This is a genomic window from Bifidobacterium sp. JNUCC 75 (genome assembly GCF_054819865.1).
Genome location: NZ_JBTHIF010000001.1, coordinates 1,727,689 through 1,843,031 on the forward strand (window position 1 = coordinate 1,727,689; position 115,343 = coordinate 1,843,031).

61 protein-coding genes, 1 tRNA gene and 8 pseudogenes (2 of these 70 only partly in view) are annotated in these 115,343 nt (G+C 60.1%); 32 read left to right on the forward strand and 38 right to left on the reverse strand.

What is annotated here, in order from left to right; translation table 11 throughout:
• Positions 1-865: the 3' portion of a zinc-binding dehydrogenase gene (locus ACVWNW_RS06955; protein ID WP_052323105.1), read on the forward strand. 254 nt of this gene lie to the left of the window's left edge; the window shows 865 of its 1,119 coding nt (coding positions 255-1,119); its start codon lies off the left edge, out of view; its stop codon occupies positions 863-865.
• 135 nt (positions 866-1,000) lie between these two features.
• Here the strand turns inward: ACVWNW_RS06955 and ACVWNW_RS06960 are convergent, their stop codons facing one another.
• Together ACVWNW_RS06960 and ACVWNW_RS06965 are read right to left on the reverse strand one after the other, a co-directional pair.
• Positions 1,001-2,131, reverse strand: coding sequence for a glycerate kinase (locus ACVWNW_RS06960; protein WP_454481905.1), 1,131 nt, complete (start codon positions 2,129-2,131; stop codon positions 1,001-1,003).
• A gap of 27 nt (positions 2,132-2,158) precedes the next feature.
• Complete coding sequence (locus tag ACVWNW_RS06965; RefSeq protein WP_454481907.1) at positions 2,159-3,457, reverse strand: GntP family permease; 1,299 nt, start codon at positions 3,455-3,457, stop codon at positions 2,159-2,161.
• A 200-nt stretch (positions 3,458-3,657) separates the two neighbouring features.
• Here ACVWNW_RS06965 and ACVWNW_RS06970 point away from each other — a divergent pair, with 200 nt between their 5' ends.
• Complete coding sequence (locus ACVWNW_RS06970) at positions 3,658-4,842, forward strand: CdaR family transcriptional regulator (protein ID WP_186363851.1); 1,185 nt, start codon at positions 3,658-3,660, stop codon at positions 4,840-4,842.
• Between the two features lie 35 nt (positions 4,843-4,877).
• Here ACVWNW_RS06970 and ACVWNW_RS06975 read toward each other — a convergent pair whose 3' ends face one another.
• Positions 4,878-5,597 carry a DUF4391 domain-containing protein gene (locus ACVWNW_RS06975; protein ID WP_186363852.1) on the reverse strand — a complete coding sequence of 240 codons (720 nt, stop codon included), beginning with the start codon at positions 5,595-5,597 and terminating at the stop codon, positions 4,878-4,880.
• Positions 5,598-5,771: 174 nt separating this feature from the next.
• Between ACVWNW_RS06975 and ACVWNW_RS06980 the strand changes: the two genes are divergently transcribed.
• The 4 genes from ACVWNW_RS06980 to ACVWNW_RS06995 all read left to right on the forward strand — a co-directional run bounded on the left by ACVWNW_RS06980 (position 5,772) and on the right by ACVWNW_RS06995 (position 10,043).
• Positions 5,772-6,806, forward strand: a complete 1,035-nt coding sequence (locus ACVWNW_RS06980; protein ID WP_461196349.1) for an alpha/beta hydrolase — start codon at positions 5,772-5,774, stop codon at positions 6,804-6,806.
• 113 nt (positions 6,807-6,919) lie between these two features.
• Positions 6,920-7,123, forward strand: a complete 204-nt coding sequence (locus tag ACVWNW_RS06985; protein ID WP_015021464.1) for a hypothetical protein — start codon at positions 6,920-6,922, stop codon at positions 7,121-7,123.
• 523 nt (positions 7,124-7,646) lie between these two features.
• A complete protein-coding gene (locus ACVWNW_RS06990; RefSeq protein WP_198229531.1) occupies positions 7,647-8,603 on the forward strand; it encodes a nucleoside hydrolase in 957 nt (318 codons plus the stop codon).
• Between the two features lie 51 nt (positions 8,604-8,654).
• Positions 8,655-10,043, forward strand: coding sequence for an MFS transporter (locus tag ACVWNW_RS06995; RefSeq protein ID WP_454481913.1), 1,389 nt, complete (start codon positions 8,655-8,657; stop codon positions 10,041-10,043).
• 186 nt (positions 10,044-10,229) lie between these two features.
• On the opposite strand, the gene ACVWNW_RS07000 is transcribed toward ACVWNW_RS06995, so the two are convergent.
• The 4 genes and pseudogenes from ACVWNW_RS07000 to ACVWNW_RS07015 all read right to left on the reverse strand — a co-directional run.
• Positions 10,230-13,781 carry an RCC1 domain-containing protein gene (locus tag ACVWNW_RS07000; protein WP_461196350.1) on the reverse strand — a complete coding sequence of 1,184 codons (3,552 nt, stop codon included), beginning with the start codon at positions 13,779-13,781 and terminating at the stop codon, positions 10,230-10,232.
• A gap of 532 nt (positions 13,782-14,313) precedes the next feature.
• Positions 14,314-17,881 (reverse strand): annotated as a pseudogene (locus ACVWNW_RS07005) (RCC1 domain-containing protein).
• Between the two features lie 714 nt (positions 17,882-18,595).
• Positions 18,596-22,161 (reverse strand): annotated as a pseudogene (locus ACVWNW_RS07010) (RCC1 domain-containing protein).
• Between the two features lie 699 nt (positions 22,162-22,860).
• Positions 22,861-24,299: pseudogene (locus tag ACVWNW_RS07015) on the reverse strand (RCC1 domain-containing protein); the annotation flags it as partial.
• 530 nt (positions 24,300-24,829) lie between these two features.
• Here ACVWNW_RS07015 and ACVWNW_RS07020 point away from each other — a divergent pair.
• Entirely contained in the window at positions 24,830-25,840 is a 1,011-nt protein-coding gene (locus tag ACVWNW_RS07020; protein ID WP_461196363.1) for a LacI family DNA-binding transcriptional regulator, read from the forward strand.
• A 5-nt stretch (positions 25,841-25,845) separates the two neighbouring features.
• On the opposite strand, the gene ACVWNW_RS07025 is transcribed toward ACVWNW_RS07020, so the two are convergent.
• From ACVWNW_RS07025 to ACVWNW_RS07120, 20 genes and pseudogenes are all read right to left on the reverse strand, one after another.
• Positions 25,846-28,269 carry a beta-L-arabinofuranosidase domain-containing protein gene (locus ACVWNW_RS07025; protein ID WP_454481925.1) on the reverse strand — a complete coding sequence of 808 codons (2,424 nt, stop codon included), beginning with the start codon at positions 28,267-28,269 and terminating at the stop codon, positions 25,846-25,848.
• Between the two features lie 286 nt (positions 28,270-28,555).
• Positions 28,556-32,170: an RCC1 domain-containing protein gene (locus ACVWNW_RS07030; protein ID WP_454481927.1), complete on the reverse strand. Its 3,615-nt coding sequence runs from the start codon at positions 32,168-32,170 to the stop codon at positions 28,556-28,558.
• 311 nt (positions 32,171-32,481) lie between these two features.
• Complete coding sequence (locus ACVWNW_RS07035; protein ID WP_461196364.1) at positions 32,482-35,883, reverse strand: RCC1 domain-containing protein; 3,402 nt, start codon at positions 35,881-35,883, stop codon at positions 32,482-32,484.
• A 193-nt stretch (positions 35,884-36,076) separates the two neighbouring features.
• The gene (locus tag ACVWNW_RS07040) at positions 36,077-36,283 is read right to left on the reverse strand and encodes a hypothetical protein (protein ID WP_454481929.1); all 207 of its coding nucleotides are present in this window, start codon (positions 36,281-36,283) and stop codon (positions 36,077-36,079) included.
• A gap of 335 nt (positions 36,284-36,618) precedes the next feature.
• Positions 36,619-40,500 (reverse strand): RCC1 domain-containing protein, encoded by a 3,882-nt coding sequence (locus ACVWNW_RS07045; protein ID WP_454481931.1) that lies wholly within the window; start codon positions 40,498-40,500, stop codon positions 36,619-36,621.
• Between the two features lie 332 nt (positions 40,501-40,832).
• On the reverse strand, positions 40,833-44,513 hold the full coding sequence (locus ACVWNW_RS07050) for an RCC1 domain-containing protein (RefSeq protein WP_454483426.1): 3,681 nt from the start codon (positions 44,511-44,513) through the stop codon (positions 40,833-40,835).
• Positions 44,440-44,646: a hypothetical protein gene (locus ACVWNW_RS07055; protein WP_454481933.1), complete on the reverse strand. Its 207-nt coding sequence runs from the start codon at positions 44,644-44,646 to the stop codon at positions 44,440-44,442. Before ACVWNW_RS07055 ends, ACVWNW_RS07050 begins: the two co-directional genes overlap by 74 nt.
• 335 nt (positions 44,647-44,981) lie before the next feature.
• Positions 44,982-48,695, reverse strand: a complete 3,714-nt coding sequence (locus ACVWNW_RS07060; RefSeq protein WP_454481935.1) for an RCC1 domain-containing protein — start codon at positions 48,693-48,695, stop codon at positions 44,982-44,984.
• A gap of 319 nt (positions 48,696-49,014) precedes the next feature.
• Positions 49,015-52,287, reverse strand: coding sequence for an RCC1 domain-containing protein (locus ACVWNW_RS07065; RefSeq protein WP_454481937.1), 3,273 nt, complete (start codon positions 52,285-52,287; stop codon positions 49,015-49,017).
• A gap of 66 nt (positions 52,288-52,353) precedes the next feature.
• Positions 52,354-52,692: pseudogene (locus tag ACVWNW_RS07070) on the reverse strand (InlB B-repeat-containing protein); the annotation flags it as partial.
• A 16-nt stretch (positions 52,693-52,708) separates the two neighbouring features.
• Positions 52,709-52,912 (reverse strand): hypothetical protein, encoded by a 204-nt coding sequence (locus ACVWNW_RS07075; protein ID WP_147438285.1) that lies wholly within the window; start codon positions 52,910-52,912, stop codon positions 52,709-52,711.
• 240 nt (positions 52,913-53,152) lie between these two features.
• Entirely contained in the window at positions 53,153-53,818 is a 666-nt protein-coding gene (locus ACVWNW_RS07080) for a TetR/AcrR family transcriptional regulator (RefSeq protein ID WP_052733273.1), read from the reverse strand.
• Positions 53,819-53,825: 7 nt separating this feature from the next.
• Positions 53,826-54,593 (reverse strand): ABC transporter permease, encoded by a 768-nt coding sequence (locus ACVWNW_RS07085; protein ID WP_454481940.1) that lies wholly within the window; start codon positions 54,591-54,593, stop codon positions 53,826-53,828.
• A gap of 5 nt (positions 54,594-54,598) precedes the next feature.
• On the reverse strand, positions 54,599-55,570 hold the full coding sequence (locus ACVWNW_RS07090; RefSeq protein ID WP_454481942.1) for an ABC transporter ATP-binding protein: 972 nt from the start codon (positions 55,568-55,570) through the stop codon (positions 54,599-54,601).
• Positions 55,571-56,755: 1,185 nt separating this feature from the next.
• Entirely contained in the window at positions 56,756-60,580 is a 3,825-nt protein-coding gene (locus tag ACVWNW_RS07095) for an RCC1 domain-containing protein (RefSeq protein ID WP_454481944.1), read from the reverse strand.
• A 305-nt stretch (positions 60,581-60,885) separates the two neighbouring features.
• Positions 60,886-64,005, reverse strand: coding sequence for an RCC1 domain-containing protein (locus ACVWNW_RS07100; RefSeq protein ID WP_454481946.1), 3,120 nt, complete (start codon positions 64,003-64,005; stop codon positions 60,886-60,888).
• Between the two features lie 186 nt (positions 64,006-64,191).
• Positions 64,192-64,536: pseudogene (locus ACVWNW_RS07105) on the reverse strand (InlB B-repeat-containing protein); the annotation flags it as partial.
• A gap of 541 nt (positions 64,537-65,077) precedes the next feature.
• A complete protein-coding gene (locus ACVWNW_RS07110; protein WP_454481948.1) occupies positions 65,078-65,641 on the reverse strand; it encodes a hypothetical protein in 564 nt (187 codons plus the stop codon).
• Positions 65,642-65,912: 271 nt separating this feature from the next.
• Entirely contained in the window at positions 65,913-66,977 is a 1,065-nt protein-coding gene (locus tag ACVWNW_RS07115; protein WP_454481950.1) for a hypothetical protein, read from the reverse strand.
• 135 nt (positions 66,978-67,112) lie between these two features.
• On the reverse strand, positions 67,113-67,964 hold the full coding sequence (locus ACVWNW_RS07120) for an AraC family transcriptional regulator (RefSeq protein ID WP_186363862.1): 852 nt from the start codon (positions 67,962-67,964) through the stop codon (positions 67,113-67,115).
• 266 nt (positions 67,965-68,230) lie between these two features.
• On the opposite strand from ACVWNW_RS07120, the gene ACVWNW_RS07125 reads away from it, so the two are divergent.
• From ACVWNW_RS07125 to ACVWNW_RS07140, 4 genes are all read left to right on the forward strand, one after another.
• Positions 68,231-69,730, forward strand: coding sequence for an oligopeptide:H+ symporter (locus ACVWNW_RS07125; protein ID WP_110424991.1), 1,500 nt, complete (start codon positions 68,231-68,233; stop codon positions 69,728-69,730).
• Positions 69,727-71,898, forward strand: a complete 2,172-nt coding sequence (locus ACVWNW_RS07130; RefSeq protein WP_198229512.1) for a glycoside hydrolase family 127 protein — start codon at positions 69,727-69,729, stop codon at positions 71,896-71,898. Before ACVWNW_RS07125 ends, ACVWNW_RS07130 begins: the two co-directional genes overlap by 4 nt.
• Before the next feature lie 400 nt (positions 71,899-72,298).
• Complete coding sequence (locus tag ACVWNW_RS07135; protein WP_454481953.1) at positions 72,299-72,469, forward strand: hypothetical protein; 171 nt, start codon at positions 72,299-72,301, stop codon at positions 72,467-72,469.
• Between the two features lie 221 nt (positions 72,470-72,690).
• Entirely contained in the window at positions 72,691-73,545 is an 855-nt protein-coding gene (locus tag ACVWNW_RS07140) for an AraC family transcriptional regulator (protein WP_454481955.1), read from the forward strand.
• A 288-nt stretch (positions 73,546-73,833) separates the two neighbouring features.
• Here the strand turns inward: ACVWNW_RS07140 and ACVWNW_RS07145 are convergent, their stop codons facing one another.
• Positions 73,834-74,715 carry a class I SAM-dependent methyltransferase gene (locus tag ACVWNW_RS07145; RefSeq protein ID WP_454481957.1) on the reverse strand — a complete coding sequence of 294 codons (882 nt, stop codon included), beginning with the start codon at positions 74,713-74,715 and terminating at the stop codon, positions 73,834-73,836.
• 716 nt (positions 74,716-75,431) lie between these two features.
• Here ACVWNW_RS07145 and ACVWNW_RS07150 point away from each other — a divergent pair.
• A complete protein-coding gene (locus ACVWNW_RS07150) occupies positions 75,432-76,151 on the forward strand; it encodes a Fic family protein (RefSeq protein ID WP_454481959.1) in 720 nt (239 codons plus the stop codon).
• A gap of 298 nt (positions 76,152-76,449) precedes the next feature.
• Here the strand turns inward: ACVWNW_RS07150 and ACVWNW_RS07155 are convergent.
• Positions 76,450-76,522: transfer RNA gene (locus ACVWNW_RS07155), tRNA-Arg, on the reverse strand.
• A 195-nt stretch (positions 76,523-76,717) separates the two neighbouring features.
• Here ACVWNW_RS07155 and ACVWNW_RS07160 point away from each other — a divergent pair.
• Positions 76,718-77,743 (forward strand): endonuclease/exonuclease/phosphatase family protein, encoded by a 1,026-nt coding sequence (locus ACVWNW_RS07160; RefSeq protein ID WP_454481961.1) that lies wholly within the window; start codon positions 76,718-76,720, stop codon positions 77,741-77,743.
• Between the two features lie 6 nt (positions 77,744-77,749).
• Here the strand turns inward: ACVWNW_RS07160 and ACVWNW_RS07165 are convergent, their stop codons facing one another.
• Together ACVWNW_RS07165 and xseA are read right to left on the reverse strand one after the other, a co-directional pair.
• Positions 77,750-78,073, reverse strand: coding sequence for an exodeoxyribonuclease VII small subunit (locus ACVWNW_RS07165; RefSeq protein ID WP_046322615.1), 324 nt, complete (start codon positions 78,071-78,073; stop codon positions 77,750-77,752).
• A gap of 96 nt (positions 78,074-78,169) precedes the next feature.
• The gene (gene xseA / locus ACVWNW_RS07170; RefSeq protein WP_461196351.1) at positions 78,170-79,456 is read right to left on the reverse strand and encodes an exodeoxyribonuclease VII large subunit; all 1,287 of its coding nucleotides are present in this window, start codon (positions 79,454-79,456) and stop codon (positions 78,170-78,172) included.
• Positions 79,457-80,008: 552 nt separating this feature from the next.
• Between xseA and ACVWNW_RS07175 the strand changes: the two are divergent.
• The 6 genes and pseudogenes from ACVWNW_RS07175 to ACVWNW_RS07200 form a co-directional block, all read left to right on the forward strand.
• Positions 80,009-83,600: pseudogene (locus tag ACVWNW_RS07175) on the forward strand (acyl-CoA dehydratase activase-related protein); the annotation flags it as partial.
• Positions 83,601-84,070: 470 nt separating this feature from the next.
• A pseudogene (locus ACVWNW_RS07180) lies at positions 84,071-85,477 on the forward strand (acyl-CoA dehydratase activase-related protein); the annotation flags it as partial.
• Between the two features lie 86 nt (positions 85,478-85,563).
• A complete protein-coding gene (locus ACVWNW_RS07185; protein WP_454481966.1) occupies positions 85,564-86,208 on the forward strand; it encodes a sugar O-acetyltransferase in 645 nt (214 codons plus the stop codon).
• Between the two features lie 328 nt (positions 86,209-86,536).
• Positions 86,537-87,892, forward strand: coding sequence for a glycoside hydrolase family 30 protein (locus ACVWNW_RS07190; RefSeq protein WP_390895354.1), 1,356 nt, complete (start codon positions 86,537-86,539; stop codon positions 87,890-87,892).
• Positions 87,893-88,144: 252 nt separating this feature from the next.
• Positions 88,145-88,252, forward strand: a pseudogene (locus tag ACVWNW_RS07195) (hypothetical protein); the annotation flags it as partial.
• A gap of 101 nt (positions 88,253-88,353) precedes the next feature.
• Positions 88,354-89,625, forward strand: a complete 1,272-nt coding sequence (locus ACVWNW_RS07200; protein WP_454481970.1) for a glutamate-cysteine ligase family protein — start codon at positions 88,354-88,356, stop codon at positions 89,623-89,625.
• A 71-nt stretch (positions 89,626-89,696) separates the two neighbouring features.
• On the opposite strand, the gene ACVWNW_RS07205 is transcribed toward ACVWNW_RS07200, so the two are convergent.
• Complete coding sequence (locus ACVWNW_RS07205) at positions 89,697-90,320, reverse strand: TetR/AcrR family transcriptional regulator (protein ID WP_454481972.1); 624 nt, start codon at positions 90,318-90,320, stop codon at positions 89,697-89,699.
• A gap of 323 nt (positions 90,321-90,643) precedes the next feature.
• Between ACVWNW_RS07205 and ACVWNW_RS07210 the strand changes: the two genes are divergently transcribed.
• From ACVWNW_RS07210 to ileS, 9 genes are all read left to right on the forward strand, one after another.
• The gene (locus ACVWNW_RS07210; protein ID WP_454481974.1) at positions 90,644-92,896 is read left to right on the forward strand and encodes an exo-alpha-(1->6)-L-arabinopyranosidase; all 2,253 of its coding nucleotides are present in this window, start codon (positions 90,644-90,646) and stop codon (positions 92,894-92,896) included.
• A 148-nt stretch (positions 92,897-93,044) separates the two neighbouring features.
• Positions 93,045-95,381 (forward strand): glycoside hydrolase family 3 N-terminal domain-containing protein, encoded by a 2,337-nt coding sequence (locus ACVWNW_RS07215; RefSeq protein WP_454483428.1) that lies wholly within the window; start codon positions 93,045-93,047, stop codon positions 95,379-95,381.
• A gap of 386 nt (positions 95,382-95,767) precedes the next feature.
• On the forward strand, positions 95,768-96,628 hold the full coding sequence (locus ACVWNW_RS07220; protein WP_110425597.1) for an ABC transporter permease: 861 nt from the start codon (positions 95,768-95,770) through the stop codon (positions 96,626-96,628).
• Between the two features lie 9 nt (positions 96,629-96,637).
• Positions 96,638-97,549 carry a carbohydrate ABC transporter permease gene (locus tag ACVWNW_RS07225; protein WP_454481976.1) on the forward strand — a complete coding sequence of 304 codons (912 nt, stop codon included), beginning with the start codon at positions 96,638-96,640 and terminating at the stop codon, positions 97,547-97,549.
• 37 nt (positions 97,550-97,586) lie between these two features.
• Positions 97,587-99,242: a type 2 periplasmic-binding domain-containing protein gene (locus ACVWNW_RS07230; protein WP_454481978.1), complete on the forward strand. Its 1,656-nt coding sequence runs from the start codon at positions 97,587-97,589 to the stop codon at positions 99,240-99,242.
• 43 nt (positions 99,243-99,285) lie between these two features.
• Positions 99,286-100,287, forward strand: coding sequence for a glycoside hydrolase (locus tag ACVWNW_RS07235; protein ID WP_461196352.1), 1,002 nt, complete (start codon positions 99,286-99,288; stop codon positions 100,285-100,287).
• Positions 100,284-101,045: a DUF624 domain-containing protein gene (locus tag ACVWNW_RS07240; RefSeq protein WP_454481982.1), complete on the forward strand. Its 762-nt coding sequence runs from the start codon at positions 100,284-100,286 to the stop codon at positions 101,043-101,045. The genes ACVWNW_RS07235 and ACVWNW_RS07240 overlap by 4 nt, the downstream gene beginning before the upstream one ends.
• Positions 100,981-101,880, forward strand: coding sequence for a TetR/AcrR family transcriptional regulator (locus tag ACVWNW_RS07245; RefSeq protein WP_461196353.1), 900 nt, complete (start codon positions 100,981-100,983; stop codon positions 101,878-101,880). Before ACVWNW_RS07240 ends, ACVWNW_RS07245 begins: the two co-directional genes overlap by 65 nt.
• A gap of 211 nt (positions 101,881-102,091) precedes the next feature.
• Positions 102,092-105,436 carry a mupirocin-resistant isoleucine--tRNA ligase gene (ileS, locus tag ACVWNW_RS07250; RefSeq protein WP_454481986.1) on the forward strand — a complete coding sequence of 1,115 codons (3,345 nt, stop codon included), beginning with the start codon at positions 102,092-102,094 and terminating at the stop codon, positions 105,434-105,436.
• Positions 105,437-105,558: 122 nt separating this feature from the next.
• Here ileS and ACVWNW_RS07255 read toward each other — a convergent pair whose 3' ends face one another.
• Positions 105,559-106,506, reverse strand: a complete 948-nt coding sequence (locus ACVWNW_RS07255; RefSeq protein ID WP_454481988.1) for an aldo/keto reductase — start codon at positions 106,504-106,506, stop codon at positions 105,559-105,561.
• A gap of 167 nt (positions 106,507-106,673) precedes the next feature.
• On the opposite strand from ACVWNW_RS07255, the gene ACVWNW_RS07260 reads away from it, so the two are divergent.
• Positions 106,674-107,642: an SPFH domain-containing protein gene (locus ACVWNW_RS07260; RefSeq protein ID WP_046322627.1), complete on the forward strand. Its 969-nt coding sequence runs from the start codon at positions 106,674-106,676 to the stop codon at positions 107,640-107,642.
• Positions 107,643-107,713: 71 nt separating this feature from the next.
• Here ACVWNW_RS07260 and ACVWNW_RS07265 read toward each other — a convergent pair whose 3' ends face one another.
• Positions 107,714-108,565 (reverse strand): patatin-like phospholipase family protein, encoded by an 852-nt coding sequence (locus ACVWNW_RS07265; RefSeq protein WP_454481990.1) that lies wholly within the window; start codon positions 108,563-108,565, stop codon positions 107,714-107,716.
• A 68-nt stretch (positions 108,566-108,633) separates the two neighbouring features.
• Entirely contained in the window at positions 108,634-109,419 is a 786-nt protein-coding gene (gene murI / locus ACVWNW_RS07270; RefSeq protein WP_454481992.1) for a glutamate racemase, read from the reverse strand.
• Positions 109,420-109,486: 67 nt separating this feature from the next.
• Between murI and dapF the strand changes: the two genes are divergently transcribed.
• Entirely contained in the window at positions 109,487-110,452 is a 966-nt protein-coding gene (gene dapF, locus ACVWNW_RS07275; protein WP_454481994.1) for a diaminopimelate epimerase, read from the forward strand.
• Here the strand turns inward: dapF and ACVWNW_RS07280 are convergent, their stop codons facing one another.
• Positions 110,453-111,085 (reverse strand): vitamin K epoxide reductase family protein, encoded by a 633-nt coding sequence (locus tag ACVWNW_RS07280; RefSeq protein ID WP_454481996.1) that lies wholly within the window; start codon positions 111,083-111,085, stop codon positions 110,453-110,455.
• A gap of 71 nt (positions 111,086-111,156) precedes the next feature.
• Here ACVWNW_RS07280 and ACVWNW_RS07285 point away from each other — a divergent pair, with 71 nt between their 5' ends.
• Positions 111,157-112,044: a PHP domain-containing protein gene (locus ACVWNW_RS07285; RefSeq protein WP_144176766.1), complete on the forward strand. Its 888-nt coding sequence runs from the start codon at positions 111,157-111,159 to the stop codon at positions 112,042-112,044.
• Positions 112,045-112,108: 64 nt separating this feature from the next.
• Here ACVWNW_RS07285 and ACVWNW_RS07290 read toward each other — a convergent pair whose 3' ends face one another.
• Entirely contained in the window at positions 112,109-112,348 is a 240-nt protein-coding gene (locus ACVWNW_RS07290) for a DUF3107 domain-containing protein (protein ID WP_046322632.1), read from the reverse strand.
• Between the two features lie 89 nt (positions 112,349-112,437).
• Positions 112,438-114,078: a phosphotransferase family protein gene (locus ACVWNW_RS07295; RefSeq protein ID WP_454481999.1), complete on the reverse strand. Its 1,641-nt coding sequence runs from the start codon at positions 114,076-114,078 to the stop codon at positions 112,438-112,440.
• Positions 114,079-114,182: 104 nt separating this feature from the next.
• Between ACVWNW_RS07295 and ACVWNW_RS07300 the strand changes: the two genes are divergently transcribed.
• Positions 114,183-115,343 carry the 5' portion of an ATP-dependent helicase gene (locus ACVWNW_RS07300; RefSeq protein WP_454482001.1) on the forward strand. It continues 330 nt past the right edge of the window, so only the first 1,161 of its 1,491 coding nucleotides appear in the window; the start codon lies at positions 114,183-114,185; its stop codon lies beyond the right edge, outside the window.

Genomic DNA, 115,343 nt, shown 5'->3' on the forward strand with positions numbered 1-115,343 from the left:
CCATGTGGTGGCCTCCCTGGAGCAGGTCTGTGGACACTGCGCCAATTGCCTCAAGGGTCAGCCCCAATCCTGCACCCAGCAGCAGGAGTGCGTGCGCGGCGCGGGGGAGAAGCCCCGTCTGTCCTTCCCCGATGGTCGGCCCATCACCCAGGCCTTCGGCACCGGCGGCTTTGCCGAGAAGGCCCTGATTCACGAGAACCAGCTGGCTGTGGTCAACAACCAGGTCAAGTGGGATGAGGCCGCCTGCATCGGTTGCGCCACCATCACCGGAGCCGGAGCGGCCATCAACACCGCCCATGTGCGTCCCGGCGACACCGTGGCCGTCATCGGCACCGGCGGCATCGGCCTGAACATCATTTCGGGAGCCCGGATTTGCGGTGCCAAGCGGATCATCGCCATCGACCTGCTGGACAACAAGCTGGAGTTTGCCCGCAAGTTCGGCGCCACCGACGTCATCAACTCCAAGAACGAGGATCCTGTGGCCAAGGTGCGCGAGCTGACCGACGGCGGCGTGGACCAGGCTTTCGAGGCCATCGGTCTGCCCGTCACCATGAAGCAGGCCTGGGACATGCTGGGCGTGGGCGGCACTGCTTACCCGATCGGCCTGACCAAGCCGGATGCCACGGTCTCCCTGGAGATCAACCCCGCCGACCTGCTGGTCCACCAGCGTGGCTTCAAGGGCGTGTGGATGGGCTCCACCAACATCAAGCACGACATCCCCATGTATGCTGACTTCGCTGTGGACGGGCGGCTGAACATGCATGACATTGTCAGCCAGCACATCAAGCTGAGCCAGATCGATGAGGCCTACAAGCAGCTGGTCAACGGCGAGGTCATCCGTTCGGTCATCACCGAATTCGACTGATTCCTTTCAGCTGTCCGGCATTACTGCTGATGATTGTGCCGAACAGGAGTTCTGACAGGGGTTCTGATTATCAGGGGTTCCGGGTGCATAAGACATCCGGAGCCCCTTTCGTGTTCTGCTAATCCGAGAGCCGGATCAGGCCAGGAGCCTGCCGATGTTCTCGGCCACTGCGGCAAGGTTCTCGGCGGCTTTGGCCATGGCCTCCTCAAGGCTGACGGGCCCGGGGCTGATACTGAAGATGGCATCGATGCCCACTTTGTAGAGCTCTTCGGTACCTGCACCCACGTTCCCTGCCAGGGCGATGACCTTGCAGCCAGGGGAGGACTCCTTGACGGCCTGGGCTGTGCCCATGGGGGTCTTGCCGAAACCGGTCTGGAAATCGATGCCGCCCTCGCCGGTGAAGCAGAGGTCGGCGCCGCGGGCCAGCTCCTTAAGGCGTGTGGTCTCTACGACAATATTGACGCCTGAGGCCATAACGGCCGGAGTGAAGGCCAGGAATCCTGCGCCCAGACCTCCGGCGGCCCCTGCCCCCGGTTTGGTCTCCACCTCCCGGTGCAGGTCCTTGCGGATGACGGCTGCATAGTGGCCCAGGGCCGCATCCAAGGTGGCCACCATGGATGGGTCCGCCCCCTTTTGCGGCCCGAAGACGGCAGAGGCTCCTTCGGGACCGGTCAGGGGGTTGGTCACGTCCGAGGCCAGACGAATGCGGGTGCTTGCAAGTCTGGGATCCAACCCGGAGACGTCGATTCGGTCCAGTCGAGCCAGTGCAGCTCCTCCCTGACTTAATTCTCGTCCGTCAGCATCCAGCAGCCGGGCACCCAGGGCCTGGGCCATGCCGGCACCGCCGTCGTTGGTGGCCGAACCGCCGAGGCCGACGATGATCTCCTGCGCGCCCTGGTCCAGGGCTTTGCTGATCAGCTCGCCCGTACCGTAGGTGGTGGTGACCAGCGGATCTCGGGTCTGTTCATCGACGAACTGGATGCCGCTGGCCGCAGCCATCTCGATGGCGGCCGTTCGCCCGTCGCCCAAAATGCCGTAGCTGGCGTCCACGGTCTGGCCCAGGGGTCCGGTGACTTGGGTCTGGATCATATGGCCTCCGGTGGCATCGACCAGGGACTGGACCGTGCCCTCACCGCCGTCGGCCATGGGCACCAGGACCATTTCGGCCTTGAGGGGGCTGCGTTGCAATCCGCGTTCAATGGCTTTTGCAGCCTCCTTGGCGGTCAGGCTGCCCTTGAAGGAGTCGGGTGCAATGATGATTTTCATGGTTGTTACCTTTCCTGACTCGTCGACTTAGAAGACCAGATAGACCAGCATGGCCACCAGGGTCATGGTCAGGCCTACCAGGAACTCAAAGGGGACGACCTTCATCCGCTCGCCCAGGGTCATGTTGATGGACTTGGCGGTGACGTGGAAGTAGTTGCCGTGGGGCAGCTGGTCGATGACCGTGGCGCCCGCCTGCATGGTGACGGCGGCAGCTACCCCCGAGGTGCCAAAGGCCAGGATGGACTTGCCGAATGAGCTGCTGCCCAGGATGACGCCCGTGGATGTGGAGGCCGTGGCGGCGGCCATGAGGATGCCGGCGATGGGGGCCAGCATGGACCCGGGCACGCCCATGGCATGGATGAGGTTGACGATCTGCTTGGGCAGGTCGGAGCTGGTGATCAGCCCGCCCAGGGCTCCGGCTCCGATCAGGATGAGGACCACATCAACCATGCGCTGCAGACCGGCACTGGTGTATGTGAGGATTTTGCCGCCTTGCCCCATGGCCAGCAGGCCCAGGATGGATGCCAGGGGCAGGATGTACATGGCATCCACCTGGAACCGCTCCAGCAGGCCGATGTGCAGAATGGAACCCACGGGGTTGAGCAGGAGCAGGACCACGGCGGTGATGGGAGCCACCAGTGAGCGTCCCAAGGAGGGCAGGTCCTTGTCCTTGGAGGCTTTAGCCGCATCCTCGCCAAGGTCGTCCATGGTGACGATCCGCCCGCGATGCTGCATGATGGTGGCCAGCAGGACGGCCATGGCCAGTCCGCATAGAGCCGGGATGAAGCTGCCGATCATGACAGCCGAGGGCTGTATGTGGAACCCTGAGGCCACCGCGATGGTGTTGGGATTGGGGGAGATGATGTTGCCGGCCTTGCCTCCGCCAGACAGGGCGATCAGCAAAGCCAGCTTGGAGATCTTGAGTCGGCTGCCGACCTCGATGGCGATGGGTGCCACAATCAGAACGGCCACGGGAATGAAGACCCCGACGGCGCAGATGATCATGGTGGCCAGGGCCAGGGAGAGGATGGCCAAGCGCTCGCCCAGGCCGTCCACTATGGCTCGGGCTATCCGGTTGGCCGCGCCGGACTCCATCATGACTCCCGCCAGCACTCCAGCAGCCAGGACCCGGATAACCGTGCCCATGACGCTCTGGGAGCCGGCCACCACGATGTTGACGGTCTGGCCCAGGGAGGCGCCACCGATCAGGCATCCTACGATGGCTCCCAGCATGAGTGCGTAGGTGGTGTTGAGCTTCTTGAGAATGAGGATAATGGCCAGGGCCAGGCCCAGCAGGGCGGCCCACCATGACAGGGTAATGTCCATGTCAGTTCCTTTGATCCGTAACTTGTGCCAGGGACCAGGGTTGGCATCGTCGTAGCTGCCAGACCAGTAACAGTCCCATGATTTTTCTCACTTCCATTGTGGCTCTGTTTTGCTCTTTTTGCCAGGGCTCCCATACTCGAAAAGGGATGGATGGCGTTGGCAAAAATGGTTCATGTACCATGTCCGTAGGGAGGCAAGCCATGACCATAGATCCTGCGACGGCGCAGACAATCGTCGACAATCTCAAGGATGTAATCGAGTACAACATCAACTTTTTCGACACCGAAGGAACTATGGTGGCCAGCACTGATGCTTCGCGCATAGGCAGCTTCCATGACGCGGCCCGTCAGGCGGCCGTTGACTGCCAGACCGTTGCCGTGGATCGTCGGCATCCTTATCAGGGAGCCCGTGACGGTGTCAACGTGCCGGTGGTGCTCAACGATGCGGTGGTGGCGGTCATCGGAATCACTGGACCAGTGAACAAGGTGGGCGCTCTGGGCGGGATCATCGAGCGCATGACCGAGCTCATGCTCTGCGCCAGCATGGAGCAGATCGCCCGATTCAACCGGCGGATCATGACCACCAACCTGGTCAACCTGCTGACCCTGGAGCACAAGGACGACGAATTGATGAACGCTCTGGCCCTGGCCCTCGACCTGAATCTGTCGGGTCCACGGCTGGCTCTGGTCGGCCGGGCGCCAGGCATCCGGCTGGAAAGGCTCAACCAGGATCGACTCTACGAGAGGCTCTGCCAGACATGTCTGTCTTTCGGGGTTCCCCTCTTCGCTGTGAGTCCAAGGGACTTTCGCATCTATGCGCCGCGGATGGGGGATGCCGAGCTTGATGAATTCGTGACTGCTCTGCGCAAGGCCCTTGGTCAGGCAGTAGGCTCCAAGGTGGTGCTGGGTGCGGGAATGATTCAGGCGAATCCGGGCCAGTACTGGCACAGCTACCGGCAGGCCTGCGTCGCTGCGCGCTGGGCCGGGTTCACTGCCGATGACCAGCGGTATCGGTACGAACAGATGGGCGCGGGGCTACTGATCACCTCACTGTCCACCGAGCAATGCCGGGCCTTTGTGGAGCAGGTCTTTGCGGGTCTGGCGCCGGATCGTGTCGATCGGTTTGAGAGTGTTTTCAGCGCCTATACCCGTCACAATGGCAGCATCACCCACGCCGCCCAAGAGCTTTTCATCCACAAGAACACCATGCAGAACCGGTTGGATGCCCTGGCCAGAGAGACAGGCTACAACCCCCGTCGCCTGAGCGATTATCCCATCCTGGCCACGGCCTTCGAACTTCGCAAATACCTGGCCTACAAGGATATTCCCGACGAAAGCGCCGAGTTGAGTGGCAATACTGAGACCCCTGGTCAGTTTGGTGGATGAACTAGGCCGAACTAGGCCCGACTAGACTCTGTGTTCTAATCCTCTGCCGTCTGATTATCTGCGGAAAGCTGCTTCAGTTCGGCGCGGACTTTCTGGAGTTTGGCGAAGGCTGTGTTGCGGTCCTGGGTGGTTTTGGCCCGGCCGTGGTCTCCGGTCAACTTGGCTTCCTGGGCCTTGAGCAGGTCGATGCGCTCGCGGATGGCGAGTCGGCTGTCCAGATCTTTGCCGTCAGTCTGGTCCAGGGTCACCTGGGCACAGAGGCTGTCCCAGAGCTGGTCCATATCGTCGCCGGCCAGGGCCAGGTTGGTCTGATCAGCAGGACGGGGTCTGCCCAGGTGGAGCGCATGCCTGGTCTCATGACCGGCTTTGGTGGGCAGGGCCCGGCGGACGGCCGGCGTGCAGACGAGCCCCTTTTCACCCTGGTGAATGGTGATGAAAACCATGCCTGAGGAGCGCATGGCGGCGATATGTTCCAGCACGTCCTCCGGTACATCGGGGGTCTTCAGCCCGATGGCCATGACCAGCACCTCATGGCAGTGTGCGCCGTCCGTCACAGGAATGGTTCCGGGCCGCAGCAGGGCCAGCATGACGATCTTGTCGACGCTGGTGGAGAAGTGCTGACGCAGCCGTGAGGAGACGGGCGGTCGCGTGGTGAAGGCCCTTATGGGCAGTTCACCTTTGGCTGCTGGAATGGCGGTGGTGGGCGGCAGGCCCAGGGAGAGCGCGGATACGCCTTCGTAGGTTGCGATTGTCATCCTTGGCCTTTCTGTCGCTGTTGCCGTCATTCTACCGGCAGGAGCGCGATCAGGGGCAAGAGTGTCCGTTTGCCGGCATGTATATTAGCTGTAAACCCGGAAGAGCGGATGCGGGAGCTGAACGAGCTGCAGACATGCGCAAGATCTGTGGGTTGGAATGATGAGGGCTGAATGATGAGCAAAGATGCAAAGATGACTGTAACCGATAAGGAACGCGAACTTTTAGAGGGCTGGACCGAGGTCGATGGCGATCTTGATGGCTGCAGTCCGGATGTGGCTCAGGTCGTTCTGGGCTCCCGGCTGGCCAGCGGGCGCGTGGATGCTCCCCGCTCCCGTCACTGGCAGGTACCCGAGGGGGTGGACTGCCTGAACGACATCGCCTATGTGGACGATGGTCTGCGCGCCCACAAGCTGGATCTGTACCTTCCTCATGATGCCCTGCTGCGCTACGGCAAGGTGACCCCGGTCTACATCGACATCCACGGCGGCGGGTTCATGTACGGCTACAAGGAACTCAACCGGAACTTCTGCACCCACCTGGCCCAGCGCGGCTTTGCGGTCTTCTCGGTCAACTACCGGCTGATTCCCAGTACGGACTTCATGGGCCAGCTGGGTGACGTGCTGACGGCCCTGACCTGGATAAAGAACCACCTGGACGAGTATCCGGTTTCGCCTGATCGGATCTTTCTGACGGGAGACTCGGCCGGAGGCACGCTGGCCCTCTATACGCTGGCAGTGGAGTCCGATGACCAATTCGCGCAGATGCTGGGGCTGAAACCTGCCGGTCTGCGGCCTCGGGGCGCTGCCTTCGTTTCAGGGCTTTTCGATCTGGCTCCTTACGTATCGGTGGATACGGAAGACCGCCAACCATCCAGTTCACCCACCGATGACCTGGCCATGGTTGCTCCATCCTTCTTCAGAAGCTTTGTGCATGCTGGGGGCGACCAGGCGGCCGACCTGACGACCATGGTCGACATGGTCCACCTGCCGCCGGTCTTCCTGAACACCAGTGCCGACGATTTTCTACAGGGCGACGCTCTGAAGCTGGCCGAGATTCTGTGCAGGAAGGGCCGCGACTTCGAGCTGCACGACCCGAGGCCCAACCGTCTGCAGACCCTGGGACACGTCTATCCGGTGGCCATGACCTGGCTAGAGGAGAGCCGACAGACCCTGGACCAGATTCGCGATTTCTCCTACGATCTGATTTGAGCCTTTCTGCGCGCCCGGTTCATCCGATCGCTGGCTATGATGGGTAGAGAAAGGTGGGCATCGATGGCGCAAGGCCCCCGGTGTCTGCACAGCCGCTTATAGAGGAGTGATTCATGGACGAGAAGACCTTGGTAGAGAAGCTGAGCAACCTGGAGACCATCGACCAGCTGGTTGACCTGTCCAAGGAAATCGGCCAGCCCCTGTCATACAACGACGCGGACCAGCTCTTCGGCAGGATTAACCAGTGCAAGAATGATGTCGCACAGCTGGGCGGCGACACCATCGCCAAGCTGGCCAAGCAGGTCTTCAACATCTGAGGCATCAAAATTTGAGGTATCAGATTCCATGAGGGCGGGCCGGTATCCAGCTCCGCCCTCTTCTTATGTCTGGTCTCATGCCCGGGCCCGGGCCTCTGCCTGGTTCGGTTGGCCGTGGCGGATCAGATGGGCCGGGCTGTCATGCAGGAAGCAGGCCAGCAGGGCCAGGGCGGTCATCAGTTGCAGATTGTGTCGTCGTCCTCGAATTGCGGCTTCGGGTTCCCCTTTCGCCAGATCATCCGGGCAGAATCAGGGTAATCATAGGCACCTGGGGGAGTGGCCCGTCGGTCCGGCTCGCCATGGTGAACCAGGGAATCGCCCGAAAAACCAGCTTCTGGATTCGCTATCCAGGCCCTGGTTGCCGGCTACATGAACATCTGAGGATATTGTCCACGACTTGCGCCTGTCATGGGCAGCGAAACTGCTCAATTTCGCATATGATAAACAAGCATCCACCACAAGGACATCGTGGATGTATAAGGCCATGGTTCCATACAGCCATGGCAATGAAAGGAAACATTGTATGCGTAAGCTGATTCTCGATCTGGACACTGGTGTCGACGACACTCTGGCCATCTCCTATGCCTTGGGCAGCCCTGAAGTTGAGCTGATCGGCATAACGGGCACCTATGGCAACGTGCTGCTGGAGCAGGGCATCCGCAACGATCTGGCCATCACCGATCTGCTGGGCCACCCCGAGGTCAAGGTCTATCCGGGTCTGTCCCACGCATCCAAGGCGGACTCTTTCAAGGTGCTGCCTGTCTCCGCCTTTATCCACGGAGAGAACGGCATCGGCGACGTAGCCATACCTGACTCCGACCGCAAGGCGGAGACGCAGTCGGCCGTGGACTTCATCATCGAAGCGGTCAATACCTACGGCAAGGATCTGGTCTACGTGCCCACCGGCCCCATGACCAACATCGCTGCTGCCCTGGCCAAGGAGCCTGATATTGCCCAGCGCATCGGCTCCATCGTGCTCATGGGCGGGGCTCTGACCGTGCCGGGCAATGTTGATGCCTGGCAAGAGGCCAATATCTCCCAGGATCCGGACGCGGCCGACGTGCTTTTCCGCTCCGGTGCGCCCGTGACCATGGTCGGCCTGGACGTGACGCTACAGACCCTGCTCACCTACAAGGAGACCGCCCGCTGGCGGCAGCTGGGTACTGCTGCAGGCACCTTCCTGGCGGATATGACCGACTTCTACATCAAGGCCTACGAGACCACCTCGCCCCACCTGGGTGGTTGCGGCCTGCACGATCCACTGGCCGTGGGCGTGGCCGTGGATCCGACCCTGGTGACCACCCTGCCCATGAACATGAAGGTGGAGACCGAAGGGGCCACTCGCGGGCGCACCATCGGTGACGAGCAGCGGCTCAACGACCCGAATAAGACCATGCGCGTGGCCGTCGGCGTGGACGTGCCCCGTTTCCTGGACGAGTTCATGACCCGCATCACGAAGCTGGCCTCCCAGGCTGACTGAGGTCCGCCGTCCCCGGCAAGTTCACGCAAGAGAAAGAGAATTGAAGGCATCATGTCCGAAAAGCAATCCACCGAGGATTCGACAGCCGTACGATCGCTGATCCTGCTGCTGATTACCTTCGTCCTGGGCACCCTGTGCCTGCAAGGCTTCAACCTGGTCTTCCAGCAGGTCGGCAAGGACGCCGGCGCTCCCGACCAGGCCTCGCTGATCACGGCCCTGCCCAGCATCGTCCTGGGCATCGTCTGCTTCATCTACGGGTCCCTGGGCGACTTCGTATCCCTGCGCAAGCTGGTCACCTTCGGCCTGTGCATACTGTTCGTCGGGTCCGTGTATGGGTACGTGGCCAACACGATCATGGCCCCCAACATCTGGAATGTGATTGCGGCCCGGCTGCTGCAGACTGCGGGTGAGCAGGTGGCTGGCTCGGCCTACCTGGTCGTGGCCACCAAGTATCTCAAGCCCTCCCTGAAGGTGATCTTCTTCGGCATCTTCACGGCAGGCTACCAGGTGTCTGCAGCCATCGGCATCTTCGCCGCCGGCCTGCTCAGCTCCATAGCCTGGCAGTACCTCTTCCTGATTCCCGCGGTCACCATCATCTTCCTGCCCATCCTGCTCAAGAGCCTGCCAACCGGCGGCGGCAACGGTGAGAAGGTGGACTGGCTGGGCTTCGTCATCTTCGGACTGGCCACGGCCCTGCTGACCCTCTTCTTCTCTTACACGGCATGGTGGCTGCTGGCGGCCTCCGCTGTCTGCTACCTGATCTTCGCCCTGTACATCAGCCGGGCCCGGAGCCCCTTCATCACCCCGGACTTCTTCCGCAACAAGCGCTGGCTGATGGGCATCGGGCTGATCCTGATCTTCTACTTCATGAACTACTGCATGTCGCCCATCTTCAACGCCATCGGGCGTGACGTTTACAAGGTGTCGACCACCACGGTCTCACTGCATGTGGTCTGGGCCTTCCTGGTGGCCGCTGTGCTGGGCACCACCTCGGGCGCCATCGTGGACAGGATCGGCCGCAAGCCCGCCATCATCATCGCCGCTTGCCTGATGATTCTGGGCTTCGCAGGGTCCGCACTGGTGGTCAACTCCGGTCTGCTCGCCCTAACACTGACTGCCTGCGTCTACTATGCCGGGGTCGGACTGATGTATTCGCCCATCGTCTCCACCGTGCTTGACACCCTGCCTCAGGACCAGTCGGGCCGCGGCGTGGGCATGAACGATCTGGTCATGAACGTGACCGGCTCCATCGGAATCGCCATCATCGGCGGTCTGATGGGCAAGCCCAGCCTGGAGGGCTTCAGCATCATGGGCGCCACTGGTCCGGCTGCCAATTACAGCAACCTGCTGCTGATCGGGGCTGCTGTGTCCATGCTGGGCCTGGTTGTGTATTTGATCTGCAAGAAGACCATCTACGCCACGACTGCAGACCAGCAGTAGAACAGTTGTAGGCGACCGTCCGAGCGTGTAAAGAGGAGTTGCTTCCTGTGCTGCGCTTGGGCGGTCGACTGATATGTGTGGTGGGAGCGCGGGAGGAGTGTCGGCTCACTTGGGGTTTGAGCCTTTATTGACGCTGGCCTCCCTGCTCCCTGTTCTGGCCGGGGGGTGATCCGTTCCCGGCCTGTCTTACTCGTGTGAAGCGTGTAGCAGCTGTAGTTGTTCTCTGCGGTGGCGGCGGGATGCCAGCACCCCGCCCATGCCGGTCATGCCGGTGGTCAGGGCGAGCAGGATGCCTTCCCCTCCAGCCCGGGGGAGCACGCCTGGAGGCGCTACAGGCATGTACGTGTATTGGAGGTTGTTGTAGGTCAGGGTGCTTCCTGCGCCGCCCAGCGTGTAGTCGACGCTGACCGTGACCGTGCCAGGTAGGTGCGCGGGCGTGGTCACGGTAACGCTGTTGCCATCGCCGCGCGTCAGGCCTTTTGCGGCATCGCGGTCGAATTTGACGCCGGTGATCACCGGCTGCAAATTGAACGCCACCGCCACAGGGACCTTAGAGTCGTCGGTAGTGCCGTCACCGAGGTGGCCGTATTCGTTCCATCCCCATGCTTTGGTATTCCCGTTTTTGTCGATCGCCAGCGAATTATAGTATCCGGCGCTCACTCGCGCAGCGTTCAGCCAGGGGCCGACTGCATTTGTAGACTGCTCGGAAGCGAACACCTTTACAGGGGTAAGCCGATCTCCCGAATCGTTGTTACCGAGCCCACCATACCAGTTGGCTCCCCACGCCAATGTGTTCCCATCCGTGTCGATAGCCAGTGAATGCCAGCCTCCGGCGCTAATCTGAATGGCTTTCAGCCCTGTGCTTGCATCGGAGGGGTTGCCAGAGTCACGTACGCGCACGGGGACAGTGGAAGATGTTCTGGTGTTGTTGCCGAGCTGGCCATTCGGGTTGTTTCCCCAGGCGTAGGCGTATCCGTCGCTGCCCACGGCCATTGAATGATAAAATCCGGCGCTGATCTGGATGGCTTTCAGCCCCGTATTAACGTTGGATCTTGTCGAGGGATTGCATACGCGTACGGGGACAGAGGAAAACCCACTGCTGGTGTTGTTGCCGAGCTGGCCATATGGGTTGTTTCCCCAGGCGTAGGCGTATCCGTCGCTGCCTAGGGCCAGCGAATAATTGTTCCCGGCGCTGACCTGCACGTAGGTGAAAGCCGACGGCGTGCCTGTAGGCTTCTTCACCATGACCGGCGTAGTCCGGGGGTTGCCGGTCGTCCCGTTGCCGAGCTGGCCATACGCGTTGCTTCCCCAGGCGTAGGCGTTCCCATCGCTACCTAGTGCCAGAGAATGATTGCTTCCAGCGCTGACCTGTATGGCTTTCAGTCCTTTGCCTGTGTCAGTGGGGCTGTTGGGGTCGCGTACGCGCACGGGAACAGAATTCGCATTGTCGCCGCTGGTGGTGTTGTTGCCGAGTTGGCCAACGCCATTGTTTCCCCAGGCGTAGGCGTATCCGTCGCTGCCGAGGGCCAGTGAATGAGAGCCGCCGGCGCTGACCTGCACGTAGGTGAAAGCTGACGGCGTGCCTGTAGGCTTCTTCACCATGACCGGCGTTGTCCGGGGGTAGACGGTCGTCCCGTCGCCAAGCTGGCCATACGTGTTGTTTCCCCAGGCGTAGGCGTTCCCGTCGCTGCCCACCGCCAAGGAAAAACCATAGTTATAGTCTGTTGACCCGGCAATCTGGTTGAATTTGGTGCCGTTGGTAGTCGCTGGCGGTGTGATGGTGGTCTGCTGCCCTCCTGCCCGGCTGCCTCTGTCGGGATTGATACTCCACGTCTTGCTGGCGCTTGTGCTTGTCCATTTGGCGGTGAGGGTGAGGTTCTGGGTGACGGGTGTGCTGAAGTCGTAGGCGACCTGTCCGGTGAACCATCCGTCGAACTGGTAGCCTTGGCGTGTCGGGTCGGGGGAGGGGCGCCTGGCCCTGCCGTACGGGGCGGAGACACTCTGGTCTGCGGGTTTGGGACTTCCCTCTCCTGCGTCGAAGTGGACCGTCAGTGCAGAGCTTCGTTCGGCGTCCCTGGTCAGGGGCTGGCCGACCGTGTAGTCGAAGTTCTTGGTGAAGGGCTGGCTGTCCTGCCTGCCGGCGAGTGTGATGGTGGCTGGTCCGGGCTTGTGGGCGGGCATGTCCGCCTGCCAGGCGTCGCCGGTTTTGCTGAGTGTGAGCGTCTGGCCGTCCAGGCTGGCTGTTTCCAGTGTGGGGGTCGAGATGGTGTCGAGTCTGCTTGGCTTGCGGGGCTTGCCTTGAGTGTCCAGGCTCCACTGGTATAGGCTTCCTTGCCTGCTGATGGCGGTGATCCTGCCGCCGGTTTCGACGGCCTGCATGTAGGGCTGGCTCCCGTTGTCCGCCCGTACGGGTTTGCTGCCGGGCTTCCAGGTCCAGACTTGGCCGTTTGTGCCGGTGATGATGGTCTGGTCCTTGTTGCCGGTGATCCTGCTGGCCTGCATGCCGTCCGGCATGTTGACCTGGGTCATGGCGGTTGTGCTGTCTGGCAGGTACCAGGCCTGCCCGTCCGCGTCCAGGAGGAGGAACCCTCCGCTGAGGGCTTGGGCTTGGATGATGCGCATGCCCTGTTCCTGTTCGATGCGTGAAGGTTCGGCTTTTCCAATCTTGCTCGTCTCCCAGGTCCAGGCCTGCCCGTCCGCGTCCACGATGAGGATCCGCTTGTCGGAGGCCACGGCGGTCACGGCCTGCGCCTGCCCGGGAAGGCCGGCCCTGACCTGCTGGGTGAATTTCGGGGTCTGGTCCTGGCTGCCGGCCTGGTAGGCGTGGACGTATCCCTGCCGATCCACGGCCAGGAGGCGGTCGTCATTCATGCTGATGCTGGTGAACCCGGTGTTCCGGTCGGTGTCGAGGATGGCGGGGGTGGCCTGTCGGCTGTTCCAGGTGTAGACCTGCTGGTCGGATCCCAAAGCGGCCTGCAGTCCGCTGCCGGCTGCGGCCTGCAGGTAATGGAACCCTTCGGCAGCATGGGCGGGGGAGGGCACCTGTTTGGGTGTGCCCTCCTGCGTCCATGTGTGGATGCTGCCGTCGCCGGTCAGGCCGAGGAACTGCTCGCCTGCGGCGTGGATATTGCTGAAACGTGGTTCTTGCTTGTCGGGCGGGCTGATGGTCAGGCGGGCGCCGGAGGCGGGCCCATGGTCCGGGCTCAGCGTCCAGTCCGTGATTTTCGACCACCGGGCTTTCAGGGTCATGTCCTGGAGGACGGGGGTCTGCAAGTCGTAGGGCTGGCCGTCAAGCGTCCACCCGTCGAACCGGAAGCCCTCACGCTGAGGATTGTGTTCCGGAGGGGAGGCGAGAATCCCGGTCTTCACGCTCGCCTGGGTTGGTTTGCTCCCGTCGGCCGGGTCGAAGCGCACCGTATGCGAGGCTTGATCATCCGTCTGATCGGATGGCTTGTCTGAAGCGGAGCCAGGGCTGTCAGGAGTGCCGGCCGGCGATGACGGGATGTCCGTACCTGGCGTCGCCGAGCTTATCGGCGAGGCGGTTTCCGGAGGCGAGGGTAGGGGGGTATTGGCTGCGCTGCTGGGGGGAATGGCGGGGGTTTGTTCAGCTACGTGGGGGCCTGATCCGGCGGGTGCAGGAGCGTCCGCTTGGGCGGATGCGACGCCCAGGCCTGCCAGCAGGCCCAACAGGACGGCCGTCATCGCCAACGCGCGACGCAGACGGGAAACCAGACGCATGAAACCAACCCCCCAACCAACATCAAGCGGTATAAACACCGCCTGTCTTGCCATATCTTAACGTCATTACTGTCGGAAAGCCGTATTTCCTGCCTCCGCCAGCCCTGCATCCCATCGCAGGAACCAGTAATGAAAAGCCAGCCGGTCCACGACACCCCTGTTTTCGCCCAACCACCCAGCACACAAACAACACACATAAGCCATAGTTAGCCGCCCGGCTGCAATGATTCTCTTGGCTGGGGAGGGCGGCTGCTTACAGCAATCATCTAGGATGTGAGTATGGGCAGTGGCTGGGCTGACTTGTGCTCATGTGCCTCGGCCTCCCTGCCCGCATTTCGCTATCTGCAGTGTAGAAGCGGGGAGCGCATAACCGCCTTCAATTTTTTGTCAGCAGTAATTCAGCAGTAATTGACAATAGTGTGGTGGGGGGCGCGGGAGGCGTGTCGGCTCACTTGGGGTTGAGCCTTGTATGACATTCCTCCGTGCGCCCCTTGTAAGTCGGGGCGGGGGGATTGATCCGTCCCGGCCTTTCTTACTCGTGCAAAGTGTGTAGCAGCTGTCTCTGTTCTCTCAGATGGCGGCGGGAGGCCAGCACCCCGCCCATGCTGGTCATGCCGGTGGCGAGGATGAGCAGGACGCCTTCACCGCCGGCTTTAGGCAACACACCCAAGGGTGTGTACGTGTATCTGAGGGAGTCGTAGGTCAGGGTGCTTCCTGTGCCGCCCAGCGTGTAGTCCACGCTGACCGTGACCTCGCCCGGTTCATGAGGGGGCGTGGTCACGGTGACGCTGCCATCGTCCTGGCTTTTAGAGATATTCTTGATGGCTATGCCGTCGAAGCTGACACCGGTGATTACTGGAGATAGGTCAAACGTCACCGGCACCGGAACACGATTCGCGTCGTTGCCGCTGGTGGTGCCGTTGCCAAGCTGACCGTACCGGTTGAATCCCCATGCACTTGTGTTACCGTCTTTGCCGATTGCCAGCGAATGATTCCCTCCGGCGCTGATTTGCGCTGTGCTCAGCCAGGGGCCGGCCTTGCTTGTAGATTGATCGGAAGCGAACACCTTCACGGGGGAATGTTGATCGCTCGTGGTGTTGTTGCCGAGCTTCCCATAGTTGTTTTGTCCCCACGCCCAGGCGTTTCCATCCGTGTCGACAGCCAGCGAATGAGCCCATCCGGCGCTCACTTGCACAGCTTTCAGCACTGTACTTGTATCCTTTGGGTTGCGAAGCACCGAACTGGGGACAGGATTCCTTAGGCTGCTTGTGCTGCCGTTGCCGAGTTGGCCATAGTCGTTGTGCCCCCATGCCCATGTGTTCCCATCTTGGTCGATTGCCAACGAAAGAGAGCCTCCGGCGCTAACTTGGACAGCTTTGAGCACCGTGCTCGCATGCTTAGGATCGAGCAGCACCGAGCTGGGAGTAGGATTCGCGTTAGTGCCGCTGGTTTTTCCGTTGCCGAGTTGGCCATAGTCGTTGCGTCCCCATGCCCATGTGTTCCCATCTTGGTCGATTGCCAGCGAATGGAAATCCCCGGCGCTGACTTGGACAGCTTTGAGTACCGTGCTCGCATGCTTGGGATCGAGCAGAACTGACTGAGGGGTGTTAGTGCCCCTGGTATTTCCTTTGCCGAGTTGGCCGTTGTCGTTGTTTCCCCATGCCCATGTGTTCCCATCTTGGTCGATTGCCAGCGAAAACAACCTTCCGGCGCTCACCTGTATGGCTTTCAGCCCCGTATCAACGTTGGATCCTGTGGAAGGATCGCATACGCGCACGGGGACGGACGAAAAGCTTGTTGTGTTGTTGCCGAGCTGGCCGTTGTTGTTGTTTCCCCAGGCGTAGGCGTATCCGTCGCTGCCCAGGGCCAGTGAATGATCGGTTCCGGCGCTGACCTGCACGTAGGTGAAGTCAGCCGACACGCCTGCAGGCTTCTTCACTATGACTGGTGTATTTCGGTTGCTGGTATTTCCGTTGCCGAGCTGGCCGTAGTTGTTGAATCCCCAGGCGTAGGCATTGCCGTCGCTGCCCACAGCCAAGGAGAAGTTGTTGGTGCCTGAGCTGCTGACTTGGCTGAATTTGATGCCGTTGGCAGCCGCTGGCGGAGTAATCGTGGTCTGTTGTCCCCCTGTCTGGCTGCCTTTGTCGGGGTTGATTTTCCATGTGTTGTTGGGGTCTTTTAGGGTCCATTTGGCGGTGAGGGTGAGGTTTTGGGTGACGGGTTTGCTGAAGTCGTAGGCGGTGTTGCCGGTGAACCATCCGTCGAACTGGTAGCCGTCGCGTGTTGGGTCGGGGGAGGGTCGTTTGGCCCTGCCGTACGGGTAGGGGACCTGCTGGTCTTCGGGTTTGGTGTTTGCTTCGCCTGTGTCGAAGGTGACTGTATGGGTGGTGTCTGTAGTGGCGTCTCTGGTCAGGGTCTGGTCGACGATGTAGTCCAGGCTCTTGGTGAAGTGCTGGTTGTCCTGCCTGCCGGTGATGGTGATGGCGGCTGGTCCGGGCTTGCGGGCGGGTATGTCCGTCTGCCAGGCGTCGCCGGTCTTGTTGAGTTTGAGGGGCTGACCGTCCAGGCTGGCTGTTTCCAATGTGGGCGCGGTGCTGGTGTCGAGCTTGGATGGCTTGCCGGGTTTGCCTTGAGCGTCCAGGCTCCACGTGAACATGGCGCCCTTCGTGTTGGTGGCGGTGATCCTGCCGTCGGCTTCGGCGGCCTGCGTGTACTGTTGGCTCCCGGCGTCCGCCCGCTTGGGTGCCTCGCCGGGCTTCCAGGCCCAGAGGCGGCCGTCCGTGCCGGTGATGACGGCCTGGCTGCCGTTGGTGGTGATTGAGCGGGCTTTCATACTTTCCGGCAGGCTGGCGGCTGTTATTTTGGTCGAGCCGTCGGCCAGGTACCAGGCGTGCCCGTCCGCGTCCTGGAGGATGAGCCCCTTGCTGAGGGCTTGGGCTTGGATGATGCGCATGCCCGGCTCCTGTTCGATGCGTGAAGGCTCGGCTTTTCCAATCTTGCTCGTCTCCCAGGTCCAGGCCTGCCCGTCCGCGTCTACGATGAGGATCCGTTTGTCGGAGGCGACGGCGGCGACGGCCTGCGCCTGCCCGGGCAAATCTACTGTGGCTTGTTCGACGGGCTTTATGATTGGGTTTTGCGTGTCGGCCTGGCCGGCCTGGAAGGCGTGGACCTGTCCCTGCCGGTCCACCGCCAGGAGGCGGTCATCGTGCATGCTGATGCTCGTGAATCCGGTGTTCCGGCCGGTATCGAGGATGGTGGGCGTGACCTGCCGGCTGTTCCAGGTGTAGATCCGCTGGTCGGATCCCAAGGCGGCCTGCAGTCCGCTGCCGGCTGCGGCCTGCAGATAGTGGAACCCTTCGGAAGCCCGGGCGGGGAAGGTCACCTGTCTGGGTGTGCCCTCCTGCGTCCATGAATAGATGCGGCCGTCGCCGGTCAGGCTGAGAAACTGCTTGTCAGAAGCCTGGATGCAGGTGTAATAGGGCTCCTGCGTGTCGGGCGGGCTAATGGCCAGGCGGGTGCCGGAGGCGGGCCCGTGGTCCGGGCTCAGCGTCCAGTCCGTGATCCTGGTCCACTGGGCTTTCAGGGTCGTGTCTTGGAGGACCGGGGTTTGGAAGTCATAGGGCTGGCCGTCAAGCGTCCACCCGTCGAACCGGAAACCATCACGCCGGGGATTGCGTTCCGAAGCAGAGACAAGAGTCCCGGTCTTCACGCTCTCCTGTGTCGGCTTGCTGCCGTCGGCCGGGTCGAAACGCACCACGTGTGCATCTTGATCATCCGTTTCTTCTGTTGATTTGGCCGGAGCTGATTCGCCGCTGCCTGTACTGCCCGTCGGCGATGAGGGAGCATTTGGGCTTGCTGTTGCGGTGCTTAACGGCGATGCTGTTGTCAGAGGCGATGGCGAGGGAAGTTGAGTATTTGATGCACTGCTGGGGAAAGAGGCGGGATTTTGCTCAGCTACGCGAGGGGTCTGACGACCCCCCCCCCCCGGTGAGGATAGGAGCGTCCGCTGCGTTGGCGGACGCGACGCCCAAGCCTGCCAGCAGGCTCAGTAGGACGATCATCATCGCCGAAACGGAACGCAGACGGGAAACCAGATGCATGACTTATAAACCCCTTACCGACACCAAGCAAAGCCAACTGCTCGCCTATAACGTCTTGTCTGCCAGAAAACTATTCTTTCTTCCAATGCCAGCTCAGCATCAGATTGCACGAGCCATAGCGGAAAGCCAGCCGTTTCCCGACACCCCTATCTTCACCATACCACCAAGTTAAAAAGCAACACACAAAGCAATTGGTGGTAAGCGATTTGGAACTATCTGGACTATGGACCGTGTAATCGTCGGTTTTATGGCAAAACAGCAATTCCGATTAATTGCATTACTGATGGAGCTGCACGCAAGCATCGCTCCTATTGGCTCTTATCTCCTTCACGAAGTTCAACATGTGCCTGGCGATAGAGGCTGAAGGGTGGATCTAGTCTGGAGTGCCCCAACATCTTGGGGGATTCGACTGCATTAACGTGCCTCAGATTGACGCCGCTATGTCTTTGCTTGATCGGCAAAACGACCATCTGCTTTAAGCTTGTCGGCCAATAATAGACCGGTTGTCAGGTTTGTTCCTGATGCAGGATAATCGGCTGACTGCGCGCGATAAAAGCTGCTGCTTCCACTATTGCAGCCGTGTGGTCGATTGATAGATGTGGTGGGGGCGCGAGAGGGGTGTCGGCTCCCTTGGGGATTGAGCCTTGAATGACACTCGCCTCCGTGCGCCCCCAGTGAGGCCGAGGCGGGGGGATTAATCCGTCCCGGTCTTTCTTACTCGTGCGAAGCGTGTGACAGCTGTCGCTGTTCCCTCCGGTAGCGACGAGCTGCTATGACACCCCCCATGCCGATCATGCCGGTGGTCAGGGCGAGCAGTATGCCTTCCCCGCCGGCCTGAGGGAGCACGCCCAAAGGCGTGTAGGTATATCTGAGGGTGGTGTCCGGCTTTTGGGCTGCGCCGCCCAGCGTGTAGTCGACGCTGACCGTGACCGTGCCCGGCTCATGAGCGGGTGTGACCACTGTGACGCTGCCGTCATCTTGGCTTTTGGGTAGGTCCTTTACGACGGTGCGGTCGAATGTGATGCCGGTGATCACCGGCTGCAGGTTGAACACTACTGGTACTGGGGCTAAACTCCGACTCCCTGCGTCGGGATTGCCGAGTTGGCCATAGTAGTTGTATCCCCATGTTCTGGCGCTCCCCTCCTCGTCGATTGCCAACGAATGCCAGCCTCCACTACTGATCTGTGTAGCGTTCAAGCATGGGCCTAGTGAGCTTGTGGATTGGGTGGAGGCGAATACCTTCACCGGAGAATGCTGATCATTCGTGGTGTTGTTGCCGAGCTGGCCATACTCATTACTCCCCCATGCCCAGGCCCTTCCCTCCTCGTCGATTGCCAGCGAATGCTTAAATCCGGCGCTTGCTTGTATTACTTTCACCTCCTTGTTTTCGGTGGTGGGGAATTGTACGGACGCGGGAAGAGAATTCGCGTTTTTGCCGCTGGTGCTCCCGTTGCCGAGTTGGCCATAATAGTTGTATCCCCATGCCCAAGCCTGGCCATCAGTGTCGATTGCGAGCGAGTGCCAGCCTCCTGCACTGACCTGTACAGCTGTAACGCTGCCTGACTCTTTCTTGGGGTATTGCACCAGCGTGGGAGCGGTATTTGTACTACTATCGCCGTTGCCGAGTTGGCCATACCTGTTGTATCCCCATGCCCAGGTGTTGCCTTCATTGTCGATTGCCAGCGAATGCTCATACCCGGCACTTGCTTGTATTACTTTCACCTCTTTGTCCTCAGTTATGGGGAATTTTGCGCGTACCGGAATAGAATTCGCGACATTAGACGCACTGCTAGTGCCGTTGCCGAGCTGGCCATAGTGATTACGTCCCCATGCCCAGGTGCTTCCATTTGCATCAATTGCCAGCGAATGTTCGCCTCCGGCACTCACTTGTATGGACTTCAGTCCCGTGGTCGCATTGGAGCTGGTAGCGGGGTCACGCACTCGCAAGGGAGCAGTGGAATAACCGCCGTTGGTATTGTTGCCAAGCTGGCCATATGTGTTGTCTCCCCAGGCGTACACGTATCCGTCGCTGCCCAGGGCAAGCGAATGCCCATCTCCGGCGCTAACCTGTACATAGGTGAAATCATTTGGTAGATTCGTATATATCATGGGATCGGGCTTCTTCACCACGACCGGCTTGTCTCGTTGAGTAGTGGTCCCATCGCCAAGCTGGCCATAGTCATTGTTCCCCCAAGCGTAGGCGTTTCCATCACTGCCCACAGCCAAGGAAAAAGCAAACCAAGTGCTTTTTGAGCTGCTGATCTGGTTGAATTTGATGCCGCTGATATTGGCGGGTGGGGTGATGGTGGTCTGTTGCCCGCCAAGCTGGCCACCCTTGTCAGGGTTGATTTTCCAAGTGTTGCCCGGGTTCTTGGGTGTCCATTTGGCGGTGAGCGTGAGGTTGTCTGTGACAGGCTTGCTGAAGTCGTAGGCGACGTTTTTGATGAACCACCCGTCAAACAGGTAGCCTTGACGGGCCGGATCGGGGGAGGGCCGCTGTACCCTGCCGTACGGATAGGAGACCTTCTGGTTGCTGGGTGTCGGGTCTCCCTCGCCTGTGTTGAAGTAAACCGTGTAGCTGGTTTCTGTTTCGGTGTCCCTGGTCAGCGGCTGGTCTACGGTGTATTGGAGACTTTTGGTGAAGGTCTGGTCATCCTGCCTGCCGACGAGTGTGATGGTGGTTGGTCCGGGCTTGTGGGCTGGGGCATCTGCCTGCCAGGTATGATTCTTTCCGGTGAGTTTCAGCGGCTGGCTGTCCATACTGGCTGATTCAAGGGTGGGCACCTGAGTGGTGTTGAGCCTGACCGGTTTGCTGAGTTGGCCTTGAGCGTCCAGACTCCACGTGAGTATGCTGCCATGCTTGTCGATGGCGGTGATCTTGCTGCCAACACTGGCGGCTTGTACGTACTTCTGATTCCCGTTGTATACGCGCATCGGCGTTTCGCTGGGCTTCCACGTCCAAACGCATCCCTCTGTGTCTGTGATCAAGGCCTGGTCCTCGTTGGCGATGATCCAGCTGGTCTGCGCGCCGTCCGGCAAGCCGACCAGGTTCATGTTGGTTGTGCCGTCGGCCAGGTACCAAGCCTGACCGTCCGCGGCCAGGAGGAACCCCTGGTTGAGAGCTGCTGCTTGGATGATGCGTCTGCCCTGGTCCTGCTTGACGCGTGCTGGTTCGGCTTTTCCAATCTTGCTCGTCTCACAGGCCCAGGCCTGCCCGTCCGCGTCCAAGATGAGGATCCGCTTGTTGGAGGCGGCGGCGAGGATGGCCTGCGCTTTTCCGGGCAGGCTGGTTGCGGCTTGTTCTGTCGGTTTTATGCTCTGGTTGTCTATTGGGTCGGTTTGGAAGAGGTGGACTTGTCCTTGCCGGTCCACCGCTAGCAGCTGATCATCGTGCATGCTGATGCTGGTGAACCCGGTGTTCTGGTCAGTGTTGAGGATGGTGGGCGTGGCTTGTGCGCTGGTCCAGGTGTAGATCTGCTGGTCGGATCCTAAGGCGGCATCCCAATGGCTGCCGGCTGCGGCCTGCAGGTAATGGAACCCGTCGGCAGTATGGGTGGGGAAGGGGACCTGCTTTGGTGTGCTTTCCTGCATCCATATGTAGATTCTGCCATCGCCGGTCAGTCCGACAGTCTGGTCGCCTGCGGCGTGGATATTGCTGAAACGTGGTTCTTGCTTGTCGGGCGGGCTGATGGTCAGACGGGCTCCGGAGGCGGGCCCGTGGTCCGGGCTCAGCGTCCAGTCCGTGATTTTCGACCACTGAGCTTTCAGGGTTATATTCCGGAGTACCGGGGTTTGGAAGTCATAGGGCTGGCCGTCAAGCGTCCACCCGTCGAACCGGAAGTCCTCACGTTGCGGATTCTTTTCCGGAGAGGTGGCTAAAGACCCGGTTTTCACGGCTGCTTTGGTTGGTGTGCTGCCGTCGGCCGGGTCGAAGTGCACCTCGTGTGCATCTTGATCATCCGTTTTTTCTGATGATTTAGCCGCAACGGAGTTTGTGCTGTCAAGTGTTCCCGTCGTTGATGACGGGGTGACTGGACTCGCTGTTGGGCTTAATGGTGTGGTGGCTTGTAATACCGATGGTGAGGGCAGTGGTGTGCTGGTTGTGCTGCTGGGGGTAATGCCTGGGGTTTGTTTAGCTACGCGAGGGGTCTGACGACCCCCCCCCCCCCGGTGAGTACAGGAGCGTCCGCCTGGGCGGATGCGACGCTCAGACCTGTCAGTAGGCTCAGCAGGACGGTCGTCATTGCCAAGATGCGGCGCAGACGGAAAACCATATGCATGAAACCAAAACCCCTTCACCAAACGTCAAGCGGTGTCAAAGCCGCCTGCACATAACGTCTTGTCTGTCGGAAAGTCCTTCTGTCTTTCAATGCCGACTCAGCATCAGATTGCACGAGCCGTAGCGGAAAGCCATCTGTTTTCCGACACCCCTTTTTTCACCATACCACCAAATTAAAAAGCAACACACGAAGTAATTTGTGGTAAGTGATTTGGAATTATCTGGTTTATAGACCGTGTCATCGTCGGTTTTTACGGCAGCACAGTAATTTCGATTAATCGCATCACTGGTGAAAGCGCTGCGTGAGCATTACCCTATTGAATCTCGCCACCGCCACGATATTCATCACTGATTGGCCATAGAACGCTGATAAACAACTGAATCGGCGGGGGTTTCAGCATCTCAAAGCAGCCGACTATAGCAGCTTGCTCTTGCTTGGTCTGCAAAAAGACGACCCAGACAAGCATGGTAACAAGTAGCAAACAACCATAGGTTTTGTTCCTGACACGAAACAATAACCTCCAACGTCAAGAGCAGTTGCTTCCTTTATCGCTGTCGTGTGGTTGATCAATAAGTGTGGTGGGGACGCGGGAGGGGCGTCGGCTCACTTGGGGATTTGAGCCTTTAGTGACGCTTGCTTCCCTACTCCCCTTATTCTGGCAGGAGGTGGGGGGGGGGTGATATATGCCCTCGGCCTTTCTTACTCGTGCAAAGCGTGCAATAGGCGGTGTTGTTCTCTCCGGTGGCGGCGGGATGCCAGCACTGCGCCCATGCCGGTCATGCCGGTGGCCAGGGCGAGCATGATGCCCTCACCGCCCGCCCGGGGGAGTACGCCTGCAGGCGTGTACGTGTATCTGAGGGAGGTATCGGTCAGAGTCTGTCCTGAGCCGCCCATCGTGTAGTCCACGCTGACCGTGACCGTGCCCGGCACGTGCGCAGGCGTGAGCACGGTGACGCTGTTGCTGTTGTTGATATTGGTCAGATTCGTGCCGGGGCTAGAGTCGAACCTGGCTGCGCTGATCACCCGAGACAGGTTGAACTCCACTAACACCGGGGCATAGGCATCTTTGTAGCTGTTGTTGCCGAGCTGACCATAGCCGTTGTATCCCCATGCATACGTGTATCCATCCTTGCCGATAGCCAGAGAATCCCAATTTCCCGCACTGACCAGAGTGCTGTTCAGACTTAGATCAGTGTTGTTTGGGGATGCAGGATTTCGCACTTTTGCTGGTTGTCTGTGAACAGTGGAACTGTCATAGTTGGTATAACCAAGTTGGCCGTAATCGTTTCGTCCCCACGACCATGCAACCCCATTAGTATCTATAGCTAGGGAAGTGTCATATCCTGCACTGACTTGGCTGGCTTTGAAGGCGATAGAGGGATTGTCGGGATTGTATACCTGCGTTGGAATAAAAATTTCGTCAGTCTTGGTATTTTGTCCGAGTTCGCCCCAATAATTCCATCCCCATGACCAGGTGTTCCCTTGGGCATCGATTGCAATAGTATGCTCAAAACCAGCGCTGATTTGAACGCTTTTCAAACTTTTGCTTGTATCATGGGGATTGTTCGGGTCGCGCACGCGCCCAGGAACAGGATTCGCACCGTCGAAGCCGTTGCTGGTGTTGTTGCCGAGCTGTCCATTGGTGTTGTCTCCCCAGGCGTATACGTATCCGTCGCTGCCCACAGCCAATGAAACACTATTGTGCATCTTGCCGGATCCAATTGAATTGCTGATTTGGTTGAATTTAACGCCGCTGCGGCTGTCTGGCGGGGTGATGGTGGTGGTTTCGTTGCCGAACTGGTTGCCCTTGTTGGGGTTGATGGTCCACGTGGTTCTGGGGTTTTTGCTGGTCCAGCGGGCGGTGAGCGTGATGTTTTCGGTGACAGGTGTGCTGAAGTCGTAGCGGTGTTGCCGGTGAACCATCCTTCGAACTGGTAGTCGCTTCGCGTCGGATCTGGGTAGGGCCGTTGCACTCGACCGTACGGGTAGAGGATCTGTTGGGGTTGGGGTGCCTGGCTTCCTCCGGTTGTATTGAAGCTTACCGTGTAGGTGGAGCCAGGCTGGGCGTCTCTGGACAGAGTCTGGTCGACCATGTATTCGAAGCTCCTGGTGAGGGACTGGTTGTGTTGTTTGCCGGTGATGAGGATGGCGGCTTGTCCGGACGTGTGTGCAGGTATATTCGTCTGCCAGGTGTCGCTGTTTGGTGAGTGTCAGTGGCTGGCCGTCCATGCTGGCTGTCACCACGGTGGGTGCCGTGCTGGCATTGATTCTGCCTGGCTTGCCCTGCCATCATCGCCGATGCACGACGCAGACGAGAAGCCAGACGCATGAAATCAAAGCCCCTCCGCTAACAGCAAGCGAAGCCATCATTGCTTGCTTACAAACGTCTTGTCTGGCGAAAAGCTGCCCGGTGTGTCAGCGTCAGCACTGCACCAGTCGAAAAGGCCATGACGAAAAGCGCTCAGATCCTCACCACTTCAGCATTGAACAAATCATCGAAAGAAAATATAGCTGTATTGTTAACCAACCGCGGTAGTAGCGAAAGCGACGCGTAAGCGGCGCACCGTCAACTAATATTCACCTTTAAGTCCTTGTCTGCGCGGCGATAGAATGAGCGGACAAATCAGGCGTGAGGGAAGCGACGACCATAGTGACGACTTTGGACGATGTGGCCGGTGAGGCCGGGGTGTCGCGGATGACTGCATCCAATGCCCTACGGGGCAAATCCTCAGTCAAGCCCGCCACGGCGCGTCGGGTGTTGGAGGCGGCGCAACGTCTGGGATACCGGCCCAATCTGGCGGCCCGGCGACTCAGCTCGGGCAGGTCCGGGATCATCGGCTTCTCCACTGTGGAGCTGGACCGTTCGCCCTTCTCGGCGGCCCTGGCGGCGGCGGTATCGGATCAGGCTTTCAGCATGGGGTATCAGACGCTAATCCAGCAGACGCGGCAGATGGCCAGCTACGAGTCATCCATGGTGGCAGACATCGCCACCCAATTTTGCGAGGGAACCATCCTGTCCGCGCCGGTCCTGTCAGCTGATTCTATCGCCGCGCTCAATCGGCGCTATCCCTTGGTGGTTTTCGACGGTCCGCGGCTGGACTCATCCGTAGACGCCGTGCGCAGTCCTAACCGTCAGGGTGCCCAGGCAGCAGTGGAGCATCTGATAGACCATGGTTGCCGGCGGATTCTGGTTCTTGGCACCGCCTATAAAACCCCAGACCAATTGGCTCAGTCCAGCCTAGGGAGGGAACAGCGACTCTTGGGTGCTATGCAGGCAGCACAAGGTCATGGAATCAGCCTAGAGCCTGAAGATGTTGTTGACTGCGACTGGGATCAGGGTAGCGCCGACCAGGCCATGGCCGCTCTGCTGACTCGCCGCAGGGATTTTGACGGGGTCTTTGCCCTGACGGATGTGGTGGCCATCGGGGCCCTGCACGCGCTGGGTGCACATGGGGTGCGAGTGCCCGAGCAGGTTGCTCTGATCGGTTTCGACGGGCTGGAAGTGTCCCGTTTTCTCACACCTGCCCTTTCGACCATTCGCGTAGACACTGACCGTGTGGCGGCCGAGTGCCTGCGACTGCTCATGACTCGGATGAAGGATCCGCCCGGCAGGCATCAGCCCGAGCAGGTGGACCTGCCCTTCACGCTGGTGGAGGCTGGCAGCACAGCCCGGTCCTGAGCGCTTCAACCGCGAATCAGTGCCAGAGTCAGCAGGTCAGGGGTGGGACCTTCGTCTCCGGCTTGGACCTGTACCCTGACAGCCCGGTCGGGCAGAGCGTTCAGTCCACGACCGGTCAGGGGGTAGCGGTCCAGTATTCTGCCGTTTTCGTGGCTTCTTACGGGCTGGCCCAATTCCAGGCCTTCGGTCCGCAGGCAGTAGGGTGCGGCGCTGTCCTGGTCCCGCATGGCGACCTCCAGCATTTTCGCGTCGCCGGTGGCATCCCGCAGCCGGTATGAGAAGCAGCCCCCAGCCAGGGCGTGACGGGTATTGATTCCCTCAATCAGCTCCTGCCGGTCATTCCTGCCCTGATACTCGTGATCGATTTCAGACTGCTGGGACCCGCAGTCCACCCGGTCGCAGACCTGCAGCTCATGGGCCTGCTCCTGTGCATCGATCTCTTCCAGGGCTCGGCGAACACGGTCCTTATCGCCATCCTGCGCCCAGGGCAGGTAGACCGAGTATCGGGAGGCCTCGATGGAAGTGAAGGGGACCAGTAGCAGGCGTGAATCAGTCCACCCCTGTTTTCCGGTCTTGGGTCTGGAGACGGCCACTTCTATGGCACCGTCATCCTGGGGGTGGGGCAGCAGGAAGTCCTGGGGCGCTCCCTGGAGCACTGGCAGGTCGCCCAGCGGACGCAGGGGGCCGGAGGCGATGTGCCCGGCACGGGAGTCGTCAGCCTTCAGGCCTATCAGGTCGGCATCGTCGCTACGGGCGGCCATGACCTTGACGCCGCGCAGCAGGCTGACCCAGTCCGAACCGTCCGGCAGCGGCTCGGCAGTCACCCGGACCTGGTGGCGCAGCTCCAGGCTCACTCGGCCGGTCCAAGTCAGATGCAGGTGGTCGAAGCGGGGGCTGCCATCCGAATCGGACTTCGCCGGCTCGACGGTCATGTTTGCCTGGCCTTGCCTGATCCGGTAGTTGGCATCCTCCAGCCACCAGGGATGACGCAGGTAGAGTTCCAGGGTCTGCTGGCTTTGGTCTTCGGCTTCTAGATCCAGGCATCCAATATTGGTGGACCCGGGGCCGGGAGCATAGGCCAGGCTAATCCGCAGCCCGCGCTGGGACCAGTCCAGGCTGGCGGGGATGAAGAGGTTGACTGCCAGAGACGCGGATTCCTGGTCGGGATCCTTTCCGGGTCGGCGCTCGAAGATCATGGCGCCGTAGCGGGCGTGGTTTTCCAGGCCGGTGCCCACGCAGCACCAGAAGGAACGCTGCGCGCTGGAATAGACCCTATAGTGCCGGGGTCGCATGGGGGTGAAGTAGACGAAGCCGTGTTCGCGGATGCCCACCGTGGAGACCAGGTGGTTGACCAGGACCCGCTCATAGAAATCCAGGTAGCGGGCCTGTCTGGTGCGGTCGTAAAGGCGCAGTGCCAGCTTGGTCATGTTGTAGCTGTTGCAGGTCTCCAGGCCCTCGCGGGAGGTGACCATGGTCGAGAAATCGTCGGGTGGATTGAAATGCTCGGAGATGGAATGGGCCCCGATGGAGACCGTGCGCTTGTCCACCACCCCATGCCAGAAGGTGTCCACGGCTTTTCGGAAGGCCTCGTCTCCGGTGATTTCGGCCAGACGCTCGTAGCCCAGGACCTTGGGTATCTGTGTATTGGCGTGCAGGCCGGTCAGCTGGTCCTTGCCTGCGGCCAGCGGCTCGAAGAAGGGACGGTCGGTCAAGCGGCGGGCCTGGCGGAGATAGCGGTCCTTTCCGGTCAGCTGATAGAGGCGGGCGAAAGCCTCGTTCAGGCCTCCGTACTCGCAGGTCAGCATGGTCTGAAAATTCTGTTCGTCGATATTATCCACCAGGTCGCACCACCAGTCGGCCAGGCGCAGGACCATAACGCGGGCCATGTCGGAGGCGCTCTTGGTTTGGAAGGACTGCCAGCAGTCCATCAGACCGGCGAAGAGCTTGTGCAGGTTGTAGAGGGGCACCCAGGAGCCCAGCAGATCGAAGGACTGGGCCTGCACGTGGTCCTGCCGCAGGTTCCGGAAGAGCTCGGCGCTGTGAGGCATGCCGCCCAGAAAGCCGTCGCCCGAGGCATCCTGGCACTCGAGCAGGCCGGTCAGCATGCGGGTGGCGCGCTCCAGGAAGGGCCAGGTTTGCAGACTCTGCCAATAGGCCGCCAGTCCGGACAGGTAGTGGCCGCCGATGTGGCCGTCCAGACCCATGGACTCCCAGTTGGGGTATGGATCCGCCTTGGCGGGCAGACCTGCCTCGCGCCTATAGGGGGCCAGGAGGCGATCAGGATCCAGACTCAGCAGGTAGTCCGAGCCGGCCTGCTGTGCATCGGCGTAGATGCTGCCGGGGGTCAGTCGGACCTGGGATGGTGTGAAGCGGACATCCGGTCCAGGATGGTTTTGCGCTGATTGGGATTGATGGCGTGCGTCGGTCATGGCTCCTCCTTGCGACGATTCGACGGCTTGTTTGGGGTGCCGTTCGGACAGGCCTGCGGTGGCTGAGTCGTCGGCGTTGCTGACGATAATTGTAGCGCTACATATACGGTAATGTCGCGGTATAAGCCATTGTCCATGTTGGCGATGTTGCCATGCGATGCCATTGCCGCTCTGAAGGAAGTATATGGGTGGCCCCATTGCGTCGGGGGAGTTGGGGCCACCCCTGTGGTCCGGGCTTTGTGTTGGGGATAGTGATAACCCGGACCTTCTTACACAAGAGAAGTCTTTATTGTTGTCGGCTGAGGGTTCCCAGCCGGTGGTGTCTGGCTGCTGCAGCGCATGCGAAGGCGAGCAGCCCGGCGACTAACAGGGGAAGCAGGCCGCCTCCTCCTGCCGAGGGCAGCAGGCTGATGGAGGTGTACCGATACGTGTTGCTGGTATCGGGGGTTTGGGCTGCTCCATCCAGCCTCCAGTCGATGGTGACGGTTGACGTGCCGGGCATGTGTGCCGGTGTGGTCGCCGTCCAGGTGCCGTCGTGGTTCTTGGTCAGGTCAGGGGCTTCCACATTGTCGAACAGGACATGCGTGGGGGTGCCTTGCCCGGGGAAATTGTCCATGGCCGGGCTGGCGGCCTGGGTGTTGCCGGTGTCGCGGCCCAGCTGACCATTGGTGTTGTCTCCCCAGCTGTAGAGGTTGCCGTCAGAGCCCAGGGCCAGACTGTGCCATGCTCCTGCGCTGGCTTGTGTGAACGTGATGCCTGCCGGCGTATCGGTTTTGCCTGGCATGTCTGCCGGGGTTTTGCTGGTGTCGCGGCCTAGGCGCCCATGGCTGTTGTCTCCCCAGGTGTAGAGGTTGCCGTCGGAACCTAAGGCGATGGAATGTTCGTCTCCTGCGCTGGCTTGGTTGAAGGCGAGATCTGCCGGGATGTTGGCTTTGCCTGGCTTGTCAGCAGGTGTGCTACTGGTGTCGCGGCCCAGTTGTCCATTGTCGGCATTGCCCCAGGTGTAGATGCTGCCGTCGTCGCTTACGGCCACGGAGTGGCTTCTGCCTGCGCTCGCATGGGTGAAGATGATGCCTGCAGGTGTGTCGGCCTTACCGGGCTTGTCTGCCGGAGTGCTGGTTATGCTGCGTCCGAGTTCGCCGTGGGTGTTGCTACCCCAGGTGTACGCATTCCCCTGAGTGTCGAGAGCCACTGTGTGGCACCAGCCTGCACTGACGCTACTAAAAGTGACGTCTGCCGGAGTGTCGGCTTTTCCAGGCTTGTTTGCCGGGATGCTGCTGGTGTCGCGGCCCAGTCGGCCGGCGCTGTTGTCTCCCCAGGTGTAGAGGTTGCCGTCCGAGCCCACGGCTACCACATGCGATTCGCCTGCGCTCGCCTGGGTGAAGGTGATGCCTGCCGTGGACTCCACCTTGTTGGGCCTGTTGGCTGGTTTGCTGCTGGTGACGGCACGGCCCAGCTGTCCTCGGCTGTTGTCTCCCCAGGTATAGAGGCTGCCATCGGAGCCCAGGGCCACGGAAAATCCATAGCCTGTGCTGACATGTACGAAGTTGACGCCTGCAGGGGCCTCCGCTCTGCCGGGATGACTGTCCTGCTTGTCGGCGGTGTCGCGGCCCAGCTGCCCATGCCTGCTGTTGTCTCCCCAGGTGTAGAGGCTGCCATCGGAGCCCACAGCCGCGGAATGGAGGTCTCCTCCGTCGACTTGGCTGATGCGGATGCCGCGTTTCAGCGGCGGGGTCAGTGTGACGGTCTGGCCGCCTGACTCGGGACCGCTGGCCTTGTCGAGCTTCCACTTGGTGTCGGCGCTGCTCCAGTGGGCGGTCAGGTTCAACTTGCCGGTGACCGGCCTGCTGAAATCGTAGGCTGTATCGCCGGTGAACCAGCCGTCGAACAGGTAGCCCCTCTTGGTCGGATCCTTGGCGGGGCGTTTCACATGGTCGCCCTCGGTCACGAGTTGGAGGTAGAACCCAATGCCACCGGCAGGGTCGAAATCAATAAGGTAAGTGCCCAGGTACCTGTAGGGCAGATGTGCGTCTGGACGCTTGCCGTTCATTTTCCAGGTGACGGTCACATTCACCCTGCCATGCTCATGTCTGGGTGCGGTGACGCTCCAGGTGCCGTCCGTGTTGGCGGTCAGGTTGGTGCCGGGCGTCCCGCCGAAACTCACCGTATCGGGTTTGGGATCCTCGGGGAAGGCGACCATGCCGGGACGGCTGTCGTAGTTGCCGCTGGTGCGGCGTCCCAGCTGGCCGTACTTGTTTTCTCCCCAGCTGTAGAGGTTGCCGTCGGAGCCGATGGCCAGGGAATGGGAATAGCCTGCGCTGACCTGGGTGAATTTTGCGACGCCTGTCGGCACGGTGACCTTGCCTGGCTTGTTGCCGTATAAAGCCGATCCGGTGTCGCGTCCCAGCTGGCCCCGATTGTTTTCTCCCCAGCTGTAGAGGTTGCCGTCCGATCCCAGGGCCAGGGTATGCCTGAGTTCTGTGCTGACCTGGGTGAATTTTGCGACGCCTGCCGGCATGGTCACCTTGCCCGGTCTGCCGTCACGGTAGGGATAACCGCCGGTGTCCCGTCCTAGCTGGCCGTGTTCGTTCCATCCCCAGCTGTATAGGCTGCCGTCTGAGCCGGTGGCCAGGGATGTCCACTCTCCGGCCGCGATCCAAGTGAATTTTGTGATGCCTTCCGGGGTGGGCACTTTGACCGGTTGGCCGTCTTTTCCCGCCAAAGCGGTGTCGCGTCCCAGTTCGTCATAACTGTTGTCCCCCCAGGTGTAGAGATCGCCGTCCGAGTCGAGGGCCATTGAGTAGAAGGTTCCTGCGCTGAGCTGCGTGATTTTCGTGATGCCTGCTGGCATAGGCACTTGGCCTGGCTTGACGTCGTATGCGGCCGAACCCGTGTCGCGCCCCAGTTCACCGTGCTTGTTTTCTCCCCAGCTGTAGAGGTTGCCGTCTGATCCTAGGGCCAGGGAATGCCATTTTCCTGCGCAGGCTTGGGTGAAGCGGACGCCGGCCGGGGCAGTGACCAGGCCCGGCTGATTGTCTATCTCGGGGTCGTCTTTCGGGGACTTGCTTACGGTCTCGCGCCCCAGTTCGCCGTAACTGTTGTGTCCCCAGCTGTAGAGGTTGCCGTCCGAACCGATGGCCAGGGAGTGGTAGTAGCCTGTGCTGACCTGGGTGAAGTGGACACCATCTGGCGGAGTGATAAGGCTCGGCGTGCGCTTTTCTTCTTCAGGGGTTCCCAGTATGTAGTTGTTGTCTCCCCAGCTGTAGAGGTTGCCGTCCGAACCGATGGCCTGGGAACCTTCTATTTTTGCTGGGATGATATGGCTGAAGCGTATCTCTGGTTTGGTGGGCGGGGTCAGGGTGATCTTGGTGTCTCCTGTGGCTTTCCCAGAGGTGGGGGAGAGGCTCCAGGCGCTGGTTCCCTTGGTCCAGTGGGCGATCAGGGTCAGGTCTGTGGTGACCGGCTGTGTGAAGTCGTAGGCCACCTTTGAGTCGCCGTAGGCGTCTTTGGTGAACCAGCCGTCGAAAAGGTAACCCTCCCTGGTTGGGTCCTTGGCGGGCCGGCTGGCCTGGGTGCCTTCGGCTATGGTCTGCGAGTCGACGTTGCTGCCGTCAGCGCTGTCGAAGATGACCTGGTACGAGGTTGAGGCTGTTTGCGGACGGCCGGATGTCGCAGTCGCCAGCGTGGGTGTGACCACGGGGGTTGCTGTGCTGAAGGATGCGTCTTTTTGCTGGCCTGTTGCGGTTTCTTCCAATTTGGTCGGCTGGGGTGGGTTGATTGTTTTCGCGGTGGCGTCAGCCGCAGTGAGGCTGCCGATAATCATGCTGGCTGGAAGAATGACGATGACCTTCAAAAGGTCTACAACAGTGGCTGACCGGGAAGATGCGTCCGGATGGCACATGATCGCTACAAACCCCTTTCCCAAGATAAGGCGGTCAAATGATGAAAATCCCAAGTTTTTCATCGACTGCGTGCCGGGCACATTCCCGGTAGCTAGACAAACGTTAGCATATAGGGTCGGGCCAAAACGGAAGCAACACCCGGATAAATCAAGTAAAAAATGTTATGTCAAATTCCGGATTGTAAGGCTTTCTGTCTAGGAAGGGGTAAAAAAGAGATGGGTGGCTCCGTTGTGTTGGGGGATTGGCGGGGCCACCCTGGTTGGCCGGGCCGTCTTGGGATGCGACCTGGCTGCTTACTCGGGTGAAGATTCTAGACGTGCTGGATGCGGGTTTCCCGCCTGTGGCATCCGGCTGCGGCTGCGCCGGCTGCGGCGAGCAGCCCGGCGGCGAGCAGGAGGATCATGGTGCCGTTGCCGCCTGTCAGGGGCAGGGTGCCTTCGTAGGTGTAGGCCAGGTGGGCCTGGGTCTGGATGACGCCGCCCAGGGTCCAGTCCACGATCACATCAGCCTGCCCCGGACTGTGAGCGGGAGTGGCCAGGGTGACGGATCCGTTAGAGTTCTGTACAAGGTGGTCCACGGCTGTCTTGTCGAACTTGACGCCGGTGATCAATTGTTGCGCGAGCGCTACCGGTACCGGCACACGGCTTTTAGCAGCGTCTACATATCCTGTGGGAATGCTGGTGTTGCCAAGCTGGCCGTACTCGTTGTCGCCCCAGCTGTACGCGTTGCCGTCCTGGCCGATGGCCAGGCCATGGCCGCCTCCGACGCTGACTTGTGCGGGTGTGAATCCCCTGGCTGGGTTGTCTTGACCAGCAGGGAGCGACATCTGCGCGGGCGTATTATTCATCATGTCGTTGTTGTTGGTGCCGAGCTGCCCGAGGTAGTTGTATCCCCAGGCCCAGGCTGTGCCGTTCTCGTCGCCGACTATGGTTTGGCTTATGCCGGCGCTGATCCATGCAACTTTGAATCCCTGGCTGGAGTCCTTGGGGCTCTGCACTTGCACGGGAGTTGACTGATCCTCATACCCGCTATGGGCGAGCTGGCCAGCGTCATTCTTTCCCCATGCCCATAGGGTGCCGTCTTGGCCGATGGCCAGTGCGTGGTCGCCTCCGGCGCTGATCTGCGCGGCTTTGAAGGCCTTGCTCGTGTCCTTGGGGTCTGGCACGTGTGCCGGGTCTGCGGCGTATGTAGGGTCTTTATCTGCTGTGGATGTGCCGTTGCCGAGCTGCCCGTAGTTGTTGTATCCCCACGTGTATACGTTGCCGTCCGCGTCCAGGGCCATGATGAAGCTGTATTTGGCGCTGACCTGGACCGCATGTAGCCCCTCGCTGGAGCCGTTGGGGTCCTTGGCCAGGGTCGGTGTCAGCCGGGGGCTGCTGTTGAATAGCATGTACTGCTCGCTGCCCCAGGTGTAGACGCGCCCCTGCGGGTCGATGGCTGCCGAGTCGGAGGAGCCGGCGCTCACCTGGACGGCCTTGAAGGGCTGGCCGTCCGCTCCCTTGACAGGCAGCGGCTTGGAACGCTCGGTGGTGGTGTTGTCGCCCAGCTGGCCATGGTCGTTGAGCCCCCAACTGTAGACGATGCCGTCGCTGCCGATGGCCAACACGTGGTAGCCGCCTGCCGCGACCTGCGTATAGGTGAAACCCGAGGCCACGCCGTCAGGCAGGGGAACCTTGACCGGCGTCTTCTGCGTAGGCGTCTTGTCTGGATCCTGGCCCAGCTGGCCCTGGTCGTTGGCGCCCCAGGCGTAGGCGTTCCCGTCGCTGGCCACGCCCACGGAGAAGGCACCCATATCAAGGCTGGCGCTTATCTGGTTGAAGCGGATGCCGCGGCTGAGCTTGGGCGGGGTGATGGTGGTCTGCTGGCCGCCCATCGCGTTGCCTTTGCTTGGGCTGATCGACCAGCCGCCGGTGTTGGCGGGGCTCCAATGCGCGACCAAAGTGATGTCTGCGGTGACCGGCTGGCTGAAATCATACGCCACCTTGGAATCACCCTTGGCATCCTTGAGGAACCAGCCATCAAACAGGAAGCCGACCGCCTGCGGATCAGGGTACGGACGTTTCGCCCGGCCGCCTTTGATCATCTGTTGTTTCTCTGGCGCTGGTGAGTCATCTGCGGTGTCGAATGTGACTGTATATCGGATGTCTTGGTACGTATAGGTTAGATGCGTATCGGGCTGCTGGCCATTCATGTTCCAAGAGATGGCTACGTCTACCTGTCCTTCCGGATGCGCGGGCGTTGTCACGTTCCACGTACCGTCAGTGTTAGAATTCAGGCTCGTTCCTGGCAGTTTGTCGAAGCTGACACTAGTCGGCTTGGGCTTCTCAGGGAAGCCGACCACGCCCGCCTTGGTGGCGGAAGACTTGGTGGTGTCGCGCCCCAGTTGGCCGCTATCGTTGTTTCCCCAGCTGTACAGGTTGCCGTCCGATCCCATGGCCAGGGAAGAGGCCACACCTGCGCTAGCTTGAGCGAAGCTGACTCTGTCAGTCGGGGGTGGCACTTTGCCTGGCTTTTTTCCTGGTGTGCTACTGGCATCTCGTCCCAGCTGGCCGCTGGTGTTGTCGCCCCAGCTGTACAGGTTGCCGTGCGAATCGACGGCCAGGGAATAAGATAGCCCTGCGCTTGCTTGGATGATGTTTTGATTGCTTTCTGGTATGGATACTTTGCCGGGTTTGTTTTCTGGCGTGGTGCTGGTGTCGCGTCCCAGTTGGCCGCTATCGTTGTTTCCCCAGCTGTACAGGTTGCCGTCCGATCCGATGGCTATGGAGAAGAGTTTTCCTGCGCTTGCCTGGGTGAATGATGTGACTCCGTCAGGTGGGTCAACGATGCCTGGCCGGTCTGCTGGCGTAGTGCTGCTGGGGGTGCGTCCCAGCCGTCCATCGCCGTTGCTTCCCCAGCTGTACAGGTTGCCGTCCGAATCGATGGCAAGTGAAAAGAAAGTACCTGCGCTGACCTGGGTGAAACGGATGCCTGTTGTCGGCGAAGTCACGATGCCTGGCCGGTTTTCTGGCGTGGTGCTGGTGTCTCGTCCCAGTGCTCCCTTGGTATTGCTTCCCCAGCTGTAGATGTTGCCGTTCTCATCCACGGCCAGGGCATGCCATGCCCCTGCGCTGACCTGGGTGAAGCGGATGCCTGTTGTCGGCGGAATGACGATGCCTGGCCGGTTTGCCGGTGCTTTGCTAGTGTCTCGTCCTAGCTGGTCTGTCGTATTGTCTCCCCAGCTGTAGATGTTGCCGTCCGAGCCGACCGCTAAGGAATAGTCGTTTCCTGCGCTGACTTGGGTGAATTTTTGGATGCCGGCCGGAGGGGTGATGATGCCTGGCTGATTGGCCGATAGGCCGCTGGTGTCTCGCCCCGACTCGCCTCCCCAGCTATATATGCTGCCATCCGACCCCAAGGCCGCGGAATTTGAGTTTCCTGCGCTGGCATGGCCGAAGCGGATTCCACGTGAAGGAGGAGGGGTCAGGACCACTCTTGTGCCGCCGGCTGTGAGCCCCTTGACTGGGCTTATGCTCCAATCTTTAGTCCATTTGGCGGTCAGAGTGGTGTCTTTGGTGACGGGCTGGGTGAAGTCGTAGGCCACGTTGTCGGTGAACCAGCCGTCGAATGCGTATCCAGGACGAGCCGGATCGTTTGGCCTTTGGGCTTGGATGCCTTTGGCGACGTGCTGGTCCGGTGTGGTGGATCCACCTTCAGGATCGGTGAACTTGATGGTGTATTGCGTTGTTGCGCGTGTTTGGGGTTGGCTGTCGGCGGTCTTGCCTTCGTTGCTGTTGTCTGGTTTGAGCGCAAGGGGGGATGTTGTAGTCAGGGGCGATGGGGTGGCCAGGGGTGACTGGAATGTTGGTGGTGTGGACGGTGTGGCTGTAGGTGTTGCGTCACTGGTGGAAGTGCCGGGGTTTTGCTTAGCTACGCGAGGGGTCTGACGACCCCCCCCCCCCGGTGCCTCCTGGCATGGCCGACGCGGCGGCCATGCCAGGTTCGCTGTCGGCCGTGTCGGCTGCGGCAAGGCCCCCGGCGATCAGGCTGGCAGGCAGGATGACGGCCAGTAGCAGGCTGACGGCCATAGCCGGACGGCTGTGCGTGTACGGATGCTGACGCATGATAGACATGAACCCCTTCCATAGGAAACGCAACTGCGCATCCTGAACTCCCCAGACCGGCTCCCCGCCGGAGGCCGGGCGCAATCCCAGCCACAATCTGCAACAACTCTATCACGACACCAGCCATGCCCACGCACGGCTCAGCCGCAGCCTATGGGAGACGAGCCCAGGAAGGTCGGCCTTGCGCAGCAGGAGGGGCCGCCGGTTTGTGCTTGCTGGACCTCATAGACAGGCGGGTGGACGGAAAGAATGGGTGGCTCCGTTGTGTTGGGGGATTGGCGGGGCCACCCTGGTTGGCCGGGCCGTCTTGGGATGCGGCCCGGCTGCTTACTCGGGTGAGGATTCTAGACGTGCAGGGCGCGGGCTTCCCGCCGGTGGCGTCCGGCTGCGGCGGCGCCGGCTGCGGCCAGCAGCCCGGCGGCGAGCAGGATGATCATGCTGCCATTGCCGCCCGTCAGGGGCAGGGTGCCTTCGTAGGTGTAGGCCAGGTGCGCCTGGGGCTGGCCGGCACCGCCCAGCGTCCAGTCCACGATCACATCGGCCAGTCCAGGATTATGGACAGGCGTAGCCAGGGTGACGGATCCGTCGGCATTCTGCCGCAGGTGGTCCACGGCCGTCTTGTCGAACTTGACGCCGGTGATCAGCAGTTGTGGATCGAGTGCTACTGGTACTGGTACGAGGCTTTTAGCAGCGTCTACGTATTCTCCTGTGGGGATGCTGGTGTTGCCGAGCTGGCCGTACTGGTTGTCGCCCCAGGCGTACGTGTTGCCGTCCTGGCCGATGGCCAGGGATTGGCCTCGTCCTGCGCTGATTCGTGCTGTTGCGAGCCCGGTGCCGGCGTTGCCCTGGCCTGCGGGCGGCGATACGCGCCTGGGGGTGGGCTGGTTGCTGGTGGTGTTGTCGCCGAGCTGGCCGTTGGTGTTCCTTCCCCATGCCCAGGCTGCACCGCTCTTGTCGATGGCCAGAGAGTGGATTACGCCGGCGCTGATCTGCGCGACTTGGAATGGCTGGCTGGAGTTTGTGGGGTTTCCTACCTGCGTGGGCGTGGGCCTGCTAATTTCCGTGCCGTCGCCGAGCTGCCCGTAGTCGTTGTACCCCCATGCCCAGGCTGTGCCGTCCTGGCTGATGGCCAGGGCGTGGAAGCCTCCGGCGCTGATCTGCGCGGCTTTGAAGGTCTTGCTGGCATCCTTGGGATCGGGCACGCGTGCCGGGTCGGCGGCGTACGTGGTGCTGCCATCTCCTGTGCTTTGGCCGTTGCCGAGTTGCCCGTAGTTGTTGTATCCCCACGTGTATACGCTGCCGTCCGTACCCAAGGCCATGATGAAGCCCCAGTTGACGCTGACCTGGGCCGCGTGCAGCCCCTGGCTGGAGCCGTTGGGATCCCTGGCCAGGGTCGGGGTCGGTTTGGACGTGCTGTAGGTGTAGCGATTGTTTCCTTCGCTGCCCCAGGTGTAGACGCGCCCCTGGGGGTCGATGGCTGCCGAGTCGTAGGCGCCGGCGCTAATCTGCGTGGCTTTGAAGGGCTGGCCGTCCGTACCCCTGACTGGCTGCGGCTTGGAATGGCCGGTGGTGGTGTTGTCACCCAGCTGCCCGTGGTCGTTGGCGCCCCAGGCGTAGACGGTCTGGTCGGAGCCGATGGCCAGCACGTGAGCCCCGCCTGCCGCGATCTGCTTGTAGGTGAACCCGGAGGCCACGCCGTCGGGCAGGGGGACCCTGGCCGGTGTCTTCTGCGGAGTGCTGCTGGTACTGCCCTGGCCCAGCTGCCCGTACTGGTTGCTGCCCCAGGCGTAGGCGTTCCCATCGCTGGCCACGCCCACCGAAAAGCCGGGCGAACCCCCGGACTGGTAGCCGCCGGCGCTTATCTGGCTGAAGCGGATGCCGCGGCTGAGTTTGGGCGGGGTGATGGTTGCCTGCTGACCGCCCAGCACGTTGCCCTTGTCTGGGCTGATCGACCAGCCGCCGGTGTTAGCGGGGCTCCAATGCGCGACCAGGGTGATGTCAGCGGTGACCGGCTGGCTGAAATCATACGCCACCTTGGAACCGCCCTTGGTGTCTTTGATGAACCAGCCGTCAAACAGGAAGCCGTCCTTGGCCGGGCTGCTGGTCGGGCGTGTGGCCTGCTTGCCTATGGTGATCCGCTGCGGGTCCGGGACCGGATTGCCGCCGTCGCTGTCGAAGGTGACCGTGTGGGGGTTGATGTAGGTGTAGTCCAGGTGCGCGTCGGGCTGCTGGCCGTTCCTGCTCCAGGAAACGGCCACGTCGGTCTTGCCTCCTGCATGCGGGGGCGTGGTCACGCTCCAGGTGCCGTCCTTGTTGCCCGTCAGATTCGTGCCCGCTGTCCCGCCGAAGCTGACGCCGGTCGGCCTGGGAGACTCGGGGAAGGCGACCATACCTGGCCGGTTGGCTGGCGTGGCGCTGGTGGGGGTGCGTGCCAGTTGCCCGGTACTGTTGCTTCCCCAGCTGTAGAGGTTGCCGTCCGATCCCAAGCTCAGGGTAAAGCCGCCTAAATAGCCGCCTTCCGTTCTGACTTGGGTGATTGTAATGCCTGCCGGCATCGTCACTTTGCCTGGCCGGTTGGCTGGCGTGGCGCTGGTGGGGGTGCGTCCCAGCTGGCCGTAGGTGTTGTCTCCCCAGCTGTAGAAGTTGCCGTCCGATCCCAAGCCCAGGGAATTATCGCCACCTGCGATGACCTGGGTGAATCGTGTGACGCCTACAGGCGAATTCACTTTGAGCGGCGTACCGTCGTACAACGTGCTGGTGTTGGTGTTGGTGTTGGTGATGGTGCGTCCCAGCTGACCTAGGGAGCCGTCGCCCCAGCTGTAGACGTTGCCGTCCGATCCTATGGCCAGGGAATGATAGTATCCTGCGCTGATCTGGGTGAATTTCGTGCCGTCTGTCGGCATGGACCCTTTCTTCGGCGCGTTATGTGAATTATAATCATCGACTCCTATGCCCAGTTGCCCGGTACTGTTGCTTCCCCAGCTGTAGAGGTTGCCGTCCGATCCCAGGGCCAGGGAATAACCGTTTCCTGCGCTGAACTGGGTGAAGCGGACGCCTGTCGGCGGGGTGACGATGCCTGGTAGACTTGCTGCTGGTGTGGTGTCGCTGATAGTGCGTCCCAGCTGGCCGTAGGTGTTGCCTCCCCAGCTGTAGAGGTTGCCGTCCGATCCCAGGGCCAGGGAGTGGGCGTATCCCGCGCTGATCTGGGTGAATTGCCTGACGCCTGCCGGCATGGTCACTTTGCCTGGCTGGTTGGCTGGCGTGGTGCTGGTGGGGGTGCGTCCCAGCTGGCCGTTGGTGTTGCCTCCCCAGCTGTAGAGGTTGCCGTCCGATCCCAGGGCCAGGGCGAAGCCTAGTCCTGCGCTGGTCTGGGTGAAGCTGACGCCTGTCGGCGGGGTGACGATGCCTGGCCGGTCGGCTGGCGTTGTGCTGGTGTCGCGTCCCAGTTTGCCATATTCACTGTTTCCCCAGCTATAGAGGTTGCCGTCGGAGCCCATGGCCAGGGCAAAGTCTTTTCCTGTTTCGATGTGGCTGAAGCGTATGTCGGATGTGGTGGGCGTGGTCAGGGTGATCCGGGTGCCTCCTTCTGCTGGCCCGGAGGTGGGTTTGAGGCTCCAGGAGCTGGTTATCCTGGTCCATTTGGCGGTCAGGGTGATGCTGCCGGTGACGGGCTGGCTGAAGTCGTAGGCGGTGTTGCCGGTGAACCATCCGTTGAACAGGTAGCTGTCCCTGCTCGGGTCCTTGGGCCTGGAGGCCTGTCCGCCGCTGGCGACGCTCTGGGAGGGCGTGTTGGTTTTGCCGTCGGGGTCGTTGAAGGTGACGGTGTAGGCTGCCCGCGTCTGGGGCTGGCTGTCGGTGGCCTTGCTTTTGATGCCGGTGTCGCCGGGCTTGTCGGGCTTGTCGGGCGTGGCCTGGGCGCTGGTGAGGGGGGATGCGGTGTCCAGGGGCGAGGGTGAGGGCAGCGGCGACTTGGGGCCGGCCGGCAGGGTTGGTGTGGGCATTGCGGGGGTGGCGCCGGGGTTTTGCTGGTCCATACCGGGGGTGTGACGGCCCTCCTGGCCTGTGCTTTCCGGTATGGCGGGCGCGCCGACGCCCGTAGCGGACCTGCTGTCGGCTGTGTCGGCTGTGGCGAGTCCTCCGGCAATCAGGCTGGCTGGCAGGATAATGGCGAGCAACATGCTGACGAGGATGGCCCTGCGGCTGTGCGTGTTCGTATGCTGACGCATGATCGGCATGATCCCCTTCCCAGGAACTGTTGCCGCGTACTTGGAACTCCCCCGGTCTGGCTCCCCCGATAGATGGCAGACACAATCCCAACCTATAACAAATGCTACCACGGTTCGTTCGCATGCTCCAAGCGCCCGTCAGCCAGCCTGCCGGGCTGCTTGGCTGAACACTATATGAAGACCGCTTCACACCTTATTGACTCATTCCAGAGAGGGGTATAAAGGGTGAATGCAAAGAGGTGGGTGGCTCCGTTGTGTTGGGGGATTGGCGGGGCCACCCTTCGGCTGGGCTAACTTGGGGTTTAGTCCAGCCGCTTACTCGGGTGAAGATTCTAGGCCTGCAGGGCGCGGGTTTCCCGCCGGTGGCGTCCGGCTGCGACGGCGCCGGCTGCGGCGAGCAGCCCGGCGGCGAGCAGGAGGATCATGCTGCCGTTGCCGCCCGTCAGGGGCAGGACACCTTCGTAGGTGTAGGCCAGGTGCGCCTGGGTCTGGCTGATGCCGTCCAGGGTCCAGTCCACGATCACATCAGCCTGTCCAGGATTGTGGACAGGCGTAGCAAAAGAGACGGATCCGTCAGAATTCTGCTGCAGGGGGTTCACCACTGTCTTGTCAAACTTGACACCGGTGATCACTAGCGAATTGAATGGCACTGGGGTCGGGTTGCTGCTCCGTGCCGTGTCGTTTCCGGTGCCGAGCTGGCCGTACTGGTTGTCGCCCCAGCTGTAGGCGTTGCCGTCCCGGCCGATCGCAAGGGAATGCTGGCTTCCGGCGCTAATGCGTGCAGCTTTGAATCCCGCGTCGGCATTGTTCTGTTGCAGAAAGCCATTTATCTGTGTCGGTGTCCGAGCGTTTTTGACGGTTCCGTTGCCGAGCCGACCGTAGCCGTTGTCCCCCCAGGCCCAGGCTGTGCCTTCCTTGTCAATGGCCAGGGTGTGATTCGTTCCAGTACAGATTTGGCTGGCTTGGAATCCTTGATTGGTGCCTGTGGGATCTTGTACCCGAACGGGGCTGTACTGACGATCGGCAGTGGAGCCGTTGCCGAGCTGACCCCGATCATTCCATCCCCATGCCCAGACTGTATCGGTCGTATCAATGGCCAGAGCGCTCCAGCTTCCTGCGCTGATTTGTTTGGCTTGGAGGGGCTGACCTGTTTTGCCTGGGTATTGTACTGGCGTGGGTTGGTTCGTATAGGAGAAGTCACTAGTGCCGTTGCCGAGCTGCCCGTAGTCGTTGTACCCCCATGCATAAACGGTGCCGTTCTTGTCCAGTGCAATGATGAAGCTCCATTTGACGGCAACCTGGACTGCTTGCAGCCCCTCGTTCGAACCACTCGGATTCTGAACCAGGGTTGGGGTTGATCTAGACAGGCTGTATGAGCCGCCGCTGTTACATTCACTGCCCCAGGTGTAGACGCGCCCCTGCAGGTCGATGGCCGCCGAGTCGTAGGCGCCGGCGCTGACCTGGACGGCCTTGAAGGGCTGGCCGTCCGCACCCTTGACGGGCAGCGGCTTGGAACGGTCGCTGGTGGTGCCGTCGCCCAGCTGACCGCGGTTGTTGGCCCCCCAGCTGTAGACGATGCCGTCGCTGCCGACGGCCAGCACGTGGTAGCCACCCGCCACGGCCTGTTTGTAGGTGAAACTGGAATCCACGCCAGCCGGCAGAGGGACCCTGACCGGCGTTTTCTGCCGCCTGCTGCTGGTGCTGCCCTGGCCCAGCTGGCCGTACTGGTTGCTGCCCCAGGCGTAGGCGTTCCCGTCGCTGGCCACGCCCACCGAAAAGCCACTGGCCATTCCGATTTCATAGCCACCGGCGCTGACCTGGTTGAAGCGGATGCCGCGGCCGAGTTTGGGCGGGGTGATGGTCGTCTGCTGACCGCCCAGCACGTTGCCCTTGTCTGGGCTGATCGACCAGCCGCCGGTGTTTGCGGGGCTCCAATGCGCGACCAGGGTGATGTCTCCGGTGACCGGCTGGCTGAAATCATACGCCACATCGGATTTGCCCTCGGCATCCTTGAGGAACCAGCCATCGAACAACCATCCGGCCCTAACAGGATCGGTCACAGGGCGCTTGGCTTGGTCGCCTTTGATGATCTCCTGCTTTGTGGTTGTGGACGAGCTATCGCTAGGGTCGTATATGACCGTATATCGGATACCTTTGTATGCGTAAGTCAGGTGTGCGTCAGGTTGCCGGCCGTTCAGGCTCCAAGAGACAATTACGTCTACTCGGCCATCCGGGTGCGCGGGCGTTGTCACGCTCCATGTGCCGTCCGCGTTGGCGACCAAGTTGGTTCCCGCCGTGCCGTCGAACTTAACACTGGTGGGAATCGGCTTTTTGGGGAAGTCGACCATGCCGGGCTTAGCGTTAGGTGTTCTGTAGATGTTGCGTCCCAGTTGGCCGTTGTCATTCCATCCCCAGCTGTAAAGGTTGCCATCCAAGCCTAGAGCCAGGGAAAAGTAGCCTCCTGCGATAATCTGTGCGAAGCCCCCAATGCCTGTCGGCATAATCACTGTGCCTGGTGTGACGTGCCGGTCGTTGTCGTCGTTATTGCCGTTGCCGAGCTGGCCGTTATTGTTCCACCCCCAGCTGTATAGGATGTTATTTGATCCTATTGCCAGTGAAAAGCCATTTCCTGCGCTGATTTGGGTGAACTGCTTGACGCCTGTCGGCATGCGCACTTTGCCTGGCTTGTTCTCTGGTGTGGTGCTGGTGTCGCGGCCCAACTGGCCGTAGTCATTCCATCCCCAGCTGTAAAGGTTGCCGTCCGAACCCAGCGCAAGGCAGTGGTAGCTTCCTGCACTTACCATGGAGAAGTAATTGACCCCGTCCGGAGGAGTCACTTTGCCGGGTCTATTTTCTTGTAAGCCTCCAATGCCGAGTCCTAGCTGGCCGTGGTCGTCCCTTCCCCAGCTGTATAGGTTGCCGTCTGCGTCGAACGCGAAGGAGTAGTTGCCTCCAGCGCTGACTTTGGTGAATTTCGTTACCCCGTCCGGTGGGGTTACTTTGCTTGGAGTGGCATGAGGTTTAGTGTCGGCATTGCCGTTGCCCAGCTGGCCATAATCGTTCAACCCCCAGCTGTAGAGGTTGCCGTCCGAGCCCATGGCCATGGAATGGTGTGTTCCTGCACAGAATTGAGTGAAGTGGACGCCTGCTGTCGGCGGGGTGACGATGCCCGGCCGGTCTGCTGGAGAGCTAGAACTAGAGTTGCGTCCCAACTGTCCATAATAATTAAACCCCCAGCTGTAAAGGTTGCCGTCCGAGCCCATGGCCAAAGAGTGGTAGTCTCCTGCAATGGCTTGGGTGAAGTGGATGCCTGTCGGCGGGGTGACGATGCCTGGCCGGTCTGCTGGAGAGCTGGAACTGGTGCTGCGTCCCAACTGGCCGCTGTCGTTGTAACCCCAGCTGTATAGGTTGCCGTCCGAGCCGAATGCCAAGGCAAAGCTCAATCCCGTAGTGGCTCGACTGAATCGCAAACCACGTGTAGAGGGCGGGGTGAGGGTGATCCTGGTGTCTCCTTCTGCTGGCCCGGAAATGGGGGATAGGCTCCAGGAGCTGGTCGCCTTGGTCCATTTGGCGGTCAGAGTGGTGTCTTTGGTGACGGGCTGGGTGAAGTCGTAGGCGATTTTGTCGGTGAACCATCCGTCGAACAGGTAGCCGTCCCTGCTTGGGTCCTTGTCGGGCCTGGCGGCCTGTCGGCCGCTGGGGATGGTCTGTTGGCTGAAGATTGTGTTGTCGTCGCTTTTAAAGGTGACGGTGTAGGATGCTGCGCGTGTTTGGGGTTGGCTGTCGGCGGTCTTGCCTTCGTCGCTGTTGTCTGGTTTGGGTGCGAGGGGGGATGTTGTGTTTAGGGGTGATGGGGTGGCCAGGGGTGACTGGAATGTTGGTGGTGTGGCCGGTGTGGTTGTAGGTGTTGCGTCACTGGTGGAAGTGCCGGGGTTTTGCTTAGCTACGCGAGGGGTCTGACGACCCCCCCCCCCCGGTGCCTCCTGGCATGGCCGGCGCGGCGGCCATGCCAGGCTCGCTGTCGGCCGTGTCGGCTGCGGCAAGGCCCCCGGCGATCAGGCTGGCAGGCAGGATGACGGCCAGCATCAGGCTGACGGCCATAGCCGGACGGCTGTGCGTGTACGGATGCTGACGCATGATAGGCATGAACCCCTTCCACAGGAGACGCAACTGCGCATCCTGAACTCCCCAGACCGGCTCCCCGCCGGTGGCCGGGCGCAATCCCAGCCACAATCTGCAACAATTCTATCACGACACCAGCCATGCCCACGCACGGCTCAGCCGCAGCCTATGGGAGACGAGCCCAGGAAGGTCGGCCTTGCGCAGCAGGAGGGGCCGCCGGTTTGTGCTTGCTGGACCTCATAGACAGGCGGGTGGACGGAAAGAATGGGTGGCTCCGTTGTGTTGGGGGATTGGCGGGGCCACCCTGGTTGGCCGGGCCGTCTTGGGATGCGGCCCGGCTGCTTACTCGGGTGAGGATTCTAGGCGTGCAGGCTGCGGGTTTCCCGCCGGTGGCGTCCGGCTGCGGCGGCGCCGGCTGCGGCGAGCAGCCCGGCGGCGAGCAGGAGGATCATGCTGCCGTTGCCGCCCGTCAGGGGCAGGGTGCCTTCGTAGGTGTAGGCCAGGTGCGCCTGGGTCTGGCCGGCGCCGCCCAGGCTCCAGTCCACAATCACGTCGGCCTGCCCCGGACTGTGTACAGGCGTAGCAAAAGAAACGGATCCGTCAGGGTGCTGCTGCAGGTGCTCCACAGCCGTCTTATCGAAACTGACACCAGTAATCAGCAACGAGTTTAGGGTCACCTGGGTCGGGGTGCTGATTGGAGTCGTGTCGCTTCCGGTGCCGAGCTGGCCGGATGCGTTGTCGCCCCAGGCGTAGGCATTGCCATCCTGGCCGACAGCCATGGAGTGGTTCCATCCTGCGGTGATGTGTGCTGTTGCGAGCCCGGTGCCGGCGTTGCCCTGGCCTGCAGGCGGCGACACGAGCGTGGGCGCGGGCTGATAGAAGTCGCTGCTGTTGGTGCCGAGCTGGCTGTTGATGTTCCATCCCCAGGCCCAGGCTGTGCCGCTTTGGTCGACGGCCAGGGAATGGTACGCGCCGGCGCTGATCTGCGTGACTCTGGCTTTTGTTGGTTTTCCTATCTGCGTGGGCGAGGGCCGGTTGGTTGTCGTGCTGTCGCCCAGCTGCCCGCGGTAGTTGTACCCCCACGTCCAGAGGATACCGTCCTGGCTGATGGCCATGGCGTGGTTGGCTCCTGCGCTGATCTGCGTGGCTTTGAAGGTTTTGCTTGTGTCCTCGGGGTCGGGCACGCGTGCCGGGTCGGCGGCGTATATGGTGCTGTGCTCTCCCGTGGCTGTGCCGTTGCCGAGCTGCCCATAGTTGTCGTACCCCCACGTGTATACGTTGCCGTCCGCGTCCATGGCCATGACGAAGCTCCAACCGAGGCTTACCTGGTCCGCGTGCAGCCCCTGACCGGAGCCGTTGGGATCCTTGGCCAGGGCCGGCGCCAATTTGGATGTGCTGTAATCGGTGAAGTTGTTGTTTTCGCTGCCCCAGGTGTAGACGCGCCCATCCGGGCTGATGGCTGCCGAGTCGTAGGCGCCGGCACTGACCTGGACGGCCTTGAAGGGCTGGCCGTCCGCGCCCTTGACAGGCAACGGCTTGGAACGCTCGGTGGTAGTGTTGTCGCCCAGCTGGCCGTGGTCGTTGGCCCCCCAGCTGTAGACGATGCCGTCGCTGCCGATGGCCAGCACGTGGTAGCCACCCGCCACGGCCTGTGTGTAGGTGAAACTGGAATCCACGCCATCGGGCAGGGGAACCCTGACCGGTGTTTTCTGCGGAGTGCTGCTGGCGCTGCCCTGGCCCAGCTGCCCGTGTTGGTTGTATCCCCAGGCGTAGGCGTTCCCGTCGCTGGCCACCCCAACGGAGAAGCCGCTCAGAGAGCCAGCGCTTATCTGGCTGAAGCGGATGCCGCGGCTGAGTTTGGGCGGGGTGATGGTTGCCTGCTGACCGCCCAGCACGTTGCCCTTGTCTGGGCTGATCGACCAGCCGCCGGTGTCCGCAGGGCTCCAATGCGCGACCAGGGTGATGTCTCCGGTGACCGGCTGGCTGAAATCATACGCCACCTTGGAATCACCCTTGGCATCCTTGAGGAACCAGCCATCAAACAGGAAGCCGTCCCTGGCCGGGTCTGTGATTGGGCGTGTGGCCTGCCGGCCTCCTGTGATTCGCTGCTGGTCCGGGACTGGATCGCCGCCGGCGCTGTCGAAGGCGACCGTGTAGGTGATGATGTACGTGTAGTCCAGGTGCGCGTCGGGCCTCCAGCCGTTCCTGCTCCAGAAGACGGTCACGTCCGTCTTGCCTCCTGCATGCGGGGGTGTGACGACGCTCCAGGTGCCGTTCTTGTTGTCGGCCAGGCTCGTACCCCGCCTATCGCCGAAGCTGACGCCGGTCGGCTTTGGCTTCTCAGGGAAGTCGACTATCCCGGGTTGGCCGTCGAAGTAGCCGCTAGCGTCGCGTCCCAGCTGCTGGTTGCCGTTCCATCCCCAGCTATAAATGTTGCCGTCCGAGCCCAGGGCCAGGGAGAAGTCCCCACCCAAAGTGCCGGGCGCGCTGGCTTGGGTGATTGTGATGCCTGTCGGCATGGCCACTTTGCGTGGCGTGCCGTCTTTCGTTGCGCTGGGGTTGCGTCCCAGCTGGCCGCTGGTGTTGTCGCCCCAGCTGTAGAGGTTGCCGTCCGATCCCAGGGCCAAGGAATGCTCGCCGCCTGCGATGACCTGGGTGAATCGGCTGACGCCTGTTGGCAGGTTCACTTTGCGTGGCGTGCCGTCCTCCGCCCCATTGATGCTGCGTCCCAGCTGGCCTTTCTCGTTGGTTCCCCAGCTGTAGAGGTTGCCGTCAGTTCCCAGGGCCAGGGAATGCTTGTATCCTGCGCTGATCTGGGTAAATTTTGGGACCCCTGTTGGCAGGTTCACCTTGCTCGGAGCGGCATGAGCATCAGAATCGCTAGCGCCGATGCCGAGCTGTGCGTGGTCGTTGTATCCCCAGCTGTAGAGGTTGCCGTCCGTTCCCAGGGCCAGGGAATGACTGTCTCCTGCACTGATCTGGGTGAATTTTGGGATCCCTGTTGGCAGGATCACCTTAATCGGCTGTTGATTAGGGCTCGTACTGGGATTGCCGATGCCGAGCTGCCCGTAGCTGTTGTCTCCCCAGCCGTATAAGTTGCCGTCCGATCCTATGGCCAAGGAATAGTTAAATCCGGCACTAATCTTGGTGAATTTCGTGCCGTCTGCCGGCATGATCACTTTGCCCAGCCCGCTATTGGTAGTGGTACCATTGCCAAGCTGGCCTTGGTTGTTGAATCCCCAGCTGTAGAGGTTGCCGTCCGTTCCCAGGGCCAGAGTAAAGTTCATTCCTGCGCTGGTCTGGGTCAAGTGGACGCCTGTTGGCGGGGTGACGATCACTGGCCTTTTATCGGAGGCATCTCCCCACTTGTAAATGTTGCCGTCGGAGCCTATGGCCTGGGAAGCGTAGGTTCCTGTGCCGACGTGGCTGAAGCGTATGTCGGGTGTGGTGGGCGGGGTGAGGGTGATCCTGGTGCCTCCGGCTGGTGGGCCGGAAGCGGGCGAGAGGCTCCAGGAGCTGGCGCCTTTGGTCCATTTGGCGGTCAGGGTGATGTTGCCGGTGACGGGCTGGGTGAAGTCGTAGGCGGTGTTGCCGGTGAACCATCCGTCGAACAGGTAGCCGTCCCTGCTCGGGTCCTTGTCGGGCCTGGAGGCCTGTCCACCGCTGAGGACGCTCTGGGAGGGTGTGCTGGTGTTGCCTTCGGTGTCGTTGAAGGTGACGGTGTAGGCTGCGCGTGTCTGGGGCTGGCTGTCGGCCGTCTTGCTTTGGATGCCGGTGTCGCCGGGCTTCTTGGGCGTGGGCTGGGCGCTGGTGAGGGGGGATGCGGTGTCCAGGGGCGAGGGCGAGGGCAGCGGAGACTTGGGGCTGGCCGGGGTGGCTGGCAGGGTTGGTGCATTGGCTGATGGGTCGGCCTGTTGGCCTGCAGCCGTCTGCTCCAGCCTGGTCGGCTCGGGCACACTGGATTCGCTGGGAGCAGTGTCAGCCGCGGCGAGGCCTCCGGCGATCAGGCTGCAGGCGAGCAGCATGCTGATGAGGATGGCCCTGCGGCTGTGCGTGTTTGCATGCTGACGCATGATCGGCATGATCCCCTTCCCAGGAACTGTTGCCGCGTGCTTGGAACTCCCCTGGTCCGGCTCCCCGATAGATGGCAGACACAATCCCCACGTATATACAATAGGCTATCACGGTCCGTCCGCATGCTCCAAGTGCCCGTCAGCTAGCCTGCCGGGCTGCTTGTCTGAACACTATATGAAGACTGCTTCACGACCTACTGGCGATATAGAGGGCGGAAGCAAAGAGGCGGGTGGCTCCGTTGTGTTGGGGGATTGGCGGGGCCACCCTTCGGCTGGGCTAACTTGGGGTTTAGTCCAGCCGCTTACTCGGGTGAAGATTCTAGGCCTGCAGGTTGTGTGATTCACGCCGGTGGCGTCCGGCTGCGGCGGCGCCGGCTGTGGCGAGCAGCCCGGCGGCGAGCAGGAGGATCATGGTGCCGTTGCCTCCCGTCAGGGGCAGGGTGCCTTCGTAGGTGTAGGCCAGGTGCGCCTGGGTCTGGCCGGCGCCGCCCAGCGTCCAGTCCACGATCACATCAGCCAGACCCGGATTATGGACAGGCGTAGCAAAAGAGACGGACCCATCGGCATTCTGCCGCAGAGGGTCCACGACGGTCTTGTCGAACTTGACACCGGTGATCAGCAGTTGTCCGAGCATTACTGGTACCGGCACACGGCTTTTAGCGGCGTCTACATATCCTGTGGGGATGCTGATGTTGCCAAGCTCGCCGTCTGTGTTTGCTCCCCAGCTGTACGCGTTGCCGTCCTGGCCGATGGCCAGGCCATGGCCGCCTCCGACGCTGACTTGTGCGGGTGTGAATTCCTTGGCGGGGTTGTCTTGCCCTGCAGGGGGCGACATCTGCGCGGGCGTATTACTCTGCGTGTCATTGCTGTTGGTGCCGAGCTGCCCGAGGTAGTTGTATCCCCATGCCCAGGCTGTGCCGTTCTCGTCGCCGACTATGGTTTGGCTTGTGCCGGCACTGATCCATGCGACTTTGAATCCCTGGCTGGAGTCCTTGGGGTTTCGTACTTGCACGGGAGTTGACTGATCCTCATACCCGCTATGGGCGAGCTGGCCAGCGTCATTCTTTCCCCATGCCCAGAGGGTGCCGTCCTGGCCGATGGCCAGTGCGTGGTCGCCTCCGGCGCTGATCTGCGCGGCTTTGAAGGCCTTGCTCGTGTCCTTGGGGTCTGGCACGTATGCCGGGTCGGCGGCGTATATTTGGCTGTTTTCTGCTGTGGCTGTTGCGTTGCCGAGCTGCCCGTAGTTGTTGTATCCCCAGGTGTATACGTTGCCGTCCGCGTCCAGGGCCATGATGAAGCTGTAGTTGGCGCTGACCTGTATCGCATGTAGCCCTTGGCCGGAGCCGTTGGGGTCCTTGGCCAGGGTCGGTGTCAGCCTGGGGCTGCTGTTGAATAGCATGTACTGCTCGCTGCCCCAGGTGTAGACGCGCCCCTGCGGGTCGATGGCTGCCGAGTCGGAGGAGCCGGCACTGATCTGGACGGCCTTGAAGGGCTGGCCGTCCGCGCCCTTGACGGGCATCGGACTGGGATGGGCATTTGTGTCCTTACTGCCGTTGCCGAGCTGGCCCTGGTCGTTGAGCCCCCATGCGTAGACGGTCTGGTCGGAGCCGATGGCCAGCACGTGGTAGCCGCCTGCCGCGACCTGCGTGTAGGTGAAGCCGGAGGCCACGCCATCCGGCAGAGGGACCCTGGTCGGCGTCTTCTGCATGGCCGTCTTCTTTGGATTCTGGCCCAGCCGCCCGCAGTCGTTGGCCCCCCAGGCGTAGGCGTTCCCGTCGCTGGCCACGCCTATGGAGAAGTCATACTTGCCGGCGCTGACCTGGTTGAAGCGGATGCCGCGGCTGAGCTTGGGCGGGGTGATGGTCGCCTGTTGGCCGCCCATCGCGTTGCCTTTGCTTGGGCTGATCGACCAGCCGCCGGTGTTGGCGGGGCTCCAATGCGCGACCAGGGTGATGTCCGCGGTGACCGGCTGGCTGAAGTCATACGCCACCTTGGAATCACCCTTGGCATCCTTGAGGAACCAGCCATCAAACAGGAAGCCGTCCCTGGACGGATCAGGATAGGGACGTGAAGCCTGATTTCCATCTGTAACCGATTGTTGAGCGGGCATGCCGGAAACCGTGCAGTCGGTACATCCCTTGGCGAAGTTGACCGCATGATCCGCACCGTCGTATTTGTAGGACAATGTGGCATCGGTTTGCGGGCCGTTCATGCTCCAGGAGATGACCACCTTTACCCATCCCGTGGCATGGGCAGGAGGCTTGAGCGACCAGTAATTGCCCTGCTGGTCTGTTTGCATTGCTGAATAGCTGACAGATGCGCCATCGAACAGGGCTCTAATGAGGTTCGCAGACTCAGGGAAGATGACCCGGCTGGCCTGCATTACCTGCGTTGATGGTGTGCGGTTGTTGGTGTTGCCCAGGTTTCCGAAGTCGTTCCTTCCCCAACCGTATGCATATCCGTCGGATCCTATTGCCAGGGTGGTGTTCCCGAAGCTGCTGATGGCTTGGTATGTGAACGGCTCGACCACATTTGCAGGATGCATGGCCCGGAAAGGAGTGTTCCAATTGTAGCCTCCGGAGGGTTTCTTGCTTTCGTCGACGCCCAGCTGCCTGTCGGCATCGGATCCCCATCCGTAGACCTCGCCATCATTGCCGATGGCCAGGGAGTACTTGTACCCCGCATTGACCTGGGTGAAGCGGAAGGTGCTTGGGGCTCCGGCAGGATGGACGACCTTGCTGGGTATGGCGACATACGCATGGGGGCCATCTGCTTCAGAGTTGTTGTTGACCGGGTGACTGGGGTCGCCGAGTGAGGCATTGTCGTTGACTCCCCAGGCATATACTTCGCCGTTGCTGCCCAGCGCTAAGGAGTGCACGTAACCGGCGCTGATCTGCGTATAGGAAAAGGTCGAAGCATCCACGTTGGCTGGTTTGGAGACCTTGACCGGCTTGTTGTAGCTGCCGTCGGAACTGCCGTTGCCTATCTGTCCCCACCGGGCATCGCCCCAGGCATAGGCGTTCCCGTCATTGCCAAGAGCGAGCGAGCGGTAGTAGGTCACGCTGATCTGGGTGAATTTGAATGAGGACGGTACATTATCCGGCTTCAGTACTTTGACAGGCGAATAGGAATTCGTTGTATTGCCGATTCCCAATCGTCCATAGAGGCCCGCGCCCCAAGCCCAGGCGTTGCCATCGCTGTCCAAGGCCATGGAATGCTGCTCCCTGGTGCATACCTGCTCGTAGCGTATGCCTCCGCTGGCGTCGAGCATTGTCGGGGTTGTCCTTCTGGTTCTGTCTCCCAGGCCAAGCTGACCGGAGTCGTTGCGGCCCCAGGCCCAGATGTGGCCTTGGTCATCCAAGGCCAGGGAGTTGCGCATGCCCGCACTGACCTGGATGATGTGGACCGACTGTGGGAAGGCAATCAGTTGGGGCGTGTAATGGTCTTGAAGTGTGCCGTCGCCCAGCTGCCCGTAGTCGTTGCTTCCCCATCCGTAAGTGTTGCCGTCTGAGCCGATGGCCAGGGTGTGTCGGTCGCCTGTGCTGATTTGGGTGAATTTGAGGCCACGCGGTGTGGGCGGCCTGAGCTTCAATTCATTGCCGCCTTTGGATGGCCCGTGCCATGGGCTGAGATTCCATGAACCCTTTTTGCTGGTCCAGTGGGCTTGCAGGGTGATGTCTTTGGTGACGGGCTGGCTGAAGTCGTAGGCGATGTCGCCGGTGAACCAGCCGTCGAACAGGTAGCCGTCCCTGGTCGGGTCGGCCGGTCTTGTGGCTCGGCTTCCGTCGTTGACGTTCTGGGTTGAACTGGCGTGCTGGTCCTCGTCGGAGAAGGTGACGGTGTGCTTGGCGGAGGATCGCGTCAGCAGGGAACGACCGTTGTCGCTGGGCGTGGGTTGTGCGGACGGTGTCGGGTTTGTCGGGTGTAAGGGTGATGGGGTGGCCAGTGGTGATTGGGGTGTTTCTGATATGGCTGTTGGTGTTGCCTTGCTGGAAATGGTGCCGGAATTTTGCTTAGCTACGCGAGGGGTCTGACGACCCCCCCCCCCCGGTGCCTTCTGCTATGGTCGGCGCGTTGGTGCCGGCCATAGCAGGCTCACTGGCCGTAGTGCTGGCATCGGCGCTGGTGCAGGCAAGGAGGCCTAGAGGCAGGATGACGGATAGCAGAAAACTGACGGCTGCAGCTGGTCTGATCGACATGTGCTGATGCTGACGCATATTAAGCATGATCCCCTTCCCCAAAGGCTGACGCTGCCGACCCCTGCCGGTAAGACACCCTCGGAGGCTTCCTAGACGTTTTGCGCGTCCCTATCCCTTTTATGAGGGTGTGAACAGAAAGCCCTGCATCCTCCAACTATACTACCTGAGGATAAAATCCTCTCAGGTGGAATGTCGAGGGAACATCGCCAAACAGGACTTCTGATGCAGTGGCCCGCTGAATTGGTCGGCAGTTCCGGATCAGGCAGGCCAACCGGCGATCAGGGCGTGCAGGCCTTTGCGGTAGCTGGTCTCCATAAGTGCACTGATTCCGTCGCCCGGAGAATCGAACAGCCTCTTCAGATCATCAAATCCTCGGGTATCCTCGGCCAGTTTTTTTGCAAGTTCCGTATTGGTCCGGCCACCCGCACCGCCGACCGGGGGAGAGGCCTGGGCGATGGCGCTACCCAAGGTCAGTCCGGCCAGGCTATTGAGCAGGTGGATGGTGTCGGAATCGACCTTGAGCCCATGGGCGGTCAGCTGGTTCAACCAGGTGCTGACCATGTGGAAGGACTGGTCGGTGTTGATGGGATGCGTGGCCATGAGAGGGAGGGCCCGGGGATGCGAAAGCAGCGTCCGGTGGACCTGGAGCATGACATCTTCAAGCGCTTGCCGCCATCCCATGCCCTGGGGTATGGAGTCCAGGTCGGTGGCTGACTGCCAGATGAGCTCGACGATCCCATCAAGCAGGGCGGCCTTGCTGGGCACATGGCGGTAGATGGCTGGCCCGGACACCCCCATCTGCTTGCCCAGGGCGCGGATATTCAAGGCGTCCAGTCCATGTTCATCGACGAAATAGAGGGCGGAACGCAGAACATAGTCGCGGTTGAGCGTCGTCTTGACGGGTGCCTTGGGTGGGTCAGCCATGCCTTCCTCACTCCTTCCGCTGTACTCCTCTCTTGAATAGTACCGTTGCCAGGAGAGCCAGGGCGACCAGGAAGGCCAGCAGGATGCGCAGATCAGGCCAGACTTCTGCCATCCCGGCATGTTTGAAATTGATTTTTCCTACGGCATCCATGGCCCAGTAAATGGGACTGCCCTTGGCCAATTTCTGGGCCCAGTCCGGGAATCCGGAGACAGGGCTGAGTGCCCCGCCCATGCCAGCCAGGAGCATGCCAAGAATGTTGTTGAAGGACATGGCCATATTCTGGGAGGACGAGAAGATGTAGAGCAGCAGGCCGAAGAGGGTCAGCACAATTGAAATGGCCAGGCAGACCGCGGCCAGGGCCAGGACTGATCCATTGGGCCGATAGTGGTAGAGCGCCGACCCGATCAGCATGACCAGAGCGACCTGGATCACCTGCACCATGAAAGACACGCTCAGTTTGGCCATGACCAGGTCGAGGAGGGAGACCGCTGACACCCGCATTCTGTCCCAGGTGTGCCATTCGTGCTCCTGGAAGAAAAGTTGGAGGACCAGTTGCAGGGAGAACATGGAGAAAAGGATGGCGAACCCTGGAAGCGCCTGCTCGGATCCGTTCGCGCTCAGATGCCCCTGAGCTCGCAGTGAGTCCCGGTAGGAGGGCAGCATGAAAGGGATAATGATCAGGGGAATGGCCACGATGACCGCCTGCAGCCAGATGCTTCGCAACTCGATTTTGAAATTCAGGCGGAACGCTGCCAGATATCCGTTGAAATGCATGGCGCTCACCTGTCTTCCCATGCTCGTGACCCGGCCGGATCACTTGAGGATGTACCCATGACGGTCATGTAGGCCGACTCGATGTCAGGCTGGACGATGGTGATTGATGCCAGACGGGCACTTTTCATGACCGGCTCCTGCAAGAGGCGGGCCAACTCCTGCTCTGGACTGGACACCGGGTGATCGGGCTCCAGGAAGCCGTCTGCCGTCCGCCATCCCGGGACCTGGCCTGGGGCCTGACCGACGAAGGAGATGCGCAGGGATGCCCGGGCATATTTGTGGAGCACCTCCTGCAGGGAGCCCTGGACCTGGATTCGCCCGTCGATCAGGAAGGCGAGGTCCGCGCCCATCTCTTCCAACTCCTTGAGATAGTGGGTGGTGTAGATGATGGTGGTTCCTTGCCGGCTCATGGCCTTGACCATGTCGAGTATTCTGGCGCGGGCTTCCACATCGGCGCCGACCGTCGGTTCGTCCAGAAAGAGCACCGGGGGATTATGGACCATGGCCATGGCGGTGTGGAGGCGTCGCTTCTGCCCTCCCGATAGATTCTCGGCTGATGTTCCTGACTGGGATGCCAGCCCCATGAGCTCTATCAGTTCGTCGGCTCTTTTGCTGCCCTGTTTGGCGTTCAGTCCTTGCAGACCGGCCATGCCGCGCAGGTTGTCTCGGACGCTGAGGTGGGGATAGATGCCCAGGTCCTGGGGCGCGAGTCCGATGACCCGGCCGAAAATGCGTGAAGAGGTTCGATAGGGGTTGTGTCCCTCGACTGTGATGTGGCCCGAGTCCGGCTCGCCCAGCCCGGTCAAGGCCGAGATCAGGGTTGACTTGCCTGCTCCATTCCTACCTAGCAGACCCAAGATGCTGCCGCGCCTGACCTGAAGATCCACACCCTTGAGCACCTGCCTGCTCCCGAATGATTTGCGCACCTGTTGACAGGACAGGGCGTATTCCCCTGAATTGTTTCTTGCAGGATGCAAGGTATACCTCCTGATGATTGTTGCTGATTAACAATGTAAACTATAATAACATCGTTAACAACTAATCTCGCATCATCGTGTCTGCGGTATCTGCTCTTGGTGGTGATTGTGAATATGAAACCGAGTAGGGATTTCAGCCTTTAATGAGGATCTGTGTATTCTCTCGCGCAGTGTGATCCAACAATGTTGATTTATCTGCAGTAATTATCAGCGGCATTTATCGGTAACGTGTTTCTGATCTCTGTTGGGGCGGTATCGGCGCGCTCGCAGACACTTTGCCAATAGACGTTAGGGAGAGTGTGTTTTTCCTCATTATTGCAGTGAGTACTATGATTTTCGTTGGCAGTGTTGGGAATCCCATAACTACTCTTCGATGAAGAAATGATAGATGATTTATGTCTACGGATGCCGGCTTGTTGGATGCTATTGACACCGTGCTCTCCGCAGTCACCGCCTACTGCTACCGGTACTGGAAGCTGGTAGCAAGCCGTTCAATAATCGGATCTTGCTTGAATGCAAATACAATTAACGGCCTATGTTGTTCGATTAGTCTTCGCGTACGAATCAGAAACTGACTTTCTTGAAGTTTTGATGGCAATCTGGGCTTTTATGGTCCTGATCGTCCTTACCTTGCTGAAACGTTTGAAGATCTGGACCCCGGTTGTCAAGGAATCTGCCCTAGATAGCCGGGGCGGTCTTTTCTCTGCGGACGGTGGGGGATTTCAATGTAGCGGGATCGTTCAAGTGTGGGCCAGACACTATTTCTGGCCACCGGGGCACGATTTTGTGCACTCCACTCTGCCTCGGGTTCGCTGTCGTTCTGGTCCTGCACTGAGGACTTACAATTTTGCGGACACCAGCTTTTAGGATTTAGTTGAGACAATGACAGTAGCAATCTCTGGTCGAAGATTGTTTTGCAAGTGTTTATGAGGGAAAGCTCTCAACTTTGCAAAACACCACTGTGTGCTATCCATACGGGTAATAGCCTAAAAAGGACTCGATGATCTGATGAACTCGTCAAGGCTCTTTTATTGCTTATCTATAACTGGGCAGGAGAAAACAGCGAGCTAGGGACGGTATGAAAGAGGTGGGTGGCTCCGTTGTGGTGTTGGGGGTTGGCGGGGCCACCCTGGTTGGCCGGGCCGTCTTGGGGTGCGGCCCGGCTTGCTTACTCGGGTGAGGATTCTAGACGTGCAGGATGCGGGCTTCGCGCCGGTGGCGTCCGGCCGCGGCTGCGCCGGCCGCGGCGAGTAGCCCGGCGGCGAGCAGGAGGACCGTGCTGCCGTTGCCGCCCGTCAGGGGCAGGACGCCTTCGTAGGTGTAGGCCAGGTGTGCGGGTTCCTGTTTGGTGCCGCCCAGGGTCCAGTCCACGACCACATCGGCCCGTCCCGGATTGTGGGCGGGGGTGGCCAGGGTGACGGACCCGTCGGGGTTCTGCACCAGGGGGTCCACGACTGTCTTGTCGAACTTGACGCCGGTGATCAGCAGTGCCGGGTTGAAGGCGACCAGGGTCGGGGTGCGGCTCTGCGTCAGACTTCCGTTGCCGAGCTGGCCTAAGCGGTTGTCGCCCCAGGCGTAGGTGTTGCCGTCCTGGCCGATGGCCAGGGAATGGTATTGCGCCGCGCTGACCCGCGTGGCCTGCAGGGATGCGCTGGCGCCGGCGGACGGGTCGGGGCTTCGCACGCTTGTCGGCGTGAGCAGGGCAAAGACGTCGCCGTTGCCTAATTGGCCGTAGGCGTTGTATCCCCATGCCCAGGTGTTGCCGGAGCTGTCGACGGCCAGGGAGTATATGACTCCTGTGCTGATGCCGACGGCGGTGAAACTGCCTCTTCCACCCGGGTTCTTGACCGGTTCGGGGACGAGCTTGTCGTAGGTGGAGCCGTTGCCGAGCTGGCCGGAGTTGTTGTGCCCCCAGCTCAGGACGGTCCCGTTCCTGTCGATGGCGAGGCCATGGTCCGTGCCTGCGCTGATCTGCGTGGCCTGCAGCCCTTTATTGGGGTCATTGGGGCTGTTCGGGTCGCGCACCCTGGCGGGCGTGGCTGTGTAGGCGCTGCTGGTGCTGTTGTTGCCGAGCTGGCCGTAGTTGTTGTATCCCCAGGCGTATACGTTGCCGTCCTCGTCCAGGGCCATGATGAAGCTCCAGCCCAGGCTGACCCGCACCGCCTGCAGCCCCTGGCCGGATCCGTCGGGGGCGGCTGCCGGGGTCGGCGTCTTCCGCGGCTGGGTGAAGCTGGGGTTGAAGTTGCCGTCGCGGCTGTTGCCCTCGCTGCCCCAGGTGTAGACGCGCCCGTCCGGGCTGATGGCCGCCGAGTCGTAGGCGCCGGCGCTCACCTGGACGGCCTTGAAGGGCTGGCTTGTGTCGTTCGGGTCCGGCACGGGCTGCGGCTTGGAACGCTCGACGGTGGTGCCGTCGCCCAGCTGGCCGTGGTCGTTGGCGCCCCAGCTGTAGACGATGCCGTCGCTGCCGACGGCCAGCACATGGAAGCCCCCCGCCACGGCCTGCGTGTAGGTGAAACCGGAGGCCACGCCGTCCGGCAGGGGGACCCTGACCGGCTTGCTCTGCTGCACTTTGTTGCCGATGCCCAGCTGCCCGTGCTGGTTGCTGCCCCAGGCGTAGGCGTTCCCGTCGCTGGCCACGCCCACGGAGAAACCCGCCGCATCACTCATCTGGTAGCCGCCGGCGCTGACCTGGCTGAAGCGGATGCCACGGCCCAGCCTGGGCGGGGTGATGGTCGCCCGCTGGCCGCCCAGCACATTGCCCTTGCCCGGGCTGATCGACCAGCCGGAGTCTTTCTCAGGGCTCCAATGCGCGACCAGGGTCATGTCCGCGGTGACCGGCTGGCTGAAATCATACGCCACCTTGGAACCGCCATTGGCGTCCTTGAGGAACCAGCCGTCGAACAGGAAGCCGTCCCTGGCCGGGTCCGTGGTCGGGCGTGTGGCCTGCCTGCCCTCGGTGATCCGCTGGTCCGGGACCGGATTGCCGCCGGTACTGTCGAAGGCGACCGTATAGGAGCCCAGATACCTATAGAACAGGTGCGCGTCGGGCTGCTGGCCATTCATGCTCCAGGAGACGGTCACATCCGTCTTGCCTGCTGCATGCTGGGGCGTGGTCACGCTCCAGGTGCCATCCTTGTTGCCCACCAGACTCGTGCCGGGTGTCCCGCCGAAGCTGACGCTGACGGGCCTAGGATTCTCCGGGAAATCGACTTTGACCAGGCTGGCGTCCTGGGTGCTGCTAGTGTCGCGTCCCAGTTGTCCGTTGGTGTTGTCTCCCCAGCTGTAGAGGTTGCCGTCCGATCCTTGGGCAAGGCAGTACCATGCTCCTGCGCTGGCTTGGGTGAAAGTGATGCCTGTAGGGTTGTCGGCTTTTCCGGGCTTGTCTGCCGGGGTTTTGCTGGTGTCGCGTCCCAGGCGCCCATGGTCACTGTCTCCCCAGGTGTAGAGGTTGCCGTCCGAGCTTACTGCGACGGTGTGCCAGCCTCCTGCGCTGGCTTGGGTGAAGGTAATGCCTGTAGGGTTGTCGGCTTTTCCGGGCTTGCCTGCGGGAGTGTTGTTGGTGTCGCGGCCGAGGCGTCCGTTGTCGCTGTTGCCCCATGTGTAGAGGCTACCGTCGTCGCTTACGGCCACGGAGTGGCTTCCTCCTGCGCTGGCTTGGGTGAAGGTGATGCCTGTAGGGGTGTCGACTTTGCCGGGGTAGTTGCCCTGGGTGCTGCCGACGGTGCTGCGGCCAAGCTCACCGTGTGTGTTGTCGCCCCAGGTGTATATGTTGCCTTGACTGTCCAAAGCAGCCGTGTGGCCCCAGCCTGCGCTGACACTGGTGAAGTTGATGCCTGCTGGGGTCGTCTGCACCTTGCTGGGCTTGGGGTCGGATGTGCCTGTGGTGTCCCGGCCCAGTCTGCCGGCACTGTTATCTCCCCAGCTGTATAGGTTGCCCTCGGAGCTTACGGCCACTGCGTATGAGCGGCCTGCACTGACGTTTGTGAAGGTGATGCCTGCCGGGGTCTCTACCTTGTTGGGCCTGTTGGCTGGGGTGTTGCTGGTGACTGTGCGGCCCAACTGGCCTAGGTCATTGTCTCCCCAGCTGTATAGGTTGCCGTCGGAGCCCAGGGCTACGGAGAATCCGTAGCCTGCGCTGTCTTGGGTGAAGGTGATGCCTGCTGGGGTCTCTACCTTGTTGGGCCTGTTGGCTGGGGTGTTGCTGGTGACTGTGCGGCCCAACTGGTTTTTCTGGTTGTCTCCCCAGGTGTAGATATTGCCGTCCGATCCCACGGCTCCGGAGTGAACGTCTCCTGCATCGGCCTGGCTGAGCCGGATGCCACGTGCCAGAGGCGGGGTCAGGGTAGTTTTGTCGCCTCCCGCGGCTGGCCCTGAGGTGGGGGAGATGCTCCAGGTGCTGGTTCCCTTGGTCCAGTGGGCGGTCAGAGTGAAGTCTTTGGTGACGGGCTGGCTGAAATCGTAGGCCACGTTGGAGTCGCCTTTGGCGTCCTTGATGAACCAGCCGTCGAACAGGTAGCTGTCCCTGGCTGGATCCTTGGGGGGTCGTCTGGCCCGGGTGCCGTCGGCAATGGACTGTTTGCTCAGGGTTGTGCTGTCATCTTTAAAGGTTACGGTGTGTTGTGTTGATCGCGTCTGATGCGGATTGTCGTCGCTCTTGCCAGGTTTGGATGTTGTAGCTTTCGGCGATGAAGATGAGGTTAGGAGTGGGGGCGTGGGTGTCAGCGGGGAGGCTGTGTTCAGGGGCGAGGGTGCGGGTAGGGACGACTGGGGTGTTGTTGATATTGCACTACTGGGGGAAATAACAGAATTTTGCCTAGCTACGCGAGAGGTCTGACGATTACCTCTCTCGTTGTTTCCTGTCATGGTCGGCCCGGTAGCTATGACAGGCTGGCTGGTTGTCGTGTCGGCAGCGGCTAGGCCGCCGGTAATCAGGCTGGCGGGCAGGATGAGGGCGAGCAGAAGGCTGATGGCCGCTACTGGACGGCTTGGCGTGTTCGTATTCCGACGCATGATAAGTGGGACACCCTTTCCCCAAGAATCGCGACACATGTCTAGGACGCTCTCTGTCCCAGCTGAAAGCCGCATGCCGGGCACAATCCCGACTCACGTAAGACAGGCTACCACAGCAGGCCCGCATGGGTGTAAGCATCAACCTGTCGATGCTTTATAGACCTGCTTTCCGCGACTCCTGCATCCTTCTAAGAAATTGCATGAAAGTGGGGATGGGTGGCTCCGTTGTGTTGGGGGATTGGCGGGGCCACCCTTCGGCTGGGCTAACTTGGGGTTTAGCCCAGCCGCTTACTCGGGTGAAGATTCTAGGCCTGCAGGGCGCGGGTTTCCCACCGGTGGCGTCCGGCCGCGACGGCCCCGGCTGCGGCCAGCAGCCCGGCGGCGAGCAGGAGGATCACGGTCCCATCGCCGCCCGTCAGGGGCAGGACGCCTTCATAGGTGTAGGCCAGGTGCGCCTGGGTCTGGCTGATGTCGTCCAGGGTCCAGTCCACGACCACATCAGCCAGCCCAGGATTATGGGCAGGCGTAGCAAAAGAGACGGACCCGTTAGAATTCTGCTGCAGGGTGTTCACCACTGTCTTGTCAAACTTGACACCAGTGATTAGCAACGTCGGATTGAAGGCTACTAGGGTAGGGGTGCGGCTCTGCGTCAGGCTCTGCTCGGTTCCAAGCTGATTGTAGCGGTTGTCGCCCCAGGCGTAGGCTTTGCCGTCCTGGCCGATGGCCACGGAATGGCCCCATCCTGCACTGATGCGTACGGATGCGAGCCCAGTGCCGGAGCCGCTCTGATTTGCAGGGGCTAAGACCGGCCGTGGCGTGGTCCGCTTACTGGTGGTGCCGTCGCCGAGCTGGCCATTGGCGTTGTTGCCCCAACCCCAGGCTGTGCCGTCCAGACCTATTGCCAAGGAATTCCATGTGCTTGCGCTGACCTGCTGGGCCTTGAGATTAGGCACCTGCTTGGGCAATGTCACCTGCTTGGACGATGTCTGATCTGTGCTGAAGCCGAGTTGGCCGTTGTTATTCATTCCCCATGCCCATACCGTGCCGTCCTGACCTATGGCCAAGGCGTGCCATGCGCCCGCGCTGATCCGGGTGACTTGCAGTCCTTTGTTGGTATCCGAGGGATCGCGCACCAGCGTAGGGGTGGAGGAGTAAGTGGTCCAAGTTCCGTTGGTCGAGGACCCGTTGCCGAACTGCCCCCAGTTGTTGTATCCCCAGGCGTATATGTTGCCATCCGCGTTCAAGGCCATGATGAAGCTCCAGTTGGCGCTGACCTGGACTGCATGCAGACCCTGGTCGGTGCCGCCTGGATCGGCCACTAGGGTGGGCTTCGTTTTGGAATCGGAGTTTGCGGTGTTGACGTTGTCGCCCAGGGTTGTGGTTTCGCTTCCCCAGCTGTAGACCTTGCCCGTGGTATCGATGGCGACCGAGTCACAGGCACCAGCGCTGACCTGGACGGCCTGGAACGGCTGGCCCGTACTTGGGTTGATGACGGCTATCGGCTTGGGGTGGACGCTTGTGTCCGTGCTGCCGTTGCCTAGCTGGCCGAAATCGTTGTGTCCCCAGCTGTAGAGGATGCCATCGGAGCCGATGGCCAGTGTGTGTGCGCCTCCTGCCGAGATCTGCGTGTAAGTGAAATCTTCTTTTACGCTGTCCGGCTTGAGGACCTCGGTTGGTTTGTCCTGCTGCTTGTTGTCTCCGGTTCCCAGTTGCCCGTATCTGTTGTTGCCCCAGGCGTAGGCTTTCCCGTCGCTGGCCACACCCACCGAGAAGCCGCGCATCTCCCTGTTCTGTGAGCCGCCGGCGCTGATCTGGTTGAAGCGGATGCCTCGACTGGCCTTAGGTGGTGTGATGGTCACCTGCTGGCCGCCCAGTACGTTGCCCTTGTCCGGGTTGATTGACCACGTACCGTTGTCTGCAGGACTCCAATGTGCGACCAGGGTGATGCTGCCGGTTACGGGCTGGCTGAAGTCGTAGGCGATTCTGGAATCGCCGTTGGCATCCTTGAGGAACCAGCCGTCAAACTGGCAGCCGGCCGATTGTGGATCTGGATAGGGGCGCTTGGCCTGTTCACCCTCTGTTGCGGACTGGTCGTTAGGCATGCCTGAGGGTGCTGGGCAGGAGCCGCCATCGGAAGAGAACGCGATATTGTAAGTACCGAAGTATCGATAGGTCAGGTACGCATCGGGCCTCTGGCCGTTCATGCTCCAGGATATGGTCACATCCGTCTTGCCTCCTGCATGCTTGGGCGTGGTGATGCTCCAGGTGCCGTCCTTGTTGTCGACCAGGCCGGTGCCTGCTGTCCCGCCGAAGCTGATGTCGGTCGGCCTGGGAGACTCAGGAAAGGCAACTATGCTTGGTTTGGTGGCCGGGGATGCGCTGGTGGTGCTGTTGCCGAGCTGGCCAGCTTCATTGTCTCCCCAGCTGTAGAGTTCGCCGTTCGCACCGATGCCCAGGGAAGAGTCACCTCCAGCGCTAATCTGGGTGAATTTCGAAATGCCATCGGCTGATTGGAGGACTTTGACCGGCTTAGCATGAGAATTATCATCAACATTGCCGTTCCCTAGCTGGCCGTTGTTGTTGCTTCCCCAGCTGTAGACGTTGCCGTCCGATCCCAGGGCCATAGAATGGAAATCTCCTGCCCAGACCTGAGTGTATTTGGTGACGCCTGCTGGCTGGGGTACTTTGCCTGGCGTTTCGTCTTTCGTGTCTGGGAAGGTGTTACGACCTAGCTGGCCTTTTTCGTTGCTTCCCCAGCTGTAGAGGTTGCCGTCCGAACCGAAGGCCATGGAGGACCATCCCCCAGAGATAACCTGCGTGAATTTTCTGACCCCTGCTGGCAGGTTCACTTTGCCTGGCTTGATATCTACAAAGCCACTATCGCGCCCCATCTGTCCGAAGGCGTTGCGTCCCCAGCTGTATAGGTTGCCATCTGATCCGATGGCCAAGGAACAAAAGGTTCCTGCGCTGGCTTGAGTGTATTTTGCGACGCCTTCCGGCAGGGGCACTTTGCCTGGCCGGTCGGCTGGCGTGCCGCTGGAGGTGTCACGTCCCAGCTGATCGTCATAGTCTTCTCCCCAGCTGTAGAGGTTGCCGTCCGATCCAATGGCCAGAGTATGGCTGCTACCAGAGCTGACTTGCGTGAAGCGGACGCCTTCCGGCAGGGGCACTTTGCCGGGCCGGTCGGCTGGCGTTGTGCTGGTGTCGCGTCCCAGTTCGCCGCTACTGTTGGCGCCCCAGCTGTAGAGGTTGCCGTCCGATCCCATGGCCAAGAATCGGAAATTTCCTGCAATGGCTTGCGTGAAGCGGACGCCTGTCGGCGGGGTGACGATGCCGGGCCGGTCGGCTGGCGTTGTGCTGGTGTCGCGTCCCAGTTCGCCGCTGCTGTTGTTTCCCCAGCTGTAGAGGTTGCCGTCGGAGCCCATGGCCAGGGAAGCGTAGGTTCCTGTTTCTATGTGACTGAAGCGTATGTCGGGTGTGGTGGGCGTGGTCAGGGTGATCCGGGTGCCTCCTTCTGCTGGGCCGGAGGTCGGCTTGAGGCTCCAGGAGCTAGTTATCTTGGTCCATTTGGCGGTCAGGGTGATGCTGCCGGTGACGGGCTGGCTGAAGTCATAAGCGACTTTGGGATCGCCGTTGGCGTCCTTGATGAACCATCCGTCGAACAGGTAGCCGTCCCTGGCCGGGTCCTTGTCGGGCCTGGAGGCCTGTCCGCCACTGGCGACACTCTGGGAGGGCGTGTTGGTTTTGCCTTCGGTGTCGGTGAACGCGACTGTGTAGGCTGCGCGTGTCTGGGGCTGGCTGTCGGCGGCCTTGTCCGGATTGCTTGGCGTAGGGGCAGTGGTTGGTTTGTTTTGTGCAGGTATAAGAGGGGAAGTTGTGTTCAGGGGCGAGGGAGTGGTCAGCGGTGACCGGAATGTTGGTGGTGTGGCCGGCGATGTTGCCTTGCTGGAGGAAATGCCGGAATTTTGCTTAGCTACGCGAGGGGTCTGACGACCCCCCCCCCGGTGCCTCCTAGTGCGGCTGGCGCGGCAGTGTCGGCAGCACTAGGCTCGCTTTCAGCAGTGTCAGCTGTGGCAAAACTGCCTGCGATAAGGCTTGCGGGCAGGATTATGGCGAGCAGAATATTGACGGCCATAGCTGGTCTACCTGTTGTGTACGAATGCCGACGCATGCTAATTACGATCCCCTTCCCCAGGAACAGCGGCCAAGCTATCAGATATCCCCATCTTTCAAGCCAGCCGTAGGCCAGGTACAATCCCGACAATCTGAAACAACTTTATCACACCTGGCCTTGTAGCACTCAGGCTATAGCTGCACTGGGGCTTCTTAACGGCAATATTTGGGTTGTGAAGGTTGATGAATATCGGGTTTCGTTGCTTACTGTTCCACGACTTTGGAGGCTCTGGACAGCAGACAGAATGGGACGCACGTTTGCTGTTTTACTTGTAGCTGCTTTCGGTCAACTTCCTGCTGCTCGATTGCTCGTTGACCCAGCCTTCATAAGTTTCGGATATGCGGGTCGAGCAACGCAATCAATTTGGTCCCACTCGGTTGGTTGCAAGAGAGCTTGTGTGGGTTGCCTTGCGCGATCTCGATTTGTGCGAATGGGAAGAAATTCTTTCCGTCACCTGCTGGGTAATTTATGTCAGAAGAAGAACGCTGCATGGCTTGCCCGTTCACCTTGCATTGCGCGGCATCAATCCGCTTGAGGTCGGCTCGCTGTGCCAGTACATAGAGGGTTCCCGATTGGTTCGCAGAAATGGTTTTGACACTGCCGTCACCAGAAACGTTGTACTTTGTCAACGATGAAAGATAATTGGAGACCTGTTTTACTGATGGCTCTGACCTATTCGATCCCTGGCAACCCGAGAACAGGGCCACACTCATCAATACTGCTACGAGAGCGATTATTTGTTTTTTCCAGATAGCCCCAGCTGTTCTTGCTTTGCTGCGGAATTGGGCTGGCAATGCCGTGAGCCGTCCCACGCGTACCCGGGAATCCCGCTCATGCGCCTCTGCCGGATCAAAGTCTGCCTGTCCAAAAGCCTTTGTCTCCTTCATCAGTTCTCCTTAGGCAAGTAGGGGAGGGCTCACAACATTGTTCATTAGATTTAAGTCTCATAACCCAGAAGAGCGGTTATTAGCTGAAGCAAGTTTATCTCTTTCTCTAAGTATACAAAATACTTGCCGACTCGATATTTGCCGACTTGTATCATTCGCGGTCGAATGCTGGCCGTATTGACCTGGTTAGCAGCCACTCTTTCTGTTAATCGGGTTAGCATCACGCGCGATTCCCACTGTCTGCAGACCCGAAGTCGCAGCGGGTGTGCTCTCAGGGTAGCTGGTCCATATGCCCGCTGTAGTCATGGTTGACCGGGTTGGTGTTCCAGGGGTAGGGCAGTGCAGTCTGCGGATAGATGTCCGCCAGCAGGTCGTAGCCGGTCGGGTCGTATTCGCGTAGCTCGTTCCTGGTGTTAAGTGGGCCCCGGACGCCGTCCCAGTTGTCATCGGCGCTCTCAGCCATGACGTTGAACCACATGGAGGTCAGGGTGGCGAAGTACTCCTCGATGTTGCCCATCAAGTAGGTGTGGGGCCAGAGACCCGTCTCCTGTGCATGGCTGTAGGCGGCTTGGATTCGGTGAGCCAGGCTCTGGTCCTCCAGGCGGTTGACGCCCAGCAGGTGGATGGCGTGGCCGAATTCATGGGCCAGTATGGACTCATTGGGGTAGCGGGTCTGATGCACGCCCTCGGTGATGCGTTCGATGTTGGCGGCGGAGATGGAAGTGATCGGGTCGCCGATCATGCCTCCATAGCCTTCCACCGGCCGATCCATGATCTGGGCGCCGCCGCGATGCTCGGGTATGTCATAGACGTCCTCGTGCAGCCCATAGATGGCGACCCTGGCGCCCTCGGCGATCATGGTCTTGGCTACCTGCGGCGATGCGGACAGCATGGTGTCGATCAGGTCGGCCGCCAGCAGCCGGGTGTGGTGCTTGACGTCGTCCGATGATTCGATGGGGATGCCACAGCGGCAGTTGGTGAACTGGGTGTATTGATAGTGCCAGTTGTTGACCACGATCTCGACCTCCGGGTCGGCATGCTGGCCTTGTCGGTTGACGATGGCCGCGTCCGCACGTATGGTCAGGCGTCCCAGGACAGTGAAATCCAAGGGTTCCCTGGTGATCAGCGTGGACCGTTTTTTGATGGGTTCATAGACGTTGAGCAGGTTCCACTCCACGTCGGTCCTCTCCATCAGTGGCAGAGGATGCTCGTCCAGGGAAAGGCGGAAATGCCGGGGATCGGCGGCTCCTTTCACCTCCTGATCCCAGTAGAGTTCGATGCGTCGAGAATCGATCATCTGGCTGAAAATCACCCGGGGTGGATTGGTATGAGGCATTGGGGATCTCCCTTCATTGCGGAATCACCTTGTTGTTTTCATCCTATGGGACTTATGGGCGAAACCTCTTTGGCGGGGAGGATTGAGTCAATAAAAACCACCTATTGTTCCCTTCGCTCGACCCTGTGGTCGGCTTCAGTGGGAGTTGAAGTGGCGCTGATGAAAGGTTCTGCGGTAGCGTGTGGGGCTGATGCCGGTGCTGCGTTTGAACACCTTCATGAAGTATTTGTCGTCCTTGTAACCGACGATGGCCCCGATGCTTTCCACTGTGTCGTCGGTCTCCACCAGCAGCGACTTGGCCGCCTCCATGCGGAAGCGTTCGATCTCCTGGGAAATGGTGATGCCGAACTTCTGCCGGTATTTGCGAGACAGGTAGCTCTTGTTGTAGTTGAAGTAGTCGGCGATCTGCCCCAGGCTGATGGGTCCCAGAGCGTGGATGCGGATCCAGTCGCGCACCGGCTGCAGCTCGTGCAGATTCATGGATTGGGTGTGCAGCAGCTGCCTGGTCTGCATAGTCACCTCGTAGAGCACACAGGCCAGGATGGCGTTCAGATAGCGTTGGTCGCCGTGCATCTGGCAGACGTCCAGCAGTTGGTTGGTGATGACGGTGATTCGATCCATGAGCAGATTCTCACTGTAGGCAGGCAGGAGGATGCTCGAAGTCTCATCAACAATGGGGTCATCGCCAGTGCCCTCGACTGGGGTCAGGCCGGGCAGACTGAAATGCATCCAATCGAACTTCAGGCTTTCGGTGATGGTGCGGAATCCCTTGTGCTCCAGTTCGGGCGGGACGATCAGGAAGGTGCCGGGCCCGACCATGTAGCGTGTGTCGCCAATCTGCAGGGGCAGCAAGCCTTGGATGTTGCAGATGATTTCGAAGGTGCTGATGATGCGTCTGCTGTGCTGCCAGCCCGGGTCGCCGATGAAGGTGCCGGCAGAGACCAGCTCGGGCTGGGGATGGCTTTCCTGGTCATAGAACAATGTCATGAAAGTCGACCTCTCATCGGGAAGAATCGGTAAAAATGCTCCACGTATTGTGAATTCTAAGCCACCAGACACGAAATGCACCCCCGTTACCATTGAAGTCAGCATAGGCAGTGGGGCCTAAGCAAGTCAGAAGGAGACGGAACGACTGTGGCAGACCGGACCATACCAGCGCAGGGGTCGGTGACCCAGGTGGCTGTAAAGAATCTATACCTCAAAATCATCCACCTTTTCTATAAATTCACCACCATTCCGGGAGCGATGCAATCATGAAACACACGGAGAGCACCTTGGAAGAGGTCAGGGACGACAAGGGTTTCTTCGGACACCCTCGTGCCATCGGGACCCTGGCTCTGGGCAATTTCTGCAACTCGGCCGCCTGGGGCGCCTTCTACGCCCTGATGATCTACTACCTCTACACCCCCTTCTCCAAGGGGCTGGGGTTCTCCCAAGGGGATGCGGCTCTGATGATCGCGGCCATGGGTGCGGCCAACGGACTGCTCAATATCGTGGGTAGCTGGCTGTCCGACAGGGTCCTGGGAATGCGTAAGGCACTGATCCTAGGCAACCTGCTCAAGGCCATAGCCTTCTTCATCCTGGCTATACCGCCGACCAGTCAGGTCTTCGGGCAGACCATGGCCTACATCGCCCTGGTGCTGCTGTCCATGCCCATCATGGGTATGTCCAACGCCTCCCTGACCGGGCAGCTCTACCGCAAGGAGGACGCTCGCAGGCGCGACGCGGCCTTCACCATCCACCAGTTCGCCAACACGGTGGCTGGGATCATCACCCCGGTCGTGGTTGGCCAGATCGGTCTGAGCAACTACCATATCGGCTTCGCTGTGGCAGGGGTCTTCGCACTGCTATACGGCGCGGCCATCTTCTTCACCCAGTATCGGTTCTTCGGACCCCTGGGTGAGGCTCCCATCAAGCCCCTGTCGGCCCGGGAGCGCCAGCGGATACTCAAGGGTCTGGTCATCGGGTTGGTTGTGCTGGCTCTGGTCATCGCCGCCCTGGTGCTGACCAAGCATTTCAACCTGAATGCCATCATCAACGCCGTCACCACCTTCGCCTTCGTAGTGCCCATCTGCTTCCTGGTCAACCTGTTCACCAAAAAGGACCTGACTGTCCGTGATCACACCCACCTTCGGGCCTTTCTCTGGTTCTTCTTCGCTCAGATTGTCATGGCCCTGGGCGCCACCCTGCTGACCAGCGCCATTGCCATCTTCCTGGACAAGAAGGTCAACCGGGTGATCTTCGGCATCACCATCGCCCCGGGTTCACTCCAGGTCATCTACATGGTCATGGATCTGATAGCCGGCCCCATCTTCATCTTCCTGTGGACCAAGACTCGTGCCGGAGCAATCCGGACCACCTATAAGTATGGTATGGGGTTGCTGGTCACGGCTCTGGCCTTCTTCACGCTGACCATACCCTCTCTGATTCTGGGCGGAAGCGGATCCTCCGGCTACTCCCTTTGGTGGGTGCTCATCTACTACGCCTTCATGGCCCTGTCTGACCAGCTTGTGGGTCCGATCGGCAGTTCACTGGTCTCGGGACTTTCTCCTGAATCCTATGAGACCCAGCTACAGACGGCATGGAACCAGACTGCAGCCATCGGCAATGCCATTGCCATCATCTTCTTCAAATTCTTCCAGACGGCCGACCAGCAGGTCTATCTCTTCCCCATCGTTGCGGTGGCCTTGGTGGCCGTTGCGCTGGTGCTGACCGTCTTCAGCCGTCACATAGAAAGGCAGATGGCAGCATGAGTCAGCAATTCAATATGAGCCGGCCTATTGAGATCAGCCAGGCCAGTGTCGACGACCCCTTCTGGTCGGCCGAACAGGAGCTGGTTAGAACAGCGGTCCTGCCCTACCAATGGAGGGCGCTCAACGACCAGGTGCCTGGTGCTTCGCCCAGCTACTGTATGCACAACTTCCGCGCCGCCGCCGCGCTCAACAAGAGGCTGAATGGGCAGGAGGGGAGCGGAGACTTCCAGCCGCCGACTTACACCAATCAGGGATTCCACTGCCTGCCGGAAGACCCGGATCATCCCGATCCGGACAAGTTCTATGGTTACGTTTTCCAGGACACCGACTTCTCCAAATGGGTGGAGGCCGTGGGGTACTCGCTGGCGCATCATCCGGATGCCGAGCTGGAGCGGCTGGCCGACGGGGCCATCGACATCGTCTGTGCGGCCCAGCTGGACAGCGGATACCTGGATACCTACTACATCCTCAACGGGATGAACCGGCACTTCACCAATCTCAAGGATCATCATGAGCTCTACTGCCTGGGCCATCTGATTGAAGGCGCCATCGCCTATTACCAGGGCACGGGCAAGACCAAGCTTTTGCATGCGGCCGAGCGGTTCGCCGACTATGTAGCCGCGACCTTCGGGCCGGGCGACAATCAGCTACATGGCTATCCGGGTCATGAGATTGCCGAGATGGCTCTGATCCGCCTGTACGAGACCACCGGAATCAAGCGATATTTGGATCTGGCGGCCTACTTTGTTAATCAGCGGGGAACAAGCCCCCTCTATTTCGAGCAGGAGGATCGGCAGAGGGCAGCCTATGAGCATGCCGACTTCACTGTCGACGACAGCAGGCCAGCACCCTATGCCTACTACCAGGCCCATGAGCCGGTGGCTCAGCAACGTCAAGCCGTGGGTCATGCGGTCAGGGCCGGGTATCTGTACGCCGGAGCTGCCGATGTGGCCCGGCTGACCGAGGATCCTGCACTGAATGAGGCGGTGCATGCCCTCTGGCGTGACATCGTTGACAAGAAACTCTACGTCACGGGAGGGGTGGGCGCCGATGCTGATGCCGAATCGCACTCCTATGCCTATGACCTGCCCAACGACACCGGATATTGTGAGACCTGCGCCTCTGTGGCCATGGTCTTCTTTGCGCGGAGAATGCTGCAGTTGGATCCCAGGTCCGAATATGCCGACGTGATGGAGCTGGCCCTCTATAACACAGTGCTTGACGGCATGGCCATGGATGGCAAGAGCTTCTTCTATGGCAATCCCCTCGAGGTCAGGCCGCAGACCAAGCGGAACAAGAATCCCCGCTACAGCTACGTGCCCATCGTGCGCAAACGGTGGTTCGGTTGCGCCTGCTGCCCGCCCAACCTGGCACGGCTGGTCGAATCGGTGCAGGATTACGCATACACCTTGGCCGAGGATGGGTCCACGCTCTTTGTGCACCTCTACATCGGAGGTAGGATCCAGGCGGACCTGGGAGAGGGGTCAATCGAACTACGGGTGCAATCGGAACTGCCTTGGAAGGGCCGAATCCGCCTAAAGGTCGAGGCTTCCGGTGATGGCCAGACCACCCTGGCTCTCCGTCTGCCTTCCTGGGCTGGCGGCGATGCAGCCGCCGATGCGGTGACGGTTCACACAGGCCAAGGTTCCTCGGCTGTCATCAGTCGACGTGTGGAACAGGGGTACCTCTATCTTTCCGGTCCCTGGAAGCAGGGCGATTGGATCGACATCGACTTCGACATGCCAGTGCGTGTCGCTGCCGCCAATCCTCTGGTCAGTCAGGATGCGGGCAAGGTGGCGGTGACCAGGGGACCTATGGTCTACTGCGCCGAGGAAAGGGACAATGGGGCCAACCTGCACCTGTTGCATCTGGACGGCAGCGCCTTGTCGGGTGATGCAAGCCGTGTGAAGGTCGAGCCCTTCATCTTCCAGGCTGGGGCATATCTTGACGATCCTCAGGCCGAAGGCCATGTCGACACAGTCAGCCGCAGCATGGTCAGACTGCAGGTGCCCGCCTGGCGGGAGCCTGCAGAGGGAGCTGATACTGCTCCGCTCTACCGTCAATGGCAACCGGTCCGTCGTATGCCGACCACAGCCACCCTGATTCCCTATTTCGCCTGGTCCAACCGTGGCGAAAACGAGATGAGGGTTTTCCTGGACGTGGACTGAAGGCCGCCATCCCTCAAGCACGCTGCGGTTTCTGAGAGTGGCGCAGAGTGGCCAGTATCAGCAGAATCTCCAGGGCGCCAACGAGCTCAAATGTTCTTCTCGGTCAGATTGTTGGCTACATAATGAATAATCTCCCGGGTATCGACAAGCGTGTATAGGTTGTCGACGTAGCCCTCGGAATCCTTGCGTTTGTTCCTGAGATTTGCGAAATTCTGTCGGGTGGTAACTTCTGCGGACGGAGGTCAAGTGCAATTCATCTGCAGTTTTGAAGTCTCGATAGCTGTTGCTCCTTATTTGAGCGGTGGCAGGCTTGTAGGATCCATGCTGCATTCAGCACCGTTACCCAAATGATCAGTATTTCAACAGCCGTCGTCGGGCCGGTGCCAGGGCGGCAAGCGATGTGATCGCTGGTCACGCCACTGTGCCCTTCGAGGTCTATGCGCGGACCGTATTCGCTGTTGACATCTATTCTGACTACACCGGCAAGAAGATCACTCTGAAACAAGGTGTGGATGTCTGGCAGAAGCACCTTAAGGAATGTAGTCAGCAACAGGGCTTCAACGTACACTGATCTTCTTAAAGTAAATGGGAGCTTTGCCATTGCCTTGTATTGTTTGAGTATGAGACAACGGCATTGCCGTATCGGCAAGGATAAAGCTCCAAGGCTGATGTATGTATTGTCTCCTGGCTCCATGCGTAAGGTCGAAGCCAACGGTTGTTTGCTTAGTCTTGAGTTCGTTTAGAGGTCGTCAGGAGCAACTGTCGTGATTCGTGCGGAAAGGAGGGTGCATCGTGGCGAAGCCTGCTGAGCACGGCATCGATGTCAATGCTTCTGACTTTTTGATTCACACTCCTTCAGCCATCGCGCGCACGACCTTTTTCTATCCGCTACGGGTGGGCAAATTCTCCTATGAACCCGGTTATAGGCTGGAGCGGCGATCATTTGACAGTTATCTGATCATTCATATCGATAGCGGCAGGCTGACGCTGAATCTGCCTGAAGGCTCGTTCGTAGCTGAGGAAGGCCGGTTTGCGTTGGTCAATTGCTATGCGCACCATGCGTATGGTACCGATGTCCCAACGACCGCTCAATGGCTCCACTTCGACGGCATCATGGCTCGGCCCTACTACGACTACATCATCAGGAAGCTGGGCAATGTCTTCATGCTCTCCTCCGAGACCTACGCCTTGGAGCAAATGCGGACCATTACCTCTTTGATGACGTCGGAAAACGGTTATTCGGAAGCGAGGATGTCCAAATACATCACCGACCTGCTCACCGAGTTTGCCGATGAGCAGCCGCGCTCCTTCAAACGAAAACAGGAGGAGGTGGTTGAGGACACGATTGCCTATGTGTCCTCCCACTTGTATGAGCCGCTCACCGTCTCCGAGCTGGCCAAACGAGTCTTTCTGAGCGAGTACCACTTCATTCGATTGTTCAAGCAGGAAACAGGCATCACGCCGCATGCCTACCTGGTGGATTCCCGGATCCATGCGGTGCAGTATTTGCTGGTAAACACCGGAATGTCCATACGACAGATTTGTCAGCAGTGCGGTTTCACATCCGAATCCTCACTGTGTGTCTCTTTTAAGAAGAGCACGGGCATGACGCCCATGAAGTATCGCAGACTCAAGCAGGGCGGGTGACTGACGGGAGTCATTGGGCTGTTGGCTCCAGCAGCTTACCTGTATAATCGCATTTCTAAAATGCGCGTTTTACCCATTCTTACAGCCCGGCCTTCCACGGATCTGTCCCTCGACATAGGCAGGTTGAAAGTGAACGATAATGCCTTATCGTAATTCGGTATGGAATGCTGCTGTTAATTCCGTTGCGCAATTTATGCTGCAACGGAATTAACAGCAGCCAATCTGCCGGGCAGGCCGCCGGGCCAAGTCAGGCCATGTCTCAGCAAAACCACGCTCGTACTTGCTCAGTCAGGCTTTCTTTCTAGCTACCATCGAGAAGGTCAGGGGGATTTGAGGCTGATTGTGGGGCATGATCCATCCCTGCAGTTCTGGGCTGTACTCAAGCATTGGCAGTGACTGCCAGTCGTCCACATTATGCTCGCCGATGGCCTCTATAGTCAGTCCGGCATCCAGAAGAGCGCTGCTTATTTCCTGGAAGTCATGAGCCCAATTGTGATTGGTGGTATGGGTAATTTGGGGTTTTGTCCCATCCTCGAGCGAGTCGGTTGCTGACGTGTAGCTTTGATCCGTCTCGTAGGTCGTTTCTGTTCCGCCAAAATAATCTTGAACTATCGACATGCCCTCGTTGTTCAAGGCGAAAAGCAGGGGATGGTTGTCGCGGATCATGAATATTCCTCCGTCTGCTAGCAGGGAGGCGATTGAACGAGCCCAGTCCTTCAGATCGGGAAGCCAGGTGATGGTTCCGCAGCTGGTGACGATTACATCGAACGAGCCTTTCTGATCAGGCATGGCATCGGCAGCGCATCGAGCATCGCTTTGAACATAGGTTATGGATGCTCCGGCCCGTTCAGATAGCTTCCTGGCATAATCCAGCGAGGTGGGAGAGAAATCCAGTCCATATACGTCTCGTGCTCCCAAACGCCACCATGAGATGGTATCAGAGCCTATATGGCATTGCAGATGCAAAAGGTGCAACCCTTTGATGCTGTGTTCTGGCAGATGGGGCTTCAAAACCTCCAGATCGCGCAGGGTTACTGACGACAGGGCCGATGGATCATCCGCAAAAGCGTCAAGGTCTCCATAGCCACCGTTGGCATGCACAACTGCCCTGTCATTCCAGTTGAGGAGATTATCCTCTACATCCTCGTTCTGGTGCATTTGATGAGACATGGCGTTCCTTTCGGATGAGGCTTATCGACAATGATCGAGCCGGTCAAGGTTCAAAACAGGTTTTCAAGTGCAGATTCGTGCAGATTTGTTAGTCATGCGCGAATATGCAACTTTTTTATTATCCTCAATATCCATGACGTTGGCAAATACGGGGTGTCCAGGAGTGATGCGAATACTGCAATAGTATTTTTAACTTTGAGTTGAGTCTTTCCCAACTATCGATTGCGTTATGGTCCAAATATCAGGTTCTGCTATGGTGTCAACAAGTCTATCGATGCTGTGTCATGAACTATGGGATACAACATCTTATCGGCTACCACGCCATGCAAGCCCCCCCCCCCCTGGATTCTTTTGAAAGCGTTGTGCAGGACACAGAGTGCTACAAGTCCAGGCACGGGAAGGGGGATGTAAGCCCTCTCGACAATGAACTTTTCGGTTTCCTTGTCTTGTATACGTGACACCTGAAAATGGGATGCTCGATAAGCAGCACGACGCAACAGGAAAGAGGAACACGTGAATACCATGAGCAAGAATCCGGCAAACATGTTCGAGCGACTGGTTCCTGGACATAGTAAGTGTCGCCGCCGCATTGAGGATTTGCCCACTGGAGTTGAGCTCTTTGCGGCTGGTCGGTCGGAAGCCGGGCGAGAACAGCTGATGCAGAATACGGCTGGCATGAGAGAATCTAAGCAGAACAGGAACGGAAGGAAACGCACATGTGCGAGTACGGATCGCTGAGCACCAAACAACTTGCCGGGCTCCTGTACTCCATGGGCCGCACCTTTGATGGGCTGCAGTCGACTTTCATGGCCACTGAGGAGTTCCTGCGCACCGGCAATCCCCAGGTCGTCAATTCCAAGGCCGACTACAACCTTCTGCTAGATTTGCGGCAGGCTGCGGACTACACCCTGCACTACGACTATGCTCGCGAGCCGATCGACCTGGTCTACGTGAAGTCCATCAACGCGCAGTTGACAAGGACTGCTGCCATGGAACCAGGCAAGCTGCGCGACGAACGCACCCCCGTCATGGTCAGCACCCCTTTGGGGAGGTACGAGCCACCCGTGCCTGATTCTGCCACCATTGCATCCCTGATAAAAAGCACCGTTGGGGGAGCAACTGGAGAAGACATCCTGGAAGATGCGGTGCGTCTTTTTGCCGGACTGGCCAAGATGCAGCCATTTGGCGACGGCAATAAGAGGACTGCGCTGCTCGCTGGCAATGGGCTGCTGATCGTGCATGGCGGCCGGCATCCGCTCACTGTGCCCACCAGTGATAAGGACAGGACCTGGTTCAACCGGGAGCTGGCCGCTTATTATCTCAACAGCGATCAGACAATCATTCGCCACTTGGCCAAGTGGAACAGGCAGCATGTATTGCAGGCTGAGCATTGGGATAACAGGGACGATATGCCATCCTCAGATGGACGTCCCTGACCTGTAACGCCCCTCGCCTTGGGCTGGTAATGGTCAAACGAGCGCAGTGATCAGCACATGGTGTTAGTCAGACATGACCTCATCGACTGCTCTGACTTCGAAGCATACCCGGCAGCTGTATCAGCCGGACCGCGTATAAGCTCGACTAACGGTACCGAAACCTCCTCCAATGTACATGTGCGGAAGCTAGTAGCGGGGGATACCCGTTGGCGATGCGCCAGAATATGGGAAGTCTTAGGGTTGGGAAATGGTTGCGAAGAGCAAGGCCAAGTACTTCCTTAAGCCTGAACCTTTAGGGTGCCCCGGATGCGATTCGAACGCACGACACCTTCTTTAGGAGAGAAGTGCTCTATCCCCTGAGCTACCGGGGCAACGGAAACTACTGTACCACGAAGTGGGACTTGGGCAGGTCGCTGGTGTGCGGGCTAGCACCGTTCCCTTTCTGAAGAAGTTAGGTTCATATACCCGTCCGCCATACGGTCGTGGTTTACAATTGCTCAACGGTCGAGCTGACTGTGTGTTCCTTGGAAGGGGACCGGGTCGGCGATGATTTTCTGGAGGAGACCATGGCGAGATTCAGACAGTCCTTCCTGGTGAGGCACGTCTTTGGGTGGGTGGCCAGGCTGCTGGCGTTGGCCAGCTTGCTGGCTCTGGCGGCGCGTGCCTGTCCGGCATGGCTGTCGTCGATCCCATATTTGCCGGATCTGGCCGCTCTGACGCCCTGGTTCATCCTCTTGGGTCTGTTGGCCCTGCTCCTGGCTCTGATGTCTTCACGATGGTTCACGGCTTTGTTGCTTATCGCCGCCTTGGCCCTGAATGTCTACTGGCAGTATCCCTTCTACCAGGAAGGACCCGAGCTCAATGGCCAAGCTGATCAACTCGCAGCTCTTGAGCATCCCGACCGATACGACGATGTGGCCCGGGTCATGACGCTGAACGTCTACAAAGGACAGGCCGATGCCGATCAGGTAGTCAAGACTGTCAGCGACAACCGGGTTGAGGTGCTGGCTCTGCAGGAGGTCAGCAAGGATTTTGTGGACCGTCTTCACAAGGCCGGCATCGACCGCTATCTGCCCCACGAGCAGCTTTCCACATCTTCGAAGGAATACGCCAACGGTCTTTGGACGGCCGCGCCAATGCAGTCGCCCTCAAAGGACGACGTGGGATCTCGCTCCTCCATGATGCCGGCGGCCAGTATTGACTTCGGCAGAGGCAAGACCAGCGTCAGATTCGTCTCGGTCCATACCACCTCGCCGCAACCTGGCAGTTGGAATGCCTGGCGACGCAGCGTGTCCGACCTGGGAAAGCTGCGAAACCACGAGCACACTCGATACGTGCTGATGGGAGATTTCAACGCTACTTATGACCATGCGGTCTTCCGAGACATGTTAGGGGAGCGGTTCAGCGATGGGGCACGTCAGGCCGGGCATGGCATGAGCATGACCTGGCCGGCTGACAGGGCCCCATTGCCCAGGTTGGCGGCCATCGATCATGTTGTGGTGGACCGTGACATCAGAGCTAATCAGCTGCAGGCCGTACCTATTGCAGGTTCGGATCATGCAGCCCTGCTGGCCACGGTGATGGTGGAGTAGGGAACTTCAGGCATCCAAGTTGGATTGTGTGCCAGCCTGGGCTCCGGCGCTGGCCTGCTCCTGCTGGGCGGCATCGAGCTTGGCTCGCACCTGGCCTAGCAGCTCCTGGGCTCGCTTGGCCAAAGCCTCGCCGATTTCCCATTGACGCATGGAGGCATCCAGGTCCAGGCCGCCGGCCTCCAGAGCTTGAACCGCCTGGATCAGCTGGTCTCGGGCCTGCTCATAGGGCAGTTTGGCGATGGTATCGCGTTCCTTCTGGCTCAAGGCCGAAGCCAGTACCGGCTGTTCCTCGCTCTGCTCCTTGGTCTGCGCCTCGTCGGTGTCGCTCATGCCTGCTCCTCTTCTTATCTGGTGAGTTGATCAAATTCCTCAATACTGTGGATGATTATTGCGGACGATTATATGTGACTGACCTCGTGGAATCGGTCACTGCCCGTTGACGACCTTGGTCTCGATTCGGCCCTCTTTGACGGTCAAAGTCAGATCCTGATCGGCCTGAACCTGCTGGGGGCTGATGATCACCTTCCCGTCCAGGGCCTGCACGACTGCGTATCCGCGGTCCAGCGTGGATTGGGGGGAGAGAGCGGTCAGCGAGGACTGGAGCTTCTCCACGGTCAAGGAGGCATCGTCCACGATCCGCCGCAGGGCAATGTCCAGGCGAACCAAGGATTCGTCAACCAACCGCTGGGGCTTGTCCAGCATGGTCTGCGGTTTGGTCAGGCTGGGGCGGTTGGCATATCCCTCAATCAAACGCGTCTCGCCTTGGACCATATTTTCGATACGCGCGTTTATGCGCATTCGGGCCTCCTGGATGATTCCCTCCTGCTCGACCAGGTCGGGCACCACCCGCTTGGCTGCATCAGTAGGGGTGGAGGCGCGTAGATCCGCCGCCAGATCGATAAGGGTCCAGTCGTCCTCGTGGCCGATGGCCGAGACGATGGGGGTGACGCATGCTGCCGTGGCCCGGACTACCGACTCGTCCGAAAATCCGAGCAGATCCTCGAAGCTGCCGCCGCCCCTGGCTACGATGATCACATCCACAGCAGGATCAGCATCCAGCTTTTGGATGGCCTCGACCACCTCGGGCGGGCACTGGGGACCCTGAACGTGGGCGTGCACCACGGAGAATTCGATAGTGGGCCAGCGCAGACGGGCGTTGGTGATCACATCCCCCTCGGCTCTGGCCTTCGGTGCGCAGATCAGGCCGATACGTTGGGGGAACTCGGGCAGGGGAACCTTGTTTTCCGCGTCAAAGAGGCCCTCGCCCTTGAGCTTGCGCCTAAGCTGGTCGATCTGCTCTTTGAGATCGCCGGTGCCTACACGCTTGATCCGGTCGGCCATGAAACTCAGACGGGTCTGTTTGATCCAGAGGTCAGGCCTTCCGTGGACCACCACCCGGTCGCCCTGGCGGAATTCTCGGGCCTGGGCGGCGAATGCTCGAAAGCCCATGACGTTGATGGAAATATCCTCGAAGTTGTCGCGCAGGGTCAGATATGCGGAACCGGTCCGGCGGGTGTTGATCTCCACGATCTGTCCCTCCACCCAGGCTCCGGGCCAGCGGGCCACTGCGTCGTGGTACTTCTGGCTGAGTACGCTGACCGGCCAGGGGTCTTCCTCGGTGGTATCGCGAGCCAGACGGGGAAGCTGATCCAAGGGTTTGGGGGCCAGTCCTGACGATGCTGGTCCAGCAGGTGCGCCCATTGATCCCTGCATGCTTGAACCCATGTATGCTCGCACCTGATGCCTCCTGACCTTCGATTCCTCCAGCCCGACCAACTCATCTGGCATAGCCTGTACAAGGCGGTATTCGGGTTGGTCGGAGAAGGAAACGTTCTTTCAGGGTCTCTCAATACGGGGACAATTCCATATACTCTGCAAGTCCTCTACAGGCCCTCTGCCGGCTGCTCCTGAGTCGATTTCGCCGAGGGCACAGCGGCATTTTCCCACTTGCAAGGAGGCTGGGACTGAGGCGGAAGCGTGGAGGGCAAAGGTTGCAACCAACGCTTTGATGCAGCTGCACTAGTCTATGGTTTGCCTGTACCGGCAGCATTTTTGCTGGCGACTGTGTCAAAGGTGACAGTCTTGATTCCCCGATATTGCAAAAGTTATTCACGCTCTGGCGGTAGCATAAATAAAGCAAGCCGGATATGATGTGGTGTCTGCTTTTCAACCCCATCATGCGGCGGTCTCACGGATTGAGGTTGTTTCATGTCTGATGGCGTCGACATAGCGGGTCGATATAAGGGCACAGGACCGCGGGATCTCCTGCGTGTGGGTTTGGACATCGGTTCCACCACAGTCAAGGCCGTGGTTCTTGGCACAGGGGACAGGCTGGATCAGGCGCTTTTCAGCGACTATCGCCGCCATCATGCCAATGTACGGCAGTGCGTGGCGGAACTGGTCACGGATATTAAGCTCTCCCTATCACGGGTTGGTCTGGCCGGCAATCCCATCAGCCTGGTAATCACCGGCTCGGGCGGGTTGGAGCTGGCAAGCCAGCTTCAGGCCGAGTTTGCCCAGGAGGTCATTGCCGAGACCGAGGCCATCAACGCCACCTATCCCGAGGGGGATGTGATCATCGAACTGGGCGGCGAGGATGCCAAGATCACCTATCTGAAGCCCACTCCGGAGCAGCGGATGAACGGGTCCTGCGCGGGCGGGACTGGTGCTTTCATCGATCAGATGGCCACCCTGCTCAATACCGATGCTTCAGGCTTGAATGATATGGCCTCCAAGTACAAGACCATTTACCCCATAGCCTCGCGCTGTGGGGTCTTCGCCAAGTCCGACCTCCAGCCCCTGATCAACGACGGAGCCGCCAAGGAGGACCTGGCCGCGTCAATCTTCAACGCCGTTGCCACACAGACTATATCCGGGCTGGCCTGCGGACGTCCCATCCGCGGCAACGTAATCTTCTTGGGTGGGCCCCTCTTCTTCATGAGCGAGCTCAGGGAGGCCTTTAAGCGGATCCTCCAGGATAGGGTCAGCCGCTATATCATCCCTGAGAACGCACACCTCTATGTGGCCTATGGCGCTGCCGTCATGGCTGGTCGTCAGGAGCAGGACGACCAGGATAATGCAGCGCAGGTCAAGACCGACTACTCGCCAGAAACCGATGTGAACGACCCCTTCGGTCCGGCTTGGGGGCTGGACCAGGCGGAGGTCGACAAGGCGCGGTCCGAAAAGGCTTCGAGCCTGGACAAGATGGCTCTGCAGGATGCCATGCAGGACGGCCGCACCACTACCTTGGTGGACGGTGAGAATAAGGTTCCGGCGACAGAAACCGCCAAAAATGCCATCCAAAATCAAGAGATGAACTTTGATCTGACATCGCTGGATGGCGTCCTCTCAGCCCTGAAGGGCCTGGAGAACATGCCATCCACGGCCAGAACGATACGCCCGCTCTTCCTGAACGAAGACGAGCGCAAGGAGTTCAACGACCGGCATGGTGCCGAGATCATCCCCACCGGGGACCTGTCTGGGGCCAAGGGGCCACACTTCCTGGGCATTGATGCAGGCAGCACCACCATCAAGGCCGTGCTGATCAACGACGACAAGACCATCGTCTGGTCCACCTACGGAGTGCATAAGGACAGTCCGCTGATCGCCGCCGCCAACATCGTCAAGGAGGTCAGGAAGTCCCTGCCGGAGGGTGCCTATATCGCCCGTGCCTGCGCTACCGGATATGGTGAGGGCCTGGTCAAGGCCGGCTTGCACGTTGACGAGGGCGTGGTCGAGACCATGGCCCACTACCGGGCAGCCGAGGAGATCAGCCCCGGTGTTACCTCGGTCATCGACATTGGCGGGCAGGATATGAAGTACATCGCCGTCAACGACGGGGTCATCGATTCGATCTGCGTCAACGAGGCCTGCTCGGCCGGCTGCGGATCCTTCCTGCAGACCTTCGCCCAGTCCATGGGTATCAGCATCCAGGAGTTCACCAAGCAGGCGTTGGCTTCCGAAGCCCCGACCGATCTGGGCTCCCGCTGCACGGTTTTCATGAACTCCTCGGTCAAGCAGGCTCAGAAGGAGGGCGCCTCCCCGGAGGATATCGCCGCAGGACTTTGTTACTCGGTGGTCAGGAACGCCCTCTACAAGGTCATCAAGCTGCGTGATGCCAACGCCCTGGGGCCGGTGGTCGTGGTCCAGGGAGGGACCTTCCTCAATGATGCTGTTTTGCGGGCCTTTGAACTCCTGACCGGTCGCAAGGTGACCAGACCCAACATCGCCGGGCTCATGGGAGCCTACGGCGCTGCGCTGACGGCCCGCATGCACTGCCCGCAGAATGAGGAGGTCGCGGATCTTGCTGCAGTCAGTTCCCAGATGGCCCACCCTTCAGTGAACGTGGTCGACGGGGGAAAGTCCGTGGGCAGCACGCCCACTACCCCTAATATGGCTCCGGCTTCCACCAGGTCAAGGTTGTCGCCGGCCGCCGTCAACAAGATTGGCACAAACGGCTCGGCCAACGTTGCCTCCAAGAACGACCAGGGCTTCAAGACGACCCTGCCTGGTCTAAAAGTGGAGAACGGCCATGTGGTCAGCTCCATACTGGCAGGGGACGATCTGGATAACCTCTCCATGACCACCACCCACGATGTCTGCAAGCTCTGCCAGAACCACTGCAAGCTGACCATCACCGAATTCGAGGACGGCGGCCGCTACGTGACCGGGAATCGCTGCGAACGTGGCGGAGACAAGAACAGGAAGCGCTCCGACAGGCCCAACCTCTACGACTTCAAGTACAAGCGGGCCTTCGCCTACCGCCGTCTAACCCCGGACAAGGCCACCAGGGGCGATATCGGCATTCCCCGCGTGCTCAACATGTATGAGGACTACCCCTTCTGGTTCACCCTGCTGACCTCACTGGGCTTCCGGGTCATGATCTCCGGGCGGTCCAATCACGAGCTCTTCGAGAGCGGTATGGAGTCCATCGCCTCCGAGAACATCTGCTACCCGGCCAAGCTGGTCCATGGGCACATTCACTCCCTGGTCGACAAGGGCATCAAGACCATTTTCTATCCCTGCGTCACCTATGAGCAGGAGCTGGTTCCCGATACGGACAACCATTACAACTGCCCCATCGTGGCCAACTACCCGGTGGTGATCGAGGCCAACATGGCCGAGCTCAAGGAGAACGGCGTCCGCTTCATGCGGCCTTACTTCAACCTGTCCAACAAGGAGAAGATGGTCGAGCGGATCGTCAAGGTCTTCGACTGGGCCAAGGTGAGCGAGGAAGAGGCCCGGACGGCTGTCCAGGAAGCCTACCGTGAGGATGCCCGGTTCAAGGAGGACGTCCGCCAGGAGGGGCTTCGTGCCCTGGCCTACATGCAGGAATACGGAGTCAAGGGCGTGGTTCTGTCAGGACGCCCCTATCATGTGGATCCCGAGGTCAACCACGGCATTCCCGAAACCATCTGCTCCTTGGGAATGGCCGTGCTATCCGAGGACTCCATCTGCGAGCTGGACGTGCATAAACTGCCCAAGCTGAGCGACTACATCATTCCGGCGGCGGGGGAGCGGGCCCTGGCCTCCAACAATCCCACGGCCGCCAAGTTCCGCAAGACCGTGCCGGGCTTTGGTGACGACCATCAGAAGATGCCTCTGAGGGTGACCGACCAGTGGGCCTACCACTCCAGGCTCTATTCTGCAGCCAGGTTCGTTTCCGAGTATCCCGACCTGCAGCTGGTCCAGCTGGTCAGCTTCGGATGCGGCGTGGATGCCATCACCACTGACCAGGTCCAGGAGATTCTGGCCGACAAGGGCGATGTCTACACGCAGCTGAAGATCGACGAGGTCTCCAACCTGGGTGCTGCCAAGATCCGTCTGCGCTCGCTGAAGGCCGCTATGGACGAACGCCACCAGCGGGATCTGAACCAGGAGGACAGCGAAGACCAGAAGGAAACCGCCGCTATGGAGCAGGCGCCCGCGAAGGTCGCGGTCAAGGATGCTGACCCATTGCCTGACATGGTTCAGGTGGAGGATTCATCCGATTCGCAAGGTCCGCAAGATTCTCAGGAGCCTGCCGGACATATCGAAGCAGCAGGTGTGGATGCGTCCGACCAGCTGAAATCCGACGGGTTCCGGTCCACCAACGCGCAGAAGATCAACCTATCCCAGCGCAAGGCCGACATTGTGGCCCTGGCCCGGTTCGTGGCTTTGCACGACAAGAGTGATCAGGGTCTGATAGGCCTCCACCCCATGGGCATCAGGCCCATCCGGGAGACCATGGCCTCGCGGCAAAAGGTGCAGGAGGCTGAAAGCAGGTCGGCAGAGCATCCAGCCGACCAGGGCAAAGATGTTCAGGCTAGCGGGGCCGCTGCCAAGCCGACCCTGTCCAAGTACGCCACTGAGCATCGCTTCACCAAGGAGATGGGACACAAGTACACAGTGGTAGCGCCGCAGATGTCTCCTGTGCACTTCTCCCTCTTGGAGGCGGTCTTCTCCAGCGCGGACTATCACTTCGAGCTCCTGAAGCATGCCACGGCCGAAGACATCAACACCGGCGTCAAGTACGTCAACAACGATGCCTGCTTCCCTGCCATCATCGTGGTGGGGCAGCTGGTCAACGCCTTCCTGTCCGGCAGATTCGACCCGCACAAGTGCGCGGTAATCGTCACCCAGACCGGCGGCATGTGCAGGGCCACCAACTACTATGGCCTTCTGCGCAAGGCCATGGCTGATGCGGGCTATGGCTACGTCCCGATCATTACGCTGAGCGTCCAGGGATTCCGGGCCAACCCTGGTCTTCAGGTAACCCCAGCCCTGCTGCACCGCGCCGTCAAGGCCTTCTACCTGGGCGATGCCATGATCGAGTGCCTGCTCAGGGTTCGCCCCTACGAGCAGGAGCCCGGATCAGCCAACAAGCTCTACAAGCTCTGGGACACGATCTGCAAGGAGACCATCGAGCACCACGGGTACTCCAAGACTGCCAAGAAGGTGTACGGCCACGGCTATCTGCCCTATGGCACGCTGATGAAGCGGATGATCCGGGCCTTCGACCAGCTGCCGCTGCGCAATATTCCCCGCAAGCCCCGGGTGGGCGTAGTAGGGGAGATTCTGGTCAAGTACCATCCCGATGCCAACAACCACGTGGTTGACCTGATTGAGAGCCAGGGCTGCGAGGCCGTGCTCCCCGGTGTCTGCGACTTCATGGTCAACGGCATCTCCAACGCCGAATGGAATGAAGAGATGCTGGGTACAGGCGGCCAGGTGGGTGTCAAGAAGATTGTCCTCAAGGCTGCGGATGTCTACCGTGCCCCGATGATTGCCGGCTTCAAGGCTTCCCATGGGAAGTTCGATATTCCCGCCCACATCAGCGATCTGAGGGAGAAGGCCGCTTCGGTCACCTCCTTGGGTGTTCAAGCCGGAGAGGGCTGGCTCCTGACTGGAGAGATCATCGAGCTTATTCAGTCCGGTGCTCCCAACATCGTCTGCGCACAGCCCTTCGCCTGCCTGCCCAACCATGTGACTGGACGTGGCATGTTCGGCAAAATACGCAGGACCTACCCGGAGGCCAACATTGTCTCGATTGACTACGATCCCGGCGCCTCGGAGGCCAACCAGCTCAACAGGATCAAGCTGATGATCGCCGCTGCCAAGAAGCCGGGCGACCAGCAAAAGCTCAGCCAGGACCATAAAGCCGACGACGGCTTCCAAGCAACGGAGGCGACCGGTCTGGATGCGGGGCAGGCAGCACCCGTCCAGGACGAGGAGAAGGTTCTGGAGAGCCTGTAGCCGCTAGGCCGAGGCCGGTGTTTGGAGCCAACGCGTCGGCCTTGGAATTGCTGAACCACGAAGATCAAGGAAATAGGGGGGTTCCCATGACTAGCCGCGAAGAGATCAAGGCTCTGCTGGATACCGACCAGATATACATTGCCGATACACCCGAAATGAAGCAGGTCCAGGACGCCCAGCAGGATCTGGTCTTTGAATTCAACGCCTGTCGTCCCAGCCAGGTGGAAAAGAAGCAGGACCTCTGCAGGCAGATGTTCGGTTCGTTTGGCCAAGGCAGTTGGATTGAGGGACCGGTGCGGGCCAACTGGGCCTGCAACACCTACTGGGGAAGCAAATGCTATGCCAACTTCAACCTGGTTCTGGTTGACGATGGACGCATTGACATAGGCGACCACACCATGTTCGGACCAAACGTCACCATCGTCACCACCGGGCACACCATTCGCCCCGATATACGTGCCTATGGAACGCCCCAGTTCACGGTTCCGGTCAGCATTGGCAGGAATGTGTGGATCGGAGCAGACGCCATCATCATGCCGGGAGTGACCATCGGAGACAACACGGTCATCGGGGCAGGATCCCTGGTCACCAAGGACATCCCTTCCGACGTGGTCGCCTACGGCCATCCCTGCAAGGTCGTCCGCCCCATCAATGACCACGATTATGAATTCTTCTGGAGGGATCGCCGGTTTCAGCCGCCTTATGATGCCCGGCCCTTCATAATGGATTAGGCGGGTTGATTGAGAGCTGGCTCCCTGGATTCCTCTGCAGTCTGGTGTCTGGCATCCGTGTGCTGGTTTAATTCCGGCGGGCACGGTTTTAGCCTCGGCGATGCCTGGGTTTGATCAGCTCCTTGAACCGGTCCCATTCTCGGACGTAGCCGATTCTCGGCTCACGTACCGTTGAGGGTATACGGCAGCCTTACTCATGGCTATTGTTTCGCTCTGCCGGGATGTGTCTTTATCCTGGTGACTGAAACATCAAGTGACCTGTTCTCTCCGGGTATTCCGGCTGGGCGAATGGGTATATAGAAACGCTATGCAAAGGAGCAGAACATTCATGAACAAGAAGGCAGGGCTAATCTGGATAGCAACCACTCGCCAGCAAGCCATGCAGGAACATCCTCTGGCACTTTCGACTCTGGAGTCATCGCCCGATCTGGAATGCACCGGCGACAAGTTGCAGGCCCTACGAGGGTTTGGCGGCTGCTTCAATGAGCTGGGGTGGCTGCCCTTGCAGGAGTTGGGGGAGGAGAAACGTGAGGGGGTCATCCGTGAGCTCTTCAGCCCTGATGAGCTGAATCTGACCTTCAACAGGACCCCGGTCGGCGCCAACGACTTCGCCGCGAGCTGGTACAGCTACGACGAGACCGACGGCGACTACGACCTGGAGCATTTCAGCGTCGACCACGACGAGCAGACCCTGATTCCATACATCCGACAGGCCCAGAAGTATCAGCCGAACATGGGACTGTTCGCCAGCCCCTGGAGTCCGCCCACCTGGATGAAACGGCCCAAGGTCTACAATTTCGGGCGAATCGACATGAGCGAGCGCAATCTCACTGCATATGCTCGCTATCTTCTGGAATATGTGCGCGAGTATGACCGCCGCGGCATTCACATCGACCAGCTTCATGTGCAGAATGAGGTTTTCGCGGATCAGAAGTTCCCCTCCTGCCTCTGGTCCAGCGAGGACATGCGCATCTTCATCCGCGACTATCTGGGTCCCCTCTTCGCCAAGGAGGCGCCGGACACGGCCATCTTCTTAGGAACTCTGAATGGTCCCGAGGATATGAAATTCGGTCCCGAAGGCATGATCCTGGAGAACTACAACCGGTATGTGGACAACATCCTTTTCGATGAGGACTGCCGTAGGTACATCGCCGGCATCGGTTACCAGTGGGCCGGCCAGCATGTCATCGAGCGCACCCGCCAGTCCTGGCCTGAGATCGAGCTGGAGCAGACCGAGTCCGAATGCGGCATGGGCGGCAACACCTGGGAGTACGCTGAATACGTCTTCTCGCTGGTCAACCGGTACCTTCGGGCCGGAGCCACCTGCTACACCTACTGGAACATGGTCCTGGGCCAGGGCATATCCACCTGGGGATGGCGGCAGAACTCCCTCTTCTCCGTCGACACGGCCACTGGTCAGGTCAGGCGGAATCCCGAGTACTACGTCATGCGCCACTACTCGCACTATGTGCGCCCTGGCGCTCGCCTGCTGGATACTCGCGGCCATTTCAGCTCCATGGCCACAGCCTTCGAAAATCCTGATGGATCGGTCGTTGTCGTGGCCCAGAACGCCCTGGACCGCGCCATGCCCTTCTCCTTCTCTGGACCCGGAGGGGATAGCGAAAGGAGCCAAGGTTTCCAAGTGACCCTGGAGCCACGATCTTTCAACACCTTCGTCCTATGAATTGAATCTCGTGAATTAAGATCGGAGTTCATCATGCCAGACCACGTGGTTCGGACCACGGACCACCCAGCTTTCCAAGGTAACAGGCGCCTTCCGGACAGGCTCATCTTCGGATGCTCCTACTACGATGAATATATGGTTTATGAGCGGGTGGACAAGGACATGTCCATGATGAAGTCCGTCGGTATCACAACCATGCGTATTCCCGAATCCACTTCGGGAACCTTGGAGTCTTAGCTCGGTGTATTCGATTTCAGCCATGTGGGCCGAGTACTGGATGCCGAAAGGCGCCTCGGCAACCAGGTCATCGTGGGTACACCCACCCATGCCGTCCCCGTCTGGCTGGCAAGGACTCTCTGACCACCATGTAAGAAAGCGGGAATTATAAGCTAGACGGATGACAGAATTTGAGGCCTGTCCAATCCGGGATTCGCGACCCTTCTGCGTAGACTAGAGTGGTGATGATGAGGCATAGAGTTTCGTACGCTCACCTGGGTGCGAAGGTGAACCCAAAACATGTGGACAGCCTGGTCGACTACTTCGAATCCGGGTGCAAACCTGACAGCGAATTCCGCTATGGTGTCGAAATAGAGCATCTGCCTGTGCGCAGAGGGGACGACAAGGCTGCCGGTTATTATGGCCGGGACGGCGTGGAGAACCTTCTGAAGGATTTGCGCCCCTACTACAGGCACGAAGAGGAGTATTGGGAGAATGGCCACCTTCTGGGTCTGGGCAGACCGCTGATGAAGGTCTCCCTGGAACCGGGGAGTCAGGTCGAATCATCCATAGGGCCCTGTGGAACCCTGGGTGAGTTGGTTGATCTCTACCAGTCCTTCCGTCAGGAACTTGACCCGATTGCCTCCAGAATGGGATTCCGCCTGGTTAACTACGGCTATCAGCCACGGTCGAGCTATGCCGATATCAGCGTGGTTCCCAAGGACCGCTATGCAGCCATGACCGACTACCTAGGTCGAGTGGGTCAGTATGGCCTCTGTATGATGAGGTGCTCGGCCTCCACGCAGGTAAGCATCGACTATCGGGATGAGGCCGATGCCGTGGCCAAGCTCAGGGTGGGAACCGCACTGGGACCAGTTATCTCATGGTTCTTCAGGAATTCACCTTGGTTCGAGGGCGGACCCAACCCCTATCCCCTCCTACGTCAGAGAATCTGGGATTTCACCGACTTCCAGAGAACCAACCTGTCCCCAGGCCTCTTCGATCCTGACTTTGGCTGGGAGGATTATGCGGTGGATGTCCTGTCGACCCCGCTCATGTACGTGGATTTGACACATACGCCCGAAGCGGCCGGGTTGGGACACGAAGGTCTTTGCCGCGTGGCCTTCAAGGACAACGCTGCGGATGTTTACCCGGACCGCCGCCTAAACGACTACGAGGTGGGTCACATCCTATCCACCCACTTCAATGACGTCCGTTTGAAGAAGATCGTGGAACTTAGGCATTGGGACTCTTTGCCCATAGCCCGAGCGATTCGTCTGACCGGAGTGGTCGGGAACACTTTCTACGACCAAGCCCAGTTTGAGCGGTTGACGGCTTTCTGTTCTCAGCTGGAGGAAGCTGACGTTTTCTCAGCCAAGGCCGACCTCCAGGCTAGGGGATCCCAGGCCAGGCCCTACGGACGATCGCTGGATGAGTGGGGAAACCTGCTTGGTGTGGAAGACAGCCTGGACAACCTGCCCGGCGACCCGGTACACCCTGATGTCTTCCAGGTCTAAGGTGGGTGGTCTGGTTCTGCCGGGTTCATGCCCCAGGACGACTGTGGCGATATGGAATGGGATTCTGTCTCTCAGCGATAGCCGCTCCAGGTGGGCAGGGGGAAGATGACCTCCTCACAGGCGGCCCAGAGCTGATTAAGGTCCTGACCGGGGGTGCGCAACCAGCGCAGCTGGATTCCGTCCATCATGCTGTATCCGGCTTGGAGTAATGGACGCAGACTTATGCCCTCCGGCAGGGCCCAGCGAATATTCATGGCAGTGTCAATGCTGCCGCGCTCGCGGTCCTCGAAATAGGCATGAGCTGGGTGGTGTGGATCAAGGGCCTCGGCGCTCAGGGTCGAGAACATGTGGACCAGAGCTGGGCGACCGGCGTTGATGGCGACCACCTGCCGCCACATTTCGGCCAGGAGGGGTTGGTCCTTGCTCCTGATGAGGCGGTCCAGCACCCGGTCCGTCTCGGAGTCGTATATCTCGTTCATTACTAGGTGCAGGAGGCCGTCCTTGCTGCCTACATGATGGAGGACCCCGGCCTTGGTCATGTGGACCCGGTCGGCTATACCCTGCAGGGTGGTCCCGTAATATCCCCTCATGCCGAAGGATGCGACTGCAGCCTCGATGATGGCTTGCCTGCTGGCGCGCCCGCGTCGGCGGGGCAACCTATCATCTGCTCTTTTGCCGCTGTCCCTGTCCGCCATCGCAGTCTCTTTCCGCCCCCACTAACTAGTTCAGTCCAAACCACCCGGTCAGGAACTCAGTTATAGGAAGGTTACCAACCATCTGGTTACCTGTGAAGCCATGCGTTGGTGGTGTGTCGACCCTATGAAAATGCTAATCTACCTACCAATTGGTCAGTGCCGTGAGATTCGTCAGATTGGCCCTCTTAACCCTGGTTTGGCTTTCCGGGACGGGCTCCGGAAGGGCCTTGGGCAGAGTACGGACCTGTACGACTGGCTGAGAGATACACCGAGTGTGTATGCGAAAAGGAACGTAACAGGCAAGGAAGCATGGAGCGGAGAGTATGAGTAACACAGAATATCCCACAGTCAAAGATTTGACCCTTGAGGAGAAGGCCAGTTTGACATCGGGGCAGGATGCCTGGCATCTGCAGTCGGTGGAAGGCAAGGGGATTCCCGGGTACATGATCACCGACGGTCCCCATGGCTTGCGCAAGGCCGACAGTTCTACAGGCAATGTGGATGTGAACCAATCGGTCCCCGCCACCTGCTTCCCACCAGCTGCGGGAATGGCCAGCTCTTGGGACCCGGACCTTGTTGACCGGGTGGGTCAGGCCATGGCCGAGGAGTGTATCCAAGAAAAGGTGGCGGTTATCCTGGGCCCCGGCGTGAACATCAAACGCAATCCCCTTGGTGGCCGTTGCTTCGAATTCTGGTCGGAAGACCCCTATTTGGCTGGCCACGAGGCAGTGGGAATCGTCACCGGCGTCCAGTCCAAGGGGGTGGGAACCTCGCTGAAGCACTTCGCCGTCAACAACCAGGAGACCAACCGAATGCACGTGTCGGCCAGGGTGGGTCAGCGTGCCCTACGTGAGATATATCTACCGGCCTTTGAACACATCGTCAAGGCCGCCCAGCCTTGGACGGTCATGTGCGCCTACAATCGTGTCAATGGGGTCCATGCCGCCCAGGACAGCTGGCTTCTCACCAAGGTTCTGCGGGACGAGTGGGGGTTCAGGGGAATCGTAATGAGCGACTGGGGGGCCGACCATGATCGGGTGGCATCCCTCAATGCTGGCCTGAACCTGGAGATGCCACCCAGCTTCACCGATGACCAGGTCGTCAAAGCGGTACAGGATGGCCGCTTGTCCGAAAACCAACTGAACCGGATGGCTCAGGGGATGATTGACCTGGTCAACAAGACCCGTCCGGCCATGCAGACCCAGGGCTATAAATACAACGTGGAGGCCCACAATCAGGTAGCGCGTCAGGCAGCCCTGGAATCCATGGTCCTTCTCAAGAATGAGGGGGGTATTCTTCCGGTCAAGCAGGGAGAATCCGTGGCTGTGATCGGCGAGTTCGCCCGCACCCCCCGCTATCAGGGTGGCGGATCCTCCCACATCACCCCGACCAGGATCACCAGCTTCCTGGATGCCGCGGCAGACAGGGGACAGGTCGTTGACTTCGTCCCAGGGTTCACCCTTGATGAGGCTGAACAGGACCAGAGCCTGACGAACCAGGCACTCCAGGCCGCTTCCAAGGCCGATAAGGTTCTTCTCTTCATGGGACTCCCCGAGGAGGCCGAGTCTGAGGGATTCGACAGGAAAACCCTGGACATCCCCGCCAAACAAATCGAGCTCCTAGAGGCCATCTCCAGCGTCAACTCCAACGTTGCAGTCATACTCTCCAACGGATCCGTGGTCTCTCTGACCCCCTGGAGGGACCAGGCCAGAGGGATTATCGAGGCCTGGCTCCTGGGTCAGAACGGCGGGCAGGCCCTGGCTGACGTAATATACGGGGATGTCTCTCCGTCGGGCAAGCTGTCTCAGACCATCCCCATGGACCTCTATGACGACCCCTCGATGGTCAACTGGCCTGGTGAGGAAGGCCATGTGGACTACGGTGAGGGCATCTATGTGGGCTATCGCTACTATGACACCTTCCACAAGGAGGTGGCCTACCCCTTCGGCTTTGGTCTGAGTTACTCCGAATTCAAGATTGACGATATCCGCGCCCTTCCTGACGGAAGGGGAGGAGTGCGTGTGACGGCACGGGTGAGCAACCTATCAGACGTGGACGGCGCCCAAGTGGTTCAGGTCTATGTGGCTCCGCGCTCGCATCGGGTCTCACGCCCGGTCCATGAACTCAAGGGGTTTAGGAGGGTTTTCCTGAAGGCAGGGCAGAGCGCTGAAGTTGTCATCGACTTGGATTCCCGGGCCTTTGCATACTGGTCGGAGGCATATGGCGACTGGCATGTGGAGAAAGGGACCTATGGAATCCAGGTGGGCTCCTCCAGCCGCGACATAAGCGCACAGGTGGACCTGGACCTGCCCGGTGACGGCAAGCGGCTTCCCCTGAACGAATGGTCCACCCTGCGCGAATGGGAGGATGATCCGGTCGGCGGGCCCATCGTCCAGAAGATGAAAGCCGAGGGGGAGGCCGGCCGTCTGCCTAAGTTGGATGACGCGGATGATTCTCCCGCTTCCTTCCTGGCTGGAATGCCGATTAATTCATTTTCCGTCCTGGTTGGCGAAGGAGGTACGAGGATGACCTCCTTCCTCTTAGATGAATACGCGCGCCAGACCGGGGTTCAGTGAGTCCGAAACCCATATTCGGGCCGCTGTTATCCAGTCAATGGACACGGGGAGATCGGCGGCCGGATGGTTCGATGCCAGACCGATCGATCAATGCAGAGACAGAGATATGGATCAAGATGAGGCTCGAGAAGGAACAAGAATGGCAGAGATGAAAACCGAAGATCAACGTCCGATCAGGGGTATGCCGTACCAGGATTCGACCCTGCCCGAGGGGGAAAGGACCCAGGATCTCCTGTCCAGGATGACACTGGAGGAGAAAGTGGGCCAGATGATGCAGCTGGAGGGAAGGAAGGAGTTGTTGCCGGATTTCATACTGCGCAGACATGTCGGATCCATCCTCCACACCAGCCCCGATGATCTGCCCGGGGCACTGACTATGGCCGTCCAGGAGACCCGGCTGGGGATTCCCCTGATAGTAGGCGACGACTGCATACATGGGTACTCCTTCTGGCCTGGGGCCACCATCTTCCCCAGCCAGCTGGGCATGGCGACCTCATGGGACCCCGAACGGGTCCGTCAGGCGGCCAGGGTCACGGCCGAGGAGGTGTCAGCGACCGGGGTCCATTGGACCTTCTCGCCGGTCCTCTGCATCAGCAGGGACACTCGTTGGGGCCGGGTGGATGAGACCTTTGGGGAGGACCCCCTCCTGATCGGGGACTTGGCCTCGGCCATGGTCAAGGGTTACCAGGGGGGAGCCAAGGCCGGAGAGCCCCTCCCCGAGGACGCTATCATGGCCTGCGCCAAGCATTTCGCGGGTTATTCGGAGACCCAGGGGGGCAGGGATGCCAGTGAGGCCGACCTTTCCCACCGCAAGCTCATGTCGTGGTTCCTACCCCCGTTCGAGCGGGTCGCCAGGGAGGGCTGCGGATCATTTATGCTGGGTTATGAAGCCATTGACGGCACTCCGGTCACTCTGAACCACTGGCTCCTGGATGAGGTCCTTAGGGGGCAGTGGGGCTACCGGGGGATGCTGGTGACAGACTGGGACAACGTGGGCCGCACCGTGTGGGAGCAACATATAGAACCCGACTACACTCATGCGGCAGCCGATGCTGTCAAGGCCGGCAACGATCTGATGATGACCACCCCCCAGTTTTACGAAGGGGCCTTGGAGGCCGTCCGTTCCGGCATTCTGGAGGAGGACCAGCTGGATCAGGCCGTGGGCAGGATTCTGGCCGTTAAGTTCCGGCTGGGACTATTCGAGAATCCCCGTCTGCCCGACCGGGAGAGAATCCGGACGATCATAGGTTCCCAGGAGCACAAACGCACCAACTTGGAACTGACACGTGAGTCGGTTGTTCTTCTGCGCAACGACGGTTCTCTCCCTCTGAAGGCCGAAACGGTACCGCGACAGGAGGAGGGTGTCCACAGACTGGCCGTGGTGGGACCTCTGGCCGATGATGCCCAGTCCCAGTTGGGAGACTGGTCCGGGGCTTCAGGCCAGGTGCCCTGGATGCGCCAGGGTCAACCCAGGGAGATGATCGTTACGGTTCGTGACGGTCTGACCTCCCTCCTTCCTGAGGGTTGGCAAGTGGACTACGCCCAAGGGGCGGATATCATCACCATGGTGGACGATCCTGCTGGCCCGACCTTCCAGGATGGCCAACCCAGACCCAAAATCGCCCAGTCGGCTCCCACCGATCAGGACCAGCTGGGTCAAGCCGTCCAGACGGCCAGGCGGTCTGATGCGGTCATCGCCGTCGTCGGTGACCTGGTCCAACTGACGGGGGAGGGGCGGTCGACGGCTACCCTCGAACTTATGGGTGGGCAGGCTGACCTGATCCGAGCCCTTGTCGATGTCTGCAGCCAGGAGGACAAGCCCCTTTGCCTAATTCTAATGAGTTCCAAGCCCCTGGTCCTTCCGGCCGAGGCCGACCTTGCTAACGCTCTAATCTGGGCACCTAGCCCCGGTATGGAGGGTGGAAGGGCCATAGCTGAGATAATCCTGGGCCTGACCGAACCCTCGGGTCGCCTGCCCATCTCCATGCCCCGGCACGTGGGCCAGCTACCGGTCTACTACAATCAGATTCGTGGTCAGCATGGCAACCGGTACGCCGACTTGACCCAGGATCCCGCCTTCGTTTTCGGCGAAGGCCTGTCGTACACGACCTTTGAATATGGACGCCCCTCGATCAAGGGGGGTCCCGGCCCCTTTGCCCACGACCAAGTTATCCACGCCAGTATCCCATTGACGAACACCGGCGGCCGACCCGGTGTGGAGGTGGTCCAGGCTTATGTGAGGGATCTTGTTACATCGGTCACCTGGGCAGACCGAGAGCTCAAGGCCTATAAGAGGGTCAGCTTGGAACCCGGTCAGACCGCCCAGGTCGAATTGGACATTCCGGTCTCCGCCTGTTCCATCGTCGACTCTTCGGCCCACCGGGTCGTCGAGGATGGGGAGTTCGATCTCCTGATCGGCCACTCCTCCAATGAGGACGACCTCCAAGCGGTCCGGTTCAGTGTGGCCGGGGTCCAGTCCGCCTAAGGCCAAGGGGCACAATTGGTCCCATCACAGCAATCCGGCCCCGAAGGGCTTACCGGAGGTGATTCCCCGGCACTTCCTTCGGGGCCAGATCGTCCCTATCGTTACGCCATCTCGAGGCGGCTGCATTATAAATCGATTCTCTTTGACTAATTACTTACTCATGAGTAAGATAAATCTTGTAAGTGGAAATCCAATCTGATTCGTATGGGATGGCCCGCCGCGCAGGAGCGGTTCGCTATCTACATCGCCGCTCAATGTTGAGGGACGGGCGAGGCGAAAGGAGCAAGGTTGCAAGTGGAATCCGTACATCCAACAATCCCATCGCGGGGGGGGGGCTTATAAGCCACTGGTTTTCCCGCTTCAGGCGTCAGTGGCAGTTGCAGGTCATGATCGCTCCAGGCATCCTCTTCATGGTGGTCTTCAACTTCATTCCAATATATGGTCTGGTGCTGGCCTTCAAGAACTACACCGTCGTCGATACCATCGGTGACTCCCCCTGGGTGGGCCTGGACAACTTCCGGATTATTTTGTCGGACAAATACTTCTGGGATTCCGTCTGGAACACCCTGGGCATCAGTTCAATTAAATTGATACTGGGCTTCATTCTGCCCATCATCCTGGCCGTCATGATTTACGAGGTTCCCTGGGGGCCCTTCAAGAAAATCGTGCAGACCCTGACCTACCTGCCCCACTTCTTCTCCTGGATCATTCTGGGAGGCATGATGATCAGCTGGCTCTCATCCAACGGTCTGCTCAACCAGATACTTCAGATTTTTGGCTTCCAGGCCAATACGAACTACCTTCTGGATGCGGGCAAATATTGGGGGATAGCCTCCTTGTCAGACGTGTGGAAAGAGGCCGGGTGGGGTACCATCCTCTACCTGGCAGTCATGTCCAACATCGACCCTTCCCTTTATGAGGCGGCGGAGATGGACGGGGCATCCAAGATCCAGCGTATATGGCACATCACCTTGCCTGAAATCAGCGGGATGGTCACCCTCAATCTGATCCTCTCCGTATCGGCTCTCTTCAATTCCAACCTGGACCAGACCCTGGTCCTGATGAACTCTCAGAACCAGCCCAAGGCGGAGGTTATCAACTCATACGTCTACAGAATGGGTCTGACACAGGGCGACTTCTCCTATGCCACAGCCGTCGGCCTGGGGGTTTCAGTCATATCGGTCATCCTCCTGGTGGCCACCAACCTGTTGAGCAAAAGACTCAACGACAACCAGTCGGTGCTCTGAGGAGGAACCATGTCCAAAGTCAAACAAGATGCTGCTTCTGTCGCTCCAAGCCGGAGGATCCGCCACAGCTCGGTCACCTTTACCATCGTCAACTGCGCCCTTCTGGTGGTTTTCACTCTTCTGATTGTCGTACCAGTGTGGAACATCGTCATCTCGTCGTTTTCCTCCTCCAAGGCCCTGGGGAAGGGGGTGGCCTTCTGGCCCAAGGAGTTTTCCCTGGACAACTACACCTACGTTCTGGAGGACAAGACCATGTGGAACGCCCTGTTCATTTCCGTGGCCAAGACGGGTGTGGGGGTGGTATGCCACACCCTCTTCTGCGCCCTCTTCGCCTACCCGATGAGCAAGGCCTACCTGGCAGGGCGTAAGCTCTACTCAGCCATGGGGATCGTGACCATGTTCTTCTCCGGTGGGATGATCCCCACCTTCCTCCTGATCAAGTCCCTGGGGCTGCTCAACACCTTCTGGGTATACATAATCCCGGCTCTTTTCAGCTATTACGACATCATCATTCTGATGAACTTCTTCCGACAGATTCCTGACTCCCTGATGGAGTCGGCCCGAATCGACGGTGCGAGTGAATGGAGGGTCTTCCGGTCGGTGGTTCTTCCCTTGTCGATGCCTGGGGTCGCCACCATCGGTCTCTTCCACGGGGTGGCCCAATGGAACGATTTCATGACCACCAAGCTCTATGTCAATAATGAAGCCCTCTACCCGCTTCAGATGCGCCTGTACGACATAATCGTCCAATCCCAAGCGGCCACACAGAACGCCAACATGGGTCATCTAGTCCTGGATACGACCTCGCGCGGGGTCAGGCTGTCGACCATCATCATCACGGTTCTGCCCATACTGGTGCTTTACCCCTTCGTTCAGCGGTATTTCATCAGCGGTTCCATGGCCGGTGCGGTCAAGGGCTGACTGGTCGTCACGGATCGAGAAGAGCTAAGGAGCATTCATGCGTAAGAAAACGATTGTGTGCAGAAGGTTGAAGTCCCTCTGCGCGGTGGTGATGATCCCGGCGGTCTTGGGTGGTCTTGCGGCCTGCGGGATCGACAACAGCTACACATCGCACACGGTGGCCCAATTGCCAGCCCCGGCCTACAAGCTTTCGCCCGACAAGCCGGCCTGGCAGATTGACGGACGTAAGGACAACAAACTCCTGTGGTATGTCAACGCCGATTGGTGGAACAAGTCCTTTGGGAAGGACATGGTCACCCGTCAGATCAAAAAGGACCTGAATGTGGACATCGAGTTCGTCACAGGAGATGACAGCAAACTCAATACCTATTTCGCCGGCGGTGACCTGCCGGACCTGATCACCGTCCTGGATGCCAACTCCCGGGTGGTCAAGGCAGCCAAGAACTGGGCATACCCCCTTGATGACCTGGCCGACAAGTACGACCCATACTTCCACAAGGTGGCGGCCAAACAGACCATGGACTGGTACCGTCAGGACGATGGGAAAACCTACGGGTACCCTTCTTATTCCAACACGGAGAAGGACTACGGGGACGGGACCGTGCATGCCTCAAGCGGTTTCATCATCCGCAAGGATGTGCTGGCTGCCATCGGAAAGCAGGATTTCACCACCCCGGAGGGTTTTCTGGCTGGGATGAGGGCCATCAAGGAGAAGTTCCCCGACCTGATCCCCTTTGGCTTCAATGAGTTCAACGGGACCAATTCCTCTCTGGACGTGACCCTGCAGAATACTCTGGGAGTACCGACCACCAAGGCTGGCCACCGCTTTTACGATCGGAGGGAGGATAAGGATTATCTGACCTGGCTGGACACCTTCCGACGTTTGCACGCTGAGGGTGGGATATCCGACGATTCCTTCGCTGATGACGGGGATGCCTTCAATGAGAAGATACAGTCGGGCAAGTATGCCAGTATGTTCATGGCCAGCGTGGTCAACCACGGCCTCTGGCTCCAGACATGGGCTACAGCCCACCCCGACAGCCAGTATGTGGCTATCGACGGTCTGCGCAGCACTCAGGGGCGCAAGCCCACACTGACCGATACGGGTCTGAGCGGCTGGACCATAAACTTCATCAGTAAGGGTTGCCGGAATCCCTCCAAGGCCATCCAGGTTTTCACCTACCTCCTGAGTGACTATGGGCAGATGTTGGTCAACTACGGGTTTGAAGGGAAGACCTACACCAGGGGGCCGGGCAAGATTGTCAGGTGGACACCCGAAGCCAACAAGGTTAGGTTGACCGACAGTAAGAAGTGGCAGAATGAATACCGGATGGCCGAATTCGTTCTCTTTGGCCACGATCGCTACAAGGCTCTCAACCCAGAGTCCTTTACCGATGCGGTCCGCCAGATCCAGAATTTCGGACAGCCTTGGCTGACCACCCAGTACGAGATAGAGAACATAGCCCCCGACCAGGGCACTCTCCAGGCTCGTTCATTCTCGGCAATTGAGACCAAATGGTCGACCATCCTGGTCTCCCTGATCAGGAGCGGATCCGAAAAGGACTTCAAAAATTTGGTGGAGCAGTACGGCCAGTTCCAAAAGGAGAACAGGATTGACGAAATCAATAAGATACGAGATGCAAAGATCGCTGCCAACCTGAACAGGCTCAAGGGTTCACAGACCAGGAGCTGAGGGAATGACGATTAGGATTTTCCTCAACAGCAGGGCAGGCCACATGAAGGAAGAACTTGGGCCAGTTGGAAGGGGAGCCGTTGATTGGCGGGGCTGTCGACAGATGGGCGAAGATCGTCCGAGCGTCATCCTGGCGACCGACCCCTCTGACTACCGAGTTTGCTACCACCTGCCTTCTCGAACCAGATGGTGGCTCATGAGGACCCTCTTCGACTTGACGCCGGTAATCAGCCTGTCTCTTCTGCACAACCCAATCTGGTTCTATGACTATTCCCACTACCCCGACACCTATGACGACCCCAACGGTGGCCGGGAGGGCAGGTTCCTTACAAACTTCTCCTTCAGTATCCGCAAGGACCTCTGCCGGGGTTTGGACCGGGCCAGTTCGCAAACGAATATCCTAGGATATAAGCACAACTGGTACCGGACAGACCACCCATTGGACCTCATCGACATGGCGGGTGGGGCCCTAGACAGAATTGCCTGTTGCTGGTATGACAGCGGGCCCGAAAGTCGGACGAAGGTCAGCGCGCCGAGGTCTGTTTACGGGGCCTATGTCACGGAGGGTTCGGAAGGAGAGTGGATACCCAGACTTCACCAGACCTTGGCCCGCCTGATGTCCGTAGGTATCGAGTTCATGCGCCATAAGTCCCGCTGCCTGGTCCTGTGGAATATCACGCTGGACGAGAAGGGCGGGCAGGTCATCTCCGGATTCAGTACCAGTACCTGTCGAGACCTGGTCACAGAGGACCGAAGAGGAAGGATCACCAGTAATCTGGGCTGTTGCGGTCTTGCCCGATTTAGTCGATTCATCAGGCCAGTCGCCAGAAGGATCAGTATGGAACAGGCCGACGACCTGTCCGATTTTCCCTTTGGGAACACCGGCGGAAGCCAGGTGGCTGTCCTTTACAACAGACGCCGGAGGAAGATCAGAATTGGGGTCCGTTTCGTCCTCGGCCGCCGGGGTCAGGAGGCGGAACCGACCCCCTGGACCGTGATGGCTGTGACCCCTGTCTGCGGACCGGGCCCAGGGGAGGGCCTATGAGCAGGATCTTCGCTCTGGACGGTCCCCTTTACCGTTGCCTGGATAAGGGCTGGCAGCTCCTCAAGTTGAACCTTCTTTTTCTCGTCTCCTGCCTTCCCTTGGTTACGGTTGGGGCCGGACTGACTGCCCTTTTCGCTGTGGTTTTCGCCCTGCAGGAGGAGGGAACTGTCAAGGTGGGTGTCCGCTATTGGAAGGCTTTCAAGGCACGCCTGGCCAGGTCGACCCAGGTCTGGCTCCTGGTCGTGGCCGTGCTAACTGCCTTAGTAGGGGCTTACTTCCTTTTGGCAAATCTCACGCGGGGGTCTCAACCGGTCCTCCTTACTTTCATGGTCCTGGTGGCCTTCCTTCTTCTGGCGGCCATGCCCCTCTTCCCCCTCCTGGCCCTGGGTCTGTCCTCCGACCTTGGCGGAGCCGGAGCCTCCATTATGTCGGACCAGAGACTCAAGAACCCCTCTCTTGGAAAGCTCCTGAGGACTTCGCTAGGTGTGGGGGTCGGGCATGTCCTGGAATGTGGAGGAATGTTCCTCCTTCTGGCCCTCACCTGCCTGCTTCCTATCTTCCTGCCTAGACTCTGGCCACTATGGCTCCTTTTTGCCGGCTCCCTCCTGGCCTTCCTCCAGGCCTGGCTTTTTCGTCGAGCTTGCGGGGTCCTGCCGGTCCGAACCCGTCCGGACCAGGCAAAAGGTCGAGGCAGTGAGCGGTCCACGGGGGATGATGGTCTTGATGGTGGAGACCGGCCTGGCCCCGGCAGGCGATGAAGGGGAAGGAGAAGCTGGCATGATCCGCAAGGTGAAGAAGACGGATGAGCTGAGCGATGGTGGTGATCACACCCGCCACCGTCCCGAGACTCTGCACAAGCGGGAAGAAATATTGAAGGCTGCCCTTGATGTTTTCGGCCGGAAGGGAGCTGCCAAGGGTACCCTTGAGGAGATTGCCGACAAGGTGGGGATGACTCGGGCCGGCATCCTCCACCATTTCGGTTCAAAGCGCAAGCTCCTGATCGAGGTCCTCAGATACAACGATCAGGTCGAAGTGGCCGACCTCCCTGACAGGAAGATGCCCGGAGGTAGTGCTGGTTTCGATCACCTCTTGCAGACCATCGTCGACCATGCCCGCAATCCCGAGATCGCCCGCTCCTTCATCACCCTCTCTTCGGAATCCATCACGGAGGGGAATCCCGGCCATCCTTTCTTCAGAGAGCGGTATGCCAGTCTCCGTCAAGAGGTGGCCGAGTGGATAGTGGAGCTGGGCAGCGACCGGGGAAAGGCAATGGATCGGGATCTTGCACTGATGGCCTCTTCGTCCATATTGGCTCTTATGGACGGCCTCCAGCTCCAATGGTTGATGGATGAGGGGGAGGAGGGGCAGATTGACATGGTCCGGACCCTCTCCTTCGCCATGCACGAGATCGTAGCGGCAGCGTTGGAAAACCGGATGGTTGGCCAGGATGGCGAACCGGACACCGGGACAGGGGAAGAGTGGGGGGTGAGTGGGTCCAGTCAGCGACGCATTAAAACGGGTCCACCTCAGGATTGTTCGCCAGGTGAACCGGATTCCCCTCTTTCCTTAGGCGATGATACTATCCATTCATAGTGGGCCTTGATCCGTTATCAGCGGGGAGCCCTCGGAAGAACGGGATCGCATGCGGCGGTCCTCAGTAGAACCGACGGGTGGGCCCGCACAGCCCAGTTCAAGCGGTCCGGCGCGGGTCATTGGCCGGGCAAGCGAGGTGGTACCGCGGTGGGCCCCATGGGTCCCTCGTCCTCGACATGGCGACATGAACGACCAGCGAGGAGTGTGAACGGTGAATCAGACCACTGATACCTCAGATGCGACAAATCGGGACGGCGAAGTCTATCCCAAGGCGGTGGTGGACCCGGCTCTGTCCAAGGTGACGCCCAATCCCTCCTTTCCTCACATGGAAGAGTCCGTCCTGGACTATTGGGATCAGGACGACACCTTCAACAAGTCGGTGGATCGTCGTCCGTCGGGTGATCATGCTGACAACGAGTTCGTCTTCTTCGACGGCCCGCCATTCGCCAACGGTCTGCCCCACTACGGGCACCTGCTGACCGGCTACGTCAAGGATGTCATTCCCCGCTACCAGACCATGAAGGGCCACAAAGTCAACAGGGTCTTCGGTTGGGACACCCACGGCCTGCCCGCCGAGCTGGAGGCCCAGCGCGAGCTCGGCATCGACAGCGTGGATCAGATCGAGCAGATGGGCATTGAAAAGTTCAATGACGCCTGCCGCGCTTCAGTACTCAAGTACACCAGCGAGTGGAAGGACTACGTGCATCGTCAGGCCCGCTGGGTGGACTTCGACCACGGCTACAAGACCCTGGATGTCTCCTACATGGAGTCGGTCATGTGGGCCTTCAAGACCCTCTATGAGAAGGGCCTGGCCTACGAAGGCTACCGGGTGCTGCCCTACTGCTGGAAGGACCAGACCCCGCTGTCCAACCATGAGTTGCGCATGGATGCCGATGTCTATCAGGACCGGCAGGACACCACCGTTTCCGTGGCCGTCAAGCTCAGGGACGAGGATGCCTATGCGGTTTTCTGGACCACAACCCCTTGGACCGTCCCCACCAACCTGGCCATCGTGGTCGGCGCAGACATCGAGTACTCGGAGGTCAGCCCGGTGTCGGGACCCTTCGCCGGCAAGCGGTTCTATATCGCCACGGCCCGTCTGGGCGACTACGCCAAGCAGCTGGGGGAGGACTACCAGGTGGTCCGCACCCTCAAGGGGTCCCAGATGGAGGGCTGGCGGTACTGGCCGGTCTTCCCCTACTTCGCCGGAGAGCAGGCCGAATCCGAGGGCGGCACTCCCGGTCCCAATGCCTATACCATTTACACGGCCGACTACGTCGACACTGTGGAGGGCACCGGCCTGGTCCACCAGGCTCCCTATGGCGAAGACGATATGAACACCCTGAATGCCAAGGGAATCCGCAGCGTTGACGTCCTCGATGCAGGCGCCGTCTTCACCGAGCAGTGCCCCGATTACCAGGGCATGCAGGCCTTCGATGCCAACATGCCCATCGTGCGCAACCTGCGTGCAGGCGACGGCCCCCTGGCACAGATCCCAGCCGAGCATAGGGCCATCCTCTTCCAGGAGAAGAGCTACGTCCACTCCTACCCACACTGCTGGCGTTGCGGCACCCCGCTGATTTACAAGCCGGTCTCCAGCTGGTTCGTCTCCGTGACCAAGATCAAGGACCGCCTGCTGGAACTCAACCAGCAGATCAACTGGATCCCCGAGAATGTCAAGGACGGCCAGTTCGGCAAATGGTTGGTCAACGCCCGCGACTGGTCCATCTCCCGCAACAGGTTCTGGGGCTCGCCCATACCGGTCTGGGTCTCGGACGATCCCAAGTACCCTCGGGTGGATGTCTATGGGTCCCTGGATGAGCTCAAGCAGGACTTCGGCCGTTACCCGACCGATGATAAGGGGCAGATCAACATGCATCGGCCCTGGATCGACCAGCTGACCAGGCCCAACCCCGACGACCCGACCGGCAAGTCCACCATGCACAGAATCACCGATGTGCTGGATTGCTGGTTCGAGTCAGGCTCCATGCCCTTCGCCCAGTTCCACTACCCCTTCGAAAACAAGCAGTATTTCGAAGACAGGGATCCCTGCGATTTTGTGGTGGAGTACATCGGTCAGACCCGCGGTTGGTTCTACACCATGCACATCATGTCCACGGCCCTCTTCGACCGGCCGGCCTTCAAGAACGTGATTTGCCACGGCATCGTTCTGGGCTCCGACGGCCAAAAGATGAGCAAGCACCTGCGCAACTACCCGGATGTGAACGAGGTCTTCGACAAGTACGGATCCGATGCCATGCGCTGGTTCCTGATGAGCTCTTCCATCCTGCGCGGGGGCAACCTGGTCGTGACCGCCGATGGCATACGCGACACGGTCCGTCAGGTCATGCTGCCGGTCTGGAGCTCTTACTACTTCTACACGCTCTACGCCAACGCGGCAAACAAGGGAGCCGGCTACCAGGCCCAGGCGCTGACACCGGACTGTGTGGCCGACCTGCCGGAGATGGATCGCTTCCTGCTGGCACGGACCCGTCGGCTGATCCAGTCGGTGCAGAAGGCCTTGGACGACTTCGCCATCTCGGAAGCCTGCGATGCGGTGACTGACTTCATCGATGTGCTGACCAATTGGTACATCCGCAACAACCGCGACCGCTTCTGGAGCGAGGATCACCAGGCTTTCGACACCCTCTACACAGTCCTGGAGGCCTTTGCCCGTGTTCTGGCCCCGCTGGCGCCCATGGAAGCCGAGCAGATCTGGCGAGGGCTGACCGGCGGTGAGTCGGTACATCTGGCCGACTGGCCCTTCCTGGCCGACGAGGCCACCGGGCAGGAGACCCAGCTGGGACAGGTCCTGCGCGACGATCCTGCCCTGGTAACCGCCATGGAGAAGGTCCGCGAGGTGGTTTCGGCCACCCTGGCCCTGCGCAAGGCCGAGCAGATCCGCGTCCGCCAGCCCCTATCTCGGTTGACCGTGGTGGTTCGTGACCCCGATGCGGCCCGCTCCTATGTGGACGTGCTCAAGTCCGAGCTCAACATCAAGGATGTGGAGTTCTGCACCCTGGACCAGGCCGGCCAGCATGGCCTGCGAATCATCCACGATCTCAAGGTCAATGCCCGTGCGGCCGGACCCCGACTAGGCAAGCAGGTCCAGTTCGTCATCCGGGCCTCCAAGCAGGGCAGCTGGTCAGAGCAGGACGGCCATGTGGTCGTCACTACCCCAGACGGACCGGTGTCTCTGGAGCCAGGTGAATACGAGCTGGACAACCGGATCGAGCAGGAGGACGGCTCCCAAGCCGACCGGTCGGCCTCCGCAGCCCTGCCCACCGGAGGCTTCGTCATCCTCGACACCCAGCTGGACGACGACCTCTTGGCCGAGGGCTACGCCAGGGATCTGATTCGCCAGGTTCAGGATGCTCGGAAGACCGCCGGGCTGGACATCGCTGACCGGATTCAGCTGACCCTGACCCTGCCCGGAGAGGATGCCCCCAAGGCCCAGCAGTTCAGTGACCTGATCGCCCGAGAGACCCTGGCCACCAGCCTGACCGTCAACGCCGGCGATCTGGATCAGCCGCAGGTCGATTTGGTCAAGGCCTGATCGTAGCTGTACAAAAGGGCTTCCATCCTGTATCAGATGGAAGCCCTTTTCCGTTCGACCTGCCTGGCTGGGTGTCCGCTTGTGGCACACTTGGCCGTGCAGCGGGCAGCGAAGTTTGCAGATCAGCCCTTGACCTTGTCGCTGACCTGGTCCAGGGTCTGCATATCCTCGTCGCTCAGTTCCAGATGGGCAGCGGCCAGGAGGGCCGGCAGCTGCTCAGGGGTGCGCGCAGAGGCGATAGGGGCCGCAATCCCAGGCCTGTGGTTGAGCCAGGCCAGGGCTACTGTGGCCAGCTCGACCCCGTGGGCCTTGGCGATGCCGTCCATGGCGGCGACCACATCCAGCCCCTCCTGGGTGAAGAAGTCCTTGACCATGCCCTCACGCTGCTTACCCTTGAGGTCGTCCATGGTCCGGTACTTGCCCGTCAGGAAGCCCGAGGCCAGTGAGAAGTAAGGGAAGACCGCCAGATTCTCGTCCTTGGCAACGGGCATAAGGCCATTCTCGTAGTCCTTGCGGTAGACCAGATTGTATTGCGGCTCTAGGGCCACCGGCAGGGTCAGGCTTTCCTTACGAGCAATGCTGAACCACTCGCGGATCCGGTCCGGCGTGTAGTTGGACAGGCCGATGGCCCGGACCTTGCCCTCCTTGACCAGCTTGTCAAAGGCTGCTGCGGTCTCCTCCAAGGGGGTGGAGCTGTCGTCGAAGTGGGCGTAGTAAAGATCGATTACATCCAGGCCCAGCCTGAGCAGGGAGGCATCGGCAGCGGCCTCGATATTCTTGGCCGAAAGACCGGAGTACTGGGGGTGCTGGCTGACCTTGGTAGCCACCAGGACCTTGTTGCGGTTGCCGTTCTTGGCCAGCCAGCGGCCCAGGACGATCTCGGATTCGCCGCCGGAGTGGCCAGGGGCCCAGGCTGAGTAGACATCAGCTGTATCGATCAGGTTGCCTCCGGCTGCCGTATAGGCATCCAGGACCTGGTCAGACACAGATTCGTCGCTGGTCCATCCAAAGGTGTTGCCGCCCAGGACCAGGGGGAAGATTTCGGCGTCGATGCCGCGTAGTTTTGTCATGTTCATCCTTTCGGGTTGAAGTCTTGTTAAGCCGAGTCTATTACGGCTATAGCGCCCGAACCGATTATTCAGACGAGCCCATCATGTATGGTGATGGGAGGAAAGGCCGGAATGGTGCGGTTTTCAGGTCCGACATACAAGGGTTTTAAGCTCGAAGGAGAACACTTATGCATCTAGGCATCGCCATTGTGATCGCCGTGCTGGTTCTGGCGCTGATCATCTTCCTCCTGGGGATTTTCGTGGTTCCCCAGCAGCAGGCAGACGTCATTGAGCGCTTCGGCAAGTACCACCGTGTGGTGCTGGCAGGCATCCATGCCAAGATCCCCTTGGTGGACCGGATAGCTGCCAAAACCAACCTGCGGGTCAACCAGCTGAACGTCAAGCTGGAGACCAAGACCAAAGACAATGTCTTCGTCACCGTGGAGGTCTCCGCACAGTTCCGTGTGGAGGCGGCCAACGTGGCTACGGCATACTACGAGCTGGTCGATCCGGCGGGCCAGCTGCGCTCCTACATGGAGGATGCTCTCAGGTCAGCCATTCCCGCGCTGAGCCTGGATGATGCCTTCGCCCGCAAGGATGACATCGCCTCCGACGTTCAGCAGACCGTGGGCCAGGAGATGCAGCGTTTCGGATTTTCGGTCATCAAGACCTTGGTCACCGCCATCGATCCGTCCACCCAGGTCAAGCAGGCCATGGACTCCATCAATGCGGCCCAGCGTGAGAAGGAGGCCACCAGGGAGCGTGCCGAGGCCCGTCGGATCGAGATCGAGACCCAGGCCAGGGCGGATGCCGAAAAGACCAGGATGCAGGGCGAGGGTCAGGCCAATTATCGGCGGGAGATCGCCAACGGCATTGTGGATCAGATCAACAGCCTGCGGGCCGTGGGTATGGATATCGACGCCGTAAACAATGTGGTGCTCTTCAACCAATATCTGGATGTGATGCGTTCGCTGGCCGAGTCCGACAATGCCAAGACTCTGGTTCTGCCTGCGGCGACCCCCGGCGGCTACAACGAGCTCTTCAACCAGATGACCGCAGCGCTGATGACTGCCCAGAGCAGCCAGGGGAGTGCGGATCCCCGCCACGGTCGCAGGAGCGCAGGCACAGAGAGCGAGACCGGGGCGCCGATACTGTAAGGTTGGTAAAAGAGTTCGACCAAAACGGGAAAAAGGAAAACCCCGTATGGAGAGTCGTGCGGGGACGGGGTTCAGCTTTCCAGGAAGTCAGCTATGGTCTCGGCGGCCCGATAGCCCTTGTCGTACATGGCGTTGAGTCCCTTGAGCGACTTGCTCAGTGTGGTCAGCCCGCACAGGCTGTCCGGGGCCAGGATGAGCACCTGGCCCTCCTTTTCGGCCTGCTTGGCCAAGGCGACCTCGTCATTGTAGGTGCAGTAGCGCTCCATCAGGCGCTCGCCGGCCGCTGGATAGGTCCTCGACAGGATCCGGGCCGGCAGGACATCCTTCTTCTGCTCGCGCAGAATATCCCTCTGGCGGGTCAGAACCAGAACGATGCGTTCATAGCCCTCGTCCATGGCCTTGCGGATCGGGACCGGGTCGGCGATGCCGCCGTCCAGATAGGGCACTCCATCGATTATGTAGGGCTTGTTGGCCACCGGCACAGTGGACGAGGCCTTGAGGATGTCATAGTTGTCCTGGGTCAGGTCGGACTTGTCAAAGTAGACGGTGGATCCGTCAGTGGCCTTGCAGGCCACTACGGTGAACAGGGCCGGGTTGGCCTTCAGAGCTTGGTAATCCAGCGGGCATTCCCCATCGTGGGCCGACAGTTTGCCGTAGACGTAGTCCAGATCGACGAAGGTGTGCTTGGTCAGGAAGTTGCTCACGCTCGCATACTCCTTGCGGGAGGAGTAAACGGTGTAGAAACGGTAGCAGCGTCTGAGCTGGCCCGACAGGAAGGAGGCAAGATTGGCACTGCCGGCCGAGACCCCGTAGCAGTGATCGAAGGTAATGCCCTGCTCCATGCAGCGGTCGAAGACGCCGGCGCCGAAGATGGACCGGTAGCCGCCGCCTACGTCAATGACGGCTGTTCTTTTGCGTGCCATAAGCACCTCGATTCCTGACAGATATCCGAGCTTGATGACAGCTTATGCGTGAACGTTGGACAAGCCGTTCAGGGGCTGCAGGAGGCCAGCAGCCGCTTGGACAGATCCAGCATGGCCGGTGAGGAATCAGAGTTCGCAATCTGTACTTTGCCGGGACCAGGGCCCGGGTTGAGGGCATCGTCTTGGGCCAGCAGATCCTTGAGGTGGCGGGCCGTTCCAGGGTTGCCGTCGATCAGTGCCAGGCTCGGCGGGCAGATGCGGGCGATGGACTGGCGGAAGAAAACGAAGTGGGTGCAGCCAAGGACCAAGGCATCCAGGGTCTGCAGATCATAGGGATTCAAGTAACGGTGCAGGGTGGCGTCGACCAGGACCTGGTCGCTCAACCTGTCAGACTCCACAATGGTCACCAGGTCTGGGCAGGGCTGGGTGAGAATGGTGTGTCTGCCGGAGAACCGAGCCATCAGGCGCGAGAACTTGGCCTCCTTCAAGGTCAGCGGGGTTGCCGTGACCAGAACCCGTTGGGGTCGGCCTCCGCCTCGGGTGCAAGCCAGCTTCAGGGCCGGCTCCATGCCGATAACAGGAACCGGGTAGCGCTGGCGCATCTCATCCACACAGACACTGGTGGCGGTGTTGCAGGCGATGACCATGGCTTTGACACCCTGATCCATGAATCGGTCGCCGATGATCTGGCAGCGCCGGGCAATCTGGGCCGGCTCCTTGGTGCCGTAGGGGGCGTAGGCGGAATCGCCGAAGTAGAGCAGATTCTCTTGGGGCAGAAGCTTCTGGATGGCTGCGGTGACGCTCAGACCGCCGAGCCCGGAGTCGAAGATCCCGATCGGTGCATCTGATGCCATATGATCCGCTCCTTTCGCAGCCGAAGAACCAGCCTAGCCTGTCGCCGAAGGGCCGTACGCTACAAGCATGAGTATTCCCCGGACTGTTTACAAAATGCAAGCCACCGGCAACGATTTCGTGGTCTACGCCGATCCACGGGGGGATCTGGAACCTACAGCCGACCAGGTGCGATGGCTGTGTGACCGGCATTTCGGGGTTGGCGCCGACGGGGTGATTCGGCTGACCCACCCGGCCGATGTCAGTGACCTGGACCAGGAGCAGGTGGATGCCTGTGACCGTTTCGGCTGCCAATGGTTCATGGACTATCGCAATGCGGACGGTTCCTTGGCACAGATGTGCGGCAACGGGACGCGGGCCGTCACCCTCTTCGCCCAGAAGCAGGGGCTGACGCCGACCATGGAGGGATCATCTTTTCTGCTGGGGACCCGGGCCGGGGTCAAGCGGATTGTCTCGCGCAGTCCGATGAAGTGCAATGGCGAGCATGTCTTCAAGGTCAAGGTCGGAACTTGGCGGATGGGCCCGGTGGGGCAACAGCTGGTCGACGGCGAGGTCCTAAGAGGCTCGGCTCCTGGCACCTTGGTGGATATGGGCAATCCCCATGCAGTCGTTCTGGCCTCAGCCGCTGCCGAATTGGAGACCGAGGGACTGCCTGGGACCGTGACCGACCTGCTGTCCAGAGCTGATCTGCCTGACCTGGGCGATCTGGACCTGTCGGCTCCCCCGCGGGTCAGGCCCGGGCTGGCTGAGGGACAGAATGTGGAATTCCTGCGTCTGGATGCCTTGAATCCCGACGATGGCAACGGTCGGGCCAGCATGAGGGTCTATGAGCGTGGCGTAGGCGAGACCTTGTCCTGCGGGACCGGTTTGTGCGCCAGCGGAGTGCTGCTTCGAGCTTTGACCGGGGTCGATCACTGGACCATTCAGGTAGGTGGAGGCAGTCTGAAGGTGGACGTGGATCCGAAGGATGTGTGGCTGACAGGACCGGCCAGAATGGTGGCCCGTCTGACCCTGGAGTATATTCCCGGTTGCTGATCAGCCGAAGAGGGCGGATCCTTCCACGGCCAGAACAATGGTTGCCAGGGCGACCAGCCAAATCAGGTCGACCATCAGATCGAAGTGCCGCTGGTAGTAGGTCTGCAGCCATTTTGGCCTCTTGCGCGGCAGACCCTGCTGGACGACCGTGGCGTGACTGAAAGCCATGAACTGCAAGCTGGTGGCGAAGGTCATGACCAGGCACCAGGGGCAGAGGGCGTGGATGACGAAGAGCGACTGGGTGAACAGCCAGAGTGCATAGGCCAGGGCGGCAAGCGAGGCGAACCATGTTCCTGCCGCCAGCAGCGCCGGCATCTTGATCCGGCAGAGGCCTACTACGGCCAGCGTCAGGAAGACAGATTCGGCCATCAATCCTAGAAAGGCATTGGGGACCGGCAGGGTGCCCAGGCGAATCAGTTCGGCCTGGGGGGACTGGGCCACGGCAGAGCAGGAGACCACAGAGTTGATGTCACAGCTGAGCTGGCCCTGGGGGTGCCGTGCCAATTGCAGGGTTTCCGCTGACAGGACCAGGCTGGCATAGAGGGTTGCGAGCGAGGCCAAGGCGGCAATCAGATAGCTGAAGAAGGATCTGGCACCTTGTTGCAGTGATGTTGAAGAGGTCGGTTCGCTCATGGAGTCCATCACCTTAATGGTCGGGAAGGTTCTCTGGGACACTGAATCGTTCACGAGTTTAGGATGGAGGCATGACGCATGAGGATACTGCTAAGGCCTCCGGCTGGGATCTGCACTGCCACACCGTGTTCTCCGACGGCACGGTGACGCCCAGGGGGATGGTTGAGCAGGCGCAGCAGCTGGGTCTGGAAGGTCTGGCCATCACCGACCATGACACCAATGCGGGCTGGGATCAGGCTCGTAAGGCGGCCCACGACTTGGGGATGCCCCTGCTGCCTGGCACCGAAATCACCGCGCAGGATGGCCGCGTATCGGTTCACATGCTGGCCTATCTTTACGATCCTGAGGATCCGGTCATAGCCGGGCTCTTCGCCAAGACCAGGGAAGCCAGGCTGACCAGAACCAGGACTATGGTCGAACGGATTTCGCGGGATTATCCGATCACGTGGCAGGATGTGCTGGACCAGGTCAAGGAGGGATCAAAGACCACGGTGGGCCGTCCGCACATCGCCGATGCCCTGGTCAAAGCCGGTGTATATGCCGACCGGAGCCAGGCCTTCGCCGGGGTTTGCTCCTCCGGCAGCCCTTACTACCTGCCTACGCCTTCGCCGACCACCCACCAGGTGCTGGCAGCTGTAAACCATGCAGGCGGTGTCTTGGTCATTGCTCACCCCGGTGCTGTCAGCCGCAATCCTGTTCTGCTCTCCGACCAGCAGATTGCTGCATTGGCTAGGGAGGGGCTGGGAGGCCTGGAGGTCTGGCACCGGGACAATCCGCCCGAGCAGCGTCGACGACTGCTGGCTCTGGCCCAGCGCTGGGGGCTTCTGGTGACTGGAGGATCGGACTGGCATGGACAAGGCAAGCCCAATCGCATGGGGGAGAACAGCACCAGTGGCCAGGTGGTGGCCCAAATCGTGGACAGGGCCAAAGGAAGTTGTCCGGTGGCCTGGGAGGGTTAGCGAATACAGATCGAGGGCGGCCGGACCAGAAGGATACGGTCGCCCCCGTCAGGCGAGCACAACCTCAGTCGGAGGAGCCTCCCAGGACACCGAAGCCCACAGGATGGGTGGTGTCGGAACCGACCACTGCGTAGCCCAAGGACTCCTTGGGGACGATGATGTGCCGACCCTTGTCGTCCACCAGATCGATGGGTCCGCCCTCGTTCAGGGCCCGGGCGATGTGGGCCGCCACCTCGTCCGCCTTGGCGTTGGTGCTGAAGTTGACCGTGCGGGCCACATTCTTGATGCCAAATTCGATATCCATTGCTACCTCCAAGGTTTTTCTCCGTCGCCCAGACCTGCCGGTCCACGGATCTTCCGGTCTCATTATTCGCTGACCCGGGTGATTACGCTCTAAGCGTCCCCGTGATGCTCCTCCTGGGCAGAGCCGGTCTCCGGCGGCGATGCCGATGTCTGTCCCTCTGCAGTGAGTGTGGGAATCTGTTCGGGCAGGGGCTTTTTGGGAATGACGATGGTCTCGGCCTGATTGCTTGGAAGGGTCTGAGCTGACGATGCATCATGCGGTTGGGAAGCGTCCTCTCCCGCTTCAGTGGCATTCGAAGGCGGATTGTTCCCGGACGGGTCTGCGGACGGAACGCTCATTGCAGCCTGCGGTTTCGCTTCGCCATTTGTATCCTCGTCGTCGGTGACCGGATTGCCGATGCCGCGGAAGTGATCGCTCAGGCCTGATTCCTCTTCCTGGGGGACGGAAGCAACAGCTGGTGGCTCGGGTTGGGCGTCGGTGCCAAGGTCTGTGCTCTGGGCCTGCTTGGTGGGCTTATTCCTGGCATCGGAGTGGTCCATGACGGTCTGGGCCAGAGCCAGGTCAGCCATTTCCACCCTGTTGATGGCGATGGTGGCCGAGCTTTCATCCGACGTTTCTGTCGAGGCGGAGGCCGGCTCTGGCGTCGGATTCTCCTGTGGCTTGGTTGCAGAGGGGTCTTCAGCCTTATCGTCGCCCAACAGAGTGCCAACAGTGATGGTGGAGGGTGCGCCAGCGGGTGACGGACTTGGCGTCTGCTGCTGGCGACGGGCGCGCTGGTCCTGCTCATGATCGCCAAGCTGCTGAGCCAGGCGCTCAACTTGGGCCTTGAATTGGATGATCCGTTCGTTGTCTGCATGATCGAGAGCGGTGATGAACTCTCCCACCTGCTCCATTTGCAGCCAAAGATTGGCTCGGAGCATGATCAGGTCATCCAGCCGGGCCCCCATCATCCTGCCGTAGGCTGCAATGACGGCGTTGCGACGGGACCCGTCCAGCTTGGCGAAGATCCAGGCCAGATCACGAGCTGGATCGTTGACCTGCATGTTCTGCCAGCCGTAGACCCCGCTGAGTCCGGAGCCTGAATAGAGCAAATCGCCGTCGGAGAAGCCTCCGTGCACGGTGCAGGTTTCAAAGGACCAGAGTCCGTCGGTCGCCACAATGGAAGCCCATGAATCAGTGATTTCCTTGGGCACGTGGCCGTCCATGCGCAACCGTTTGATCCATCCGCGCAGTTGTGCTGCGATCTGGGCAGTGGAGAAGGCCGGATAGCCGTGGGTTTTCAGAAAATCAGGGCGCACCCGATGGATGGCGCCGATGGCTGTGCCTGCGGCGGTGCATTCGTTCATGGTCAGCAGGTGGAGGGGACGGATTCGGCCTGGGCAGTGGGTCATAACGGCAACAGCTGTGGTGCCGGTCGGACTGTCGGCCCTCTCGCCGGGCTGGTAGGCCAGGATGCGTTCGACCCGGAAGCCCATGGCCGCCATCTCCTTGGCATCGGCCAGGGCCTGAGCCGCCTTGACGCGAGCGGCCAGCCGGTGTTTGCCGGCTTCCGAACTGGTGGCCCAGACGTCGTAGACGTTGCCGGTCGCGTCCTGGACCACGGCACAATCCACGCCCTGTGCACGGTCCAGGCTGCTGAGCTGGTCGCAGTCCCGCGCGCCGGTCATGGGCACCTCGGGCATGGCGGCCGACGCCAGGGCGGCCAGGGTCAGCTTCGTTCGTTCACTCACACTCTCAAGGATAATACAAAGGACTGTTGTGGACGCGGTTGTCCACTTGACCACATGGGCACGCCGCCGCTGGTTCCGGTATTGGCCTTTGACACAATGGGGGTATGCATGAGGATGAGGAACGACTGCTGGAGGGTCTGGATCCCGCCCAGCGGCAGGCGGCTACCGTGCTTGACGGGCCTGTGCGGATCGTAGCAGGGGCCGGGGCTGGCAAGACCAGAACCATAACCCGGCGGATTGCCTATGCCTGCGCCAGCGGTAGCTGGGAGCCATCCAGAACCTTGGCAGTGACTTTTTCGGTCCGTGCTGCGGCCGAGATGCGTGATCGTTTGACCAAGCTTGGCGTGTCGTCCTCCCTGCAGGCGGCGACCTTCCATTCGGCGGCCCTGCACCAGCTCAGGCGCGTCTGGCCCCAGGTCAGTGAGACCTACCCTCCCGATCTGATTGAAGATGTGGGTCCCCTGGTGTCCTCCGCCTACCAGCGAGTCTGCGGGCAGGAGGCCGACCCGGGCCAGGTCAGGGACCTGACTGCGGAGATCAACTGGGCCAAGGTGGGGCTGATCGCCCCCCAGGACTATGTTCGGGTCTGCTCGGCCAGTCACCGCCTGCCGCCGGCCGGTCTGGAGGCTGATCGGATGGCCGACTTATACACGGTCTTCGAGAGCTCCAAGGCCGCCCACAACCAGATGGACTTCAACGATATTCTCCTGCTGGTTTGCCACATTTTGGAAGATGATGGCCAGGCTGCTGCAGATATACGAAACCTAATCGGCTGGCTGACCGTGGACGAGTACCAGGATGTCTCGCCCCTGCAGCACCGGCTGCTCAAACTCTGGCTGAACGGCAGGCAGAACCTGTGCGTGGTGGGGGACCCGGCCCAGACCATCTACTCATTCGCGGGGGCCACCTCCTATTACCTGCTGAACTTCCCCCAGGAATTCCCGAGCATTAAGGCTGACCTGGACTTGTCCACCGACTATCGGTCCACGGGAAGGGTTGTCCATTACGCCAACGGCATTCTGGCGCGTTCCCCGGTGCGTGGCGACTATCTGAAGCTGACCTCAGCCCGTCAGGAGGGCAGCCGGGTCGTGATGACCCGTTATGAGGACGATGGTGATGAGGCTGGAGCCGTCGCCTCTCGTATATCTTCAATGATTCGGAAGGGGGCCCGGCCCGGCCAGTTTGCAATCCTGACGCGGATCAACGCCCAGCAGACCCTGATCTGCCGCGCCCTGCACGAACGTGGAATCGGCTACCGGGTGCGC

Bases quoted from the DNA above. Each gene is read 5' to 3' on its own strand.
- ACVWNW_RS06960 (WP_454481905.1), bottom strand. From the start codon at position 2,131: ATGAAAATCATCATTGCACCCGACTCCTTCAAGGGCAGCCTGACCGCC.
- ACVWNW_RS06965 (WP_454481907.1), bottom strand. From the start codon at position 3,457: ATGGACATTACCCTGTCATGGTGGGCCGCCCTGCTGGGCCTGGCCCTG.
- ACVWNW_RS06970 (WP_186363851.1), top strand. From the start codon at position 3,658: ATGACCATAGATCCTGCGACGGCGCAGACAATCGTCGACAATCTCAAG.
- ACVWNW_RS06975 (WP_186363852.1), bottom strand. From the start codon at position 5,597: ATGACAATCGCAACCTACGAAGGCGTATCCGCGCTCTCCCTGGGCCTG.
- ACVWNW_RS06980 (WP_461196349.1), top strand. From the start codon at position 5,772: ATGAGCAAAGATGCAAAGATGACTGTAACCGATAAGGAACGCGAACTT.
- ACVWNW_RS06985 (WP_015021464.1), top strand. From the start codon at position 6,920: ATGGACGAGAAGACCTTGGTAGAGAAGCTGAGCAACCTGGAGACCATC.
- ACVWNW_RS06990 (WP_198229531.1), top strand. From the start codon at position 7,647: ATGCGTAAGCTGATTCTCGATCTGGACACTGGTGTCGACGACACTCTG.
- ACVWNW_RS06995 (WP_454481913.1), top strand. From the start codon at position 8,655: ATGTCCGAAAAGCAATCCACCGAGGATTCGACAGCCGTACGATCGCTG.
- ACVWNW_RS07000 (WP_461196350.1), bottom strand. From the start codon at position 13,781: ATGCGTCTGGTTTCCCGTCTGCGTCGCGCGTTGGCGATGACGGCCGTC.
- ACVWNW_RS07025 (WP_454481925.1), bottom strand. From the start codon at position 28,269: ATGACCGACGCACGCCATCAATCCCAATCAGCGCAAAACCATCCTGGA.
- ACVWNW_RS07030 (WP_454481927.1), bottom strand. From the start codon at position 32,170: ATGTGCCATCCGGACGCATCTTCCCGGTCAGCCACTGTTGTAGACCTT.
- ACVWNW_RS07040 (WP_454481929.1), bottom strand. From the start codon at position 36,283: ATGTCTATCATGCGTCAGCATCCGTACACGCACAGCCGTCCGGCTATG.
- ACVWNW_RS07045 (WP_454481931.1), bottom strand. From the start codon at position 40,500: ATGCGTCAGCATACGAACACGCACAGCCGCAGGGCCATCCTCGTCAGC.
- ACVWNW_RS07055 (WP_454481933.1), bottom strand. From the start codon at position 44,646: ATGCCTATCATGCGTCAGCATCCGTACACGCACAGCCGTCCGGCTATG.
- ACVWNW_RS07060 (WP_454481935.1), bottom strand. From the start codon at position 48,695: ATGCGTCAGCATGCAAACACGCACAGCCGCAGGGCCATCCTCATCAGC.
- ACVWNW_RS07075 (WP_147438285.1), bottom strand. From the start codon at position 52,912: ATGCGTCAGCATCAGCACATGTCGATCAGACCAGCTGCAGCCGTCAGT.
- ACVWNW_RS07080 (WP_052733273.1), bottom strand. From the start codon at position 53,818: ATGGCTGACCCACCCAAGGCACCCGTCAAGACGACGCTCAACCGCGAC.
- ACVWNW_RS07085 (WP_454481940.1), bottom strand. From the start codon at position 54,593: ATGCATTTCAACGGATATCTGGCAGCGTTCCGCCTGAATTTCAAAATC.
- ACVWNW_RS07095 (WP_454481944.1), bottom strand. From the start codon at position 60,580: ATGCGTCGGAATACGAACACGCCAAGCCGTCCAGTAGCGGCCATCAGC.
- ACVWNW_RS07100 (WP_454481946.1), bottom strand. From the start codon at position 64,005: ATGGGCTCCGACGGCAACCTCTACAGCTGGGGAAACAACAGCAGCGGC.
- ACVWNW_RS07110 (WP_454481948.1), bottom strand. From the start codon at position 65,641: ATGAAGGAGACAAAGGCTTTTGGACAGGCAGACTTTGATCCGGCAGAG.
- ACVWNW_RS07115 (WP_454481950.1), bottom strand. From the start codon at position 66,977: ATGCCTCATACCAATCCACCCCGGGTGATTTTCAGCCAGATGATCGAT.
- ACVWNW_RS07120 (WP_186363862.1), bottom strand. From the start codon at position 67,964: ATGACATTGTTCTATGACCAGGAAAGCCATCCCCAGCCCGAGCTGGTC.
- ACVWNW_RS07125 (WP_110424991.1), top strand. From the start codon at position 68,231: ATGAAACACACGGAGAGCACCTTGGAAGAGGTCAGGGACGACAAGGGT.
- ACVWNW_RS07130 (WP_198229512.1), top strand. From the start codon at position 69,727: ATGAGTCAGCAATTCAATATGAGCCGGCCTATTGAGATCAGCCAGGCC.
- ACVWNW_RS07145 (WP_454481957.1), bottom strand. From the start codon at position 74,715: ATGTCTCATCAAATGCACCAGAACGAGGATGTAGAGGATAATCTCCTC.
- ACVWNW_RS07150 (WP_454481959.1), top strand. From the start codon at position 75,432: ATGTGCGAGTACGGATCGCTGAGCACCAAACAACTTGCCGGGCTCCTG.
- ACVWNW_RS07160 (WP_454481961.1), top strand. From the start codon at position 76,718: ATGGCGAGATTCAGACAGTCCTTCCTGGTGAGGCACGTCTTTGGGTGG.
- ACVWNW_RS07165 (WP_046322615.1), bottom strand. From the start codon at position 78,073: ATGAGCGACACCGACGAGGCGCAGACCAAGGAGCAGAGCGAGGAACAG.
- xseA (WP_461196351.1), bottom strand. From the start codon at position 79,456: ATGCAGGGATCAATGGGCGCACCTGCTGGACCAGCATCGTCAGGACTG.
- ACVWNW_RS07185 (WP_454481966.1), top strand. From the start codon at position 85,564: ATGACTAGCCGCGAAGAGATCAAGGCTCTGCTGGATACCGACCAGATA.
- ACVWNW_RS07190 (WP_390895354.1), top strand. From the start codon at position 86,537: ATGAACAAGAAGGCAGGGCTAATCTGGATAGCAACCACTCGCCAGCAA.
- ACVWNW_RS07200 (WP_454481970.1), top strand. From the start codon at position 88,354: ATGATGAGGCATAGAGTTTCGTACGCTCACCTGGGTGCGAAGGTGAAC.
- ACVWNW_RS07205 (WP_454481972.1), bottom strand. From the start codon at position 90,320: ATGGCGGACAGGGACAGCGGCAAAAGAGCAGATGATAGGTTGCCCCGC.
- ACVWNW_RS07210 (WP_454481974.1), top strand. From the start codon at position 90,644: ATGAGTAACACAGAATATCCCACAGTCAAAGATTTGACCCTTGAGGAG.
- ACVWNW_RS07215 (WP_454483428.1), top strand. From the start codon at position 93,045: ATGAAAACCGAAGATCAACGTCCGATCAGGGGTATGCCGTACCAGGAT.
- ACVWNW_RS07220 (WP_110425597.1), top strand. From the start codon at position 95,768: ATGATCGCTCCAGGCATCCTCTTCATGGTGGTCTTCAACTTCATTCCA.
- ACVWNW_RS07225 (WP_454481976.1), top strand. From the start codon at position 96,638: ATGTCCAAAGTCAAACAAGATGCTGCTTCTGTCGCTCCAAGCCGGAGG.
- ACVWNW_RS07230 (WP_454481978.1), top strand. From the start codon at position 97,587: ATGCGTAAGAAAACGATTGTGTGCAGAAGGTTGAAGTCCCTCTGCGCG.
- ACVWNW_RS07235 (WP_461196352.1), top strand. From the start codon at position 99,286: ATGAAGGAAGAACTTGGGCCAGTTGGAAGGGGAGCCGTTGATTGGCGG.
- ACVWNW_RS07240 (WP_454481982.1), top strand. From the start codon at position 100,284: ATGAGCAGGATCTTCGCTCTGGACGGTCCCCTTTACCGTTGCCTGGAT.
- ACVWNW_RS07255 (WP_454481988.1), bottom strand. From the start codon at position 106,506: ATGACAAAACTACGCGGCATCGACGCCGAAATCTTCCCCCTGGTCCTG.
- ACVWNW_RS07260 (WP_046322627.1), top strand. From the start codon at position 106,674: ATGCATCTAGGCATCGCCATTGTGATCGCCGTGCTGGTTCTGGCGCTG.
- ACVWNW_RS07265 (WP_454481990.1), bottom strand. From the start codon at position 108,565: ATGGCACGCAAAAGAACAGCCGTCATTGACGTAGGCGGCGGCTACCGG.
- murI (WP_454481992.1), bottom strand. From the start codon at position 109,419: ATGGCATCAGATGCACCGATCGGGATCTTCGACTCCGGGCTCGGCGGT.
- dapF (WP_454481994.1), top strand. From the start codon at position 109,487: ATGAGTATTCCCCGGACTGTTTACAAAATGCAAGCCACCGGCAACGAT.
- ACVWNW_RS07280 (WP_454481996.1), bottom strand. From the start codon at position 111,085: ATGAGCGAACCGACCTCTTCAACATCACTGCAACAAGGTGCCAGATCC.
- ACVWNW_RS07285 (WP_144176766.1), top strand. From the start codon at position 111,157: ATGACGCATGAGGATACTGCTAAGGCCTCCGGCTGGGATCTGCACTGC.
- ACVWNW_RS07290 (WP_046322632.1), bottom strand. From the start codon at position 112,348: ATGGATATCGAATTTGGCATCAAGAATGTGGCCCGCACGGTCAACTTC.